This is a genomic window from Mesorhizobium sp. (assembly GCF_004962245.1).
Classification (GTDB): Bacteria; Pseudomonadota; Alphaproteobacteria; order Rhizobiales; family Rhizobiaceae; genus Mesorhizobium.
This window is the reverse complement of sequence record NZ_SUHQ01000018.1, coordinates 1-110,597: the sequence shown is the minus strand read 5'-3', so window position 1 is coordinate 110,597 and position 110,597 is coordinate 1. Positions and strand designations below refer to the sequence as shown.

Genomic DNA, 110,597 nt, shown 5'->3' with positions numbered 1-110,597 from the left:
ACCCCGTCATGCGGCCGTAGATCAGCGTCGGGTTGCGCGCCAATGCCGCGTCCGGCCCGAGGCCAAGCCGCTCCATGACGCCTGGGCGAAACCCTTCGATCAGCGTGTCGGCCTTTTCGGCAAGGCGCAGCACCAGTTCGACGCCTTCCTGACGCTTCAGGTCAATCCGCAGGATGGAGCGGCCGTGACGGTCGATGTCGTATTCGTCCGGTAGCGACAGCAACGGCTGGGTTGACCCAGGCCGCTCGATGCGCAGCACCTCGGCTCCCATCTCCGACAACATCAGGCCGGTCAGCGGCACAGGTCCAAGCCCGGCCATTTCGATCACCGTCAGACCGGCGAGCGGACCGGTCTTCGCTTCCGAAGAGACTTCGGCACGCATGGTCGGCTACTTCGGCGCCATGCGAATGGCGCCATCGAGACGGATGGTCTCGCCGTTGAGCATCTGGTTTTCGATGATATGCAGCGCTAGCGCTGCATATTCGGAAGGCTCGCCGAGACGGGACGGGAAGGGCATTGCGGCACCCAGCGAATCCTGCACCTCTTGCGGCATGCCGGCCATCATCGGCGTCTTGAAGATGCCAGGCGCGATGGTGCAGACGCGAATGCCCGACCGGGCAAGGTCGCGCGCCACTGGCAGCGTCATGCCGACGACGCCGCCCTTTGAGGCTGAGTAGGCCGCCTGGCCGATCTGGCCGTCATAGGCGGCGACCGATGCGGTGTTGACGATGACGCCGCGTTCGCCGCCCTCCAGTGGCTCAAGCTTCGCAGCCCGGTCGGCGACGAGGCGGATCATATTGAAGGTGCCGATCAGATTGACCTCGATCACCTTGCGGTACTGGTCGAGCGGGTGCGGACCGTCCTTGCCGATCGTCTTCATGCCGATGGCGATGCCGGCGCAATTGACCAGGATACGGGGTTCGCCGAACTTTTTTGCCACTTCCGCAACGCAAGCCGCACCGCCGTCGGCGCTGCTCACGTCGCATTGGACGGCAATGCCGCCAATATCGGCCGCAACCTTCGCCGCGCGCTCGATGCCGAGGTCGAGGATGGCAACGCTGGCGCCCTTAGCAGCCAGCGCACGCGCCGTCGCCTCGCCGAGGCCGGAGCCCCCACCGGTGACGATAGCAATCTGGCTGTTCGGGTTCATGTCGGCGTCCTCCAACTAAAGCGCGTCGCGTTGAAACGGAGTCAACCGACGCGCTTTAAAGTCTTTGTTGTTTTATGCATGTCGTTGTCCCAAAACCGCTGCTCACCTTTGGGCGGCATGCATTACAGCGCCGCGCGTCCTCTTGGACGCGCAAAGGACGCTGTAGCACTTTGATTTTGCGCATGATCCCCAGCGAAAATCGATTCCGATTTTCGGAAAGGATCATGCGCCCGGGCGCATGCTACGAAGCCCGACAGGGCGGCGCAACAGCATCCGGATGGTCACGCCATCACGGCGACGTGCGCGGCTACCCTTGCCTGATCGGCGTGGCAAACCTCCCCTATCAGCCTTGCCACCGCGCCCGGCACGATCTCATGCGACAAAAGCCGGTCGAGGTCGACCGGGCGCGGCATGGAAATTTGCCCACGCGGGATTCTCTTGAAGCCAAGCGGGCCGTAATAGGGCTCGTCGCCGACAAGCATCACGGCTGACATGCCGGCCTTGGCGGCGGCTTCCAGCGCGATCGCCACCAGCCGGCGGCCGATGCCGAGATTCTTGAAGGCCGGCCGCACGGCAAGCGGCCCGAGCATCAGCGCGCGGCCGGCGCCGGCCGCGATGCGCGTCATGCGCACCGAGGCGACAACGATATCGCCATCGACAGCCACGAAGGACAGAGCGCGCTCATGCGGGCCGCCCTCACGGATTTTGTAGGCGGCCAGCACGAAACGGCCCGGCCCGAAGGCTTCGTCGTTGATGGCTTCGATTTCGGGGTCATGCGCCGGGGTTTCCGGCAGGTATTTCACGTCGGCAAGGCTCATGGTCTTTGCGTTCCGGTATACGGGGAAAGGTTTGCTGCAAACGGCAGCGTTCGCCAGTCAGCGCTTCATCAAGCGCGGGCGCCCTCTCGTCGTCGGTCGGACCGGATCAAAGCAAAGTCGAACATGCGGATTTCCGCTAGCACCAATCTTCAGCCACCGCAATCGGCCGTTTTCGGTTGCCGCGCTTCGTTGCTGTCCCGGCGATTGACGAACTGTTCAACGCCTGGCGATTTGCGTGCGGTCGCCTTGCGCCTACATCGCTTCACAGACGAAAGGACATTGCATGGGATTGCTGGTCGACGGCAAATGGCAGGATCGGTGGTACGACACCAAGGACAGCGGCGGCCGGTTCGTGCGGGCGCAGTCGCGATGGCGCGACTGGGTCACGGTTGACGGCGCGCCGGCCGAAGGCCGCGAACGCGGCTTCAAAGCCGAGCCCGGTCGCTACCATCTCTATGTCTCGCTTGCCTGTCCCTGGGCGCACCGGACGCTGATCTTTCGAGCACTGAAGAAGCTCAAGGACGTGATTTCCGTCTCGGTCGTCCATCATTTCATGGGCGCCAACGGCTGGACATTCCTGGCCGAGGACGGCGCCACCGGCGACACGCTCTACGACCTCGATTTCCTGCATCAGATCTACACCAAGGCCGATTCCGCCTATTCCGGCCGCGTGACGGTGCCAGTTCTATGGGACAGGCGAGAGCAAACAATCGTCTCCAACGAGTCCTCCGAGATCATCCGGATGCTCAATTCGGCCTTTGACGAATGGGGCGATGCCAGCCTCGACTTCTATCCGCAAGCACTGCGCGGCGAGATCGACGCGGTCAATGCGCTGGTCTATCCCTCGGTCAACAACGGCGTCTACCGCGCTGGCTTCGCCACCACCCAAGCGGCCTATGAGGAAGCGTTTGGCGAACTGTTCTCGGCGCTCGACCAACTCGAGGAGCGCCTGTCTCGCCAGCGTTATCTCGTCGGTGACCGCATCACCGAGGCCGATTGGCGGCTGTTCACCACGCTGGTCCGCTTCGATCCGGTCTATGTCGGCCATTTCAAGTGCAACCTGCGCCGCATCGCCGACTATCCGAACCTGTCGAACTATCTGCGCGACCTCTATCAGGTGCCTGAAGTCGCAGGCACGGTGAGCCTGCACCACATCAAGGCGCACTATTACGGCAGCCACAAAACGATCAACCCGACGCGCATCGTGCCGGTCGGGCCGGAACTGGACTACGCGGCGCCGCATGATCGCGACCGGTTCAGGAAGGCGGCGTGATCTACCAGTAGGGTGACGCCGCCGCGCCGTCAAAAGTCTCGGCGAGCCGCCGCAATGTGGCCGGTGTCGTGTCCTCCGGCAGACGGTCGAGCGGGAAGAACCCGGCTGCGGCGATCTCGCGGTCCGGCAGCTTCGGCGCCGCCTGATTGAATTGCTCGACCAAATAGAAGCCGACATGGTCGCGGCCGCTGGCCCGATGGTTGAAATGTATCGATTTCAGCACCGGTGGCGCGGCCAATGCGATGTTGCCCTCCTCGGAGAGTTCGCGAGCCAGCGCCTCGATCAGCGTCTCGCCCACCTCGACGCCGCCGCCTGGAAGCTGCCAGCCTGGAACATAGGTGTGGCGAATGAGGAAGACGGAATTGGAGGCGCGGTCGTGGACCAGGCCGCGCACCCCGAGCGTCATCGGTCGCCTCAGCACGAAGTACAGGTGAAACAGCCTTGCCCTGAGGCCCGGCCAGCCGGTCTGGCGTAACGCTTGCTCCGGATCCGGAAGCGTCATCACCCACGAAACCGTGGGTGGAAAGCGGCACGCGCGTCGCTTATGAAGAGAGGATGTTCAGGCTCGCGCATATTTCCGATATCCATCTGGGACCGCTCCCGGGTGTAACGTATCGCGAGCTCGCCTCCAAGCGGGTGGTCGGTTACGTCAACTGGCAGCGCAACCGCCGCCGCCACATGCACGATGCCGTCATCGACACGATCATTGCCGATATGAAGGCGAGCGCACCGGACCACCTGGCCGTCACCGGCGATCTGGTCAATCTGGCGCTCGATGGCGAGATCGAGATGGGTAAGCACTGGCTGGAGACGCTGGGTTCTCCCGATGATGTGTCGGTCGTTCCGGGAAACCACGACGCCTATGTGCCTGGCGCCTTCGACAAGGCCTGCAGGTCATGGGCGGCATGGATGACCGGCGACGGCGTCAACACGCCAGTCGACCGCGACTCTTTCCCCTATCTGCGCGTGCGCGGCAATGTCGCGCTGATCGGTGTCACGACGGCGCGCGCCACGGCTCCGTTCATGGCCAACGGCTTCTTTCTGGAAGATCAGGCGGAAAGACTGCGCGAAGTACTCGACGCCACGGCCAAGCGCGGGCTGTTCCGGGTGGTAATGATCCACCATCCGCCAGTGCGCGGCGCCGTTTCGCAGCCCAAGCGGCTGTTCGGCATTGCGCGCTTCCACAAGGTCGTTCACCGGCATGGGGCCGAGCTTGTGCTGCACGGCCATTCGCACGAGCCGACACTGTTCTTCATCGGCGGTCGCGGTGCCAAGGTTCCAGTCGTCGGCGTCGCCGCTGCGGGGCAGTCGCCCGGCAGCAGGCACCCAGCAGCGCAATACAATTTGTTGGACATCGATGGCGAAAAGGACAACTGGCGGATCAGGCTGACGCGACGCGGCCTGACCGGGCCGGCCATCCCGCCTTCCGATCTGGAGGTTCTGGAACTTGGCGCGGACGCTATGGCCTAGAGCCTGTTCCATCCCGATCGAATCGGGATGGGGGCTTCATCTTCTTGTTTGGTCATGATCTCCAGCGAAAACCGGATTCCACTTTTCAGAATCATGGTCTAAAGCTCAGTCCCATCGCAACGAGGCGGTCCCAGAACAACACGACCGATACGGCCAGCCCGACCAGGGCTCCGGCGGCGATCAGCCCGAGGCCGGAAAGGAAGACCGACCAACCCTTGCCGCGCGAGACGGACCGCAGCGGCGGCTCGGCTTCCAGGACCAAGGCACGTTTCAGTCCTGCGACAGCCTGCTCGACCCCGCCTTCCATCATTCTCTGGCGTTCGACGACGCGCTCCGCGACGTAGCGCGTCACCTGATCGGCAACCGCTTTCATCTCGGTCGATTCTGCGAGCACCACGCGGCCGATGCGGGTGTCCTTGAGAAAACGATAGGTGCGGCGGTCGCGCCCCATGGCGACATGGCTGACGGCGTCGATCCACAGGCGCGGCTGCAGCCCGGACGACACGGCGAAGTCGAAATTGTCCATGTCGGCGGGTACGTCCGCGAAAATGGGCGCGAGTTCGGCGGCAAGTAAATCGAGCCGCATGCGATGCGCCTCGCGCATGTCGACCACGACGTCGTCGCGGTCGGCGAAGGCGTTCTTCACATCGCGGATGGCGTCGGACAGTTTTCGCGACTGATCGATCTGGGTGATATTCTCGCCTGCTTCCTTCATCGGCGTTTGCCTCACGGGTTTGGTTAACAACGAATTAACATAGCCCTCGGCAAAATGCACTTGCGAGATCGATAGGCCTTAAAGCGCGTCGAGCCTGAAAGGGTCGATGCAATGCACTTTAAAGGCTTGCTTTTTGTGCATGCCGTTATCCCAAAATCGCTGCGCCCCTCGGTTCAAGACCGAGGGCTGCTTTTGGGCGACATGCTTAACCGGCTTGCCGGATAACCTGCTCGAAGCCGCGCCATCATACGTTGGCAGGAGGATCAGTTCGCCGCGGTGGCGGATTTTGGACGAAGCGACCTGCTACGGCGTTTCATACTGCGGCGCACGATCTCGGCGATCAGACCGGGCGCTTCCTCGACCAGCATATGGCCCGCCTCCAGCACATGGTGCAGGTGGAAATGCGCCGGCAGAGCATCGGCCTGGGTGAAGGGCAGCACCGCGTCATCTACCCCCCAAACCACCATCACCGGCATGGTCAGCGTTTCGAGCCGTTCGCGCGGGATAACGCCCTGCCGATCGTCCCTGGTCATGGCGGCCGCGATCTCGACAAGTTTCTGCAGCTGGCCGGGACGCGCACGCATTTCGCCGAGAACATCGACGATGCGCTGCAAGGGCAGGCTTTGCGGTCCGGACATGGCGGCGAGACAGGCGCGAATCTCGCTCCTGTCGGCAGCGGCGGCGTAACGGCGCAACAGCGGCCCATTGATCTCAGTTCCAAAGCCGCCCGGCGCCAGAAGCGTCAGCGACGCTATCCTTTCGGGTTCGGCCAATGCCATCAGCATTGCTGCCGCTCCGCCCATCGAATGGCCGACGAGATGCACCCTCCTAATTCTGCGCGTGGCGAGGTCCGCAAGAACGGCCCGAGCGGCCGCCTTGGCCGGACCGCCACCCGGAAAATCGAGGGATAGCCCATGGCCCGGAAGATCATAGGCGAGCGTCCGTGAACCAGGCGCGAGCGTCGAAATCACCGCGTGCCAGTCGTCGTGGCAACCGCCGAAGCCATGCAGGAAGACAACCGTCTTCGGGCCGGCTCCCCGTTCGGCAGCGTAAAGGGATGAAATCATGAAAATTGATGGTTTATTGCAGGGTGAACAGGAGGCGAAATTCCAGATTGTGGCTGGATTGCGCCTTGTCCAAGCCGATAGCCAGTAAAATTTTCGCGATCAGGCGGCCGAATTCAGAAAAGCCTAACTGGCATTGCCGAGCCCGGCGGCACGCAAGGCCTCGACCAACCGGTCGGTCAAATCGGTGGGGTATCTCCTCTCGACAAAGGTGGCGCGCGGATCGGCAGCGAATTTCGGGAATTTGACAGTCATCTCGTCCACGAGCTCGTTCGCCAATTGATTGCGGCCGGCTGCCTTCGCGCCGATCAGCCGCGCAGCCAGATAGTGCGATTTCGTCGCCGTCGTTTGCAACGCATCGCTGGCAAGCGCGGCCTTGTTCATATTGCCCGTCATGAACTGGCCGACGAAAAGCCCGTAATCCCACCAGGTCGGATGGGCGCTGGAGGTTTCGGCGGCGTGAGCAAGGATCGGTGTTCCCTCGCCGTACCTGCCGGCAAAAATCAACCCATAGGCGTAAGCTGCCGCCATGCTGAGGTCGTAAGGATTGAGTTCGTAGGCCTTGCGCATCCAGCGGATCGATTCCTCTGAATTGCCGAGGCGGGAATTGAGATAGCCGTAGGCGCGGTGCGCATAGGGACTTGTCGGCCCCATCTGCACGGCGCGACGGGCAAGCGACATCGCCTGTTCGATCGTTGCGCCGGCTGGATAGGCGTAGTGATCCGTGGCCGCCTCGAGATGCAGGCCCGCGAGTTCCGAATAGACGAGCGACGACTTCGCATCCAGCTTGGCCAGGTTTTCGAGACAGCGATAGGCGGCCTCATGGCTCTTGGCGCTCTGGTCGAGATAATACTTGTCGTTGAGCAGCAGACATTCCGTCAGGCCGGTCTGAATGCCGCTCTGTTCGATATAGTTGTAGATCGTGCCCGAGGCGGGTATGGCCGAACTCAAAATGCCGGCGACGCTGTCCTCGACGGTGGAGGGGGTGCTGTCGGCGGCAGTCAAATTGCGCGACAGCAGGACCCGTCCGGTCGCCACGCTTTGAAGCTCCAGGGTAACATCGCCTGCCGTTGGTCCCGGCAAGACATCGAATACGAAGCTGATAGCTGCGGCGACCGGATCTGGCGGGCCGTCGGCATCCCGACCGATGAAGCTGACCGTATCGAAGCCGCTGAGGCCGGCGCGCAGCGATGCCGCGACGCGGGCAGCCTCGGGGCTGTCGGCTTTCACCGCAATGTAGACGAGCGGAAGGGTTTCAATCGGAGCCCACGGCGCGATGCTGCCGGTCGCTACTGCGTTTTCGATCGTCGACGCGGTATCGCCTCCCGCCAGCAATGCGCCGCTTCCCTGACGAAGGATCAGCACGCCCAGCATGGCGATAACCAGAACGATCGCCAACCAGAAGAACCGGAGATGGCGCTGCAGCGAGCGTGCCGGCTCACGAACGACTGGGGTCATCAACGATGCGGCATGTGCGGCCATGCCGGGGTCTTCGAACGATTCCGACAAGGCGGCCACCGCCTCGACGTGTTTCTCCGGCTCCGGCTCGACCGGCAGGCGGATCGCGTTGAGTTCATAGGATGGAACATAGCCGCCACGCGGGATGGCGATGCGGATCGGCTCGGCAACACCCTCATTGGCGAAGTAATGCTGCAGAAGATCGCGCAGCCTGCCCGCCTGCACCCGCACCACGGCGTCGGTCGACGGATCGAAATCGCCGTCCTTGCCGAAAACATCCATAGCGATGGAAAAGCCCTTGAGCTTGTCGGCTTCGCCTGCCTGCTCGCGCTCGACCAGATAGCGAAGCAGTTTACGCGCTCGCTCGGATCGTCCGAACGTTTCGCTGGCTAGCAATCGTTCCAACGTCTCGCGCACTGCGGGGGCGGCAGGCGTGGCATGCTGCAAGTGTCGATCCTTTCGAAGTCGGCACAGGTTGAGACGCGATCATATAGTGCTTGCATGGCCAGACAAGCGTGCATCCATTATGCGATCGCGTACCCCACCGGATAATTTTCCGGTGGTTAATGGTGCGAGGGACCAGGGCAAGATGATGCCATCCGAACTCATCTTGCCCCAACCGTCAGCTTTCGACGGCTTGTCTAGTCGACCTTTTGGCCGACGATGCGGTTGGCGGCGGAAACCACGGCTTCCAGCGAAGCGGCGACGATGTTGGTGTTGATGCCGGCGCCGAACAGCTTGCCGCCGGGGTGCTCCATCTCGACATAGGAGATGGCCGAGGCATTCGAGCCGCGCTGCATGGAGTGCTCGGAATAGTCGAGCACTGACATTGGGACGCCGACATGGCGCGACAGTGCGTCGACGAAGCCGTCGATCGGGCCGGTTCCGGAGCCTGATATCGTCACCTCCTTACCCCCGTCGAGAATGACCGCCTCCACCGCACGCCGGCCCTTGATCTCGATGTCCGGATAGGTGTGGTGGTCGAGGAATTTCAGCCGCGCGCCGGGCTGGTCGACATAGGTTTCGAGAAAGCGCTCGTAGATGCGCTTGGCCGGCACCTCCTTGCCCTCGGCGTCGGTGATCGCCTGGATGGCTTGACTGAACTCGATCTGCAGGTTGCGCGGCAGGTTGAGGCCGTAGTCCGCCTGCAGCACATAGGCGATGCCGCCCTTGCCGGACTGCGAGTTGATGCGGATGATCGCCTCGTAGTTGCGGCCGACATCGGCCGGGTCGATCGGCAGATAAGGGACTTCCCAGTAGGGCGTGTTGGCCTTGCGCAACGCCTTCATGCCCTTGTTGATGGCATCCTGATGCGAGCCGGAAAAGGCCGTGTAGACGAGTTCGCCGACATAGGGATGACGCTCGGGGATCTTCAACTGGTTCGAATATTCGTAGACGTCCTTCATCCGATTGATGTCGGAGCAATCGAGCTTGGGATCGACGCCTTGCGTGTACATGTTGAGCGCGAGGGTGACGATGTCGACATTGCCGGTGCGCTCGCCATTGCCGAACAGCGTGCCTTCGACGCGATCCGCGCCCGCCATCAGGCCGAGTTCGGTGGTGGCGATGCCGGTGCCTCGGTCGTTGTGCGGATGCAGCGAAATGAGCAGGTTCTCGCGGTTGTCGAGATTGCGGCACATCCATTCGATGCGGTCGGCGTAGATATTGGGCGTCGACATCTCGACCGTGGACGGCAGGTTGATGATCAGCTTGTTTTCCGCCGTCGGCTTCACGATCTCGGTGACGGCGTTGCAGATTTCCAATGCCACTTCGAGCTCGGTGCCGGTAAAACTCTCCGGCGAATATTCGAAACGATAGCCGCCGCCGGCTTTCGCCGCCATATCGGTGATCATCTTGGCCGCATCGGTGGCGATCCGCCTGATGCCGGCGACGTCCTTTTCGAAGACGACGCGGCGCTGCAATTCGCTGGTCGAATTGTAGAAATGCACGATCGGGTTGGTGGCGCCCTGCAGCGCCTCGAAGGTGCGGGTGATCAGTTCCGGCCGGCATTGCACCAGCACCTGCAGCGAGACATCGGTTGAGACATTGCCCTCTTCGATGCACCAGCGGGCGAAATCGAAATCGGTCTGCGAGGCCGACGGGAATCCGATCTCGATCTCCTTGAAACCCATGTCGAGGAGCAGGGCGAACATGCGTGCCTTGCGCTCGTGGCCCATCGGGTCGATCAGCGCCTGATTGCCGTCACGCAGGTCGACCGAGCACCAGATCGGCGCCTTGTCGATGACCTTCGAAGGCCAAATACGGTCGGCGAGACCGACGGTCGGGTACGGTTGGTATTTGCGGGCAGCGTCCGGCATGCCCCGGGCTGCCTCAGGCATGCCCCGGGTTGCCTTTGCGGCAGGCTTGCCGATTTCCCCGCCATTTGGACGGATGTCTTCTCGTGCGTTCATTGTCGTCTCTCCCGGCGGCTCGCGGGATCCGCCTTCAGCGGATTTGGTGCCGAGCGGCGCCTCTACCAGATATTCATTCGCTTGATGTGACTTGCCAAGGAGCATGCGCGTGAGCGGCGGTTCGACCGCCGGGCGCTCCTTCAGCGAACCCGGCGATCGCCGATAAGGCCGAGAAGCAGCAGGGCGGAAGCAAGCGCGCGCGAGGTCTCGCCGGCAAAGCCGGTCTGACGGGAAGCGACGGAGGTGGCGCGCGTGTTCATGGCGGTTCTCATACAGGAGCAGCCAAAGCGAGGCAAGTGGGCTGCGTTCTGGTGTCGTAAGCGGATGAGTTGTCCGGATTAGGTAGCACATGAGTTGTCCGGTTCTATCGCCAGCCAATGGAGGCTGGGATGAAACGGACAGCATGGCTACAGGACCGGAGAATGCAGAAGACGTTTTGAGCCGCTGGAACGGCGGCGATCTTTCGATGATGGAGGCAGGTGAGTTGCTGGGCATGTCGGAGCGGCAATTTCGCCGCTACCGCGACCGTTACGAAGAGGCTGGGGAAGCTGGGTTGCCCGACCGGCGTTTGGGCGCGAGGCCTGCACCGCCGGACTGCTGCCGGTGACGAGGGAGATCAGAAGCGGTAGCGCAAGCTGGCGAACAGCGAGCGGCCTTCGTCGCGGTAGCAATAGCCGGCCGAACAGATGGTCTTCTGATTGTCGAACAGGTTCTTGGCATTGACCTGCAGCTTCACGCCTTCGAGCTTGGGGTTGCGGTAGCCGAAATCGTAGGAGAGCGAAGCGTCGACGAAGGCGCGTGCATCGTTCTTGAAGGTGTTGGTGTCATCGCCGTAGCTGCTGCTGGCGACGCGAACGCCTGTGCCAAGCCCCAGCCCCTCCAGCGTGCCGTTTTCGAACTGGTAGTGTCCCCAGAGCGACAGGATGTGATTTGGCGTCGCCGACAGTTCCTTGCCCACGGTTCCTTCAGCGCCGCGTTCGATTTTCACCCGCAGATAGGTGTAGGAGGCAATGAAGCTGAAGCCGTTGTCGAGGGAGGCGCTGGCTTCCAGCTCGATGCCGCGCGAGTTCAGGTCGAGCTGGCGCTGCTTGTTGATACCGGTCGAGGCGTCGAACACGACACCGTCCTTTTGATCGATGTCGAACAGGGCGGCGCTGACGGTCGCGTTGTGGTCGGGAATCTCGTATTTGACGCCGATTTCCTTCTGCGTCGCGATGGTCGGACGGGCGACGCGGGTAATGTCGCTATCGATGTCGTCATAGACGAAACCGATGTTGGGCGAGAACGACGTCGAATAGTTGACGTAGGGCGTTAAGCCCGATTCGGTCTGATAGGACAGGCCGAGCCGGCCGGAGAAAGCGCTGTCGTCCTGCTCGGACTGAGTGAAGTCGGCCGCGGTGGAGGTGGTGTCAACCCAGTCGCAGCGACCGCTGGCGAACAGGGTGAAGTCGTTCCACTCCATCTGGTCGTGCAGATAGACGCCAACCTGGTTCATCTCCTGCCCGCCGGCATAGGGGACCGGAGCGGCCTTGATGTCGTCGACGGAGACGTAGGACAAGCCGCTGCCGGCGTCATAGTCGGACCAGGCGTAGTCGACGCCGGCTACCGCCGTGTGCCTGACCGGACCGGTGTCGAACTCGAACTGCGCCATGTTGTCGACGACGAAGTTCTTCATGTTCTCGGTATAGTGGCCCCAGTAGCGCAGCAGATCCGGGCCGCTCGGATAATGACCGCTATATTCGATGTCGCTGTCCACGGCGTTATAGCGAAGGTTCTGCCGCACCGTCAGCACGTCGTTGAAACGGTGCTCGAACTCGTAGCCGATGCGGCCCTGGGTCTGGTCGAAGTCGTTCCAGGCGGGATCGCCCTCGTAGAGGTTCGTCAGAGTGCCGCCTGAATTGTAGAATGCAGCCGTGCCGCCGGTGACGGATTTCGAATATTCACCGAGGATGGTCAGCTTGGTGTCCTCGTCCGGCTTGAAGGTGACCGCCGGCGCCAGATAGATCTTGTCGTCGGGATAGAAGGGCAGGTCGGTATCGCTGTTGCGGCCGAGGCTGGTGAAGCGATAGAGGATGCTGCCGTCCTCGTTCACCGGCCCGGATGCGTCAAGCCCGGCTTGGAAGCGATTGTGCTCGCCCATGAGCATTTCGACTTCGCGGTACTGCTCTTCCTTGGGGCGTTTGGTGACGACGTTGACGATGCCGCCCGGACCGCTGACGCCATAAAGGGATGAAGCCGGGCCTTTCAGGATGGTGACGCCCTCGATGCCGTAAGGCTCCGTCTTGAACCATGCCGAAGCCCCGTTGTACTGGCGCAGCCCATCGCGGAACATGCCATTATAGAAGGCCTGGAAGCCGCGCAGGAAGAACGCATCGTAGCGGGTATCGAAGCCGAAACTGTTGGGATTGGCACTGGCCGTGTAATTGAGCGACTCATTCAGCGTACGCGGCTTCTGGTCCTCGATCTGCTTTTGCGTCACCACCGAAACGGCCTGCGGAATCCTGGCAATCGGTGTGTCGATCTTGGTGCCGATGCGGTCCTTCTTGGCGACATAGCCATCTTGCACCAGAATCTCGTCGCTCTCGGCGTCTACCAATATTTTATCGAGGACGGTGATGTCTCCGCCGTCCTGGGCGTGAGCCGGCTCGGACTGGCCGAGCATCGCAGCGCTGAATGTTAGCCCCAAGCGCCATGCCGTCGGTCGTCTCCGCATCAACTCGTCTCCACTCTCATACAGGATTGCGGTCACGAGCTCTCAAATTTGAGTATTTTAGTCAAGTATTTTTTCAGCTTGCGTTCCGGCTGGCCGGTGTTGTCACCGGGCAGCAAAACGCGTCCGGTTTCCGTGAAGCCGGCTACGAATACAGGGGGAAATGCGGCAGGTCCTTACTCCCTCAGACTTCGCGCCACCAGCCGCGCCACGCTCGGCCCGACCAGCAGCACGATGAGGAAGCGTGCCGATTGCAGCGCCATGACGAAGGAGATGTCGACGTGCTGCGCGGCGGCGGCGATGATGGCGACGCTGTCCATGCCGCCGGGGCTGGTCGCCAGATAGGCGGTCAGCGGATCGATGCCGAGCAGATGGCTGATCATGAAGCCGAGCCCGCCGCAGAAGGCGATGAGGATGATGATCGAGCCGACGATCTGCGGCAGCGCCCTTGTCGCGTGGCGCAGAATTGCCCTGGTGAAATTCAGGCCGATGGTCCAGCCGATCATCGTATAGCCGAGCGCGAGCAGCCAGGGCGGCAACTGCATCGTCACGCCTAGTCCGAGATGGACCGCGGTGCCGAAGATGAAGGTGCCGAGGAAGAAGGGCGACGGAAGCCTGAGCAGCTTCCCGATAAGGCTGCCGACAAGCGCCACGCCGACCGTTGCCGCAAAGCCTTGCGGGTCGATCGGCGGGAACCAGATGATGGCCGGGATCTCGATGCCTGAAGTGTCGACCCACAATTTTGCGACGATGGCCGCTGTCATCGAGACGAAGATGACGCGCAGATATTGCATGAAGGCGACGAGGCGCTGGTCGGCTCCGAAAGCACCGGCCATCAGCACCATGGCGGTGGCCGCGCCCGGCGAAGAGCCCCAGACCGCAGTGGTGCCGGGCAGGATACGCCAGCGGCTGATCAGCCAGCCGAGCAGGCTGGATGCCGCGACAGTCGCCACAACTGTGCCGAGGAACAGCGGCCATTCCTTGTAAAAGACCGGAAAGATATCGGCGGAGATCGAAGCGGCGACAAGGCAGCCGACGATCGCCTGGGCGGCGCCGAACAAAGGGCGCGGCACGCGCACTGTGGCGCCGTTGGTGCCGGCCAGGATCGCCGCCAGCATCGGTCCGATCAGCAGCGCGGCCGGCAGAGCGGCGAATTCCAGCGCGCCGGCGAAGAGGATCGAGAAAACCAGCAGGGCCAGCCACTGCCAGCTCTTGTGTATTCGGGCCATACGTTCGACGGTCGGCTGGTCTGGCAAGGAGTCCATTCTTCGCTCTTAGACCCGAAGAGGGGAGATGCGAACCCCGCGGCGGCGAAAAATGCGTCCGCTCTCAGGCGTCAGCCGGTCTTGGCGGCGGGCAGGCCGAAGCCGCCTACGGGCTGGGTCTCGACCTGGAATTCGAAGCCGGCGATGATCGGCTGTGCCTTCGCGATCGCTGCCTGGACTTCCGGCAGTTGCAGCGAAGCCTTATGGCTTGCCTGGTCGGTCCACACCTCGGTCACCCAGATCGCGTCGGCGTCAGCCGGATCGGTGGCGATGATGTAACTCAGGCAACCAGGCATGGCGCCGGTGCTGGCAAGCAGGACATCCATGATCGCGTCGCGCTGGCCGCGCGTCGCTCGCATCTTGCCGATCAGACCGTACATTGCGGTTTTCTCCGTTGGCTTCCGCGACAAGTATGCAGGCCGCCGCTCACGGCATCAACTGGCCACCATTCACCTCGATCACCTGGCCGGTGATGTAACCGCTCAAGAGAGCGGAGGAGAGGAACAGATAGGCGCCGACGCAGTCTTCGGGCGTGCCGGCGCGGCCCTGCGGAATGGTGGCCACCATGGCCTTCATCTGCTCGTCGGTGGAATAGCGCTCATGGAAAGGTGTCGCGATGGTGCCCGGCGCCACCGCGTTGACGCGGATGTTGAAGCCGATCAGTTCCTTGGCCATGCCGCGGGTCACATTGGAGACGAAGGCCTTGGCCGAGCCGTAAAGGCCGGCGCCGCCGCCGGCGCCATTGCGCGCCGCGATCGACGAGGTGTTGACGATGAAGCCGCCCTGGCGCTTCAGCCATGGCATCGCCTTGCGCGAGGCAGTCAGCACGGAGCGGGCGTTGAGGTCCATCACCGCGTCGTAATGCGCCTCGGTCTGCTCGGCATAGGGCACGCGCCCAAGCATGCCGCCGGCATTGTTGACCAGGCCGTCGAGCCGGCCGAAGTGCTGCGCACTGTCCTCGACGACGCGCTCGACATCGGCGGAGATCGAGAAATCGCCCTGGACGAGGAATACCTCGCCGCCGCCGTTACGGATGGTCCCGGCCAGGTTTTCGGCAGCCGCCCGACTTGAGTTGTAATGCAGCGCGACGCGGCATTTCTGTGCGGCGTAGGCCAGTGCAAGTGCCGCCCCGATGCCGGTCGAAGCACCGGTGATCAGCACCGCCTTGCCGGCGAGGTCGGGGATGACCAGGGTGGGAGTGACAAGGCTGGTTGTAGTGGTTGGCACGTTTATACCTCCGGGACCCTATCTGCTCTTCGTAGGGGCTCGCCGCCCTCATGTTCAAGTCCAAAGGGCTCAGGGCCGCAAATACGCGTAGCCCTGGCGCTGCAATTCGGCGAGCTTGACGACGCCACCGGTCTCGGCGGCATGGAAGCCATCGAGCAGATCGGTGAGCGCAACATCCATGCCATGCATGGTATTGGCGCAAGCGTGCGGGGTCAGCCCGTCGCGAACCAGACTGGAGAAACGGCTGGAGATGGCAGCGGACGCGCTCTTCGACTTGAAAGCGGTGAGTGCCGGGCCATGCACGACCAGTACGATGTCGACCTTGCCGCCGGTGCCGTCATAGTGGTTCTTGATGTTGCCCAGCACGAAGCCGACCTTGTCGAGGTCGCTGAGGTGATAGGCGACCTTTTGCCTTTCCTCTTCCACGGCCGCTGCCCGGACCTGGCGCAGTCCGAAAAGGCCGGTGGCTCCGGCAAGAGCCACGCGAAAAATGTCGCGGCGCCGCATGATTTCCTCCTCCTGTTGCCGGTTTCGCAAATGGCGTGGCCTCGACCTCGATCCTAGCATAAATTGGAGCCACGTCCTGTCGGGCGAGGAGGGGCACATGATTTCGAAGACCATTATGGGCAGCGGACTTGGTGTCGCCTTGCTTGCCGCACTCGCCGGCACGGCGTTCGCCGACGATGCAGGCAAGCTCACCGAACTCAGTCCGGACGGCAAGGATGCCTGTTTCGGGCGTGTTTACGATGCCGCGCATCTGAAGGCGCATCCGCACCAGAAGGTGGCGCGGATCTTCTTCCACTATGGCGACGATCCGGTCAGCCACCCGAACGAGGAGCCGAGCAGCGGTCCGTCCGGCTACACCGGCTTCATGGCCACGACGGTGCGCGGCGCCAAGAAGCCCGAATGGGTCGGCGGTTGGTGCGGCAAGGGCGATCCGCAGTCGAGCGAGATCCACTGCGGCATGGAATGCGACCGCACCATGGCCTCACTGAACGTCGATGAAAAAGGCCGGTTGATCGTCTCCGGCGTGCAGCGAGACCTTTATCTCGATGCCGGCGCCGAGGAAGAGCTGGGCGAAAAGGAATATGCCAGGCAGGCACTCGGCACCGAGGATGACGGCTTTCGGCTCGACCGCATGCCGGCGGAGGCCTGCAAGGCCGAATTCGCGCGCATCGATCCGATCGACCCGGCACTGGGAGCGCCACTGCGCGAACGGCTGAAGCCGGACCAGCCCTTCTGCTACGGGCGCGACTATGATGCCGCGCATCTTGACTCGCATCCCGATCAGCTCACCCGGACCATCCGGGTTTTCCGGGGCCCGATCGAGCTGGCCTCCTTCGCCACGGACGGCGATCCGGAAAACTGGCCAAACGGCGCCGACATTGCCGTCTCCGTCACAACGCGCCAGAACGCTGCTGAGGTCGCTCAGAGCTACAGTTGTGAAGGCGAAGCGGACCAGTGGCGCTGTGTGGCGAGCGCGAAGACGAGCGACTTTGCCTGCGATATGGCGACCAGGGAGATCTATCTGCGTCGCGGCGTCAACGGCACGATGATGCTGGCCAACCCCAACAGCAGCGTGCCGATCGTCGACCTGTGCTCGAAGGCGGCAGAGGGCAAGACCATGTCCGACGACAAGGTCTATCGCCTGGAGCCGATGCCGCAATCCGCCTGCGCGCCTTGAGAGATGGTATATATCTTTGCCATATACCGTTGAGGGGATTGGTACGATGGAAAAAGCGAAGGCGTTCTGGTCAGGCCGCTCGCAGGCGGTGCGGCTGCCAAAGGAATTCCGTTTCGAAACCGATGAGGTTTCGATTCGCCGCCATGGCCAGAGTATAATTCTCGAACCGCTCGCGGAGGACTGGGCCTGGCTCGACCAGGTGATAGGCCCGCTCGACGATGATTTCGCCGAGGCAGCACTGGAACGTCCAGCTGAGCAGGACCGGCCCGCTTTGGATGACGTTTTCAAGTGATCTATCTGCTCGATACCAATGCCGTCATCGCGATCATGAAAGGCGACGCAGATCTGCAGGCGCGGCTCAAGCCACACAGGCCGCAGGATTTCGCACTTTCGGCCATTGTCGTGCACGAATTCTACTACGGTGCTCAAAAGAGCCGGCGAAAGGCCGACAATCTGGCGCGCATCGAAGCGCTCCGGTTCCCGGTACTCGAATTCGATCGGGAAGATGCAAGGCATGCCGGCGAGATTCGGGCAACGCTTGCAACGTCGGGACCCCGATTGGTCCCTATGATGCGCTGATTGGTGGGCAGGCGCGTGCCCGGCACCTCACGCTAATAACCCGCAATGTACGGGAATTCGAGCGGATCAAAAACCTCACAATCGAGACTTGGTGAATCGCCTCAACTTGGTGAATCGCCTCACGCGAACGGCACGGCCGTTGTGCCCTTGGGCAGCTTTGCCTCATCGTCGGGCTCGACATGGATGGTGACGCGAACCGAGGGGATTTCTGCCTTCAGCGCGTCCTCGATGCGGTCACAGATGACGTGGCTGGCGCCAACCGACATATCGGCGTCGACGACCAGGTGGAATTCGATGAAGGTGGCGCGGCCGGCGATGCGCGTCTTCAAATCATGGACCTCCAGCGCCCCCTTGCAATTGGCCGAGATGATGTCGCGGATGTGCATGTGTTCCCGCGTGTCGACGGCGCGGTCCATGAGGCCGCTTAGCGATTCTCCAGTAAGCTTCCAGCCCTGGTAGAGAATGTTCACCGCTACGAGGAGCGCAAGCAACGGGTCGAGGATTTGCCAGCCGGTCATCACTGCGGCGACAAGGCCCACGATGACACCGACCGAAGTCAGCACGTCGGTCATGATGTGCTGGCCGTCGGCGACCAGCGCCGGCGAACGTTTGGCGCGGCCGTTGCGGATCAGCAGGAAAGCCCATATTGCGTTGACGAGAGCCGCGACGGCGTTAATCGTCAAGCCTTCCCAAGGCTGTTCGAGCGGTGCCGGGTTCTGCAGCGACTGCCACACCTTGGCTATGATCAGCAGCGCTGCCACGACGATCAGCACACCCTCAAGTACCGCGGAGAAATACTCGGCCTTGTGATGACCGAACGGGTGGTCGCTGTCGGCCGGTTTATGGCTGATGCGGATCGCCCAGAGAGCGGCGGTCGCGGTGATGACGTTGACGATGGATTCCAGCGCGTCGGAATAGAGGGCGACAGAGCCGGTGATCCGCCAGGCAACAAACTTCAGTCCCATTACCAGGAAGGCGATGACGATCGACCAGAAGGCGAGGCGCGCGATCTTGCGCTTGGCGGCCGCGTTTGCTGCGGTCGCTGTCCTGTTTTCCGTTTCGGCCATGGTGGCTAAGCCGCCTTCTCGCTGGCCTTGCGCGGCAGATGCGCAACGATGTTCTCGATGATGCGCATGCCGGCATTGTGGCCGAGCGTCATGATCGATTCCGGATGGAACTGCACCGCGGCGATCGGCTCCTTGCGGTGCTCGAAGGCCATGATGACACCTTCTTCCGTCTCGGCCGTGACGATGAAGTCGTCGGGCAAGCGCACCGGATCGGCGAAGATCGAGTGATAGCGGCCGACCGTCACCTCCTTGGGCAGGCCGGAAAAGATGATGCCCGGCTTCGACACGCGGATGCGCGACGGCTTGCCATGCATCGGCACGTGCAGTTGGCGCAGTTCCCCGCCATAGGCTTCGGCCAGCGCCTGCAGGCCGAGGCAGACGCCGAAGATCGGCAGGTCGCGCGCGCGGGCCCGTTTGATGGTGGCAGCGCAGTCGAAGTCCTTCGGCGTGCCGGGGCCGGGCGACAGCACGACCAGGTTTGGCTTCAGCCGGTCGAAGACCTCGTCCGGCACAGGTGTGCGCACGGTCGAGACATTGGCGCCGGTCTGGCGGAAATAGTTGGCCAGCGTGTGGACGAAGGAGTCTTCATGGTCGACCAGCAGGATGTTGACGCCGTCGCCGACGCGCGCGGTGCTGCGTTCGGTTTCGGCGGTATTGCCTGATTTGGCGTCGCGGATGGCGGAGAGCATGGCGGATGCCTTCAGTTCGGTTTCAGCTTCTTCTTCCTCGGGAATACTGTCGAAGAGCAGCGTGGCGCCGGCGCGCACCTCGGCGATGCCGTCCTTGATGCGAATGGTGCGAAGCGTCAGGCCGGTGTTCATGTCGCCGTTGAAATTGACCATGCCGATCGCTCCGCCATACCAGGCGCGCGGGCTCTTCTCGTTCTGTTCGATGAAGCGCATGGCCCATAATTTCGGCGCGCCGGTGACGGTGACCGCCCAGGCATGCGACAGGAACGCGTCGAAGGCGTCCATGCCTTCGCGCAGCCGTCCCTCGATGTGGTCGACGGTGTGGATCAGCCGTGAATACATCTCGATCTGACGGCGGCCGATGACGCGCACAGAGCCCGGGTCGCAGACCCTCGACTTGTCGTTGCGGTCGACGTCCGAGCACATGGTCAGCTCGGATTCGTCCTTCTTCGAATTGAGCAGCTTCAGGATCTGCTCGCTATCGGAAATGGCGTCGTCGCCGCGCTTGATCGTGCCGGAGATCGGGCAGGTCTCGACTCGGCGGCCGTTGACGCGCACGAACATTTCGGGCGAGGCGCCGATCAGATATTCGCCTTCGCCGAGGTTGATGAAGAAGGAATAGGGTGAGGGGTTGATGGTCTTCAGCTTGCGGGAGATGTCGGAGGGCGGCGTCTCGCAGCGCTCGTAGAACATCTGGCCGGGCACGACTTCGAACAGGTCGCCGCGTTTGAAACTCTCCATCGCCTTGCGCACCAGATTGGCATATTCGCCGGGCTCATGGTCGCCGCGCGGCGGGATGCGGTCGGCTGTCTTGAACGGCTCGACGATTTCGTCGCGCGGCAGGCCTTCCGTCGAAAACCCGTCGCCCGAATAGTCGTAGCGGTCGGTCCAGGCCTTGGTCGAATAGTGGTCGACGACCAAAATCTCGTCGGGCAGGAACAGCACAAGATCGCGCTGGCTTCGTTCGCGCTCGAGCTTGTAGTCGACCGGGTCGAACTGGAAGGCGAGATCGTAGCCGAAGGCGCCGTAGAGCCCGAGATTGGCGTCTTCCTCCGTCCTGAACAAGGCGGTGATGGCGCGCAGGACGGTGAAGACGGAGGGAACGCGGCTGCGTTCCTCTTCGGTGAAGACGCGGCTGGGCTCGGCCACGTCGAGGCGGATCAGTCTCTTCGACGTCTCGGCGATCGTCACGTCGTCAAGCCCGCCGAGCGCCTTGCCGATCACCGGCAAAAGCACCTCGCCACGGCTGTTCAGCGCCTCGATGCGCATGGCGCGGCCGCGCGCCGAGATCACCAGCGGTGGGTCGATGATGGCGGTGTCCCAGCGCGTGTAGCGGCCGGGATATTCGTAATTCGAGGAAAACACGGCGCCACGGCGCGCATTCAGGCCGTCGATATAGGCGTCGATCGCGCCTTCGTAAGGCCGGTCGTGGCGCTCGCGGGTAATCGCCACGCCACCGGCCGTGACGAAGCGCTCCGCCCCGTTCTCCAGAATTTTCGTCGTCATTGCCGTCTCCATCAGCGTATTGGGCAACGGACCCGGGAATGCCTAGAAAAACAAATGGCCGCCCGGACATTCCGTTGCGGCCACCTTCTATTTTCACGCGCACGCGTTCGAACAGGCCGCTGTCAGCGAGCCCACCACCAAACGGTCTTGATCGAGCGCATGTTCATGGGCGATTCCAATAGCGGCGATTGAGCGGCCGCGCAACTGGATTCAATGAAGGGCCAGGGGAGGGGCGAAGGGCCTAGGGAAGGGCTTGAGTCTCAGTCCTCCAGGGTCCCCGACCGTGCATCGGCACTCTTCTTGTCTCCGACCAGCTTCAGCAGGTCCTCGCCGACGCGGATGATGCGCCGGGAACGCCGTGTCAGGATGACACCCGCCTGCGGTGCGAACACCTGCGTGCGGCCGCCGGCCTCGCCCGGCGCATGGACGATGGTGGCGAGCAGCGCGCCCTTTGCCACACGGTCGCCGGGTTTCACGTCGTAAAGGACCGCGCCCGCCCGGGGCGCCGGCATCATATCGATGTTCTCGAGCGGTGCGACGATACCGGTAAAAGAGCTGGGGCCGGTAAAGCCGCTGGGCGCGGGCGAGGCCTGATCCTGGATCACACCGCGCGCCACCAGCAGCCGATAGAGCCCTTTGGCGTCGGAGCCGGCGAGAGCGCCGTCGACATCGAGTATGCCGCGATACTCGACCGTGGTGGCGACGCGCCGGTCAAACCGCGCCACTTCGGCCGGGGCCTTCAGATACGGCATGATCGAGGCGCCTTCGAAAGTGCCGTCGGTGTCCTCTTCCCACAGCACCACCGCATCGACGGCCATGGCCGCCGCACAATCGGCCATCGCCGGCCACATGCTGGCGTGGACGTAGAGATAGGCGAGGCCCTCGTCGTCGCAATGCAGGTCAAGGACGATGTCGTGGCCGATCGACAATTGCAGCAGCCGGGTCTTTAGCCGCTGGTCGGCCGTGCCAAGCGTGGTGTCCGGCAAGAGTGCCGTGTCCGGCGCGGCCAATAGCGGAAAGCCGCGGTTGAAGTTGGTGCGCGTGCCCAAGTGGAAACGGCCCTGATGCTCGCCGAAATGATACTGGGCGCGGCCGATCGGATTGGCCTGGGGCACGATGGTGATATTGCCCTTGATGCGACCTTCGGCCTCCGCCTTTTCAAGCATCGGCACCAGCGCGTCGATGGCAACGACGCCCGGCAGTTCGCCGGCATGAAGCGCTGCCTGCAGATAGGCTGACGGTGCCGCCTTGTCCGCTCCTTCGAAGCGGAACCCTTCGAAGCGGAACACCGGGAATTCGTAGGAAACGCCCTCGGTGTCGCCGGCGATGCGCTCGATCGATTTCTGCATGGGAATGCCTCCAGGAAAAAGAGGCCGAACACATGCCCTTTCCCCAATACGCTGTCGATTGGTCCAGTCCGCGGGGCTATGGGCGCAACGAGTTGCCCGGCCTGCGCCCGGCCTATGCCAGCGGCTTCAGCTCCTGGGCGATGGTGGGCAGGAGTTCCGAGACGTTGGGATGGATATGCATCGCCCGCGCCAGCGTGCTAATCGGCGCCTTGGCGTACATCAGGTCGAGCACGCAGTGTATCGCCTCGTCGCCGCCGGGGCCGAGCACCGAACAGCCGAGGATTTCCTTGGTGTCGGCGTCGACCAGGATCTTCATGAAACCTTGCGTCTCGCCTTTCTCGACGGCGCGGCCGACGCGGGTCATCGGCCGCTGGCCGACAAGCGCGCGACGGCCGGATTTTCTTACCGCCGCTTCGGTCATGCCGCAGCGGCCGAGCGGCGGATCGATATAGAGGGCATAGGCCTCGATGCGGTCGCTCACCTTGCGCTGATCGTTGTCGAGCAGATTGGCGGCAACGATCTCGTAGTCGTTGTAGGAGGTGTGGGTGAAGGCGCCCTTGCCGTTGCAGTCGCCCATCGCCCAGATGCCGGGCACGCTGGCGCGCAATTGGTCGTCGACGACGATGAAGCCGCGTTTGTCGACCTCGACGCCGGCCCTGTTGAGGTCGAGATCGTCGGTGTTGGGCGTCCGGCCTACTGCCAGCAGCACATGCGAGCCGACCGCCGCCGCCTTGCCGGCGGAGAAAGTCACGGCGATGTCGTTGCCATGTTTGACAAAGCGTATGTCGTCGGCGCCGAGATGGACGGTGATGGCTTCGTTTTCGAGAATGGACAGGATGGCGGCTGAGACATCCTCGTCCTCGCGGCCGATCAGCCGTGGGCTCTTTTCGATCACCGTGACCTCTGAACCGAAACGGCGGAACATCTGCGCGAATTCGAGCGAGATGTAGCTGCCGCCGACGACTATGAGGTGGCGCGGCAACTCGTCGAGATCCATCATCGACGAATTGGTCAGGTACGAAATGTCGTTGACACCGGGCAGGTCGGGCACCGAGGCGCGGCCGCCGGTGTTGAGGAAGATCTTCTCGGCGCTCAGCAGATCGGCGCCGACACGCACGCTGTTGGCCGATTCGAAGCGCGCATGGCCGCGATAGAGCGCGCATTTGTCCATGCCGGCAATCCAGCTTTCGAGGTTGCCGCGGGCGTCGTTCGACACCTTGTCCTTGCGCGCCTTGATCGCCTTGTAGTCGACGCCGACCGGACCGGAGAGCGTCACGCCGTAGTCGGCGGCGCGACGGGCCAGATGTGCGGCATAGGCGCTTGCCACCATGGCCTTGGTCGGCATGCAGCCGGTGTTGACGCAGGTGCCGCCGACCAGTTTCCGTTCGATCAGCGCCACGCTCATGCCGGCTGCCGTCAGCCGGCCGGCGAGCGACGGGCCGGCCTGTCCGGCGCCGATGATGATGGCGTCGAATGTCTTTGCCGTCATGCCACGGCCGCCACGATGAGAAGGCCGCCGACGATTGCCACTGCGTCCTCGATGAAGGCGGCGGGCGGGTCCTTGCCGAAGGTAGCGGCCAGGCGTTTGCGTAGCTCGGCGCCGCCCAGCGTGCCGATCACCGCGCCGATGGCGCCGGCGATCAGGCCGCCGATGGTGGCGCCGCCGGTCGCGCCGATCACCGCGCCGGTGAAGGCGCCCATGACGATGCGCGCGCCGAGCTGCTGCGGCACCTTGCGGCTCGGCGTCGACGGCAACTGGTCGGTGACCAGTTCGACGATGGCCAGGATGGTGAAGATGCCGACGGCGATCCAGTGCCCCATGAAACCAGCCCAGGTACCAGCGACCGGCAGCCAGCCGAGATAGGCGCCCCAGGCGACGGCAGCGGGCGCGGTCATGGCACGAAGGCCGGCGACGACGCCAATCAGAAGCGCAAGAATGTACAGCATGCTTGATCCCCTCAACAGCAGGGCTCAGGACAACCCTGCAGGAGCAGGCTAGCATAGGCGCGGTATTTAACCAGAGCCTGTGATCTCTGGCGTTACCCGATTTTTATGGACTGTGCTTTGACACCACGTTGATACAGCATGGTAAGACAGGAGGCGCCGCCATGGCCGGAAGCGAACGCACAAAAATGGCGGCGGGCGAGTGGTACACTTGCCTCGACCCGGAACTGGAGGCGCTACGCCTCGTCGCGCGTGACGCGGTGTTCGAGCATAATTCGCTGCCGCCCCGGCAACGTGGCGATATCGGACCAGCGCTGAAGTCGCTGCTCGGCGCTGCGGGCGAGGGCGCCCGGATCGAGGCGCCGTTCCACTGCGCCTATGGCTTCAATCTCTTTCTCGGCGACGGTGTCTTCCTCAATGCAGGCTGCACCATTCTCGATACGGCGCCAGTCCGCATCGGCAAGGGAACGCTGCTCGGCCCCAACGTGCAGATATATTGCGCCGAGCACCACAAGGAGGCAGCGGGCCGACAGGCGGGGCTGGAGATCGCCAAGCCGGTCGAGATCGGCGACGGCGCGTGGATCGGCGGCAGCGCGGTCATCCTCGGCGGGATCAGCATTGGCGACGGCGCCATCGTCGGCGCGGGTGCCGTGGTAACGCGCGACGTGGAGGCAAACACCACGGTGGTCGGCAACCCGGCGCGACCGGTGAAGCGCGGCTGAGCATCCAGATCAGCGCGAGGCGGCGTGCGCGTCCTGATCGGCGCTCTTCGAGAATTCGCGCCGATACTGCACCGGCGAGGTTTTAAGCCGCGCCGCGAAATGCTGGCGCAGCGAGGTGGTGCTGCCGAAACCGGCCTCGAAGGCGACCATATCCATCGATTTCTCCGTCGCTTCCAGCAGCCGCTGCGCCAGCGCGACGCGCTGGTCGATCAGCCAGTCGCCGAAACTGGTGCCGATCGATTTTTGGAAGCGGCGCGTGAAAGTCCGGCGGGTGAGGCCGGCGGCGTCGGCGACGCTGTCCAGGCTGTGCGTCTCGCCCAGCGTCTTGCGCACCGTGTCGAGAGCCTGTGTGAAGCGGTCCGCATTCCCGGTCCTGGCGATGGGACGTTCTATGAACTGCGCCTGCCCGCCTTGCCGATGGGGAGACAGGACGATCTGCCGGGCGAGCCGGAGTGCTGCCTCCGCGCCATACCGGGCCCGTACGATGTGGAGACAGCAGTCAAGTCCGGCGGCGACGCCGGCCGAAGTCACGACATCGCCATTGTCGATGTAAAGCACGTCCGCGTCGACGGTGATGTCGGGATAAAGCGTCTGCAGCTGTTCGGTATAGGCCCAGTGCGTTGTCGCCCTTCGGCCTGAAAGCAAGCCAGTCGCGGCGATGGCGAAGGTTCCGAGGCAGAGCCCGACGATCAGCGCGCCGCGCCGATGCGCGCGATGCAGCGTCTCGGTCAGGGCGGCCGGGGGAGGATTCTCCAGCTCTTTCCAGCTTGGCACGATGACGATGTCGGCGTCATCGAGGATGGAGAGGTCATGAGGAACGCTTATGGTCAGCCCGGCATCGGTGCGGATCGGTCCGTTCTCGATCCCACAGACCCGGAAATCGAAGCGCGGCAGGCCAAGTGCGGCGCGATCCTCGCCGAACACAAGGCATGGCACGGAAAGGTGGAACGGACTGATGCCATCGAAGGCGATGGCGGCAACGATCGGATCGGCCATGGAAGCACCAAAGGGCTAGGCGCTGATTGTCCCAATTCTTTCGAATAATGTCAATTGGGCCACTTTTGCAATCTGGCGGCAGGGCTATCCTCGACCAATCGAAGCCAAACGGGAAAGGAAAAACGCCATGTCGGAGCCAGCCAAAGCACCACGCCGCGCCCTCATCGTCGTCGACATCCAGAACGACTATGACGGCGGCAACCTCGCCATCCAGTATCCGCCGTTTCGCGACAGCGTGGTCAACGCGGCACGAGCAATGGACGCGGCCGCCGAGGCAGGCGTCAAGGTCGTGGTCATCAAGCAATTGGCTCCCGAAACGTCACCGGTTTTCGCCAAGGGCAGCCACGGCGCCGAATTGCATCCCGAGATATCAAGGCGAAGCCGTGATCATTATGTCGAAAAGACCTTGCCGAGCGCCTTCACCGGTACGGACCTCGAGGACTGGTTGCGCGCCAACGCCATCGATACGATCACGATCGTCGGCTACATGACGCACAATTGCGATCTGTCGACCATCATCCACGCCGTCCATATGGGTTTTGCCGTGGAGTTCCTGTCCGACGCCACCGGCTCGGTGCCCTATGCCAACAGCGCCGGCTATGCTTCGGCCGAGGACATCCACCGCGTGGTGACTGTTATCCTGCAGTCGCGCTTCGCCGCCGTTCTCAAGACCGCCGAATGGATCGACTGCCTGAAGACCGGCGCGCTGCCCGAACGCGACACGATCTATGCTTCCAACCAGCGTGCGCTGGCACGGAGCGCCGCTTAGGCAAGGAAAGCAAAGGGCGCCGCAGCGCTGCGGCGCCCTTTGTCATTTCCGGATCCTCAAAATTCTCAGAACAGACCTTCGATCTGGCCCATCTCGTTGAGGAAGATCTTTTCCGAGGACGGCGCCTTGGGCAGGCCGGGCATGGTCATGACCTCGCCGCAGATGACGACGATGAAGCCGGCGCCGGCCGACAGCCTGACCTCGCGCACCGGCACGGTGTGGCCGGTCGGCGCGCCGCGCAGATTCGGGTCGGTCGAGAAGGAATATTGCGTCTTGGCCATGCAGACCGGCAGATTGCCGTAGCCGGCGCGCTCCCAGGCGTGGAGCTGGTCGCGCACCGACTTGTCGGCGATCGCTTCGGAACCGCGATAGATGCGCTGGACGATGGTGTTGATCTTCTCGAACAGCGGCATGGCGTCGGGATAGAGCGGGGCGAACTGCGACGCGCCGGATTCGGCCAGCGCCACCACCTTGTTGGCGAGGTCCTCGATGCCGGCCGAGCCGTTGGCCCAGTGCTTGCACAGGATCGCCTCTTCGCCCATCGAAGCGACATAGTCCTTCATCGCCTGGATTTCAGCGTCGGTGTCGGAATAGAAATGATTGATGGCAACCACGGCCGGCACGCCGAACTGGCGGATGTTCTCGATGTGACGGCCGAGATTGGCGCAGCCCTTCTTGACCGCCTCGACGTTCTCGTGGCCGAGGTCTTCCTTCTTGACGCCGCCGTTCATCTTCATGGCGCGCACGGTGGCGACGATGACGGCTGCCGCCGGCTTCAGGCCGGCCTTGCGGCACTTGATGTCGAAAAACTTTTCCGCGCCGAGATCGGCGCCGAAACCGGCTTCGGTGACGACATAGTCGGCGAGCTTCAGCGCCGTCGTGGTGGCGACGACCGAATTGCAGCCATGCGCGATGTTGGCGAAGGGGCCGCCATGGACGAAGGCCGGGTTGTTCTCCAGCGTCTGCACGAGGTTGGGCTGCATGGCGTCCTTCAACAGCACGGCCATGGCGCCGTCGGCCTTGAGGTCGCGGGCATAGACGGCCGACTTGTCGCGGCGATAGGCGACGATGATGTCGCCGAGGCGCTTTTCCAGGTCCTTCAGGTCGGTGGCGAGGCACAGGATCGCCATGACTTCCGAGGCGACGGTGATGTCGAAGCCTCCTTCGCGCGGAAAGCCGTTGGCGACGCCGCCGAGCGAGCAGATGATCTCGCGCAGCGCCCGGTCGTTCATGTCCATGACGCGGCGCCAGACGACGCGGCGGATGTCGATGCCGAGGTCGTTGCCCCAGTAGATGTGGTTGTCGATCAGCGCCGAAAGCAGATTATGCGCCGTGGTGATGGCATGGAAATCGCCCGTGAAGTGGAGGTTCATGTCCTCCATCGGCACGACCTGCGCATAGCCGCCGCCGGCGGCACCGCCCTTGATGCCGAAATTGGGGCCAAGCGAGGCCTCGCGGATGCAGACGATCGCCTTTTTGCCAATGCGGTTAAGACCGTCGCCGAGGCCCACCGTCGTTGTCGTCTTGCCTTCGCCGGCCGGCGTCGGGTTGATGGCGGTGACGAGGATCAGCTTGCCGTCCTTGTTTGCCTTCACCGAGTTGATGAACTCGGCCGAGATCTTCGCCTTGTCGTGGCCGTAGGGCAAAAGGTGCTCGCTCGGAATGCCGATCTTGCGGCCGATCTCCTGGATCTGCTTCTTGTCGGCGGCGCGCGCGATCTCGATGTCGGACTTCACTTCGGCCATGGCGGATTTCCTCTGGATTGGACGGTGGAGGGGACGGGTTTGATCAGTGTGGTCGCAAGCCTGTTCGAAACAGCCCGGCACTGCAGGCGAAGGCACGTTCTAACCCTGTCGCTGCCGTGGCGTCAACTTGCATGCAACTATGTTTCCTATGAAGAAAGACGGCTCTGTTTCCCGGTCGACCTGTCCCGGGTCTTTGCGCCCGGTTGTCGCGCCGTATAGAAGCCAGAGCACGCGCCGTTTTGCCGTCTCAAAACAGCCGCGGAATGCACGGAATGCGACAGGGTTCAAGCGCCGGTCGGCGCTTCGAGCGGTCGCGCTAATAGGCGCCGATCTGGCGCAGCAGCCCCAGGCCGTCAAGTTGGCCGAAATGTTCGACCACGACGCCGTTCTCAAGCCGATCGATGTGGATCACGCCAACCGAGACGCGGTTTCCGCTCGGTTCGACGCCGTGGAAGATGCCGGTGTGCGTGCCCTCAAAGCGGCAGCGCGTCACCACCTTGTCGGCGTCGCTGACATAGTCGTCGATGACGTGATGTCCGTCCGGGAATCCGACAAAGAATTCGGCCAGGGATTTCCGCCAGTCATCGAAGCCGATCGGGTTGGCGCTGCCGAGATGAACGGCGAGATCTGGAGAGACCAGACCGGCCAGCTTGTCCCATTCTTGCGTGTCGATCGTGGCATAGAAGTTTCGAGCAACTTCCCGGATATCCATCTCGTGTCCTCGCTGGCCACGCCCAGACGGTTGAACGACGACGAGGCGATCAGGTTCCGCCTTTCACTAATCGCTTCGTTCACCGATCCAGAACGGACCTGACCTCGACGAGGTTCGATCGTACCCTTAGCACATAGAATCCCATCGTGGTGAGGTGGGTGGGCATGATCCAGCCATCCTCGCGGCCGTTGGAGATTATGAAAGGCTGGATGGCGAGCGCTGCCTTGAGCTGGCTTTCCACGTTGTTCCACAGCGGTGTGAGGCCGCGATTGTCGATGACCTGCTGGAAGTCATGACGCGCCGCCGTCAGGATGCCGTAATAGCCGTAGAGCTGGCCGTAGGCGAACCAGAAGCGGTCGTCAGCGCGCGTGTCGAACCAGCCGCTGTTGAAGTTCTGCGAACGATCGCGGATCATGTCCGACGTCGAGCCTATGTCGCTCGCGATCCGGTCGACGAACTGCATCAGATTGTCGGCGCGCGCGTTGAAGGCGGTCTCGCATTTCATGAGCCGGTCGTTGAAGGCGCGGAGGCTGGTCGCCGCCGTGCGATAGAAGCTCGGCGTCGGGGTTTTCGGACCAAAGGGCCTGAGGCCGAAATACCAGGTTTCCTCGTCGAAGGTGATCGCGCCGCGCGCATCCTGCAGGTTCTGGTCGATCTGGCTGGTGCCGCGGACGCGGCCCAGCGTGTCGACAAGCTCGATCGTGGTGCGCCGGATGGCCTGATTGACCCCGCGCTGGAAGGAGGCCTTGTTGTCCATGAACGGCGTGTGGTCCCAGTCCATACCGAAGAGCCCGAGCTTGTAGAGTATCATCGACGAGATCCATGCGTTCTCGTTGACGTTGAAATCGATGAGATCGGCCGCGACCTGGACAATGGCCGAGTTGGTGCAGGTTTTGACCTCTCCCTCGACGCCGGCGGCTTCCCCGGTGGCAGGAGGCGCGGGCTGTGCCGGGGCGGTTCCGGCCGGCTGCGTGAAATTATATGCCTCCGCATACGCGGGATTGAAATTGCTCCAGACCTGCGTGTTCCAGATGAAATAGCCGTAGAGCCCGATCAGCACGAGCAGTGCGAGGCCGAGCACCGCCTTCAGGATCCAGCCGCGCTGCGTGTACCAGCGCCCGGCCCACATGAACGGCCACAGGATCACGCCGATGACGAAACCGATGCCGCGGCCGATCCACTGGAAAATCCAGGTGAAGAAATTCACGATCGGATCAAGCATGGCGATGTCACCCCCTCGTCAATCAGTCGGTCATTCAATCAGTCAGGCCGTAGAGGCGTGTGCGAAACGCCGCCTTGTCCTTCAGATATGTGGTTTTCAGAACGTCCACAACATGCGATCGCCAGGCGTCGCTGAAGCTGCCATAGTCCCTGTAGAAGCCCGGTTTGTTGAAGACGTAGCGCGAGACGAAATCCTGCGGCACGAAATCCGAGATCAGCTGGTTGGTCAGCCAGGCGTCGTGATGGTCGGGCTTGGCCCGGATCACCAGGAAACGCTGCTGCGGGAACACGTCCTCGATCTTGAGATGGCCGAGGTGAGCGATCTCGCGCTTGGCGGCGTTGAGAAAGGGAAAATTGCCGTCCCTAGTGATCAGGTCGGCATGGCCGTGGATCCAGGTCTGCAGCCAGACCTTGTCGACGTCGGTCAGATTGCGGTCGGGCTCGGCATCGCGGATCAGCGCGCGCACCACCATTTCGGCGCGATGTTCGAGATAGCCTGACGTTTCGATCCATGAGGCACGCGGCAGCTCGATGCGGCCGGTGGCAGCGAGGAACTTGAACACCCTGTCGGCATCATTGATCGAGAGGTAGCTTACCTGCCACGGTCGCGAGCGGCGGAAGCCGGGTGCTGCCGGGTCGCTGATCACGGTCGTCATGTCCGGGTCGACGAACACGTAGAGCCCACCGAAATGGCTGGTCCAGTAGGCGCTGTGGCGAAAGATCACCTGATCCGGCACCAGCGCGTTCTCGCGGATGTCGCCGCAGATCTTGGCCAGCTCCACCATGCGGCTGAGCATGGCGTTGTCGCGCCAGGCGTCCGGCTCCTGCTTCAGCCGGTCGACGAGCTTGCCGAGTTCGGCGGCCTTGCCGAGCACGTCCTCCGCCGACAGCACCTTGAACTCGACCTGGTTGATCGACAGCAGATCCTCGATGTCGTCGACCTTGGGGACCGAATCCTCGATCTCGCCGTAGATGACATCCTTGATGGTCAGCGCGTCGATGGCGCGCTGGTTCTTCGACATGAACTCGAACATCAGTTGCGAGGTGTTGGAAAAGGCGGTGTGCACCACCGGCAGGTCGATCTGCGACGGCGTCAGGATGATGAAGCGGCGGTTGATCTCGTTGGGGTCGAGATAGTTGTAGTCGCCGCATTCCTCGGCGACCTGCGGCGAGAAGCCGGTGCGGTCGATCTCGAAGCTTTTCAGCTTCGTCGGCTTCAGGCCAAAGGCGACCATAGCCTTGTTGTAGCGCTGGATGAGATGCGGCTCGTCGACGGTCAGCAGCCGGCCGTAGATCAGCTCATTCTCGCGCAGCAGCTCGGATTTCCTGGCGGGGCTCATGCACGCGGTCCCAGAGGATTTTGCATTGAAGGAGCGAGCTCCAACGCTGACGCCCCGCTCTCCCCGTCCTTCACGGGGAGAAGGTAAGAGTGACGGGTGTTCCAGCTTGACGAATACCCCTCATCCGCCGCCTTCGGCGACACCTTCTCCCCCAAGGGGAGAAGGGGGCGTCGGCGCATCTCACGCATTCCACAGACCCTTCTTCTTCATCTCCTCGATCTCGCGCACCGCGCGGTCGCGCAGGCGGGTGTCGCGGATCATCTTGGTCACCGCCGCGTCGTCGGACTTGTCGGAGTAGCGGAACTCCGAGTCGGCGTAGCGGTTGACCTCCTGCATGACCATGTCCATCGAGAACGGCCCGCGCAGTTCCTCGATCATCGCCTTCTTGTCATCGTAGCCCTTGTGCATGAAGACTTCCGGCTTCTCGAACCATTCGTCCGGCAGCTCGATGTCCATGGCGCGCATCTTGATCGCGTCGGTGACGTTCTTGATGGCGCGGCCGGTGAAGCGAGGTTCGGCATCCTTGATCATGTGCAAATAGGTGCCGATGTCGGCCATCGACTTCGGTGCGCCGTTCTCTTTCATGTAGCGCTCATAGACCCGCATGAGCCCGTCTTCCTGCGGCTTCTCGTGCTCTTCATAGGCCTCCATCACCGCGCGCTGGATTTCCTGGGCGGCGTAGAGCTTGTGGTCGCCGAGCGGGATCTTGTGGTTCTTGCCGGCGAGCAGCACGAAGATGTCGATATAGTCGTCGCGCGTTTGTGGCCCATCGACCAGCCAGCGGGCGCCGGCGCGCTGGCGCAGCGCGTCGTCGACGTTTTCGGGATAGTTGGAAAACATGCCGAAGGAGCAGTTGCCGCGCACCACGGTGCCGGCACCCGCGAACGCATCCATCAGGACGCCGGTGATTTCCTGCTGGCCGGCCGAGGCGCGATCGTCGGAGCGGCGCGCCGCCACCTGGTCGATGTCGTCGATGGTGCCGAAGCCGATGACGCGCGGGTTCAAGACATTGTTGATGAACTGGCGGCAGTTCTGGCCCGACTTGCCCTGGTAGGAGGAGATCTGGTCGACGCCGAAATTCTCGTAGGCGAAGGGATAGCCGGCGACCTGGCAATAACCGTTGACGAGGCCGGCGATCATCTGGATCAGCGTCGTCTTGCCGGTGCCGGGCGCGCCGTCGCCGATGAAGGTGAACAGGAAGCCGCCGAGCTCGACGAAGGGGTTCAGCTCACGCTCGAAGTCGTAAGCCATCAGCATCTTGGCGAGCTTGACCGACTGGTACTTGGCGATGTGGTTGCCGACGACCTCTTCCGGCTTCTTGAAGGTCATCACCAACGGTTTCGACCGCTTGCCCGGTGCGACGTCGAAGCCGTCGAGGGTGAAGTCGTCGACGTCGATGCGGATATGCGCGTTCTCGAACGGACCGATGCCGTCGAAGCGGCCCTTTCGCGCCAAAAGCCCGTCGATGGCGACACGGGCGAAGGCGCGCGCCCTGGTCATCAGGTCGGCGTCGTCCGCCGAGCCTGATATCGCCCTGTCGAGGCCGGCCACGATCGACTTCACCGCATCCTGCGGCGTATCGAACAAAAAGTCCGGCTCGGGCGTGTCGTTCGGCGCCTCGCCGTCGCTGTCGATCAGCTGGTACAGGTAGGAGGCGAGGCTGAAGGCCGAAATGTAGGCCGAAGCCGACAAAAGCTTCTTGAAGGTGGCGGCATCGTCGCCTTCGAGCGGGGCGCGGGCGTTCCTCGCCTGCAGGCTTTCGAGGTCCGAACCTTCGGCGAAGACATCCGATATGGCCAGCGCAATCGCCAGCCCGCGCCGGGTGCGAAACAGCAGCATGTGCTGCGCAATGCTCAGCAGCTGGTCGTCGGGATGGACGGCGGCCACTGTCTTCGCAAGCTCGACCTCGCGCGTGCGCCGCACCGAGCCGACCGAGACGGTCGAGACGAAGCGGCGGTTGGTGCCGGCCAGTGCGGTGCCGGATTCACGTGATGGGTCTTCCAGCACGACGATGCGGGTGATGAAGCTCTGCGCGGTGGCGCGATGCTTTTCGATTGCGGCTTCCGAAATGGTGGTCAGGCCGGTGTCCATGAAGGATGCTCCGCGGTTTGACGGTCAGACGTCACTGATGACCTGTCCTTTGGACAGGATATGGACCTTGTAGCCCGAAAAGATCTTCTGCGCCTCGCCGGCGGCGTAGAGCGCCTGATAGGCCTCATGCGGGATCAGCGCGTGGTTCTCGTAGCTCGACACGCCCTGGCGCGCGGCCTCCAGATCGTCGGTGTTGATGAAGAATTCCTGCGTCGTCTTCTCGCTCGAAAACAGACCCTTGCGGCCGGGTTTCTCGGCCTTCGAATAGACCTCCTGGACGGTCCAGGTCAGCAGCCAGGCATTTTCCGGCTTGCGCACCTTGGCCAGCACGTCGCTTACCGTCGAATTGTTGTCGGTGATCCCGGCCGAATAGAAGGGGCCGAGCACGACGCGGCGCAGTTGCTTGGGGTGGAGCGGCTCGAAATCCTTGTCGAGGTTGACGGCGATCGTCGCCGGCGACAGCGTGTAGGCGGAATTCTTCTCGGTGAAGTCGTCGAAGCGGTGGGCAAGCTCGGGATTGAGCAGCCCTTCAACGGGAAGTGGAATGTCGACCTTGTCGTTGAGCTTGCCATTGCGGTCGACAAGCTGCTCGATCATCTCTTCGGAGGAATCCTCGACCGTCACCATGTAGACCAGCGGCAGGTTGGCGCTGCCGTCGAAGGCGGCCCAATGGACGAGGTAGTAAGGCCGCCCCGTCTTCGGATTGACCGAGACTTTTGCCGTCTGCGCCAATGTGAAGGGCCCGAAGGTCGTCTCGCTCCTGACGCCCTCCAGATAGAGCCGCTCGGCCATCGATTTCTGCAGCGCCTCGGGGAATTCCTTGTGGCGCAGGATGAAGTCGGCCATTTCCTCGCGCAACTCGCCGGCCAGCGGTATGTTGGCAAGCCGCGTATCGGCCTGGCGGCGGTCGTTCTCCAGCTCGAGCACGTTCTGGAAGACCGGAAAGCCGCTTTCGGCGCGCGAAATGCGGAACGTCTCCATGAAGCCCAGCCGATTGCGCCAGCAGGAAAAGGACTTGTCGAGCCGCGCAATGTATTCAGCGACGATCTTGGCAACGATGCCGTGCCGGTAGAGCGGCGAGCGGTCGTCGCGCATGAACACTTCGAGGCCGCTGAGTGCCGCCGAGATCGCCGAGAAATAGCGCGCCGCCGCTTCGTTTTCAGGGGTCATGCAGCAAGCCTTAAGGAGCGATGCTAAAGCGCGCCGCGTTTGAAGGGGTCCGTGCGACGCGCTTTAAATTCTTGTTCTTGTACATGTCGTTATCCCAAACCGCTGCGCGCTTTTGGGCGCCATGCATTGGTGCGGCAATTACGACTGCACGTAGTTTGCCGCATTGTGCTTCTTCAGCACCTCATCGAAGCGGCGGGCAAAGGCATCGTCGGCCAGCTTCTTGCGGCGCTGGATGTCGGCTGTCGCCACCATGTTCTTCTCGTGCATTTCGAGGAGGTCGCCGATATGCTTCTGCGAGGCCGCGCCGATGCCGGCCATGGTCTCCTCGGCGGTGTTGTCGACCTGGCTGCCCAGCGTGTTGATCTTGTGGGCGACGTCCTGCTGGGCGGCGGTCTTCAGCGAGTCTTCCAGGGCCTTGTAGAGGACGATGCGCTGCTCGGTATCGATGGTCAGCTTGTTGATCAACGTCGACTGCGCCGCGATCTGGTTGTTGAGCGAATCGACAAAGGTCTGGAACATCGAGGTGTAGCGCTCCAGCGTCTGGCTTTCGGCCAAAAGTTCCTGCTCCTTGGCCTGCTTCTCGTTGTATTCGGTGGCCAGTTTCGAACGCTCGCCTTCAAGCTGCGTGCGATCCTTCTGGCTGGTCGAGGCCGCGATCTTGTTCTCGATGTCGAGCAGCATCGGGTTGAGCTCCTCGATGCGCCTCTGCACGGTCTCGAGATTGGACATGGTCGTCTTGCGGCGTTCGATCACCTGCGAGAGGCTGGCCTCGGACGTCTTGTAGCGCTGGTCGAGGACCTCTTTCTGCGCCTTGAGGATGCCGACGATGGTGTCGGACTTCGCCAGCAGCTCCTGCAGATTGCCGGCCAGCGACATGTTGCGGACGCGGTCGGTGCGCATGCGTTGCTTGCTCTGGTCGGAGAATATACCGACGAAGCTTTCCCAGCCGGTGTAGTTCTTCATGCTTTCGAATTCGGCGCCGAAGACGTTGGTGGCGTCCTCCAGCCCGATGATCAGGTCGGCGATATTGCCTTCCATCACCTTTTGCTGCTTCAGCACATCCTCGATGCGGGCGCTCTCGATGTCGAAATTGGCGTCGCCAATCTTCTTGTCGGCCTTGGCGAGCGTGTCGAGCACCGTGCCGGACTGCTCGATCTTCGTGCGCATGTCCTGCACCACCTGCTTGGTCTTGGCAATTTCGGCATCGAAATTCTGCAATGTCGCCATAGGGGCCTCCCGCTTCGGCATCAGTTTCGTGTCGCGAACCGCCGCGAATATATGTGTGGCATGGGGGGAAGGGAAGGCGGAAGATTAGGAGCCGTGTGAGGATGGCGCCGAAACCTGGCACAAAAAAACCCGCCTCGGCGGCGGGTCATTGGCGCAATCAGCACCATGAATAAATTCCTAGCATAACTGCCGTCACCTGTCAAGTTGAAGCTACCTGCGTTCTTCCCACCTCCCTTTGTCCCGGTCGGTTGCCGTCTCTGCTTCTGGTCAGGCTTTGGTGAAGCCGATGAAATCGTCGGGCGCGGCGCGGCCCATTTCTTCTTCCCAGTGGCGGCGGCAGAGCGAGACGTAGACATCCTTGCCGATCGCCACCTGTTCGCCCTGCCTTGCCACCTTGCCATCCGCGCCGAGGCGCACGACCATCGTCGCCTTGCGGCCACAGCGGCAGATGGTGCGCACCTCGCGCAATTCGTCGGCAATGGCGAGCAGCGCGCGCGAGCCGGAAAACAGCTTGCCCTGGAAATCCGTGCGCAGGCCGTAGCACATCACCGGGATGTTCAGCCGGTCGGCGATGCGGGCGAGTTGCCACACCTGCTCCTCCTCGAGGAACTGCGCCTCGTCGACGAAGACGCAATGCACCGTCGTATGGTCGTGATGCTCGGCGACCCGGGCGAACAGATCGTCGCCGTCGCGGAACATCTCGGCTTGCGTCTCCAGGCCAATGCGCGACGAGATCAGCCCGGTATCGCCCTTGCGGTAATGGCCGGCGACGAACAGCATCGTCGTCATGCCGCGCTCGCGGTAATTATACGACGCCTGCAGCAGCATCGTCGTCTTGCCGGCATTCATCGTCGCATAGTGGAAGTACAGCTTGGCCATGCCGCTCTTTTAAGCCGAGTTACCGCCAGGCGGGGAGGGGCCGTCCCCACATTCCACCGGAAAAGCGGCTGGTCATCAGAAAAGCGGCTGGAGCAGCAGATGGCGTGTCGCTGATCGGCCAGCCCGCGCCGTTGTTCGCGATTGCCTTATCGCTTGAAACCGCACCAGAATGGTGTTTGGCTGACGAAACAAAGCGGAGATGAAAACCGTAACTTCGCTTCGCCAGAAAATCGAAATGGGAGAATCCAGATGTCGCGTATGAATTCCTTCGTCGCCGGCCTTGGCCTGGCGGCTTTCCTGTCCACCAGTGCAGCTTTCGCCGCCGATCCGGAAAGCTGCAAGACGGTGCGTCTCTCCGATGTCGGCTGGACCGACATCCAGGCGACGACCGGCGTCGCCTCGGTGCTGCTCACCGCGCTCGGCTACGAGCCGGAGGTGATCCAGCTTTCGGTGCCGGTGACCTATGCGTCGCTGAAGAACAACGACCTCGACGTCTTCCTCGGCAACTGGATGCCGTCGATGACCAACGACATCAAGGAGTACACCGCCGACGGCTCGGTCGAGACCGTCAGCGAAAACCTCAGCGGCGCCGGATACGGCATCGTCGTGCCGACCTATGTCGCCGATGGCGGCGTCAAGACGCTGACCGATCTCGGCAAGTTCAAGGACAAGTTCGACGGCAAGATCTACGGCATCGAGGCCGGCAATGACGGCAACCGCATCATCCTCGACATGATCAAGGACCCGGCGGCCAATCTCGAAGGCTTCGAACTGGTCGAATCCTCCGAGGCCGGCATGCTCACCCAGGCCGAGCAGTCGATGCAGAACAACGAATGGATCGCCTTCCTCGGCTGGACGCCGCATCCGGTGATGGGCGCCATGAAGATCACCTATCTCGACGGCATGGGCGACAGCGGCTTCGGCGCCGCCACCGTGCATACCAATGTGCGCAAGGGCTACATGACCGAATGCCCGAATGCCGGCAAGTTCATCGCCAACCTGAAGTTCAACCTGGACATGGAAGGCGAGATGATGGATGCGATCCTCAAGGGCGGCGACGCCAACACGGTCGCAACCGACTGGCTGAAGGCGCACCCGGACGCGATCACCCCCTGGATTGCCGGCGTGACCACTTTCGACGGCGGCGACGCGGCGGCGGCGGTCAAGACCGCGCTCGGAAGCTGAGCCGACTTTGCATTCGGTAACCGGAACAAGGGGCAGCCACGGTAGAAAGGGCTGCCCTTTTTCATATCCTGTGACAAGATGACTGTCCGGCAAGGACGGCGCCGACAGAAGAGGGGATAGATGGATCCGATTTCGAAATTCCTGGTCAGCTACCAGATTCCCATAGGCGCCTGGGGAAAGGCCTTCTTCACCTTCCTCACCGACAATTTCAACACCGTCTTGAGGGCCTTTTCCAACGGTCTCAATTTCCTGCTCGACGGGATGGTCGACGGACTTCTTTTGTTGCCGCCCGTCCTGCTCATCGCGCTGATCGCCCTGCTCGCCTATGTGCTGCAGCGTTCGAAGGGCCTGGCGCTCGCCGTCTTCCTCGGACTGCTGTTCATCCTCAACCAGGACCTCTGGAAGCAGACGGTGGAGACGCTGGTGCTGGTGGTTGCCGCCGCCGCCGCCTCGATGGCGATCGGCGTGCCGCTCGGTATCTGGGCCGCGCACAAGCCGAAGATCTACCGCTTCATGCTGCCGGTGCTCGACCTGATGCAGACGCTGCCGACCTTCGTCTACCTGATCCCGGTGCTGACCTTGTTCGGGCTCGGCAACGCGCCCGGCCTCGTCGTCACCATCATCTTCGTCATCCCGACCCCGGTCCGCCTCACCCATCTCGGCGTCACCTCGGTGCCGAAATCGATCATCGAGGCCGGCGAGGCCTTCGGCGCCACCAAGCGCCAACTGCTCTGGAAGGTCGAACTGCCTTCGGCGCTGCCCACAATCATGGCCGGCCTGACCCAGTCGATCATGCTGTCGCTGTCGATGGTGGTGTTCGCGGCCCTTATCGGCGCCGGCGGCCTCGGCACCGAGATCAACCGGGCGCTCGGCTCGCGCAGGATCGATCTCGGGCTCGAGGCAGGGCTGGCCATCGTCGTGCTGGCCATCGTGCTCGACCGGATGACCCGCATTGGCGTTGGAGGCAAGAAATGACCGTCGCCGTCGATTTCAGGAATGTCGACATCGTCTTCGGCAGTGACCAGGCCGGCTCGCTGGCGCTCATCGACAGCGGCGCCACCCGCGCCGAGATCCTCGAAAAGACCGGCAATGTGCTGGGCTGCGCCGGGGCAAGCCTCACCGTGCATGAGGGCGAGATTTCCGTGCTGATGGGCCTGTCCGGCTCGGGCAAGTCGACGCTGCTGCGCGCCGTCAACCGGCTGAACGTCGTTTCGCGCGGCCAGGTTCTGGTCAAGGACGGCGACAAGACGGTCGATGTCGTCACCTGCGACGAGGCGACCCTTCGGCGGCTGCGGCAGAAGCAGGTGGCGATGGTGTTCCAGCAGTTCGGCCTGCTGCCGTGGCGCACGGTGGAGGAGAATGTCGGCCTCGGCCTCGAACTCGCCGGCGTGCCCGAAGCCGAGCGCAAGGAGCGCGTGCATCGCCAGCTCAAGCTGGTCAATCTTGACCAGTGGTCGAAGAAATACGCGCACGAGCTTTCCGGCGGCATGCAGCAGCGCGTCGGGCTGGCGCGCGCGTTCGCCACCGAAGCGCCGATCCTGTTGATGGACGAGCCGTTCTCGGCGCTCGACCCGCTGATCCGGACCAAGCTGCAGGACGAGCTGCTGCAGCTTCAGGCCGAACTGAAGAAGACCATCATCTTCGTCAGCCACGACCTCGAGGAGGCGCTGAAGATCGGCAGCCACATCACCATCATGGAGGGCGGGCGCATCGTGCAGACCGGCGCGCCGGAAGACATCGTGCTGCGCCCCGCCAACGACTATGTCCGCGACTTCATCGCCAATGTGAATCCGCTCTCAGTACTGACCGCCTGGAACGTGATGCGCGACCGCCGCGACCTCGACCAGGGCGAGGACGGCTGGGTGTGGCTCGACCGCCGCAAGACGACGCGTTTCAAGATCGACGAGCACGGGCTGGTGGTGGCGGCCGAACGCAACGGCCGGCCGGCGGTGTGGGTGTCCTGCGCCGATGTCGAGGCGCAGCCGGAGGAGACGGCGCAGGTGTTCTGGGCCAATCCCGGCACGTCGCTGAAGACGGTTATGCTTGCCATGTACCGCTCGCAGACCGCACCGGTTGCGCTGTTCGACGACCAGTCGCGCTTCGTCGGCGCCATCGGCGTCAGGGATGTGCTGTCAGCGGTGTTGCGGCGATAGTCTTCTTCTCGCCGCGCACGGGGAAACGAAATCAGCCATATGGCTCGTTCACGCTACGCCGCGGCATTTGCCAGATGGGTCAGCCAAGCCTGATCGAAGAATTCGACCAGCGCGGATAGGTGTGCAGGAGAGCATGATCGCGAACCGAAGGTCCGCGTCGGCGAAAAGTGGGGACCGATTTTCGGGATCATGGTAAAAGAGATGGAGCCATCCCGGCTCTGTCGGAGAGGCGGGGATTCAACGGAGCATGTGGCAGAATGATCTTCCGGCAGCTCTTCGACTCTGTCTCGGGCACCTACTCCTATCTGCTCGCCAGCCGCCGGGGCGGCGAATCGCTGATCATCGATCCCGTGCTGGAGAAGGTCGATCGCTATCTCCAGCTCGTGCATGAGCTCGACCTCAAGCTCGTCAAGGCGGTGGACACGCACCTGCACGCTGACCACATCACCGGCCTGGGGGCGCTGCGCGACAAGACCCAGTGCATCACCGTGATGGGCGAGCAGACCAAGGCGGACGTGGTTTCGATGCGACTTTCCGATGGCGACAAGCTCACCATCGAGGGGCTTGCGCTCGACGTGATCTACACACCCGGCCACACCGATGATTCCTACAGCTTCATTCTGCCGGACCGGGTCTTCACCGGTGATACGCTGCTCATCCGCGGCACTGGCCGCACCGATTTCCAGAATGGCGATCCGCGGCAGCAATATGAATCGATCTTTGGCCGCCTGCTCAAGCTTCCCGACGAGACGCTGATCTACCCGGCGCATGATTACAAGGGCGAGACCGTCTCGACCATCGGCGAGGAAAAGGCCTTCAATCCGCGCCTGCAAGTGAAGTCGGTGGAAGACTACGTCGAGATCATGAACAATTTGAAGCTTGCGAATCCGAAAATGATGGATGTCGCCGTGCCTGCCAACATGAAGGTCGGGCTTCATCAGGAAGAGATTGCGCGGCGTGGCTGGGCAGTCACGGCCGAGCAGGCGCTTGCGCTGGTGGGAGAGCCCGATATCGCGCTGATCGATCTGCGCGAGCGCTCCGAGCGAGAACGGCACGGCATCATTCCGGGGGCGTTGCATGTGCCTTATACGACGCTGCAGGAGAACATCGCCGCGGGCGGGATGCTGCATGAGCTCGCCAGGTCGACCAGCAGGCGACTGCTGTTTTATTGCGCCTTCGGCGAGCGCTCGGCCATGGCGGTTCAGGCGGCACAGGATGCGGGGATTGCTAGCGCCCGGCACATCCAAGGCGGCATCGATGCCTGGAGGAAGGCGAGCGGCCCGCTCACCCGCTAGAGCGGGATGCGTTCAAAACTGAACCGGAAATCCCGCTCTATCTATTTGTTTTATCAGCATTTCTGCGGCGCCGAGTGATGCCACTTGGCCCCGGCCTTTCGGCACCAAACGACCCGATGCCGCCGACAACCGCGACGAACGGCTTAAGCCCTGGCGGACCATCAACATTGTCGGCAGTTTCGTATTGCTCTCAGCGGAATTTATCCGGGTGGCATTCGCTCGAATTTCTGCAACGAGGAATCAATCGTGTCCCACGCATGGCCGTGGATGGTGTACGTGACCACCTGCGGGTTGAATTGGCCGGGGTCGTCAAGGGTGGTCGCGTGGACCGCAATCGGTTCCGGCATTTCGACGGATGTCAGATAGACCGGCGTTCCGCAGGTCGGGCAGAAGGCGTGGACCTTTTCGTTCCCGCTGTCGCCTGCTACCCGCCAGGTGTTCGCTTCGCCCGTAATTGTCACGTCGGCTCGCCGGGGAAAGGTCAGATAGGATCCATGCCCCGTGCCGCTTCGTTTCTGGCAATCCCGGCATTGGCAGTGGTTCTCGAAGATGGGTTCGCTGCTCGTTTCATAGCGGATCGCGCCGCACGCGCATCCGCCGGTATAGGTTTTGGCGCCGGCATAGGCTTTGGCGCCAGTATAGGTCGTGGTCATTGTCATTCTCCCGCTGGCAGACTTGTTGATTGGCACCACAAGGGATCAGGATTGGGGATCAGGCCGATTTGGGCTTGGCGAAAAGGTCAATGCCGCGGCCGGTTTCGAGGAAGGATTTCAGGCTGGACAGGACGGCCGGCCAACCTTGTTTGATGCCTTTCGCCATCCCGCTGCCGGCTTCGAGTTCGTCATGGGTGACGGTCAGCCGGACCATGTTGTCGTATTCCTCGATCGCGAACGTCACCCGGCTGTAGCTTGCCGGATCGGAGGCCTGCGAAGCATTCGCCCAGGTGATGACGAGACGGGTCGGCGGCGAGACCTCGATGACCTTGCCGACGAGTTCGACGGTTCGCTCATCGTTGGCACGGATATGTTCCCAGTTCGATCCGGGATTCCAGTCGGAGACGTTCTCGTGCCCCCAGTAGCGCCTTGTGACGTCCGGTTTCGTTATGGCCTCGAACACCTTTTCCGGGGTCGAGAGAATATAGGTCACGTAAACAAAGCTGGTCGTCTCTTCGGTCATTGTCACTCTCCTTCAAGTTCCTTCTTCAGATCGTGCAGCAGGCTGAGCCGCTGGTGTTCGAATTTCCGCACCCACCGTTCGTAGACCTCGTGCAGCGGCACGGGATTGATGAAATGCAGCTTTTCCCGTCCACGCCTGACCGTGCTCACCAGATTGGCCGCCTCCAATATCCCGAGGTGCTGCGTGGCCGATTGCCGGGCCATGTCCAGGTTTTCGCAAAGCTGGCCGAGCGTCTGCCCGTTCTTCTCACAAAGAAGGTCAAGCAGCCTTCTGCGTGTCGGATCGCCCAGCGCTTTGAAAACCTTGTCGGCTTGCATCGGTCTCACTCGAATGTGAGAACACAATATGCAGGTAAATACCTGCATGTCAATTGGCAGCTAAGCCCGCGACCCGGTCGCTCAGATCAATGACGGCAATGTGAGCTTCCCAACCCAAGTCGGTCTTTCGCAGTCAGGTCACGGCAGCAATTCTGCTCCCCGTCGGCCCGCTCACGTCGTAGCGCCGTGCCATTTCCGCGCTCGATTTGCGGCCCGGGATAACCGACCTCGCAATTTCGCTGCGCTTTGATCCCACGCTTTGGTGATGCAATCCCCGCCGCGAGCGGCAATCTCGGACTTGTGAAACGGCCGCGCCCGCCGGATCGCGGTTTGCGCACGGCTCAAAATGGACGACCGCTTTTGCCTATGTCAGAATGAAAGCGAAATTCTTGCGCGCGACTGCCGGTTCCGATGCCTGAGATCGTCACCAAACCCCGCACTAAAACCAAGCCGAAGATCGAACGGCCGAAGCTCTACAAGGTCATCCTCCTCAATGACGATTTCACGCCGCGCGAGTTCGTGGTGACGGTGCTCAAGGGCGAATTCAAGCTGAGCGAGGACCAGGCGCGGCGGGTGATGATCACCGCGCACCAGCGCGGCGTCTGCGTCGTCGCCGTCTTCACCAGGGACGTCGCCGAAACCAAGGCGACGCGGGCGACCGATGCCGGCAAGGCCAAGGGCTATCCGCTGATGTTCACGACGGAGCCGGAGGAGTAGTGCTCTTCCCTTGCCCCGTTTACGGGGAGAGGGAAGCGAAGCCCGGCTTGCCGGGCGGAGCAGGGTGAGGGGCAGCGCAAAGTTCGGACAAAATTCGCAGGGCTGGCGCCGCTCCTCATCCGCCTGCCGGCACCTTCTCCCCGTATAGTCACGGGGAGAAGGGAGCTACCGCCCCTCGCGGTACCACATCGAACCCAATGCCAGAAGCAGCAGGCCGAGGCCGAGAAACCCGCCGAACAGCGGTACGCGCGAGACGGCCTTCAGCACGCTGTCGTCGGTGGTGCGCAGACCGATCCAGTCGTTGCCGGTGGCCGCGCCCGAGGCGCGGACCGGGACGACCGAGGGCAGCGTCACGCCGCCGGCGAGGTTACCAAGAGCTGACCCAAGAGCTGACGATGGGGGCGCCAGCCGGCGCACGCTGCCGCCAGTGGCCTCGGTCGGCGCTTTCAGCCGGTTCTGGGTGGAGACGACGTCGGTGAATTCAGGCGCGTTGACCGGGCCGACATGGGCAAGCGCCTTCAAATCTCCATTGCCGACCTGATAGAGGCCGATTTCGTTGGTCTCGATGCTGCCCAGGAAAACGCCGGGTTCGGATCCCTCGAGTTTCACGGTCATCGCCTTGCCGGACGGGGTGATGACCTGCGCCGGGCCGGGGTCGTCGCTCATCGTCTGGCGACGGATTTCCAGCATCATGCCGCGGCCGTCGGCGGTCAGCCGCTCCTCTTCGAGTTCGGGCTCCTTCATCAGCCAGTGGGCGATGCGGCGATAGAGCTGGACATGCGGACCGCCGCCCTCGTAGCCGCGCGCCCACAACCAGCCCTGGTCGGACAGGAACATGCCGACGCGGCCTTCGCCCTTGCGGTCGAGCAGGAGCAGCGGACGGTTGTCGGCGCCCTTCATCACCGCCTCGCCTTCGGGGTTCTCGACGCCGATGGTGCGGAACCAGCGGCTCCAGTGCGGCGGCTCGGTGGCGGAGCCGTCGAGCGCGCGCGTCACCGGATGGCGCTGGCCAAGCTCGGTGAGGCGCGGATAGAAGGCCTTGTCGACGACTTCGCCGGTGGGCATCGCCGGCAGCGCCGACATCAGAGGCGTGCGGGCGATCGAGCTTTCGCCGGCATATTCGGGCCCTGCCGCGATCAGCAATGCGCCGCCCTTTTCGACATATTCGGCGATGTAGTCGTAATAGAGGATCGGCAGCACGTCGCGGTGCTGGTAGCGGTCGAAGATGATCAGGTCGAAATCCTTGATCTTCTCGACGAACAGCTCGCGCGTCGGGAAGGCGATCAGCGACAATTCGTTGATCGGCGTGCCGTCCTGCTTTTCCGGCGGCCGCAGGATGGTAAAGTGGACAAGATCGACCGAGGCGTCGGATTTCAGCAGGTTGCGCCAGGTGCGCTCGCCGGCGTGCGGCTCGCCGGAGACCAGCAGCACGCGCAAATTCTCGCGGATGCCGTCGATCAGCGCGATGGCGCGGTTGTTGGTGTCGGTGAGTTCGCCGGGCTGGGGATCGATGGCCAGTTCGACGATGTTGCGGCCGGCGCTGGGAATGGTCACCTGCAGCGGCATGGCCTGGCCGATGGTGGCGCGCTCGACCGAAACCTGCTCGCCATTGACCGACACCCGCACATCGACCGAGCCGGCCTCATTGTTGGTGGCGATGACGCGATAGGTCATTTCGAGCGGCTTGCCGACCAGACCGAAGCGCGGCGCATTCTCGAAGCGGATGCGGCGATCCTTTTCCTGGTCGTTGCCGGTGATCAGCGCATGCAGCGGGGCGTTGAAGTCGGGTGTGCCGGCGGGGGTGTCATGCACCTCGCCGTCGGTGACCATGATGGCGCCGCCGATGCGCGAAGGCGGTACGTCGCGGAAAGCACTCTCAAGCGCGCTGAAAAGCCGCGTTTCGGTGCGTTCCTCGGCGGCTTCCGACTTGCCGGCCTCGACGACGCGGACGTCGAACTGCTTGAAGCGACCGAGGCGTTGCTGAAGCCCGGCCAGCGCCTCGTCGGTCTGCTTGGTGCGCTCGCCGATGTCCTGGCTCTGGCTGCGGTCGACGACGACGGCGACGACGCTTTTCAGCGCCTCGCGCTCTTCGTCGAGGAACACCGGGTTGAGCAGGGCCGCGCCCAGCGCGAGCAGGGCGGCGAAACGGAAGACCGCGCCGCGCTGGCGAAACCACAGGCCGGCCAATGCCAGCAGCAACAGCGGCGCCAGCACCAGGCCAAGCAGCGGCAAGGAGATGAGCGGTTCGAAGGCGAGCGACCAGTTCATGGCTTACTGCCCCAGCCGTTCGAGCAGCACCGGCACGTGCACCTGATCGGATTTGTAGTTGCCGGTCAGCATGTACATCATGATGTTGACGCCGGCGCGCAGCGCATAAATGCGCTGCATCGGGTCCGACGGCACGGTCGGCAAGAGCGGGTCGCCATTCTCGTCGACCGCCCAGGCGCCGGCGAAATCGTTGGCGGTGATCATGATCGGCGAGACGCCGTCGCCGGTGCGCACGGGGCGGTTCTCGACGTTGCTGGCTTCGAGCGACGCCGCGACCCAGAGCGGGCCGCCGGCGAAGCGTCCGGGAAATTCAGGCAGGATGTAGAAGGACTTGGTCAGCACGTGGTCCGACGGCACCGGTTCCAGCGGCGGCACGTTGAGATTGCCGAGGATGTCGCGCAGCCGCTCTGTCGCCGGGCTGGCCGAATCCGCGCCGATGCCGGTGGCGAACTGGTCGCGCGTGTCGAACAGCACCGTGCCGCCCTGCTGCATATAGGCGTCGACGCGGGCGATCGCCGCCTGGCTCGGCATCGGTGCGGCAGGGTCGATCGGCCAATAGATCAGGGGATAGAAGGACAGCTGATCCTTCGAGATATCGACACTGGCCGGCGCCCCCGGCTCGAGCGCGGTCTTCTCGATCAGGAAGCGGGTCAGGCCCTCCAGCCCGGCCTGGCTGATCGAATCGACGCTCCGTTCGCCGGTCTGCACATAGGCGATCCGGGTCTTCGAAATGTCCTCGATCGCCCGCTCATCGCCGGGTTTGGCATCATCGGCGCGGGCGATGTCGGCGTGGCCGACCAGGGCGCCGAGCGCAATCAGCAGGGCGGCGGTGGTTGCGGCAGCGCGGGCGTGGCGGGGCCGGCGCGAGAAGAGGCCGCCCATCCAGAACACGGCCAGCGTGTCGAGCACCATCAGCACAAGGGCTGTCGCCACCAGCGGGCCCTTCAAATTGTGCGATTCGTCGAAAGCGTACTGGACGGTGGTGACCGGCACGGTGATCTGAGGACGGACCAGCGGTGCGAAGCTGCTTTCGGCATCGAGCAGATTGTGGGCAAAGACGCCGGTCTCGGTTCCGTACAGGCCGGGCGGGTTCTCGAACGTCACCGGCAGCGGGCCGGTACCCGGCACCAGCGGCCGTGCATCCGGCGTCGGCGGCACGAGCGTGCCGTCGGCTGATATCATGCGGTAGGGCGCCAGCGAAGTGGCGGCGGCTTCGGCATTGGCGACCGCCGCACCCTGGTTGCGCGACAGTTGCACGATGCGCCGCAGCATCTCGACGAAGCTGCCGGAGATCGGCAGGTTCGACCATGTCGCCTCCGGCGTGACATGGAACAGGACGAGCGTGCCCTTGCCCTTCTTCATCCCGGTCACCAGCGGCGTGCCGTCGGCAAGCGTGGCCCAGGTGCGCTCGACGATATCAGGCGTCGGCTCGGCCAGCACTTGCCTGGTGACGGTGACCTCGGCGGGCGGAGCCAGGTCGGCGAAGGGGCCGGTCTTGGGAAAGTCGGTGACTGCCTGCGGCGTCGTCCACGACAGCGCGCCGCCGAGCGAGCGCTCGCCGATGCGCAGCCTGACCGGCAGCAGATCGTCGTCATTGCCGGCGGCGACCAGCCGCGAGCCGGCGAACCGCACCAGCGTGCCGCCATTGTCGACCCAGTCGACCAGCCTTTGCCGCACTTGCTCCGGAATGGTGCCGATATCGGCCATGACGATCATCGCCGGCTTCTGGTCGAGGAGCTGCGGGATGGCGTCGGCAAGGTCGGCGCTGGACGGTTCGACCAGATCGGCGAAGGGCTGCAGCGCGCGGCGGATGTAGTAGAGCGGCGACAGAAGCGGCTGCGCCTGGTCGGCCTCGGCCTGCGACAGCAGCCCGACGCGGCGGCGCTTGGAACTCTCGTCGAGCACGCGGACGGCGCCGGCCTGCCGCTCGCCGTCAAGCGCGATCGAAGCGAAATCGTTGCGCAGTTCGAACGGCACCGCCATCGTGCCGGTGGCGGTGGATTCGCCGGGCGAGAAGGTCAGCGTGGCGTCGGCGATGCGGCGGCCCTTGTCGTCGAAGGCGCCGGCGGTCACCTGAGCCGGCGCCGGATCGCCCGGCGCGCGGATGGCGGTCAGCTCGAAGCCGTCCACCTGGTTGTCGGCGCCGGTCAGGCCGATCAAGGCAGGCCGGTCGGATACGGCCCAGACGACACGCGCGGCGTTCTTCGACAGAAGCGTGTTGAAGGCCGCCTCGTCGCCTTCCGCCGCCAGACCGTCGGCGAGCACGGCGACGCTGGCGCCCGGCAAGGTCTCCAGGGTTGCCGCGACGCGGGCGTAGACGGCAGGGCGGTCGGTCGGGATCGGCCGCGGCTTTGCCGCGCGCAGCCGGTCAAGCGCGGTGGCGGCGTCGAAGGGGCCGATCTCGGCGTTTGGCTTTTCGGCGGTGAAGGCGATGATGACGGGCACGTCGTTGGAGCTGGCGTCGGCGATCAGCCGTTCGGCGGTGGCGACGCGCTGGCCCCAGTCGGCGGCACTTGCCCAGTCATTGTCGATGACCAGCGCAAGGGCGGCGCCTTCGGCCGGCAGTCTTTCACGCGGGTTGAAGACAGGTTCGGCCAGCGCCGCAACGATAAGGGCCGCCATCAGCAGCCTGAGCAGCGTCAGCCACCACGGGCTCTGTTGCGGCGTCTCCTCGCGCTTCAGCACGCGGGCCAGGATCTTCAGCGGCGGGAAGATCTCGGTCTGCGGCTTGGGTGGGGTGAACCGCAAAAGCCACCAGATCACCGGCAGGGCCAGAAGGCCCCACAGCACCATCGGCGCGCCGAAGGAGAGCGGCAACCAGCTCATGCGCTGATCCTCCCGGCTAAGCTGCCATCGACGGTCATGGCCATGTGGACACGCACCAGCGCCTCGGAAGCGAGGCGGTCGGTGTGGTTGACGGTGAAGCTCCAGCCGAGCCGATTGCACCAGGCGGCCAGTTCCTGGCGGCGGGCGATGTAAAGCAGGCGGTATTCATCGCCAAGCGTTTCGGCGCGGCCGGCAGTCAGCTTGTCGCCGGTCTCGGGATCGGTGAATTCGGTGCGGCCGGCATAGGGAAATCTCTCCTCGGCCGGGTCGGCGACCTCGATCAGATGGGCACGCACGCCGTGGCGGGCGAGCACGTCGAGCCAGGCGATGGTGTCCTCGACCGGATCGAGGAAATCGCTGACGATGACGATGTCGCAGAAGCGCCGGATGGCGGACAGGTCGGGCTTTGCCGGCAGCTCACCGGCATGGGCGAGCTGCGCCGCGATGCGCTCGGCGCCGTTGCGGGCGGTGAACGGATCGGTCAGGCCGGGCCAGGCGATACGCTCGCCGCTGCGCGACAGAAGCTCGGCCATGGCCAGCGCCAGCACCAGCGCGCGGGATTCCTTCGAGACGGTGGCCCCGGTCGATTTGTAGAGCATGGAAGGCGAGGGGTCGGCCCACAGCCATACCGTATGGGCGGCCTCCCATTCGCGGTCGCGCACATAGGTGTGGTCGTCGCGGGCCGAGCGGCGCCAGTCGATGCGCGAGGAATCGCCTTCGACATAGGGCCGGAACTGCCAGAAATTCTCGCCGATGCCGCGCTTGCGGCGGCCGTGCCAGCCGGCGATCACCGTGTTGACGATGCGGCGCGCCTCGACCAGCAGATCCGGCACCAGCGAAGCACGCAACCGGCCGCGGGCGAGCGCGTCACGCGTCGCTGCCGGTGCCTGTGCCTCGCCTATGCGCGCCATCAGATCCCTTTTGCCAGTTTCGCCACGACGTCGCGCACTGTCGTGCTCTCGGCACGGGCGGCGAAGGTCAACGCCATGCGGTGCTGCAGCACCGGCTCGGCCAGCGCTCTGATATCGTCGACCGACGGCGCCAGCCGTCCATCATAGAGCGCGCGGGCGCGGGCGCATAGCGTCAGCGCCTGGCTGGCGCGCGGGCCCGGGCCCCAGGCGACGTGCTTGTCGGTTTCGGCATTGCCCTGGCCGGGGCGCGCCGAGCGCACCAGCTGGAGGATCGCGTCGACGACGCTTTCAGGCACCGGCATGCGGCGGATGAGGGTCTGGATCTCCTTCAGCCGCGCCGGCTGCAGCACGTTCTGCGCCTTGGCATCCTCGATGCCGGTGGTTTCCAGAAGGATGCGGCGCTCCGCCTCGATTTCCGGATAGAGGATGTCGACCTGCATCAGGAAACGGTCGAGCTGCGCCTCGGGCAGCGGATAGGTGCCTTCCTGCTCGAGCGGATTCTGCGTCGCCAGCACGTGGAAGGGCGCCGGCAGGTCGTGACGGATACCGGCAATGGTGACGTGGTATTCCTGCATCGACTGCAGCAGCGCCGACTGGGTGCGCGGCGAGGCGCGGTTGATCTCGTCGGCCATCAGCAACTGCGCGAAGATCGGCCCGGAGATGAAGCGGAAGGACCGTTTGCCGAACTCGTCCTGTTCCATCACCTCGGAGCCGAGAATATCGGACGGCATCAAGTCGGGCGTGAACTGGATGCGGCGGGAATCGAGGCCGAGCACAATGCCAAGCGTTTCGACCAGCTTGGTCTTGGCGAGGCCGGGCACGCCGACCAGCAGCGCATGGCCGCCGGCCAGCAGCGCCACCAGCGTGCGTTCGACGACGCTTTCCTGGCCGAAGATGACACGCCCGACGCCATCGCGAACCCTGGAAATGTCGGCCAGCGCCGTCTCGGCCTGGGTGATCATGTCTTTTTCGCTGATCGGGCTTTCCTTGATCATCACGCTCATGCAGCATCGATCCTTCTCGTTGGAAATACCAGCTTGCACCTTCGACGCCGCAGGATGCCGCGATTCGGTCTGGCATGGCGCCTGTCTTTGAACTTAAATCACAGACTTAGGCTGACAAGCGGAACAACAGTGACTATTTCGTGACCATGACAGAACGCGCCGACGATCCTGAAGCGAGTCTGATGGCCGCCACCGAGGTGCACGGGCTGCAAGCGCTGATCTCGCGTGCCGCCCGCGCGGGCAAGGGGCCGGCACCGGTGGAGCGCTGGAATCCGGCCTTTTGCGGCGACCTCGACATGGAGATCAGACAGGACGGCACCTGGTTCTACCAGGGCACGCCGATCGGCCGCATGCCGCTGGTGCAGCTTTTCTCGTCCGTGCTGCGCAAGGACGAGGACGGCCAGACCTATCTGGTGACACCGATGGAAAGGGTCGGCATCCGCGTCGTCGACGCGCCTTTCATCGCCGTCGAGATGGACGTTTCCGGCACCGGTGCTGGCCAGGTCATCACCTTCCGCACCAATGTCGGTGACGTGGTCGAGGCCGGGCCGGACCATCCGTTGCGCTTCGTCGACGAGGACGCGACCGGTGGCCTGAAACCCTATGTGCTGGTGCGCGGGCGGCTGGAAGCGCTGGTGGCGCGGCCGGTCATGTACGAACTGGTCGAGCATGGCGAGGAGATCGAGGTCGGCGGCAGAAGGATGTTTGCCGTCCGCTCGAAGGGCGCGGTCTATCCGATCATGCCGGCGGAAAAATTGCAGCGGCTGAGCGCGTGATGGACCAGATGACGCCGACGCCGTTTTCCGCAGAGGATTTTCGCGCACGCGTCGCGGCACAGCCGCTGGCGCACGCCGCCGACGATGGCGACCATCGTTTCAACCCCGGCCATCCGCGTTTGAAGCCCGCCAAGGCACTGCGCGATGCCGCCGTGCTGATCCCGGTGGTCGATCACGGGCGCGACGCCACGGTTCTGCTGACCAAGCGAGCGGAGAAGCTGCGCAACCATTCGGGGCAGGTGGCCTTTCCCGGCGGCACGATCGATCCGACCGACCCGAGCCCGGAGGCGGCGGCATTGCGCGAGACATTCGAGGAGATCGGACTTGGCCAGGACCGGATCGAGATCATCGGCCGCATGCCCGATTATGCCTCCGGCAGCGGCTACCGCATCGCCCCGGTGCTGGGAATAGTGCGGCCGGGTTTTTCACTGGCGCTGAATTCCGATGAGGTCGACGCCGCCTTCGAAGTGCCGCTGCGCTTCCTGATGGACCCGGCCAACCATGGCCGCGACAGCCGCATGTGGAACGATCTGGAATGGGTCTTCTACGAGATGCCCTATGGCGGCCAGCGTATCTGGGGCGTCACCGCCGGCATCATCCGCACGCTCTATGAAAGGCTCTATACGTGAGCGGCCGGGTGTCGCTCGCGGGCAAAGCCGACTGGCTCGGCGAACAGCACCTGCAGCGCCTGCTGGCGGCGCTGGCGGATGGCGGCGAGGAGGCACGTGTCGCCGGCGGCGCGGTGCGCAACGCGCTCATCGGCCAGCCGGTCGCCGATGTCGATATCGCCACCACTTGCCTGCCTGATGAAACCATCCGCCGCACCGAGGCGGCGGGCTTCAAGGCCGTGCCGACCGGCATCGAGCACGGCACCATCACGATTGTCGCCGGCGGGAAGCCGTTCGAGGTGACCACGTTGCGTGCCGACATCGAGACCGACGGGCGGCGAGCCAAGGTCTCGTTCGGGCGCGACTGGAGGGCCGACGCGGAACGGCGCGATTTCACCATCAACGCGCTCTATGCCGAGGCCGACGGCACGGTCGTCGACCTGGTTGGCGGCATAGCCGACATAGAGGCGCGCCGGCTGCGCTTCATTGGCGATCCGGAAGCGCGCATCCGCGAGGATTATCTGCGCATCCTGCGCTTTTTCCGCTTCTTCGCCTGGTATGGCGACGGCCGGCCCGATGCCGAAGGGCTGAAGGCTTGCGCCCGGCTCAAGGGTGGGCTTAGCCAACTCTCGGCCGAGCGCGTCTGGTCCGAGCTGAAGAAGCTGCTGTCGGCCCCCGACCCGTCGCGCGCCTTGCTGTGGATGCGCCAGGCCGGCGTGCTCACCAGCGTTCTGCCGGAGAGCGAAAAATGGGGCATCGATTCGATCCATGCGCTGACCAGGGCCGAGAAGGATCTGGGCTGGACGTCGGAACCGCTGCTCAGGCTGGAAGCGATCGTGCCGCCGGACGCCGCGCGGATGAAGACGCTCGCCGAGCGGCTGAAATTCTCCATCAGCGAAGCCGGCCGCCTCAGGCAGTGGGCGCTGACAGCGCCCGTCGAGCCGAAGACGACCGAAGCGGAACTCGCAAAACGGCTCTATCGTGGCGATTATCAGGGGCTTGTCGATCGCTTGCGGCTGTCGCTCGCTTCCGCCCGAGCCCGCGCGGTCGAGGACAATGACGCGCTGCTCGAAGCCGGTGGCTTCTCGCGCCTGCTGGCCTTCGCCGGAAGATGGAAAAAGCCTGACTTTCCGCTCAAGGGCGCGGATCTGACGACGCTTGGCGCGTCGCCCGGGCCGAAACTCGGCGCAATCCTGAAAAACCTTGAAAACGAGTGGGTCGAATCCGGCTTTGCGCTCGATCGCGGCGCGCTCCTCAAGCGCGCCGCAAAAGCACTCGAAAGCTAGGCAAGTCAGGCGGCATCGCGGGCCTTTTCAATGCGCGAACGGATGGCTTCGATCATCGTCTCGCGGATGATCGTCTCGCCATGCGTCTCGCGCATATGCTCGACCGCGCGACGCATGACTTCGGCTTCCTCGTCGGCGCGCGTATGCCAGTCACAACCCGGTACGAGCGAGCCGCAGTGGAATTCCTTCATCGGATTTCTCCCTTTTCCTCCTTGGAGCGCCGCACACTTGCTTGAGCGCGGAAGCTCCAGCACCTTGATCGACGCATGATCCCTGTCGGAAACCGGTTCGTTTTGGGGTCATGCACGCGGGAAGCAAGCATAACACGATTGAACGGGCTTTGGTTGCCGCAAAGACCGAAAAAGGCGGAGCATCGCTGCTCCGCCCTTTATATGCTACATAGAGCAAGACCAGTCTCGCTTTGCTCCAATGGGGAAGGCCATCACTTCACGATCCTGACTGCCTCGGCAATCTTGTGCTTGCCGCTCATGTCCCACGAAACGCGGACCTTTTCGCCGGCCTTCAGGCCAGGATTCTTGAAGGCCTTGGGCAGCGTAAAGGTCGATCCGTCGTCCAGAACAAGGCTCATGGCCGTTCCATCATAGGTCTTGATCGTGCCCGTGGTGTGTTTGACCGCTGCGAAGGCAGCGCCACCAGAGGCAAGAACGGCAACAGCCGCAACCGTCATAACAAGCTTGCGCATGGCATGCTCTCCTGGAAAATGAGGGCACCTGCTTGGGAAGGTGCCCCACTCAATCATGGGCCGTCCGGTCGCGTCGGGTCGCGGTTCTAGAGGAGGCGAGAACCGCCGGCGTTTCCCGGCCCGGAAACGGAAATTAGTCCTGTTTTTTCAAACGGATATTAGACGAAAAAGATATTCTGTGCGCCACATTCGCCGCCAAGATCCGGCGATTTGGACGTGATTGCGGCTCACGTCCAACTCACCGAGATTTTACGGCCATTTCACCTCTGGCGGCAGGCTGGACAGGATCGAGGCGACGTTGCCGCCGGTCTTCAGCCCAAAGATGGTGCCGCGATCGTGAAGTAAGTTGAATTCGACGTAGCGGCCACGGCGAACGAGTTGCTCTTCGCGGTCGCCATCGGTCCAGTTGTCGTTGAAATTGGCCCGCACGAGATGCCCGTAGACGACGAGAAAAGCGCGCCCGACATCCTGGACGAAGTTGAAATCGGCGTCCCAGCCGCCTCTGTCCTCGTCCGAATGCAGCCAGTCGAAGAAGATGCCGCCGGTGCCGCGCGGTTCGTTGCGGTGCGGCAGATAGAAATACTCGTCGCACCAGGCCTTGAATTTCGCGTGGTCGGCCACCGCGGGGTGCTTCTCGCAGGCGAATTGCATGGCGCGGTGGAAGGCAACCGTGTCCGGGTCGTCCTGGGTGCGGCGACGGTCGAGCACCGGCGTCAGGTCGGCGCCGCCGCCGAACCACTGTCGCGAGGTGACGACCATGCGCGTGTTCATATGCACGGCCGGCACGTTGGGATTCCACGGGTGGGCGATCAGCGAAATGCCGCTCGCCCAGAAGCGCGGGTCTTCCTCGGCGCCCGGCATCTGCTTCCTGAACTCCGGCGAGAACTCGCCATAGACGGTGGAGGTGTGGACGCCGACCTTCTCGAAGACGCGGCCACGCATCATCGACATAGTGCCGCCGCCGCCTTTGCCCGCATCGCGCTCCCACGGCGTCTTTTCGAAGCGGCCGGGCGACCATGAGGCCTGCGGCCCCTGCAGGTCCTGCTCGATCTGTTCGAACGCGGCGCAGATGCGCTCGCGCAACGTCTCGAACCACAGCCGCGCCTTCATCTTCTTCTGTTCGATGTCGGCCGGCAGCCCCGCCGCTATTTCGGGTCGTTGCAAATGCTGTCTCCGGTTGTGGGGCGTAGCCCGACAAATGACTCGTCTTTTCCGGCCGCGATCCCTAATCTCTTGGGTGCAAGGGTCAAGTGTGAATGGAGTTCTTTCGTGCGCACTCCGGCAAGACCGCCGCTGGATGGCCTGAAGAAGAGGCTCGACCGTTCGCGCGCCGAGCGCGAGCGCCTGCCGCGCGACGGGTTCCTGCGCGAGACTTTCGTCCTGCCGCGTTCCGATGCGCGCCTCAAGGCGCAGGAGTGGTTCGAGCGCTTTCCCAAGCAGGCCTACTGGACCGAGATCGAAAGCTGGTTCGAGCGGCCGGGCGACGTCATCGAATTCACCATCAGGCGGCTGCCGGGGGCGGACTAAAGCGCGACCAACAGCCGCCTTGCTCCCGGGCCTTGGGCGCTCAGCCGGTCTTCCTTGTTCCGCAGCGGGCACTTGTCGATCGACATGCAGCCGCAGCCGATGCAGTCGGTCAGCCCGTCGCGCAGCTTCTTCAGCTGGGCAATCTTCTGATCGAGCTGGTCGCGCCAGTTCGTTGAAAGCAGGTTCCAATCCTCGCGCGTCGGCGTGCGGCCTTCAGGCAGCGATTCGAGTGCCGCGCCGATTTCGGCCAGCGAGATGCCGACCTCCTGCGCTACCCTGATGATCGCCACACGCCTCAGCACGTCGCGGCCGTAGCGCCGCTGGTTGCCTGATGTGCGGTGGCTGCGGATCAGTCCGCGCGCCTCGTAGAAATGCAGTGCCGATACCGCCACCCCGCTTCGCGTGGCGACCTGGCCGACCGTCAATTCCGTCACCGCAACCATTCGAATTTTCCGCTTGACCTCAAGTTAGGTTGAGCTTGTAACGAAGAAACCCAGGACATGCAAACCAGACATGCGAACCGCAGGAGAAGGCGATGTGCGCCTGGGTGAGAATGACAGGAGAGGGTGCGGTCGTCGGCCAGAAAACGGCCGTGATGGCTGCGCCCGCCGACGGGCTGCAAATCCTATCCGAGTTGCCGGATCGCCTCGCCGGCCACCATGGCGACGGAAAGCGCGACGTTGATGCTGCGCGCGCCGGGCTGCATCGGGATGATCAGTCGCGTATCCGCCGCCTCGTGGACAGGATCCGGCACGCCTGCGGATTCGCGGCCGAAAAGAAGAATGTCGGCATCGGCGAAGGTGAAATCTGTGTAGGCGGTCGCGGCTCTGGTCGACAGCAGCACCAGTCGCCGCGCTTCGCCTCTGCGCCAGTTCTCGAAGGCATGCCAGTCGACATGCCGGGAAAGCCGCGCCATTTTGAGATAATCCATGCCGGCCCGTTTCAGCGCCCGGTCGGAGAGCGGAAAGCCGGCCGGTTCGATGATGTCGACGCCGAGACCGAGGCAAGCGGCGAAGCGCAGGATTGTCCCGGTGTTGCCGGCGATATCCGGCTGGTAGAGCGCGATGCGGAGACGGTCGTTCATTTCCGCGCTCTTTTGATCCGTGGCAGATCGGCCACAGGGGCCTCGCGGTTTTGGAAATTGCTGGACTGGCGGGTGGTCATTTTCTGCGAAGTCGGTTATACGCCGGGCATTGTCAACCCGAACCGATGGAGGGGTAACTCATGATGATCATGTACATCCAGCGCCCCTCTTGTGGGCTTACCAGCCTGCCGGCGGTTTCGGTACGACGATTCTCCTGATCTTTTAGACTTCAATCGCACCGATTCTTAGCCGGAAACTTTTTCGGCCTTCGAAGGAATCCTGCGATGTTTTTCAAGTTGTCGAAGGGGCTGAACGCCCCACCTGAACACGCCTCTGTTCAATCCCTGCCTTTCGCTGGCCATTCGCCCGCGAACAGGCCGGACTCACCCTTTTTTCTGTATTTTCACATGGAGGACGGACCGATGTTCGATCCCTGCAAGATTCCCGGCTCAAGAAGCCTGCACGAGCGCAGGATGGCGACCTGGGCGCTTTTGATCGGCGAAACCTATTCGTCTGCGGTTCACGCCGAGACCCGCCGGCGCCCGCATCGCGGCATGCTGCCGGACGTCGATTTCTCGCGCGCGGTTCCCGACCGCAGCCGGCCGTCGCTGGTGCGCCGGCTCATCAGGCTGATCCGCCCTGGCGCAAAAACAGGCGCGAAACTTAGGGTTGTCGACACAGCGCCGTCAGAATCGTCCAACGAGCCTGTCGGCGAAAAGCCCGCGACATCCTATATGGCGCGAAGCAGGATCGGCGGCCCGGGTGATTCCGGGACGCCGATCCTTGACGCACGCGTTCCCGGGACGCCACGCGTTCCCAGGACGCCACGCGTTGCCAGGCCGTTATACGCTCCCGCGCCGCGTGAGCGAAAACAAGCATAAGAGTGCCAAGACAATGTTCCGCTGGTTTGAAAAAAAGCTCGATCCGTTCCCCGCCGAGGAGCCGGTCGAGCCGCCGAGGACGCTGATCGCCTTCTGCGTGCACTATACGCGCGGCGCCTGGCCCTACATCGGTCTCGATGCGGTGCTGGTGACGGCTATCGCCCTTGCCGAGGTGTGGATGTTCGGCTTTCTCGGCCGGATCGTCGACTGGCTGTCGGCGCAGAACCGCGAGACGTTCCTTGAGACCGAGGGATGGAAGCTCGCCGGCATGGCCTTTGTCGTGGTGTTCGCGCTGCCGGCGACGGTCTGGTTCCATTCGCTCCTCAGCCAGCAGACGCTGATGGGCAATTATCCGATGCGGATCCGCTGGCAGGTGCATCGCTACCTGCTCAAGCAGTCGATGACCTTCTATCAGGATGAGTTCGCCGGGCGCATCGCCACCAAGCTGATGCAAACGGCGCTCGCCGTGCGCGAATGCGTCATCAAGCTCATCGACGTGCTCAACTACGTCGTCGTCTATTTCCTCGGCATGCTGTTCATCGTCGGCTCGGCCGACTGGCGGCTGGCGGCACCGCTTGCCGGCTGGCTCGCCGGCTATATCTTGCTTTTGCGCTACTTCATCCCGCGGCTGGGCAAGGTCGGCGAGGAGCAGGCCAACGCGCGCTCGACCATGACCGGCCGCGTCGTCGACAGCTATTCCAACATCCAGACGGTCAAGCTGTTCTCGCATGCGCGCCGCGAAGCGTCCTTCGCTAGGGAAGGCATGGCCGGCTTTCTCGAGACGGTCTACCGGTCGATGCGGCTGGTGACGCAGCTCTACGGCCTGCTCTACGTCCTGAACTCGCTGCTGTTGTTTTCGGTCACCGCGATCTCGCTGTGGCTATGGCTCGGGCAGGCGGTGACGATCGGCGCCGTCGCCGTGGTCATCGGCCTCGTGCTGCGGCTGTGGGGCATGTCGCAATGGATCATGTGGGAGATGTCGGCCCTGTTCGAGAACATCGGCACGGTGCAGGACGGCATCGGCTCGATCTCACTGCCGCGTCTGGTGGAAGATAGGCCTGGAGCCAAGGACATTGCCGTGACCAAGGGCGAAATCCGCTTCGAGGACATCCGCTTCCACTACGGCAAAAAGAAGGGCGTGATCGAGAGCCTGTCGCTGACGGTGAAGCCGGGCGAGAAGGTCGGTATCGTCGGCCGCTCGGGCGCCGGCAAGTCGACGCTGGTCAACCTTCTGTTGCGCTTCTACGACCTTGAAAGCGGCAAGATCCTGATCGACGGCCAGGAAATCGCCTCGGTGACGCAGGATTCGCTGCGTGCCCAGATCGCCATGGTCACGCAGGACACCTCGCTGCTGCACCGTTCGGTGCGCGAGAACATCCTCTATGGCCGGCCGGACGCCAGCAACGAGATGCTGATCGAGGCAGCACGCCGCGCCGAGGCGCTCGATTTCATATCAGGGCTTTCGGACGCCAGTGGCCGCAAGGGTTTCGATGCGCATGTCGGCGATCGCGGCGTCAAATTGTCTGGCGGCCAGCGGCAACGCATCGCCATTGCCCGCGTTATGCTGAAGGACGCGCCGATCCTCATTCTCGACGAGGCGACGTCTGCGCTCGATTCCGAGGCCGAGGCGGCCATCCAGGAGAACCTCTACAAGCTCATGCAAGGCAAGACCGTCATCGCCATCGCGCACCGGCTCTCGACCATCGCGGCGATGGACAGGCTCGTCGTCATGGACAAGGGCCGCATCATCGAAGAAGGTTCGCATGAGGAACTCGTCGCCAGCGGCGGGCTCTATGCGCAGCTTTGGCAGCGCCAGTCTGGCGGCTTCCTGCTCGACGATGGTGCGACCGCCAACGATGCCACGGTTAGGGGGCAAGCAGCAGAATGATGGCCGCCGAATGATGACAGCCGTCTATCGCTGGTTCGAGAACTGGGTCTATCCGTTCAGGGAGCCCGCGACTCTTCGGCCACCGGTCAGCGTCAGCGGTTTCCTCTGGCACTATGTCGGCCAGGCGAAGGTCGCCTTCTTCGCCATGCTGGTCATCGGCGGCATCGCGCCGCTGGTCGAAGCCGGACTGTTCTACTTCGTCGGCAGGCTGGTCGACATACTCGACCAGCTCCCCGGCGAGCGCAGTTGGGACGCACTGTGGGCTGCCGCCGGTCCCGAACTTGTCTTCATGGCCGCCGTGGTGCTGGTCATCCGCACCGTCGTCGTCGGCCTGGCGGCGCTGGTCGACGAGCAGACGATCACGCCCGGCTTCTACAATCTGGTGCGCTGGCAGGCGCACCGCCATGTCTCGCGCCAGTCCTATGCCTTTTTCCAGAACGATTTCGCCGGCCGCATCGCGACCAAGGTCTGGCAGGCGGGGCAGGCGACCGGCGATTTGATGCAGAGCTTCATCGAGGTCGTCTGGTTCATGGTCGTCTATACGGTGACGACGCTGGTGCTGGTCGCCGGCCTCGACTTGCGGCTGGCGGTGCTGGTGGTGATCTGGATCACCGCCTTCGGCTGGCTGGCAAAACGCTATCTGCCGGCTATCCGCAAGCATGCCGAGGAGACCGCCGAGGCCGGTTCGATGATCACCGGCCGCATCGTCGATTCCTATTCGAACGTGCAGACGCTGAAGCTGTTCTCCGCCGACGGCGACGACCGCTACATCAGGAGCGGCTTCGATATCTATCTCGACGCGCTGCGCCCGTTCACCCGCCGGCTGACCGGCGTGCGCATGGCGCTGACGACGCTGTCGGGGATCATGATCACCGCGATTGCCGGTTTTGCCGTCTATCTCTGGGTCGAAGGCTCGATCACCGTAGGTGCCGTCGCCTTCACGCTGTCGCTGGTGTTGCGGCTCAACATGCTGCTCGGCCGCCTGATGATGCAGCTCAACGGGATCCTGCGCAATCTCGGCGTGCTGGAAAACTCCAAGGCGCTGATCTCGCAATCGCTCGGCCTGACCGATGCGCCTGACGCCAGGGAGCTTGTCGTGACCGGTGGCCGCATCGATGTGAAGAAGGTCGAGTTCCACTACGGCAAGGGGTTTGGCGTGCTCAACGGCATCGACCTCGTCGTGCGGCCGGGCGAGAAGGTCGGGCTGGTCGGGCCGTCCGGCGCCGGCAAGACGACGCTGGCCAATCTGATCCTGCGCCTCTACGACCTCGAGGGCGGCAAGATCACCATCGACGGCCAGGATGTCTCGGAGGTGACGCAGGATTCGCTGCGCGCCAATATCGGCGTCGTCAGCCAGGATACGGCACTTTTCCATCGTTCCCTGCGCGACAACATCAAGCTCGGCATGCCCGACGCAACCGACGCCGAGGTGATCGCGGCGGCGAAGAAGGCCGAGGCGCACGACTTCATCCTCGGCCTGCGCGACAATCGCGGTCGCACCGGCTACGAGGCCTTTGTCGGCGAGCGCGGCGTGAAGCTGTCGGGCGGCCAGCGCCAGCGCGTGGCGATCGCCCGCGTCTTCCTCAAGGATGCGCCGATCCTGATACTCGACGAGGCGACGTCGGCGCTCGATTCCGACATCGAGGCAGCCATCCAGGAGAATCTGACGAGGCTGATGGAGAACAAGACGGTCATCGCCATCGCGCACCGGCTGTCGACCATCGCAGCACTCGATCGTCTGGTGGTGCTCGACGGCGGCCGCATCGTCGAACAAGGTACGCATGACGAGCTGGTTGCGCTCGACGGGCTCTACGCGCGGTTGTGGAAACGGCAGTCCGGCGGGTTCCTGTTCCACGAGGAAAGCGTGCTGGAAGAGACGCGGCCGGCGGAGTAGGGCGAGGATTTTCGGCAAGAAACCGGGAGTGGATCATGTCGGTGCGGATGCCATCGAATTTCGGACGGTCCGGCGCGCAGGAGTCGGCGCTTGACCTGCTCGGCCATGAAATCCTCGGCGAAAAGGCGGCGGCGCTCGGCCGCGCCGGCCGGCGCGTGGAGGAAACGCTGACGAGGTTGCGTGAAAATAGCGACGATGGCGAACAGCGTGCCCGGCTGCTCAAGGACGCGGCGGAGGCGGTCCACGGCTATTTCATCCAGCGGGAATTATGCGGCTTGCGCAGGCACGACGCGGTGATCCGGGAATACAACATCCCCAAGGCCGTGCTGGCCAGGCTCGGTGCCAAATAGATATGAGCTTTCAATAGGTTGTCCATCCGGTCCCGGGCGAGGAAGCTGAGCTGCGAGATTTCAGTGATTCCTCGCCCGGGACCGGATGGACATGCACAAGAGTGGCCGTCTGGCGCCTCGGTCTCAATCGGATCGCTTCGTTGGAGCCGGCCGAACCGGTGCTCGTGATGCTCTGCCGTCATTCACCAAACCCGGACTTATGCACCAAGCCACGCTGTGAGCCTTGATCTTTCGCGCACCAGGCCATCCTGATTGAAGTGGTGAATACAAAAGTGCGCCCAAGTACCTTCGAACGCCATCTCCATATCACCAATGACCGATGTGCTGCCTAGTCCGAGTTCCGCGTAGGTAAACTCGAAACTGCCGCTCGGACGGGCAATCGCAATATGAAACGGTTCACCATTGAACTCGTTGATCTTCGGACTCGCCCTGCTCTTCAGTACGCCTGGTATTTCGACCCTGGCGGTGCGACCTTCCAGGTCGGCCACCAGCTCGATCGGCAAGAACAAAGTCTCGCAAAACTCGGAACAGGTCGACGCGAAAACAGAGAAGAAATTGCTCAATGGCTTGCAGGCCCTGCCTGAGATTATTGTTTCTAAGGCGCTCCGCTGTGCTTCGTCCGCTCGTTCATCTATGACGATCTGACGTTTGCCGTTTCCGTCTTTGATTTCTCCAGGCCATTTGTAGAGCCCCGCCCAGTTCAATCCTGTAATCGGCGTCTCGTTGAAATAGCCTTCGGCAATGTGGCCGATGAAGGCCGACTGACAATAGCCGTGGGTGCTCGGCAGATTGAACTGGCAACCGCAATTGATCTCGCAATTGCAGTTATCATAGGTTTCGCTGTTCAATACCCATTGGTCCGCCATTCTTTTGTGAGCCATGTTGTCCTCCCTAGCTCAGCTTTTTAGAGCGCCGATGTTGGCGCAACCATCACGAAGATGGCACAAGGGAGGAGGCGAGCTCTAGTTCAGGAATTGAAGTGCCCCGGTATAGAATCTGAACTAGCCAGGAACTGCAATCTGCCGTAGCGTCAGGTGAACCTAGGGAGGTTCGCCATGACACAAGCCAGCTATGGACAGTTCTGTCCGGTGGCCATGGCTGCCGAAGTGCTGTGCACGCGCTGGACGGTTGTGCTCCTGCGCGAACTGGTGGCCGGCTCGACCCGCTTCAACGATCTGCGCCGCGGCGTGCCGCTCATGTCGCCAGCGCTTCTAGTCAAGCGGCTGCGTGATCTCGAGGAGGCGGGCATCGTCCATCGTGTTGCCTCGCGGACCGAGCCGGGAATTCTGGAATATCAACTAACGCCTGCCGGACGGGACTTGAAGCCGGTGATCGAAGCGATCGGCATATGGGGCCAGCGCTGGTTCGAGGCCGATGTCTCGCTGCAACATCTCGATCCGTCGCTGTTGATGTGGGATATGCACCGCAATCTCGATCCCTCACTGTTGCCGCCGCGGCGCTGCGTGATTCGTTTCCTGTACCCCGAACTGCCGGCCGCTCGCCGGCAGTGGTGGCTTCTTATCGAGCCCGGCGCTGAGGTGGATCTCTGCTCGGTCGATCCCGGCTTCGATGTCGACCTTTACGTCACCACCGACCTGCGCACCATGACCGCGATCTGGATGGGGCTGACGACCGTCCGTAAGGCGATGAGCGAGGGAAAGCTCCTGCTCACCGGCGATCGTCAGGTCGCCAGTCACATGCAGACCTGGCTTGGCCTGAGCCCCTTCGCGACGGAAAAGAAGCTGGTCTCTGCGTAGCGTATGGTGCAGCTTACGGCTGTGTCAGGAGTGGGCCTTCAGCCTGCTTAAGAAGCCGAGACCGTTTGCGTCAGTCGCATTGACGGGGAATGACTGTTTCGGGCGGCCCATGATCTCCAGCGAAAACCGGTTTCCACTTTTCGCTAAGGCGGACCTTCGGTTCGGGATCATGGTCTATTCCAGCCATTCGGTGATGAAGCTGCCGTTTTCGTGGATGTCGGTGGTCTCCAGCGGGCCTGGGCCGAGATTGGTGAATTTGTGCGGCGTGTTCGGCGGCACGATCAATATCTGGCCGACCGACGCCTCGATCTGCCGGTCACCGACGGTGAACAGCCCGGTGCCAGTGCGGATGATGAAAATCTCGCTATAGGGATGCATGTGCAGCCGCGGGCCGCCGCCGATCTCCGGCAGATAATTGAAGATCAGGCAGCTTTTGGAGCCGTAGGCGCCGCACTGCAGCTCGCCCTGCCAGCGATGGGGCCAGCGGTCGGGCGCGCTGGCCCATTTGTCGCGGTCGATGACATGCGCCATGGGTCGAGGATAGACCGAGGCTGGGTCTCCTGTCGAGGCAAACGCAGGCGCTGCTTTGCGGTTGATTTCCGGTCGTTTTCGCCGTGTTCGAGATGCGTCTGTTGCGCCCCCGCGACAATCTGCCCTTGTGCCTTCACCCGTCTGGACAAAAACGGGCTTCACGCATAAACCGAAGTCCAATGCCGGAGGAATTCGCTAGCCTGTTCGCCATGCGCTGTCGGGTTGGCGTGAATGAGCGGGGAACAAGGCTCGGCCACCGGCACGGAAGAGGCGAAAGGATCAGGCACCCGTGAGCGCAACCGACATCCAGGATCCCAACCGTCGTGATTTTCTCTACGTCGCCACCGGCATGGCCGCGGTGGTCGGCGCGGGTGCCGTCGCCTGGCCTTTCATCGACCAGATGCGCCCCGACGCCTCGACGCTGGCGCTGGCCTCGGTCGAGGTCGACGTCTCCTCGCTGGAGCCGGGAATGTCGCTTGTCGTGAAGTGGCGCGGCAAGCCGGTGGTCGTGCGCAACCGCACCGAAAAAGAGATGAAGGACGGCGAGGCGGTCAATCTGGCCCAGCTCAAGGATCCGCTCGCCCGCAACGCCAATTTGCCGGCCGACGCGCCGGCGACCGACGCCAACCGCACCACGCCGGGCAAGGAGGCCTGGATGGTGATGGTCCAGGTCTGCACCCATCTCGGCTGCATTCCGCTCGGCCAGGAAGGCGAGTTCGGCGGCTGGTTCTGCCCGTGCCACGGTTCGGTATACGACACCGCCGGCCGCGTCCGGGCGGGTCCGGCGCCGGAGAACATGTCGGTGCCGGTGTTCCAGTTCATTTCCGACACCAAGATCCGTATCGGCTGAGGCGAGGGGACATTTCGATGAGCGAGGGACACTCGACCTATACGCCCAAGACCGGTATCGGACGCTGGTTCGACGCCCGCATGCCGCTGCCGCGGTTGGTCTATGACAGCTTCGTCGCCTATCCGGTGCCGCGCAACCTCAACTATGCGTGGACCTTCGGCGGCATCCTGTCGATCATGCTGGCGGCTCAGATCCTGACCGGCATCGTACTGGCCATGCACTATGCGGCGGACAGCACTCTCGCCTTCGATTCGGTCGAGAAGATCATGCGCGACGTCAATTCGGGCTGGCTGCTGCGCTATCTGCATTCGAACGGCGCATCGTTCTTCTTCGTCGCCGTCTACATCCACATCTTCCGCGGCCTCTACTACGGCTCCTACAAGGCGCCGCGCGAGCTTCTGTGGATCCTCGGCTGCATCATCTACCTCTTGATGATGGCGACAGGCTTCATGGGCTATGTGCTGCCCTGGGGGCAGATGAGCTTCTGGGGCGCGACCGTCATCACCGGCTTCTTCAGCGCCATCCCTCTGGTCGGCGACTGGATCCAGCAGCTTTTGCTCGGTGGTTTCGCTGTCGACACCCCGACGCTTAACCGCTTCTTTTCACTGCACTATCTTCTGCCGTTCATGATCGCCGGCGTCGTCGTGCTGCACATCTGGGCGCTGCATGTGGTCGGGCAGTCGAACCCGACCGGCATCGAAGTCAAGTCGAAGACCGACATCGTCGCCTTCACCCCTTACGCGACCATCAAGGACGCGTTCGGCATGATCGTGTTCCTGTTCGTCTTCGCCTATTTCGTCTTCTACCTGCCGAACTTTCTCGGCCACCCGGACAACTACACAGTCGCCGACCCGCTGAAGACGCCTGCCCATATCGTGCCGGAATGGTACTTCCTGCCGTTCTACGCGATCCTGCGCGCCATCACCTTCAATATCGGGCCGATCAACTCCAAGCTCGGTGGCGTGCTCGCGATGTTCGGCTCCATCGCCATGCTGTTCCTCGTGCCGTGGCTCGACACCTCGAAGGTACGCTCGGCGGTCTACCGGCCGTGGTACAAGCTGTTCTTCTGGCTGTTCGTGATCGATGCCGTGCTGCTTGGCTGGCTGGGTTCGCAGCCGGCCGAAGGCAGCTATGTCTTCATGGCGCAGATGGCGACATTGTTCTACTTCGCCTTCTTCCTGGTCGCGCTGCCTGTGCTCGGCCTGATCGAGACCCCGCGGCGGTTGCCGAATTCGATCACCGAGGCGGTACTTGAGAAGAACAAAGGTGGCGGTGGCGGACATCCGGCCAGCGCGACAGCCGCACCGGAAACCAAGGGCTGAGCATGATCCCGAAAAGTGGAGACCGGTTTTCGGACAAGATCATGCTCGAGACGACGACTGCGCGGCAGAGAATCTCAAGGGGATTTGGCATGAAGAAGATTCTCACCTCACTGGCGCTGCTCGGCCTTGTGTTGGCAGGCAATGGGGCCGCGACCACCGGAGCCATCGCCCAGGAGGAGGCGCACAACGAAGCCGCGCCGACGCATTTCCCGATACACAAGCCGAAGGAGATGGACTGGAGCTTCGCCGGGCCGTTCGGCACCTACGACAAGGCGCAATTGCAGCGCGGGCTGAAGGTCTACAAGGAAGTCTGCGCAGCCTGCCATTCGATGAAATTGGTGGCGTTCCGCACACTGGAAGATCTTGGCTATTCGGAAGCGCAGGTCAAGGCGCTGGCGGCCGAGTACACGATCAATGACGGTCCCAACGATGCCGGCGACATGTTCGATCGTCCCGGCATACCGTCCGACCATTTCCCGGCGCCGTTCCCCAATGAGCAGGCAGCCGCGGCCGCCAATGGCGGGGCTGCCCCACCCGACATGTCGCTGCTGGCCAAGGCGCGCGGCGTCGAGCGTGGTTTTCCGCGTTTCGTCTTCGACATCTTCACGCAATACGCCCAGGGCGGTCCCGACTATATCCACTCGCTGCTGACCGGCTATGACGAGCAGCCGCCGGAGGGCATGGAGATACCGGAAGGCACGCACTACAACCCGTACTTCATGGCCGGCGTGTCGCTGAAGATGCCCAACCCGCTCTCCGACGATCAGGTGACCTATGACGACGGCTCGCCGCAGACGGTCGACCAATATTCCCGCGACGTGTCGGCCTTCCTGATGTGGGCGGCCGAGCCGCATCTGGAAGACCGCAAGAAGACCGGCTTTCGCGTGCTGGTCTTCCTGCTGCTGTTCGGCGCGCTGGTCTATCTGACCAAGCGCAAGGTGTGGGCCGGCGTGGCGCACTGAGCCCGCAAAGCCACGAGATCAAAAGGGCGCCGAAAGGCGCCCTTTTGCATTTTCCGAAGACCGCCGGCTCCAGTTCTTTGCCGGACAATTTTCTTTCCAGGCCGCCACATCGCGGTAGCCGTCGCCGGCCGCGCCGGGTTACGATCGGCCGGAGTTCCTTCACGTCTTCAAGTCGAATCGGACGAATGCCTCAGAGAGCCCGCCCCATGAAATCTTCGCTCGAAGACACGCTGCTTGCCTCTATCCGTACCATTCCGGATTATCCCAAGCCGGGCATCCTGTTTCGCGACATCACCACGTTGCTGAGCAATGCGCGCGCCTTCCGCCGCGCCATCGACGAGCTGGTGCATCCTTATGCCGGCCAGAAGGTCGACAAGATCGCCGGCATCGAGGCGCGCGGCTTCATCCTTGGCGGCGCCGTCGCCCACCAGCTCTCGGCCGGCTTCGTGCCGATCCGCAAGAAGGGCAAGCTGCCTTACGAGACGGTGCGCGTCGCCTACAGCCTCGAATACGGGCTGGACGAGATGGAGATGCACAAGGACGGCGTGTCCCTGGGTGAAAAGGTGATCCTGGTCGACGACCTGATCGCCACCGGCGGCACCGCGGAGGCGGCGGTCAAGCTGTTGCGGCAGATCGGCGCCGACATCATCGCCGCCTGCTTCGTCATCGACCTGCCGGACCTCGGCGGCCGGGAGAAACTCGAAGCGCTCGGCGTGCCGGTCAGGACGCTGATCGGCTTCGAAGGGCATTGAGAGGGCGCGCCTCTTACCCTTCTCCCACAAGCGGAGAAGGGTAAGTGGCGCCTTACCCCACCTTCACCAGCACGGCGCTTTCGAACTCGATGACCTTGTCGCCGCTCGAATCGAAGGCCTCCGAGCGTAGCGTGAGCAGCCGCCAGCCCGGGCGCGAGCTTATGGGGCGGTGGGCAAGCGCGGTGCGGGTGAAGGTCACGGTTTCTCCGGCATAGACGGGCTTCGGCCATTTGAGGTTCCTGAAGCCAGGCGAGGGGCCGAATTCGGGCGAGGGACCAGGGCCGGTCCAGCGGGCGCCCTCTGTCTCCATGCGGGTCTCGAGGTTCAATTTCATCCAGGTGGCGGCAGTGTGCCAGCCCGAGGCGCACAGACCGCCGAACACGCTTTTCTTCGCCGCCTCTTCGTCGAGATGGAAAATCTGCGGATCGTATTTCCTGGCGAAGGCCTTGATCGCCTCGGATTCGAATGTATGCGAACCGAGCGTGACGGTGACGTCGATGCAGAAGAACTCGTCAAGGCTCACGTGCTGGCCTCACGGGTCAGGAACATGACGGTGTTCTCAAGATCGAAGACGCTTTCGCCGCGCTGGTTGAAAAGCTCGCTGCGCATAGTGACAAGGCCAAGCTGGGGCTTGGATCTGGACAGGCGCCTGGCAAGGACGGTGGTGTTGCCGCTCAGGATGTCGCCGGCCAGCACCGGCTTTTTCCACCGGACCTGGTCGACGCCAGGGGCGCCCTGGCAGGTCGAATCGAGCAGGAAGGCGTCGCACAGCATACGCATGAACATCGCGCAGGTGTGCCAGCCGGATGCCGCCAGCCCACCAAGGATGCTGGCCTTGCCCGCGGCCTCGTCGAGATGCATAGGCTGCGCATCGAATTCCTCGGCGAATTCGATGATCTCGGCCGCACTCACCAGCTTCGTGCCGAGGTCGAGCGAGACGCCCTCGACGAAGTCCTCATAGGCCCAGGTCTTTCCCGTCATGGTCAGGAATTCTTTCCGGTCATGGTCTGGAGTCCGGTTCGAGGTTGTACGATCGCGAAGATCGGGGTTCCCGGATGCAGGCGGGGCGGGATTTGGTCAAGTAATTTCTAGTGCGCCAGGCCTTCGCGCCAGACGGACAACGGAAGGTTCGACGGCTCTACAACCAGCCGCGGCGGCGGAAATACCAGTAGGGCAGGATCGCCGATACGATCATCAGGCCGATGGCGAAGGGGTAGCCGAGCTGCCATTTGAGCTCGGGCATGATGTCGAAATTCATGCCGTAGACCGAAGCGACCAGCGTCGGCGGCAGGAAGATGACCGCGGCGACGGAAAAAATCTTGATGATGGCGTTCTGCTCGATCGAGATCATGCCGAGCGTCGCGTCGAGCAGGAAGTTGATCTTCTGCGACAGGAAGGTGGCGTGGTCGGCGAGCGACAGCACATCGCGCGACAAGGTCTTGATGCGCGCGCGGATGTCCTTGCTCATCTTGGTCTGGGTCGAGGCGTGGGTGAGGAAGCCGGCGAGCCGCTGCAGCGAGATCAGGCTGTCGCGGATCGAGGAGGCGATGTCCTCCTTGCGGCCGATGGCCTTCAGCAATTCCTGGAAGTCGCGGTTGCGCTTGGAAGCCTTGATCGAGCTTGCCTCGAAGATGTCGCGCGAGATCGTTTCGATGTCGCGGCCGGCGCGCTCCAGAATGTCGGCGAGGCGGTCGACGATCGCCTCCAGCAGGCCGATCAGGATGGTGTCGCCGCTGGTGCAGCCGGTCGCCACCTTCTCGGCGCGCAGCGGAAAGGTCTTGAAAGCTTTCGGTTCATGGTAGCGCACGGTGATCAGCCTGTTGTCGGCCAGCACGAAGGTGACCGGCGACATCAGGGGATCGTCGGCCTCGGTCTGGGCCGGCAGAATGGCGGTCATGAAATAGGCGCCGTCCTCGATATAGAGGCGGCTCGAAATCTCGATCTCCTCCATCTCCTCGCGCGTCGGAATGGCGACGCCGAGCCAGGTCTCGATCGAAGCTTCCTCTTCCTTCGTCGGGTTGAGAAGATCGGCCCAGACCACCCTGTCGCTGTTTGCCAGGAGATCGTCGACGACGCGCAGGCGATCATTCTCCACGACGAATGCCTTGATCATCGCCGGGTCTCCCTTGCTGTGGCCAAAGAGCGGTGCGTTCGGTAGCGATGCGTCGTTTCGGATTGCTCGGGACGGGCGCTTTCGACGAAAGCACCGGCCCGGTGCAGACGCCCCTTAGACCGGGCATTGCGGGCAGTCAAGCCGCGCGGGAGGGCCTGTGCGGCCGTGCACGAGGCCGTGATCGCACCGGCGGCCGTGATGGCTGCCGGCGCGCTGTCGGTCGGGTCAGGTGTTGAACTTGAACAGCATGATGTCGCCGTCCTGGACGACATACTCCTTGCCTTCGTCGCGCGCCTTGCCGGCTTCCTTGGCCGCCACTTCGCCGCCCAGCGTGATGAAGTCGTTGTAGGCGATGGTCTGGGCGCGGATGAAGCCGCGCTCGAAATCGGTGTGGATGACGCCCGCCGCCTGCGGCGCCTTGGCGCCCTTGTGCACGGTCCAGGCGCGCGTCTCCTTCGGCCCGACGGTGAAATAGGTGATGAGCTGCAGCAACTCGTAGCCGGCGCGGATCACCTTGTTCAGGCCAGGTTCTTCGAGGCCCAGCGTTGCGAGGAATTCCATTTCCTCGTCATCGCTGAGCTGCGCGACCTCGGCTTCGATCGCCGCGGAAATCACCACGGTGCGGGCGCCTTGCGCGGCGGCCATCTGTTCGACCGCTTTGGTGTGCGCGTTGCCGGTTGCGGCGTCGGCCTCGGCGACATTGCAGACATAGAGCACGGGGTGCGACGTCAGCAGGTTCAGCCCCTGCAGAATGCGCAGATCCTCAGGCGCGATGCCGTTGAGCAGGATGCGGGCGGGCTTGCCGGCCTGCAGGAGTTCGAGAGCGGCTTCCATCATGGGAAGCACGGTCATCGCCTCCTTATCCTTGCCGGAAGCGCGCTTGCGGAACTGCACGATGCGGCGCTCGAGGCTGTCGAGGTCGGCAAGCATCAGCTCGGTCTCGACAGTCTCGGCGTCGGCAACGGGGTCGATGCGGCCTTCGACATGGGCGATGTCGTCATCCTCGAAGCAGCGCAGCACATGGACGATGGCGTCGACCTCGCGGATGTTGGCCAGGAACTGGTTGCCCAGTCCTTCGCCCTTCGAGGCGCCGCGCACAAGGCCGGCGATGTCGACGAAGGAGATGCGGGTCGGGATGATCTCCTTCGACTTGCCGATCGCCGCGATCTTCTGCAGGCGCGGGTCGGGCACCGCCACCTCGCCGGTGTTCGGTTCGATGGTGCAGAACGGATAGTTGGCGGCCTGCGCCGCCGCCGTCCTGGTCAGCGCGTTGAAAAGCGTCGACTTGCCGACGTTGGGCAAGCCAACGATGCCGCATTTGAAACCCATTTTTGTCCGGTCCTATCGGGAAATCGAAATTTGATGAGGGCTATGGGCGAAAGCGCCGACGATCGTCAAGCCCTCCAGCCCCGATCGGTGGCGAGGCTCAATCCTTGCCGCCGAACAGCTTCTTCAGCATGGCGGCCATCGGGCCGGTTTCAGGCGGCTTGATCGCCGGCTGCTGTGGCCGCGCCTGACGGATATGGCTCTGTTGTTTTGGGCCCTGTTGTTTCGGGGTGGGCTTTTCCGTCTCGGGCGCGGCACCGGTCTTGCCCTGAACGGCGAGGTTGAGCTTGTTCATGAAGCCGGATTCGTCGCCCTTGACGATCATTTCGGCATGAGCACCGATGGCGTCGAGCAGCGGCTCCAGCCATTCGCGATCGGCCTTGGCGAAATCACCAAGCACATGATGCTGGACGAATTCCTTGACGCCGGGGTGGCCGACGCCGATGCGCACGCGGCGATAGGCGTTGCCGACATGGCCGTCGATCGAGCGGATGCCGTTGTGGCCGCCGGCGCCGCCGCCGGTCTTCAGGCGGACCTTACCGTCGGCGAGGTCGATCTCGTCATAGAAAACGGTGAGCGCCGAGGGGGCGAGCTTGTAGAAGCGCAGCGCTTCGCCGACCGACTGGCCGGAATTGTTCATGAAGGTCTGCGGCTTGATCAGGACGATCTTTTCGCCGCCAAGCGTGCCTTCGGCGATCAGGCCCTGGAACTTCTTCGACCAGGGCGAAAAGGAATGGCGGCGGGCGATCGCGTCCGCCGCCATGAAGCCGACATTGTGCCGGTTGTTGGCGTATTTCGCGCCCGGATTGCCGAGGCCTGCAAACAGCAGCATCGTCACCTCCGGGCGGAAAGGGATTACTTCTCTTCGTCGGCAGGAGCCGCTTCGGGTTCAGCCGCTTCGACCACCTCTTCCGTCTCCGGCTTCATCGCCGAGGAGCCGGCAATGGTCGCGATGGTGAAGTCGCGATCGGAGATCACCGGCTTGACGCCGGCCGGCAGCTTGACCGCCGAGATGTGGATCGAATCGCCGATGTCGGTGCCGGCGAGATCGACGGTGATGAATTCCGGGATCGCGTTGGCCGGGCAGTGGAACTCGACCTCGTGACGCACGATGTTGAGCACGCCGCCGCGCTTGATGCCGGGCGACTTGTCCTCGTTGATGAAGTGGACCGGCACGTCAACATTGACTTCGGTGTCCTTGCCGATGCGCAGGAAGTCGACATGGACCGGGAAATCCTTGACCGGGTCGAGCTGGAAGTCCTTGGGCAGGACCTGGATCTTCTTGCCGTCGACATCGATCGTGGCGATCGTGGTCAGAAACCCGCCGCCATGGATCTTGTAGTAGATGTCCTTGTAGGTGAGGGCAATCGCCAGGGGAGGCTGCTTGTCACCGTAGATTACTGCAGGCACTTTACCGTTACGGCGAACTGCACGGGCGGACCCCTTACCGACCTGTTCGCGCGCTTCGGCCTTGAGCTCGTAAGAAGCTTGGCTCATGGCATTTCCTTTCGCGTTGTTCTGGAGCGTTCGCGGCCGGCGAGGTGCCTGGGCCGTAAACGTCGAAAGCCGCCGGGTGAGGCGGCCTTCCGCCGCGTTGCCTCCAAGGGTGTCTACGCGGGTGGCGGCTCTATAGCGGAAGGCGGGGCGGGGTGCAAGCCGTGCGGGTATCGCAGTGAATGTCTGAGCCATGAATGTCTGGCTTGAGCCCGACATTCTCACTCCGAAAGCCCAGGCGCAACCGACTGCCGCACAGCCGGTGCATTCAATTCCGAACATCGCCGGGATCCTTCGGGGGAGTCGGCAGATCATCTGTCTTGGAAAAGCATGTGCGGCTGGCTAGGTTCTGACGTCGTGACAGCGGGGAACCAAGATTCCAAAACCCACCTTCCTTGAGATCGCCCGCCGCGCCGGGGTCGGCACGGCGACGGTCGAACGCGTGCTGAACGGCAGGGGCGGTGTCAGGCCCGCCACCGTCGAGAAAGTCGTCGCCGCCGCGCGCTCGCTCGACTATCCGCGCCGCCTGCCGGAAGCCCATCGCGGGGTGATCAGGATCGAGGTCATCCTGGTCCGCCCGGACGCCACCTTCTTTGCCCGCCTGTCGCATGCCTTCGAACGCATCGCCGCCACGCTCGATCGGACGATCGCCGTCCACCGGACATTTCTCGATGAGGCAAATCCCGCGGCCATCGCGCAGCGGATCCTCGATCCCGACATGCGCCGCGCCGCCCTGATCCTGGCGGTTCCCGACCATCCGCTGGTCGGTGCGGCACTGAGGCGGCTGGAGGCGCAGATGATCCCGACGGTGCAGATCGTCACACAGATTTCGGGCACCAGCGGCGCCTATGTCGGCATCGACAATTACGCGGCCGGGCGCATGGCCGGGCTGCTGATGGCGCGCATGCAAAGGCGGCCGGGCAAGGTGGTGGCGATCTGCCATAGCCAGATCTACCGCGTGCACCGCGACCGCGTGCGCGGCTTCTTCGACTATCTGATGGAGGCCGGCGGCGATTTCGAGCCGGTCGCGGCCTTGTTCGGCCATGACGAGGGCGACCGAAACGCGGGGCAACTGGTCGAGGCGCTGACGCGCTGGCCGGACCTAGCCGGTCTCTACAATAGCGGCGGCGCCAACGCCGCGCTGAACGATGTGCTGCGGCGCCACCCGCTGGGCCGCGACGTGTTCTTCGTCGGCCACGAACTCACCGAGCGCAGCGCCCGTGCGCTCCGCGAGGGCACGATGGATGTTGTGCTCGATCAGGCGCCGGAGGCGCAGGCCAGGCGCGCCATGGACCTCGTGCTGGCGAAATTGAACCTGCACGACCTGCCGGTCGACAATCCGCCGATCCGCTTCGTCACTTTCACCGCCGAGAACGTTTGATCTGATTTGATCAAGGAACAAGCGGCCTTCCGCCGGCCGCGATGTTATCCCCTCAGCAAACGGGAGGATGACAGGTGACCAGACGGCTGACGGCCTACGATCTGCAGAGCGCCAAGGGCACTCGCAAATGGCTGCAACTGCATGTCGATACACCGGCCGAGGCGGCTGCTGCCGTCGCCTGCGACATCACCATCCTGTCCTGCGAGCCTGACCACAATCTCGAAGCCATCCGCCAGGCGGCACCCTTCGCGTTCCTCTCCGTCGGCATGCCGCACGGCGCGGTCGCCTCGCCTGATGAGGCGGTGCGGCTCGGCTTCGCCATGATGAAGCGCGGCGCCGATGCGGTCTATTGCTCGCATTCGCCTCGCTTCATCGAAGCCATGGCGGCGGAGGGCATTCCCGTCACCGGCCATGTCGGCCTGGTGCCGAACCGCGCCACCTGGACGAACTTCCGCGCCATTGGCCGCACCGCCGAGGAGGCCGTGAGGGTGTTGCGCGCGGCAAAAGATCTGGAGAATGCCGGTGCCGCCTGCATCGAGGTCGAGGTGGTGCCGGTGCGGCTGGCCGAGCACATCACCCGCTCGACGCCAATGATCACCATGGGCATGGGCTGCGGCACAGCCTGCGACACGCAGTACCTGTTTTCCTGCGACGTGCTCGGCACCCACACCGGCCACTACCCGCGCCATGCCAAGCGCTATGCTGACTTCGTCACGCTGGAAGCCGAATTGCAGGCAAAGCGGATCGCTGCTTTCCGTGCCTTCGGGACTGACGTTGCCGGTGGCACTTACCCCGAAGCTGGACATCAGGTGGAGATGGACGATGCCGCCTATGACCGCTTCCTGACGCTTTCCCAATCCCTGTGAGACCGAAATGGATGACCTGAAATACGGCACGCGCAACAAGCGAGGCGATTGGGCTCCAAGCGAGCCGGCCGGCACCGCGCCGCTCTTCGTCTTCCCACCGCGCCCGCTCACGCTCTTGAAGTGGCTGCCGCATTATTTCCTGCCTTACAATCTGCTGTTCGCCCTTTCGGCGGTGGCCTGGTGGCATTTCGTGCTGCCTGATGCCGAGGTGATGAAGACGCTCAGCTTCGGCTGGATCCTAAAACTCTTCCTCGTCAACTGTGCGGCACTGCTTCTGTTCTTCGGCGTCTTCGAGCTCCGGCTCTATATCCTGAGGGCGCAGGGCAACCGGTTCAAATACAACGGCAAATGGCCGTCCGAGCAGAAGAGCAAGGCCTTCTTCTTCGAAAGCCAGAACATCGACAACATGCTGCGTACCTTCGGCACCGGCCTGCCGATCTGGACGGCGATCGAGGTTGGCATTCTCTACGCCTATGCCAACGGGTATGTGCCATGGCTGACCTTCGCCGAGCATCCGATCTATCTCTTCTGCCTGGCGCTGGCTGCACCAATCATTCACGAGACCCACTTCTTCCTGCTGCACCGGGCGATCCATTGGCCGCCGCTCTACAAATGGGTGCATTCGGTGCACCACAATTCGGTGAACCCGTCGCCCTGGTCGTCGCTGTCGATGCATCCGGTCGAGCAGTTCGGCTATCTCGGCGTCGCGCTTTGGCATCTGGTCATCCCGTCCAACCCGGTGCTCGCGCTCTACCAACTGCACTTCGCCGGCTTCGGCGCCATTCCCGGCCATGTCGGCTTCGACAAGGTTGAGCTCAGCGAGGACACGGCAGTCGATAGCCACGCCTATATCCACTACCTCCACCACAAATATTTCGAGGTGAACTACGGCGACGGTCTCATCCCGTTCGACAAGTGGCTCGGCACTTTCCACGACGGCAGCAAGGAAGGCGAGGCGCGCATGCAGGCGCGCTACGAGAAGAAGAAGGCACGCGCCAACGCCGCGGCCAAGTAGCGCCGTCAGGGCCGGTATTCCCAAAAAGGGGTGAGCCGGCACCCCACGTCCAAAGGGAGGAAACCATGAAGAAGCTTCTGCTCTCGGCAGCGTTGGCGACAATGATGTCGACCGGCGCGATGGCCGAAAAGATCGGCGTCAGCATCGTCAACTTCGACAACAACTTCCAGACGCTCTTGATGCACGGCATGCAGGACCGCGCCAAGGAGAAGGGTGTCGGTATCCAGGTCGAGGACGCCCAGAACGACGTCGCCAAGCAACTTGACCAGGTGAAGAATTTCATCGCCAACGGCGTCGACGTCGTCATCGTCACGCTGGTCGACACCAACGCTTCCAAGACCCTCAGCGACGAGGCCGCCAAAGCCGGTATTCCGCTGGTCTTCGTCAACCTCGAGCCCACCGACATGGCCAATCTTCCCGACAAGCAGGTCTATGTCGGTTCGAACGAGGTGGAATCCGGCACGCTGGAGGCCTTCGAGGTGTGCAAGCTGCTGCGCGCCAAGGGCAAATCGGCGGGCGCCAGAGCCTACATCGTCATGGGCAGCCTCGTTCACCAGGCTGCGCTGCAGCGGACGAAGGATGTCGAGCAGATCTTCAGCACCGACATGTGCAATTTCATCGAGATCGTCGACAAGCAGTCATCCGAATGGTCGCGCGACAATGCGCAGAACCTGATGACCAACTGGCTGACCGCGGGCCAGGCGCCGGACGCCGTCATCGCCAACAACGACGAATCCGCCATCGGTGCCATCCTGGCGCTGAAGGCCAACGGTGTCGACATGAATAACGTCGTCGTCGGTGGCATCGATGCCACCCAGGACGGCCTGCAGTCGATGAAGGCGGGCGACCTCGCGGTGACCGTGTTCCAGAATGCCAAGGGGCAGGGCGGCGGCGGCGTCGACGCGGCACTCGCGCTCGCCAAGGGCGAGAAGGTCGACCGCGTCGTCTATGTCCCCTTCGAACTCGTCACGCCCGCCAACATGGGCGAATACCTCAACAAGAACTAGGCCGCAGCAGAAACGTCCAGGACAGCCGCACAGGCCGTCCTGGACGGTGCCCTGCGATTCATTATCGAAGGAAAGAATATGTCCAGCTGGATCAGAGCTTGCAGCCTCGACGACATCGAACAGGAAGGCGCTCGCCGCTTCGACCATGGTGGCCGGACCTACGCCGTCTTCCGCTCGCCGGATGACGAGGTGTTTTGTACAGACGGCCTGTGCACGCATGAGGCCGTCCATCTCGCCGATGGGCTTGTCATGGACTATGAGGTCGAATGCCCCAAGCACGCCGGCGCCTTCGACTATCGCACCGGCGCGGCAATGCGGCTGCCACCGTGTGTGAATCTCAGGACCTATCCGGCAAAGGTGGAATCCGGCTCCGTGCTGGTGGCGGTCAGCCAGTGACAAGGCCAAGCGGCCGCCTCCCTAACCGGCCGTTCTCTCCGGACGCGGCCTCACGCGCGCGGGACCGACGGGACGGCCTGTCAGGGCCGGCAGTGGGCCCTTCGTTGCGGTGCCGTCGGCGATGGCAAGCATGCTATCGAAGAATTCGCCGCCGGTCGCGGATTTCGGTGGCACGGCGTCGTGCATGATGCTGATCACGGTCGCGTCGGGGCAAACGTCCTTGATGGCCTGATGAAACGCAACCGTCGCCTCGCTGTCCAGTGCGCTGGTCGGTTCGTCGAGGAACAGCAGCCTCGGCCGCAGCAGTAGGATCCGCGCAAGGATGACCCTTTGCTTCTGACCGCCGGAAAGGAGTTGGTCCCAGCTATGTCCGTCGCGGCCCTCCTCGGCAAGGTCACCGACGAAATCGGCAAGGCCGGCTTTGCTCATCGCTGCTGCGGCCTCGGCGTCCGGGTGAGCTTCGACGGAGTCGGGCAAGCATATCAACTCCTTCAATGTTACCGGCGGCAGCTTGACGTCCTGCGCGGCATACAAGGTCCGCACGTTCTTGGGCAGGACGATGGTCCCGCGGCCGTGGGGCCAGAGACCGTTGATCGCCTTGAACAGCGAAGACTTGCCGCTGCCCGATTCTCCGACCAGCAGGGTCCATTCGCCGCGCCTAAAGTGCAGGTTGCCTGTCGTGACGAAGGGCTCGTCGTCGCCCGCATGCATCAGCTGCAGATTCTGGATCGTCAGGCCGAACTGCGGATCCTGCCTGGCGTAGCGGAACTCCGCGTGGCCAGTGCGGGCATAGAATTCGCGCGGCCGCTGCACGTCCTCGATCGCCTGTGCAAGGTCGGTTACGCGACGGGCGTTCGCCTTCAGCGTCGCAATCTCGGGCATGACGTGGATGAACCACGAACAGTCACCGATGAGCGCATTGGTCAGTTCGGCGCCGGTGACATAGGCTTGCAGGCTGATCTTGTTCTCGACGTAGGGAAGCAGGCCAGGCGCGTAGGCGACGATGCGCGAGCCGAAGAAATTGTAGACGAGCTCGAAGCCCATGTAGCTCGCGGTCAGCCAGTTCAGGCTCGCCCAGGTGCGGTCGATATTGAAATAGCGCCGCCTGTGAATTCCCCCCTGCGCTTTCTCCCCTCTCGCGGCGGCGACGTGGAAGCTGCGGTGAAGAAGCGTGTTCAACTCGCTGCGGTAGCTGCCTTCGGCCCATTGCATCCTGTTCGACAGCCTCTGGAGCGTCGCTCCCAGCTTCACCGCGACGAAGGTGTTGATGGGGACGTAGGCAGCGATCGCCACGACCGTCAGGCAGGCGCTGCCATAGCTGCCGAGGAACTCCAGCCCGCTGACTTCGGTTGAGGTCGCGATGACCTTCTGGCCGACGAAGACAAACGACAGGACTACGCCTGCGATGCCCATCGCGAGGCCGATGGCGCCGCCGGTCATGCCCTTGATGGATTCCTGGACGCGCTGGTCGATATTATCTGGCACCGAGGCTTCGTTCGGTTCGTCCTTCGCCGCGCCGTGTTGCAGATGATAGTGCGTATGGTTGTCGTCGAGTAGCGCGTCGTTGAAGCGCCGGTCGAGCCAGGCGCGCCATTTGCGGTGCAGGGTGGTTGAGAAGTAATGGCGGACCGAGGTGAAACCGACGTCCTTGAGGACCACGATAGCGACCAGGGTCGCCGCGCTTGCCAGAAGGGACGCAGGCGTCGTCGGGTTTTGCGGATGGTGGAGGAAGGCAATCGCATTGACCAGTTCGCCCGATGCTTCGGCGAACCAGACGCTGGCCATTGCCGACAAAGCGGTGAGCGCCACGATGATAGCCGTCAGACCCCAGGCCACCTGCCATTTGTCGGAGAGCCAGTAGGCGCGCATCAGGCCCCAGAAGCTGCACATCGAGGAAACGGGCCTCGACCGCGGCTGTTTTTCCCGACTACGGCTCCGCCAGCGCAAGGCATCCTCCCGAGGTCGCTGCCTGTGGTCAGGATATTCCTATCCGCACCACTTCCGCCCAGACATGGTCGGGCGTTGCGAACTTGTCAAATGTCACGAGGCGAAGCATCCGGCAGATGGGCCGCGGACAGCGGCACACCGCGGCAGATCGCATTTGCGCTGGATCAATCGTTACGGCCGCCTTGCTGGCAAGGCATGCCAATGTCATCCAGCGCGGCCTTGCCGGATCTCTGCTGATCACCTGAAAGCCGACACACAACAAGTCGTTCGGTTCGGATCAAAAGCCGAAGTCCAAACTCACGCTTCAGCCGATCATTGTCGCGGCCTCGAGCTTTCTCGCCTGCTTCATGTTCGGCAAGAACACCGTCAGCAGGCCGAGCAGCGGCAGGTAGGAGCAGACCTGAAAGACGAAGTCGATGCCTTTGATGTCGGCGATGACGCCGAGCACGGCGGCGGCGATGCCGCCCATGCCGAAGGCGAAGCCGAAGAAGATGCCGGCGATCATGCCGACGCGGCCGGGCACCAGTTCCTGGGCGAAGACGACGATGTTGGAGAAGGCCGAGGACAGGATCAGGCCGATCAGCACCGTCAGGATCATCGTCCATTCGAGATTGGCGTAGGGCAGGGCCAGCGTAAAGGGCAGCACGCCGACGATCGAGAACCAGATCATCGCCTTCTGCCCGTAGCGGTCGCCGAACGGGCCGCCGAGCAGGATGCCCAGCGCCGAGGCACCGAGGAACAGGAACAGCATGACCTGCGACATCTGCACCGACACGCCGAATTTATCGATGGCGTAGAAGGTGTAGTAGCTGGCGAGGCTGGCGATGTAGGCGTTCTTGCTCAGCACCAGCAAGGTCAGCACCGCCAGCGCGCCCATCACCCTGCGGCGCGGGAAGGGCGAGACGAAGCCTGCCGCCTTGCGGTTGGCGAGCGAGGCGCGCAGGCGGCTGTACCAGCCGCCGACCCGCCACAGCACGATGATGCCGATCAGCGATCCGACGGCGAACCACGCAATGCTGGCCTGGCCGAACGGCACGACGATAAAGGCAGCCAGCAGCGGCCCGATGGCCTGGCCGAGATTGCCGCCGACCTGGAACAGCGATTGCGCCAGGCCGAACCTGCCGCCCGAGGCGAAACGGGCAATGCGCGAGGATTCCGGATGGAAGATCGCCGAGCCGATGCCGATCAGCGAGGCGCCGATCAGCAGCAGCGTGTAGTGTCCGGCATAGGCCAGCACGATCAGCCCGATCAGCGAGGAGGCCATGCCATAGGGTAGCGAATAGGGCATCGGCCGCTTGTCGGTGACCATGCCGATCAGCGGCTGCAGCAATGACGCCGTCACCTGGAAGGTGAAGGTCAAAAGGCCGATCTGCCAGAAATCGAGACCGTAATTGTCCTTCAGCAGCGGATAGATGGCCGACAGCAGCGACTGCATGATGTCGTTGACACAATGGCAGAAGCTCACCGCCAGAATGACGGTGAAGGCCGTCGCCTGCGCCGAAGCGTGGCTGGCTGGCGCGGCGGGAGTTGTCGCTGTGGTATCGGTCAAGGCAGGCTCCGTGGTCTTTTTGGCAGGCGATGCCGCGGGAGCGCTTATAATCCCGTTGCGAAGCGACTTCTTTCGTGGTTTGGTCCAATAGTTTCGCGAGTGGGCCACGACCATGGCAGAACTGATATCGTATCTGGAGGCGCCGCCCGGCGATCTCGGCCGGTTGCATCGCGAGCGGCTGGCCTGGCTGGAGGGAACCAGCGGTTCGATCGTGGCGCTGCCGTCGGAATATCCGGACGGCTACAACGTGCCTCGTCATCATCACAGCCGCAGCCAGTTGCTGCACGCGCTGCGCGGCGTGGTGCTGGTGACGGCGCAGCAGGGCCGCTGGATGGTGCCACCCGACCATGCCATGTGGATACCGGCGGGCATCGAACATTCGGTCGAAATGCTGGGCAATGTCAGCATGCGCTCGGTCTATGTCACGCCCGATGCGATAGAGGGCCTGCCCACAGGGCTGCGCGTGGTCGGCATGACGGACCTGATGCGCAGCCTGATCATCGAGGCGGTGACGCTGCCGGCCGAACCGCAGCCGACCGGGCGGACGGGCCTGGTGCTCGGCCTTTTGCTGCACGAGATACCGAGCCTGCCCGAGCAGCCGCTCGGCCTGCCTTTCCCATCCGACCCCAAGCTGGCAGCACTTTGCCGGCGCTTCGTCGCAGCGCCCTCGCCGCATGCGACGATCGACGAATGGGCCGGTATCGTCGGCATGAGCCGCCGTTCCTTCACCCGTGCTTTTCATCGCCAGACCGGATTGTCGCTGTCGACATGGCGCCAGCAGGCCTGCCTGTTCGCGGCCTTGCCGAGGCTGGCGGATGGCGAGCCGATCACAAGGGTGGCGCTCGACCTCGGCTATGACAGCGTGCCGGCCTTCACTACCATGTTCAGGCGCATGCTGGGAACCTCGCCGCGCGGCTATATGCGCGGGTCAAGGGACAACATCAGGGTGTCGAACGGGTAGCGCAGGCAGATTTCAGTCGAACAGGCTCGATACCGATTCCTCGGTCGCGGTGCGCGAGATCGCCTCGCCCATCAGGTCGGCGATGGAGATGACGCGGATGTTGGGGGCGTCGAGCACGCCTTGCGTCGGCTGGATGGAATCGGTGATGACCAGTTCCTGCAGCTTCGAGCCGCTGATGCGGGCAACGGCGCCGCCCGACAACACACCATGGGTGATATAGGCGGTGACGCTGGTGGCACCGTTGGCAAGCAGGGCATCGGCGGCGTTGCACAACGTGCCGCCCGAATCGACGATGTCGTCGATCAACAGGCAATCCTTGCCGGCGACCGCGCCGATGATGTTCATGACTTCCGATTCGCCGGGGCGCTCGCGGCGCTTGTCGACGATGGCGAGTTGTGCATCGAAGCGCTTGGCGAGCGCGCGTGCCCGCACCACGCCGCCAATGTCGGGCGATACGACGACGACATTGGCAAGCTGCTTGTATTTTGCCTTCACGTCGCGAGCCATGACCGGAACGGAGAACAGATTGTCCGTCGGAATGTCGAAAAAACCCTGGATCTGGCCGGCATGGAGATCCAGCGTCAACACGCGATCGACGCCCGCCCGCGTGATCATGTTGGCGACCAGCTTGGCCGAGATCGGCGTGCGGCCCGAAGCGCGGCGGTCTTGCCTGGCATAGCCGAAATAGGGAATGACCGCCGTGATGCGCTTGGCCGACGAGCGCATGAAGGCATCGATCATGATGAGCAGTTCCATCAAGTGATCGTTGGTCGGGAACGAGGTGGACTGCAGGATGAAGACATCCTCGCCGCGCACATTCTCCTGGATCTCAACGAAGATTTCCTGATCGGCGAAGCGCCTGACGCTGGCTTTGCCCAGCGGGATGTTGAGATAGCGGGCGACCGCTTCGGCCAGCACCCTGTTGGAATTGCCCGCGAAGAGCTTCATGCACCGTTCCTGGTGAAGGATGGAGACTCTGACAGACTCTCTTGAGCCTCTCAGTCGGGCTTTTAGCGGCCCGTGCCGGTATTGCAAGCGTCGTGATCGGGAATCCGCCGGCTAATCTCAATAAACGCTTTCGGCGAGGGAAGCCGGCAACATGTCAGCCCGCTTGACCGCCAAGCCATGTGGCGAACTGGTCGATCGTCTGGTCGGCGATCGTCTGCATGGTCTCCGGCGCGACCGCGGACCAGCCTTCGCCACCATTGGCCGAGGGCGCCTTCTGCTGGCCGTTGATGCGATGCAGCCGGTTGCCTGCCGGATCATAGACGTCCCAGACATAGATGACGGTGGTGTCCTTGCCTTCCGACATCGTCGAGAAATAGCCTTTCAGCACGTGCGTGGGGGTCTGGCCGGCGCTGCCGGCCAAGGTGATGCCGCGCTGCTTGGCTCTGGTCTGAAGCTCCGCGGTCAGCGGTGTCGCGGCTTCCACAGAGGCGCCGACGATCGGCGCCACCTGCAGGCGGGTGCGTGCGATGACGGCTGCGCTCGTTGCGGGCGTGGTTGCGGGTTGCGCTGGGGCGGAAGGCTGTGTCGTCGCGGAAGGCTGGGCGGTTGCGGAAGGCTGGGCGGTTGCGGAAGGCTGGGCGGTCGTTGCGGGTGGGGTGGTCGTTGCCGTCGTGCCGGGCACGGCCTGTGTCGACTGCGAGGCGATGGCTGAGGGTTCGAGAACGTCCTTCGCACTGGTGCAGGCGGCCAGCGTCAGCGCCGTGAGCAGTGACACGGTCGTCACATGCGATCGCCTCATTGCCTCAAAACTCCCTGGCGACGAACGCCCCTTGCATTCTTGCCATTATGGATTCACCGCACGATCAAGTCGAGATCATGGCGGGACAGCGGCTTCGGCTGCGACTCGGTCGTCAGATAGGTGCGGCCAAGCGTCATCGCGGTCTCGGTTTCGGAGTCCATGATGATCATGTGGGCGAACAGCGTCATGTTTGGCGCGATGGGTTCGGGATTGCCCTGATAGAACATCGGCATGTCCATCCATGACGGGGTGAAGCGGGCGCCAAGCGAATAGCCGCAGGCATTGAGCCGGTGCTTGGTCAAATTGTGCGCCTCGAGCGTGCGGGCATGCGCGTCGAACACGTCACCGAAGGTATTTCCGGGCGTCATCGCCTTTTCGACGGCCAGAAGTGCTGCGCGCGCCGCATCGAACAGTTCCTGGTGACGCTTCGACACCTTGCCCGTCAGCACCGTGCGCATCATCGCCGCATGGTAGTGATGGAAGACGCCGGCCCATTCGAGCGTCAGCTGATCGTTTTTGGTCAGCTTGCGGCGCCCGGCCTTGTAACGGCAAAGCAGTGCGTCCGTCCCTGAGCCGATGATGAACTCGTTGGCCGGATAGTCGCCGCCGCCGGCAAAGATCGCGCCCTGCATGGCGGCAAGGATCAAGGCTTCGTCGCCACCCTGCTTGATCAGCGGCAGGGCCGCATCCAGCGCGTCGTCGGCGAGATTCGCCGCCTTTTCCGCCTTGGCGATTTCGGCCGGGCTCTTGAACAGACGCAGCCGGTTGATGATGCCGGACGCGTCGGCGATCTGGCCAAAGGTCTGCAATTGCTCGTCCAGGCGCCGGCCATTGTAGGCGGTCAGGCCGTGGGTGTCGTATTCGACGCCGATGCGGGCGCCGAGCAGGTCGAGGTCGTTGAGCAAATTGCGCAGGTCGATCGCCGGATTGGCACCGTCGCGATCGGTCCACAGCACGATGTTGTCGATGATCGAGGTGTGGCGCGCCTGGCGCAGATCGGCCGAGCGCGTGAGCAGGATCATCGATCCATCTGCCTTCACCACCAGGCACTGGAAGAAGCAGAAGCCGAACGTATCGTAGCCGGTCAGCCAGTACATGCTCTCCTGCGCAAACAGCAGGACGGCATCGAGCTTCTTCTCGGCGATCTCGATCATCAGCCGATCGCGCCGCGCGTCAAATTCCGACCGTTCGAAATGCAGCGCCATTATTCTGTCTCCAAAACGATTGCCGAAATCTGCCGTCCGTAATCCGGCTCTTTGCGATGCGTGGTGCGCCGGTAGGAATAGAACAGATCCTCCTCGGCGTAGGTGCAGCGGCCGAGCCCGTCGGCGGTCACGCCCGCCCGGGTCAGTCGATCGACCGTATAGAGGTTGAGGTCGAACATTGCATGTCCCGACTTCGCGGCCGGCGCGAAATAGCGGATGTTGTCGGCATCGGCCTCGACGAAGCGGGCGACAAATTCCGGCCCGACTTCGTAGTTTTCAGGGCCGATGGAAGGGCCGAGAACCGCAACGATGCGCTCGCGCTGGGCGCCGAGGCCTTCCATCGCTGCAATGGTGTTTTCCAGCACGCCTGACAAGGCGCCCTTCCAGCCGGCATGTGCCGCGCCGATGACACGCGCCTCGGCATCGGCGAACAGGACCGGTCCGCAATCGGCGGTCGAGGCGCCGACGGAGATGCCCGGCCGGTCGGTGACGATGGCGTCGGCCTTCGGCCGCTCGCCGGAAAAAGGCTCCCTGGCGATGACGACGTCGGGCGAATGGATTTGGTGGGCGGTCAAGAGATGGCTTGAAGGTACGCCCATCCAGTCGGCGACGCGGCGGCGGTTCTCGGCTACCTGAGCCTGGTCGTCGCTCGAGCCGGTGCCGATGTTTAGTCCCCGGTAGATGCCGCCGGAGACGCCGCCGATGCGGGTGAAGTAGCCATGGCGAATGCCTTGCGCCCGCGCCTTTTCCAACAAGGGCGACCGAACGGGATCCGGTTTGGTCTGATTCAGCATGGCGGCGTTGTTGTCCGTGTGGGTGATTTCGTCAAGCTACAGTCCAAAGATCGGCTACAGTCGGAGACGGTCGAAAGTCGGGAGAGTGGGAGAGGCGGCAGCGAAAAGTCAATCCGCCGTTGAAAAGGGCTGAACGGCGATGCCGGCAGGCAGGATGGCAAGCACCTTGAAGAGGTCCCCCATGGCTTGCGGGCCGGCGAGGCGTTCGACCTCGCCCGCAATCTTTTCGCGGGTCGCCTCATTGGCATTGGCGCCGAGCTGGCCCGCGCGTTCAAGAAGCCCCATTGCCACCAGGAATTCACCTTGTGTGGAGAGATGGGCAGTGACGCCATGCGCCCGCACAATCGCGGCAAGGGCGGCGAAATCGACATGGGCGGTGAGATCGGCTTCGCCCGGATTGGCCAGCACGTCTTCGTGATCGTGCTTGCGCAGGGCCTGCAACGTATCGCCGACCCCTGGTCGGAGGTAGCCATAGTCGAGGAACAGGCCGGCGCCACCGAGCCGCGCCAACCGCTCGGTGATGGTCGCCATCAGCGCTGCTCGGGCCGGCGCGACCTCGACGATCGCGCCCTGTGGCGCGTTTTCGGCGTCGCCCGGCAGCAGCGTCGGATCGACCGAGCCGGCGCCGGCGAAGAAACGCAATTCGTCCGCGCCGCCGAGGCCGATCATCCGTTCACGCCAGCCTGTTCCGGCGCGGACGAACTGGCGGATGGGCACAGCGTCGAACAATTCGTTGCCGACGATGAAAAGCGGGGTCTGCGGCAGCGTGTCGATGCTTTCGTGCCAGCCGACCTTGCCCGGCGTGGCGGCCAGCGTCTGCTTCTGGACATCGGCCAGCCGCGGGCTGGTCTCGATCATGGCGAAGGATGCGCCGGTGGTCAGCGCCGGATCGAGCCGCGAAAGCGTGCGCAGCATGTCCTTCATCAGCGTGCCGCGGCCAGGGCCGATCTCGGCGATGGTGACCGGCATCGGCCGACCGGTCGCCAGCCAGGCTTCGTAAAGCCAGACAGCGACCAACTCGCCGAACATCTGGCTGATCTCCGGGGCGGTGACGAAGTCGCCGGCAGCCCCAAACGGCTCGCGCGTCGTATAGTAGCCGTCCCGCGGATCGAACAGGCAAAGCGCCATGTATTGGCTGACGGGGATCGGCCCCGTCGCATCGATCAGCTCGACGATGCGGGTTTTAAGCCGGGTCATACCGGCAGCGATTGCGTCACCGGGCCAGGGCGACGTGCGTCCATTTGGAAAGCACGCCCTGGCACTTTGATTTTACGCATCGCGCTTTCCCAAAACCGATTCCGGCTTTTGGGCCGATGCGGTAGCCGTCGCCATCGCCCAGATGCCGGCCAGCAGCATCGGCAGCGACAGCACCATGCCCATGGTCAGCCAGCCGGTGCCGAGGAGGTAGCCGAGTTGCTGATCAGGCTCGCGGAAGAATTCGACGAAGATGCGCGAGAGGCCGTAGCCGGCGATGAAGGCGCCGCCGACGAAGCGCGGCGTCTTCAGCTTGAGTCGCGAATGGGTGAGGAAGCGCAGCACCAGGAACAGCACCAGGCCTTCGAGCAGCGCCTCGTAGACCTGGCTCGGATGGCGCGCAAATGGGCCGCCATTGGGGAACTCGACTGCCCACGGCACGTCGGTCGGCCTGCCCCAGAGTTCGGAGTTGATGAAATTCGCCATGCGGACGAGGCCGAGGCCGACCGGCACGCCCGCAGCCACCACGTCGAACAGCGACCATGTGCGGATGCCGCGAGACCAGGAAAACAGCGTCATGGCGAGAATGACGCCGAGCAGCCCGCCATGGAACGACATGCCGCCCTGCCAGACGGCAAGGATATCGAGTGGATGGGCGATGTAGCGCGGCAGGTCGTAGAACAGCACGTAGCCGGTGCGCCCGCCTAGCACCACGCCGATGGCCGCCCAGACGATGAAGTCGTCGAGATCCTCGGGCTTCATCGGCAAGGTGCCGTCGGGCCAGAGTTTTGTGTTGGTGACGAGCCGCTTGGCATACCACCAGGCGAAGAGAATGCCGACGATGTAGCCGACGCCATACCAATGCACCGCCAGCGGTCCGATCTGGACGATGACCGGGTCGATGTTGGGGAAGGGCAGGGCGGCCAGCGGCAGCATAAGGTATTCGCTCAACAGGATCTCCCAGTTGCGATCACGTTCGGGCGCGGACCATGCGGCAGGGTTTTGGCGGGGTCAAGGCGACGTGGGTGCTTGCATTCCGTGCCGTGCGCCACTACGTCAAATCGACCAAGCGAGGATTTGCCATGTCGACCGGACCGAACCGCATTCTCGATGAATTCGCCAAGCTGATGACCGACGCCGCGGGTGCCGCGCAAGGGGTGCGCCGCGAAGTGGAAACCGCCTTCAAGGGGCAGGCCGAGCGCGTTCTCAACTCGATGGACCTGGTGCAGCGCGAAGAATTCGAGGCCGCCCGCGACATGGCTGTGAAGGCCAGGGAAGAAAATACCCGTCTCGCTGCGCGTATCGAGGCACTCGAGGCGAAGCTCGCCGAATTGGCCGGGCAGGCCGCACCTGCGGCCGCGGCCAAGCCCAGAACAAAAAAATAATCTTTAAACTTTTCCACAAAGCACAATCGCAAAAAGCGCTTTGTCGTGAATCGCTTACCGGCATTGCGTGAATCATTGTTACAGCGGCTTTCCACATGCGAATGACGCAGCGCGAAAAATTGGGCTGGTCACGCGACTCCCGATCAATAGACTGAATTTGTTGCATGATTCGGAGCAGGGTCATGCGCCGGGCGGTGGGGTCCGGTCAGGGGTCTTTGCGTTGAGAAGTCCTGGCCGTCCGAGTTTCTAGATAGGATGTTCGTCGTGTGTGCCCACGGAGCGTGTGGCGCTCCCCTGAACGACAGGAAGCATTTCATGGAACTTCTCGAACTCGAATTCTCGCGCGAAATCCATCCGGTGGATGTTATCGAGCAAGTGGCCCACAACAACGACTGGTCCTTCGAACGGGCCGGCGACGATGAGATTTCGATTTCGGTTGCCGGAAGCTGGACCGACTACCACGTCTCATTTTCCTGGATGGAGGATTTCGAGGCGCTGCATCTGGCCTGCGCCTTCGACATCAAGGTGCCGGAGGGACGCGCTCTCGAAGTGATGCGGCTGCTTTCCCTGATCAACGAGCAGATGCTGTTCGGCCATTTCGACCTCTGGGAGCAGGAAGGTGCGATCATGTTCCGCCAGTCACTGCTGCTCGCCGGTGGAGTCGAGCCGTCGAGCCAGCAGGTCGAGGTGCTGCTGTCGTCGGCGCTGGAGGCCTGCGAATGCTATTTCCAGGCGTTCCAGTTCGTCGTCTGGTCGGGAACCTCGGCCAAGGACGCGCTGGCCGGCGTCCTGTTCGAGACTTACGGCAACGCCTGAGCCAGGTCCTGACCCTCAATGAGTTCGAGCAGCCAGCGCAAGCCCGAGATCAGCTTCGCCGATTTCGACCGCGTCGATATCCGCGCCGGCACGATCGTCGAGGCCGAGCCTTTTCCCGAGGCGCGAAAGCCGGCGATCAAGCTGAAGATCGATTTCGGTCCGGCTATCGGGGTGAAGAAATCGTCGGCGCAGATCACCAAATACTATGCGCCCGAGACGCTGATCGGCCGGCAGGTGTTCGCGGTGGTCAATTTCCCCCCGCGGCAGATCGGACCGTTCATGTCGGAAGTGCTGACGCTTGGCTTTCCCGACGAGGAGGGTGCCGTCGTTCTAGGCGCAATCGAACGCAGGGTCCCTGACGGCGGCCGATTGTTCTAAAGGCCTTCTCAGGCGGCCAGCTTTCGTGTCGTTCCCAGCGCTTCTTCAACCGTCTCCAGGAACATTTCCGCGCAGGCTTTCCAGCTATAGCGCATCGCCCGTTCGCGCGCCTCGGCGCGGTCGACATTGAGCGCGGCAAGCGCGGCCTCACGCAAATCGCTGGACACCGCCCCGCCAACGCCGTCGCCGACAATGTCGATCGGTCCGGTCACCGGATAGGCCGCGACCGGCGTGCCACTGGCCAGCGCCTCGATGATGACATTGCCGAACGTGTCGGTGCGGCTGGGGAAGACGAAGACATCGGCCGAGGCGTAGATTTCGGCCAGTTCGTCATTGGGGCGGTGGCCAAGGAAATGCGCATCGGGGTATCTGGCCTTGAGCTTGGCCAACTCCGGCCCCTCGCCGACGATCACCTTGCTGCCGGGCAAGTCGAGGTCGAGGAAGGCGGTCAGGTTCTTTTCGATCGCGACGCGGCCGACGCAGAGGAAGATCGGTTCCTTGAGCCCCAGATCCTTCCTCTTGTCTGGCCGGAAATGGTCGGTGTCGACGCCGCGCGTCCATGGCCTGAGCTTGGTGAAGCCGCGCGCCGACAGATCGTCCGCCAGCGACTGGGTGGCGACCAGCGTACCTTGTCCGGAATTGTGGAAATCGCGAAGCCAGCGATAGGCCCAGGCTTCCGGTATAGGCAGCCGCGCGCTCAGATATTCCGGAAAGCGCGTGTGATAGCTCGTCGTGAACGGCCGGCCCGCCTTGCGGCAATAGCGCCGCGCCATGATGCCGAGCGGGCCTTCGGTGACGATATGGATATGATCGGCGTCGCGCGCCGCGATCAGGCGCGCGACGTGGTGCGGTGTCGTCAGCGCCAGCCGGATGTCCGGATAGGTCGGCAGAGGCAAGGTGCGAAAGATGTTCGGGGTCAGAAAGTCCGTCTCGACGTCGAAGGATTTCAGGGTTTCCGAAAGCCGTTCCAGCGTATGGACGACGCCATTGACTTGCGGGCGCCAGGCGTCGGTGACCATCAGGATGCGCATGGCGGCCCTTTCAAGGAAAGGTCGACGGTTTCCTTGATGCGGGACCGCAAGGCCGAATCGATCAGGATCGCGCGCTTCATGCGCGCTCTTCAGCATGGTTTCATGACGGGCCGATGAAGGCGCGGGCCGGTGGCCGTCCACAACCGCCAGAAAAACTAGCGCATCGGCCCGAAAATCGAATTCGATTTTCGGAAAGCACGATGCGTAGGTTCAAAGTGTTAGAGCGTACTTTGTGCGTCCAACTGGACGCACGTCGCTCTAATCAGGCCGGAACCTTGATGACGGCGCGCAAGCCGCCGAGCGGGCTCTTGTCCAGCATGATGTCACCGCCATGGCTGCGGGCGATGTCGCGTGCGATGGAAAGGCCAAGGCCGGTGCCGCTGGCGTCGAGGTTGCGGGCCTCGTCAAGCCGCACGAAAGGCTTGAACACGTCCTCACGCTTTTCGGGCGGAATGCCCGGACCGTCGTCGTCGATGGTGACGAGCAGCGAGCCGCGGCCATGGGTGGCGTTGATCTCAACAGTCTTGGCGTAGCGGAAGGCGTTGCCGACGACATTGGAAAGCAACCGGGCGAAAGCATGGGGCCGCACATGCAGGTGCGGATCGCCGGTGAGCGTGGTCGACAGTTTGCGCTTGCGCAGCGTGGCCTCCTCGCCCAGCTTTTCGAAATAGGCTTCAAGATTGAAACGGCCGGCGTCTTCCGCCGCTTCGCCGCGGGCAAAGGCGAGATAGCCTTCCAGCATCGACTGCATGTCGTCGATGTCCTGGCCGAGCGCCTCGGTGTCGGCCTTGGTCCCGGTCAGCGCGAGCTGCAGCTTGAAGCGGGTGAGGATGGTTCTCAAATCGTGACTGACGCCCGTCAGCATGGCGGTGCGCTGCTCGAGCTGGCGTTCGATGCGTTCGCGCATCTGGATGAAGGCAAAGCCGGCGCGGCGAACCTCGTCGGCGCCGCGCGGGCGGAAATCGCGCGGCATCGGCCGGCCCTTGCCGAAACTCTCGGCGGCCTCGGCCAGCGTCAGGATCGGCCGGATCTGGTTGCGCAGGAATGGGATGGCGATCATCAGCAGCACCAGCGACGTGCCGACCATCCAGATCAGGAAAATATGCGTGTTCGATGCATAGGCCTGGCTGCGGCGCACGAAGGCGCGCAGCACCTTGCCATCGAGCTGGACGCGGACCTCGATGATGTTGGAATTGCCGACCGTATCGATCCAGAACGGACGGTTGATCTGATGGGTGATCTCGGACGAGAGGATCTCGTCGAGGATCGAGAAGAACGGCTTTGGCCCGGGCGGCGGCAGCGGCTCGGGCGGCAGCAAGTCGATCTTCAGCTGCATGCGATCCTGCGCGATGCGGATGACGTTGGCGTAGTCGGCGTCGTTCGGGTAGGTTTCCACCAGGTCGACGATCGCGGCGATGTCGCGCACCGTGGCCTGCGACAGGCGCTGCGTCACCGTCTGCCAGTGGCGTTCCATGAAGACAAAGGCGAGGACCGATTGCAGCAGGATCATCGGTGCGATGACGATGATCAGCGAGCGGGCATAGAGCCGCTTCGGCATGTAAAGCGAAACGAGGCGCCAGAACCGTTTCCAGGCACGCGGCAGGGTCTTCAGCGCCCGCGTCACGCGAGCGATCAAGCCGTTATCCCCCGGCTGTTCCAGTTGCGTGGTCGCCATTCGCCCTTTTTGCTCATCTGCAGCCACTCAACAAGGGGCTGCGGGCGGCAGTCTATTCCACGCTGAGCCGATACCCAATACCGCGCACGGTCTGCAGCCAGACCGGATTGGACGGATCGCGTTCGATCTTGCGGCGCAGCCTGTTGATCTGGACGTCGATGGTGCGCTCGCCGACCTCGGACTCGTCGCCGACAAGTTCATGGCGCGGTATCGTTTCGCCGGCCCGCGCCGCGAAGATCGCCAGGATCTCCTGCTCGCGGTCGGTCAGCTTCAGAGCCTCGCCGCCGCGCTTGAGCTCTCGCTTGGCGATCTGGAACGTGTAGGGGCCGAAGACCAGTTGCTCGACCTTGGGCGTCGTTGCCGGACCGCCGCGGCGCAGGATGTTGTTGATGCGCAGGATCAATTCGCGGGGATCGAAAGGTTTCGGCAGATAGTCATCGGCGCCGGCCTCGAGCCCGGTGATCCGGCTGTCGGTTTCGGACAGCGCGGTGAGCATCAGGATCGGCACGTTCTTGGTTGCCCGCAGCGCCTTGGCGAGATCGACGCCGGTTTCGCCCGGCATCATGATATCGAGCACGAGCAGATCGAAATCCAGGCCAGCGAGCTTGCGTCGCGCTTCGCCGGAATTTCCGGCAACGGTGACACGAAAGCCGTTTTCGGTCAGATATTGTTTGAGAAGATTGCGGATACGGGTATCGTCATCGATCACCAGCAGATGCGGCGCATCGTCGTCCGGTGCTGCCGGTCGATCAACCCTTTCAATGGTCTCCATGGCTTTTCCCTGACATTTTTGTGGGCACAGTGTCGATCTGCGCCCTTAGTTCCGGATTGACCATCGCTTCCAGGAAACGTTCGATCAAGGCGCGTTCGGTTGCTCCGGAATCTTCCAATGCAGCATGGATGCGGCGCGACTGTGGCCGTGCCAGCGCCAGGGCCAGGGCGCGACCCTTGGCCGTCGGATAAAGTTCGCGCTGGCGGCGGTCGCGCGGACCCTGCAACTGGACGACATGGTCGGTGTCGATCAGTTGCTTGAGCACGCGCGCCAGGCTCTGCTTGGTGATCTTCAGCACGTCGAGGAGTTCGGCGACCGTCAGGCCCGGCCTGCGATTGACGAAGTGCAGAACCCGGTGATGGGCGCGGCCGAAGCCATAATCGGACAGGATCTGGTCCGGATCGGAGGTAAAATCGCGATAGGCGAAGAAGAACAATTCGATGATGGCAAAGTCGATGCCATCCTCGTCGGAGATCGCCGTCCTGATCGGTTTTCCGGCTGGGTGGCTGCGATCCGTCATCTTTTCTCCGTGCGAAAGGGAAATTATGTCAGCACTATTGACGTAATTTCCCACCGATGGTAATTTTTGGCAAGCTTTTCGGCGGATTGCGAACGAAAAGGCAAGGGAAAGCCGTTTTTCCGGAACTTCCTGTGTTTGCCATACCTTTAATATCCGCCTACGCTTTGAGAAACGGGCCGCCCGGTGCGGCTGACACGAAACGACACAATAATATGCGGGCCGCCGCCCGCGGGAGGTTACCATGGCATCCGTTCCCTTTGACCAAATGGATGGCTTTATCTGGATGAACGGCGAGTTCGTTGAATGGGCCAACGCCAAGATCCACGTGCTGACCCATGGTCTGCACTACGCCAGCGCGGTGTTCGAAGGCGAGCGCGCCTATGGCGGCGAAATTTTCAAACTGACCGATCACAGCGAACGCCTGCATGAATCGGCTCGCCTGCTCGGCTTCAAGATTCCCTATTCGGTCGCCGAGATCGACGACGCCTGCCGCACGCTGTTGAAAAAACAGGGGTTCCAGGATGCCTATGTCCGGCCGATCGCCTGGCGCGGCAGCGAACAGATGGGCGTTTCGGCGCAAAACAACCGGATCAACTGCGCCATCGCCATCTGGCAATGGCCGAGCTATTTCGATCCGGCACAGAAGCTGAAGGGCATCCGTCTCGATCTGGCCGAATGGCGCCGCCCCGATCCGCGCACCGCGCCGTCGAAATCGAAGGCTGCCGGCCTCTACATGATCTGCACCATGTCCAAGCATGCCGCCGAAGCCAAGGGCTATGCCGACGCCATGATGCTCGACTGGCGCGGCCAGGTTGCGGAAGCGACGGGCGCCAACATCTTCTTCGTCAAGGACGGCAAGATCCACACACCGACGCCCGATTGCTTCCTCGACGGCATCACCCGCCGTACGGTCATCGGTCTCGCCAAGGATCGCGGCTTCGAGGTGATCGAGCGCGCCATCATGCCGGAAGAGCTCGAAGGTTTCCAGCAGTGCTTCCTCACCGGGACGGCGGCCGAGGTGACGCCGGTTTCCGAGATCGGCCCATACCGATTCGAGGTGGGTGAAATCGCCAAGACACTGATGAACGACTATTCTGCGGCCGTTCAACCCAACCATGCGATCGCCGCAGAATAACGAAAGTCACAGCTTTTTTAACAAGTAGGGGCGGTTTTCGGGCCGCCCTTTTTATTTAAGCACTTCTGCATTTGACTTTCGTCTAATTCCGCGTCTCATCTTGGTGTCGGCCCGGGAGGCTGGCAGCTATGGAGGGACTGGTAATATGGACATGAACACGCTTCTTCCGATCATTATTCAGGTGATTACGGGTGTCATCGGTGGTCAGGCAGTGGGCGCGGCGCTCAAGACAGCGGCAATGGGTCAGCTCACCAAAATCCTGGGCGGTGCTGTTGGCGGTGTTGGCGGTGCGGCCATCCTCGGCAGCTTGCTCGGCGGTGGCGCGGTCGATCCGGCTGCGGCTGCTGCGGCAACGAGCGGATTGGGCAGCGCGCTGAATCTGCAAAACATCGTCGGCGGTGCCGGTGGTGGCGCCATTCTGACGGCCATCATCGGCGCGGTCATGAATGCGATGAAGAAGTAAGCTTGGCGGTTTTGGGTTTTTCGCATGGGCGGCTTCGGCCGCCCATTTCGTTTTGCCGTTGCCTCGACCGGTTTTGTTCGAGCATTGGATCTTCCAAAACCGGCTTCCGCCCACGGGTCAGGCCTGAGGGCAGGCTTCGGGTGATCGGCGACGGTGGACGCTGCTGGCATGAGCCTCTACATCAGGGGCGACACAGCGAAAGGACGATCATGGGTCAGCTCAATGCCGGTATCGTGCCGGTCACGCCCTTCCAGCAAAACTGCACCATCCTCTTCGACATGGACGACAGACATGGCGTCGTCGTCGATCCGGGCGGCGACATCGACAAGGTGCTGGCGGTGCTGAAGGACAATGCGATCGACGCCGGCGCGATCTGGATCACGCATGGTCATATCGACCATGCCGGCGGCGCAATGGAACTGAAGGAGGCGCTCGGGATCGAGATCATCGGCCCGCATGAAGCCGACCGCCCGTTGCTCGCCAATCTCGAGAACCAGGCAAAACGCTACGGCATCACCGATCCCGTGCGCAATTGCGTGCCCGACCGTTTTCTCAGCGAAGGCGAGACCGTCTCGTTCGGCCAGCATACGTTCGAGGTCTTTCATTGCCCCGGCCACGCGCCCGGCCATGTCGTCTACTACAATCGTGCCGCGAAGTTCGCCCATGTCGGCGACGTTTTGTTCCGCGGCTCGGTTGGGCGCACCGACCTGCCGGGTGGCGACCACGCCGCGCTGATCGCCTCGATCAAGGACAAGCTTTTGCCGCTCGGCGACGACATCGGCTTCATCTGCGGCCATGGTCCCGGCGGTCGCTTCGGCGAGGAGCGCCGGACCAATCCATTTCTCATCTGACGCCGGCCCGGCTGCGGCGGCAAAATTGATCGCGAAGCAAAAAAGCGCTGGCCTTTCGGACAGCGCTTTTGGTTGGGGCAGGGGAGCTTTAAAGCGCTTCGCGCTTTAAAGTCTTCTCTTGGTGCATGTCGTTATCCCAAAACCGCTATGCACCCTCGGGTCAGGCCCATGGGCATGCTTTTGAGCGACATGCATTAGTTGGCGGTGCAGAAATGCTGCTCGCCGTCATAGCCGGTGAACGTGCCGGTGCGGGCATTGAACGTGCGATAGCGGTCCGAACAGTATTCATACCAGCCACGGGTCCAAGGCTCTGCGTAGCCGTCATTGTAGACGACCCGCGGTTCCGCGTAATAGCGGCGCACCGGGGCCCGCCGCGGGTAGCGATTGTAATCGTCATAGCCGGGATCGTAGTAGCTGGGTTGCGGATTGTTGAGCGCACCAACGATCAAGGCGCCGGCCGCGAGTCCGAGGACGCCTGCAGCGATCGCGTCGCCATTGCCACGATGGTGGTGCCGGTGGTGGCGCCACTCACTGGCGCTGGCCGTCGGCAAGGTCGCAAGCGTGGTCGCGACAATCGCGGCTGACAGGATGGCGGTCTTGAAAATTCGGTTCATGTCGGTCTCCTTCGTTCCGGGCCCGCGTAATTTGGGGATGCGATCCGGCTTTACCGAAGACTAATAGGCGACCGTGGCTGAACGGGGGCTGAACGAAATTGGCGGGTTGAGACCAGTCGACATTCACCGATCAGGCATGGCGTAAGCAACAAATACCGCACGCTCACCAAGGAGCGGACCTACCCAGCGGGGCCGTCCAACGCTGTCTTGGGCTCGGCTCAGCCGATCGACAGGTTGACGGCTTTCGGACCCTTGCCGCGCTTGTCCGGCTCGGTGTCGAATGTTACCTTCTGCCCATCCTCAAGACCGGGAAGACCCGACGCCTGCACGGCCGAAATGTGAACGAAGACATCCTTCGCGCCATCATCCGGCGTGATGAAGCCGAAGCCTTTGGCATGATTGAAGAATTTGACGGTGCCGGTCTGCGGCATGGGAAGCTCCTTTGATCCCATCAAGTCCAGTCTCGGGCCGGCAAATGCCCGAGTGGAAATTTGTCCTTTATTTTAGCGTCATCGGCAAGAGAAAGTTTTGCGAGCATCGGCTCGCCCTCTAGGGCACGAAAAAGGCGCGACGAAAACCGCCGCGCCTTCGAAAACTCGGATCCGGCGCTGAAAGCCGGTTCAAGGCATTTGGAGCGCCCTCGGGCACGCTCCCGAGCACGTCCGAGTGGACGTGCGCGAGCGACGGCTCAGTCCGCGCGGAGATTGACCGCCTTCGGTCCCTTGCCCATGCGGTCGGGCTCGACGTCGAAGGTGACCTTCTGGCCATCGACGAGCGTGCGCAGGCCCGAAGCCTCGATCGCGGAGATGTGGACGAACACGTCCTTGGCGCCGTCATCTGGCGTGATGAAGCCGAAGCCTTTGGTAGCGTTGAAGAATTTAACGGTGCCGGTCTGGGCCATTGGGGAAACTCCTTCACCCGTGTCAGTCTTGTGGTTTGCCCGCCGCCTGACGTCGTGGGCAAGTCCCGGTGGTTGCTTCGGCGGTCATGCATTGGCGCATGGTTAAAACCCCTCGCCGAAAAACGGGGCCGTCAGAGATTCACAATGTATCGGGGAAAGGTCGTCCAAAACGTTCCGCTCTCCGGGTCGCAAATGCCCGAACACAAAATTTATCGCACGGAAACGTGGTGGTTGCAAGGTAGCGCCCGCGGGACGCCCGATAGGCGTACTCCGACGCACGATATCGATAGATCTGGGTCTTCTCCCGGTCATCTGCCAGCGCCCGGCCACGCATGGTCCAGCGGGGCTGGGGCGGCTTGCAAACAGGGGTTGCATTTGGTGGTGGAATGGCGAGGATCGGCTTGAGGGACTTTTTTGCATTTTCTTGTGCACGTCGTTATCCCAAAACCGCTGCGCACTTTTGGGCGACATGCATTGGAGCGGGGGCTCGAGGGAGGTATAGTCATGAAATTTCTTGCGGCAATCTTCTCGCGGCAGGGTTTTGCCATCCTGTTGCTGTCGGCAATTCTTGCAGCCTGTACCGCGGTGGTGGTGGAGGAAGGACCGGGATACCGCCCGCCGCCAAGGCCTGGGCCGCAATTCTGCACCAGGCAGTATGATCCGGTCTGCGCCCGGCGCGGGGGCGACCGCCAGACCTTTGCCAATGCCTGTCTTGCCGAGCGGGCCGGGTATCGCATCATCCGAGGCGGCCAGTGCCGCGACGACGGCGGTTATGGCGAGGAGCAGACGTTCTGCACGCGCGAGTATGCCCCGGTCTGTGCAAGCCGTCGGGGCCGGCTGCGCACCTTCCCCAACGCATGCGAGGCCCGCGCCGCCGACTATCGCATCGTCGACAACGGTCCCTGCTGAGGGGCTGGTTCCTCCCCGTTTCCGGACGGGGAGGAACCGCGGGCAGACGAGGGCAACTGGTCTCTATGCCGGCAGCCTCGCCTTGCGGCAATAGGCGATGAACTCGGCCGCGGGCATGGGTTTGGCAAACAGCCAACCCTGACCGTATTCGACGTCGCGCTCCACCAGATAGTCGGCCTGTGCCTGCGTCTCCACGCCCTCGGCAATGATCTTCAGCTTCAGCGTCTTGGCCATGTCGATGATATGCGGCGTGACGGAACTGGTGGCGGAATTCGTAGCGATCGTGTCGATGAACGATTTGTCGATCTTCAGCGCATCGAGCGGCAGGCCTTCGAGATGAGACAGGCTGGAATAACCTGTGCCGAAGTCGTCGATTGCGACCGCATGGCCAAGCTCGCGGGCGCGAAGGAGGGTCGAGCGTGCTGAATCGACGTCCACGAAACCGCGCTCCGTCGCCTCCAGCCAGATCTGCCGGGGCTGGATTCCGGTGTGCTGCAGGGCCTTTTCGATGGCCGGAAGGACCCTTGCGGTTCTGACGTCGGACGGGCTGAGGTTGATCGCGATGTGGAGGGAACGATTGGCGACGAGAAGCTTGTTCAGGTCGAACACGACAAGGGCGATGACCTGATCGGTGATTGCCGCGATCAGGCCGCTCTCTTCGGCCAGCGGGATGAAAAGATCGGGCCTGACCAGGGAGCCGTCCGGCCGTCTCCAGCGCACCAGCGCTTCGGCTCCCACGCAATTGCCGGTCCCGAGTTCGACGATCGGCTGGTAGTGGACGATGAACTCGTGCTTGCGCACGGCAATCTGCAATTCTCCCAGCGGCGACAGCCGCCGCCGCGACAACCAGATCACCATCCCGATGATGAAGGCGGCGATGAAGGCGCCGAGGGGAAGCAACAGCAATTGCCGGCTGCGCACCGTGTCCGCGATCTGGCTTTCCGGCTCGGTGGCGACGGCGATCCAGTCCGTCCCGCGCGCCGTGGCAAACAGATGGCCGTCATCCAAGCCTTTGCCCGGGTCGGCAACGATCTTGCCGATGCGGGCGGGATCAGGTCCGTTCAACGCGCTGAGCAGGACGCCCGTGTTCGTCGCCAGGGCAAGCTGAATGTCGGGATCGACGACAATGTCGACAAAGCGCAGGGGATCGACAAGGACATTATGGTGGTTGTACTGCAGGGCCATCAGCGGATGGTCCTGGTTGGCCAGGGGTTGTATCCGGGCAGTGACGGCAACGCCGTCTGCGGTGGTGAAGTCCGGCGCGGCTTGCGCAACACGTCCTTCGTTCGGCCCCCAGGATGTGCATTTGAGCAGGCCGTTTTCGAAATAGCCTATCTCTTCGATGGAGCGGGTGTTGATGGTGAGCTGCCGCATGCGGGCGATGTGATCCACTGAACAGCGGTCGCCAGTGAACCGGTCGATCTCACGCAGCGCGTCGGTTGCATCCTTGAGCGATATGCCGGCCCTGGCGATCGCGCGGTCGGCGAACAGATCCAGCCGTCGATGTTCTTCCTGAACCGCCAGCACCCATGAAAAGTGGAACATCGCCGCGATGGGCACGATCACGCCGAGCAAGGCCAGCACCACCGCAGTCACGATGATGCGCGACCTGTCCATGTGCGCCTCCTGCCTTCGGTCGCGAGCGACGATTTCGCGCGCGGCCTGCCGGGCAGCCAACCGTGATCGGCCCCGGTTCCAGCGGACGTTATATGGCTTCGACGTTACGTGATCTTTAATCCGATCCGCGCGGTGGCCGGATGAATAATGCGGTGCTCATCCGTCCGCCGGATACGCCCCGTCGGCCGGCCCGGCATAAAGCTCGCTGCCGTCCTCGTCTGAAATGCGCAGGCGGTCCGGGATCTGCGGCATCGCCCGCGAGCGGAACAGCGCGGCGGCGCCCTGCAGGGCAGCGCGCAGGTTCGGCGCTTCGAGCGACACCCTGTCGAGCATCGCTTCGTCGGCGTCGCGCGAACGATAGAACTCGACGACGAAGTTCAAGTACGCCTCCGTGTTGCGGTGCCGCAGTCCCGCGGCGCACCCTCCGGTGCGCAGACATGGTGGGGCTCGGGGCGCTAGCCCTTGGACTTCGGCTTCAAACCGGCTTCCGCCTGCTTGACGGCCGAGCCGAAAGGCGAAGCCGGCTTTGCCACCGCCTTGTCCTTCTTGGGCTTGCGTGTCTCGCGGTTGCTGCGTTGTTGACCCTTGGCCATTTCCTGGTCCTCGTGATTGGTGAACGTTGATAGCGGTTGATGTGGACCTAGGCGCTCGGATTGTCGGCCACTTCGAGATTGTCTTCCGTGGTGACCCGCTCATAGGTCTCTTCGTCGCTGCGGATGCGGTATTGCGGCGAGCCGTCCTTGACCGGCAGCTTGCTCTTGATCTGGAACAGCTCCGCGGTCTTCTGGACGAGGCCGGTGCGGCTCTTCATGCGAACGGTCTGGCCGATCGCGAAAAGATGGGCGGGTGTGTCGGTGCGCGGGCGCGCGTTCTGCTGGAAGCGGATCATGCGGCATTCTCCTGGTCGCGCCTCAGCGCGGTTTCGAGTTCGGCGAGGTCGATGGCGACCAATTGGCTGGTCTGGCTTTTCACCGTCCTTGCCGGCAGATGGATGAAAGTGGCGACACGGCGCCAGGCAAGCCACGACATGCCATCGATAAGCTCCTCATCGTGGTCGATGTCGTAGTCGCCGGCCGGCAACTTTCCCTCCAGCCCGCCGAGCATGAAGGGTGCCTCGAAATGCGCGATGGAATGGGTAGTTCGGCCAGACATTCTCGTGCCTCGAAGTCTCGTTCCGGCGTGAATCCGATAAAGTAGTGCCCGCTTTGCGGCACCGGGACTTAAGCGTCGTGCGTCCCTGTATCGGCAATTTGGGTATCGGCGATCTGGAATGAGTTTGGCGGGTCGAGAACCTCTGACGCCGCGAGATGCCAAGCTTGGCCCAAAAAACGATCTCAATTCATTAATCCGAAATTGCGGTTTATTCAAGAAGATTCCTGCCAAGTGCCGATCCTGCGGGAAAATTACTTTTCTAGGGATATTTGAAAAATGATGATATGATTTAGACACCTCACAATAATTGTTTGAGATTCTGCCGGAAAAATTCATCCCGGCATTGATTTTTATTTATATCTGAAAGGAGAAACCCATGGTTTCCGTGAGAACACCGGGCGGCTCGACCGTGACAATCAAGCCGATCATCAAGCAAGCCGTAGGGACTACGAAAGTCATGTCGGCGCGCCTGACCATACGAAGTGACGAGGCGGCAAGGCGAAGGATCGCCGACACCGACGGCACGGTGCGGCGGGCCAGACAGGTTGCGGAGACCAACCGCCTGATCTGACATGGCCGGGGTTGCAGCGCCGCGTCTTTTTGGACGCGCAGAGCACGCTGTAGCACTTTGATTTTGCGTATGATCCTTTCCGAACTTCCGGTTCAGGGTCACGCGCTGAGGAGCTCGATCATGACGCTCAACTTTCCCAACGGCAGCCGCTCCTATGACGCCGCGGCCAGGCGCATTCGTTTCGTCGGTCATGACGGCATGTTCGAAGTGCCCTTCTTCGTGGAGATCGCAGCGCTTTCGGCGGCAGGTCCGGCCACGAGCGAAGCCGAGTATCTCAGCGCGTTCGATGCGGAGCGTTCGTCGATCCAGGATGTTGCGCGCGAAGCCTATTCGCACGGTCGCAAGAACATGTATGTGCTGACCCAGGCCGATTTCCGGTAAGCTGGCCTGCGAACCCTTGAACCTGACGCGCCGATGGCCTAGATCGCGGCAGGCGGACAAAACACGGCAGGTTTCCCATCAACAGAGATCAGAAAAGACCGGCAGGCGCGGGCGCCAAATTCGGCTCAGGCGGACAGCCGCCGCTAGGGCTCGACCAGCGCGTGCAGCAGGCGCTGCAGCTGCATCAGGCCGGGCGCCGGCAAGAGGCCGAGATGCTCTACCGGCAGGTGCTGGCGCAAAAGGCCAATCACGCGGCGGCGGCTCATTTCCTCGGGCTTCTGCTGCACCAGACCGGACGCAGTGCCGAAGGGCTCGATCTCCTCGAACAGTCGGTGCGCCTGCAACCCAAGAATCCGGATTTCCTCAACAACCTCGGCACGGTGATGCGCGACCTCGGCCGTGTCAGCGTAGCCGTCGATTTCTTCCGTGGCGCGGTGGCAATCCGGCCGGACCAGCTCGCGGCGCGCGACAATCTCGGCTCCTCGCTGAAGCAACTGGGACAGTTCGAGGGCGCGGAGGAGATCTATCGCGGCACCATCGGTCGCAACCCGTTCCATGTCCGCGCCCGCATCGGGCTTGCCGAAACGCTGCAGGAGGCGGGGCGGCTGGACGAGGCGCTCGCCGTCTTCCGCGAGGCATTGGCGATCCGGCCGAAGGACGCCGATTTGCTGCACGGCCTGGGCGTCGGGCTGATGGAAAAGGGCAGGCTCGGTGAGGCTGCGGAGCATTTCCGCCAGGCGCTGGCGGTCGATCCCGGCATGGCCAGGGCCTGGCTGATGCTCACTCAGGTCAAGCGCCAGCAGGATCGCGATGCCGAGCTTGCCGGGATGGAGGCGCAGCACGCCAAGGCACCCGAAGGCAGCCTGGCGCGGATGCAGCTTTCCTTCGGCCTCGGCAAGGCCAATGACGATTTGAAGGATTATGGCCGTGCCTTCGATTACTTCGCCGAAGGCAATGCGATCCGCCGCACGGGCATCGACTATGACGCGGACAGGACGCGCGCCGAATTCGAGGCGATGAAGGCGGTGTTCGATGCCGGCTTTTTTGAAAGACACAAGCCAAGTTCAATCGCCGATGACGCGCCGATCTTCGTCGTCGGCATGCCGCGTTCGGGCACAACGCTGATCGAACAGATCATCGCCAGCCATCCGCAGGTCTATGGCGCGGGCGAGCTCAATATCTTGAAGACGGTGGTCGGCAAGCAGTTTCCGCCGGGCATGAAGGGCGGCTTTCCCTGGGGGATCGCCGACATGCCCGACAAGGCCTATGCCGAGGCCGGCCAGGCCTATCTGGACCTGCTGCACGCCCGCTATCCGGGCTTCCGGCATGTCACCGACAAGATGCCCGGCAATTTCCTTTTGGTCGGCTTCATCCACCTGATGCTGCCCAAGGCCAGGATCATCCATTGCGCGCGCGATGCGGCGGCGACGTGCCTGTCGATCTACAAGGTGCATTTCCGCGGCGACAGCCACCGCTATGGCTACGATCTCGGTGAGCTCGCCGATTTCCACAATCTCTATGCCGATATCATGGCGCATTGGCGTACCGTTTTGCCTGGTGTCGTGCACGATGTGCGCTACGAGGATTTCGTCGCCGATCAGGAAGGGCAAACGCGGGCGCTGATCGCCCATCTCGGCCTGCCATGGGACGATGCGGTGCTGTCGTTCCATGAGACCGACCGGCCGGTGCGCACGGCCTCGGCGGCGCAGGTGCGCCAGCCGATGTATCAGGGCTCGGTCGATCTGTGGAAACGCTATGGCGACCGGTTGAAGCCGCTGCTCGACAAACTTGATCGAGATGCCGGGACGCCTTGAAGCGCGCCAGCGCTTCAAGGTCTCGTTTTTATGTATGTCGTTATCCCAAAACCGCTGCGCACCCTCGGGTCAAGACCGAGGACATGCTTTTGGGCGACAGGCATTAGCTAAATCTCCATGAACGGCTGGAAGCCGCCGTAGATCATGCGCTTGGCGTCGAACGGCATCGTTGCCCAGTCCGGGTGCATGCGCGGGTCGGCCATCACTTTGGCCATCACCGCGTCGCGGCTCTGCCGCGATTCGTAGACGACCCAGGAGAAGATGACGACCTCGTCGTCCTTGGCCTGCACGGCGCGCGGGAACGAGGTGACCTCGCCATAGGGCACGTCGTCGCCGATGCATTCGACATAGGCGAGGGCGCCATGTTCCTTCCAGACAGCGCCGCCCGTCTGCGCCATTTTCTTGTAAGCATCGAGATTTGCCTTGGGCACGGCGAGTACGAAACCGTCGACATAGGACATTTTGGGTCTCCTCCTTGGGGATCATTCGAAGGGATGCCCCACCGGCATCGGCCGATGAGGGCGCCTCGCCATTCGCGAAAAGTCAGGCTTTCTTCACCGGCGCGTTCATCGCCCACTCGACACCGAACGGGTCGCGCATGTTGCCCCACTGGTCGCCCCAGAACATCACCTGCAGCGGCATGACGACCTCGCAGCCGGCGTCGACAGCGCGCTGCCACCAGGCATCGATGTCGTCGCTGCCGAGATGGAGCTGCATGGTATAGCCCTGCGGCTTCACCGGAGACATGCCGTGCTCGGGGTAGAAGTCGGAGATCATCAGCGTCGAACCGTTGATATGCAGGTGGATGTGCATGGTGCGGCCCTGCTCATCCGGCGGGTAGAAGAAGACCTGCTCGGCGCCGAAGGCCTTTTGATAGAATTCAGCGGCCTTGAAGGCGCCATCCAACTGAAGATAGGGCGTCAATCCGCCGAGGACTTTCGCTGCGGGCTGGGTTTGGGGCTGATCGTTCATGTCTTGCTCCTCTTTGCGTTTGGTTGGCGTTGCCAACCAAAGGACGAACGAGGCGGCGGCAGTCCTACATGGCCGCCGAATTTTTTTTCGAACGCCAAGATCAAATGCTCCGGCCACGGGCCAGAGGTCGCCTTCATATTACCTTGGTCAACGAGGTTGCCATGGCAAGGCGACGTTCGTTTTGCGCGTCGAGGATTTCGGGCCAGCCGATGTCCTTGCGCAATTCGATCGGCAGTGAAAGCAGCGCGCGCTCGCTGCGGTAACGGGCGCGGCTCGCCGAGTAACGGGTCGCGATGCGGCCTATGGATGACAGAATGGACATGATGCACTCTCCCTGGTTGAAGCCGGCATCATCGTGTCGGCGTCCCAAGGACGTGGCGTGCAGTCATGATCCGACAGACCGCGCGAATTTTTTTGCCGCCAGGGAAACGCCGGGCCGACATTGCCGCCGCCCAGCTTTTCGTCACCGCAGCCGCGTCCCCTTCAACCTTCTGTTTCGGCCACCGAGCGGAAGAAATCCTCCGGGCTGTCGATCTCGGTCAGCCGCCGCTTTTCGATCAGCCAGAAGCGGTTGCCGATCGCCCTGATGAAGGAGCGGTCGTGCGAGGCGAGCACGCAGCTTGCCTCATGGGCGAGCAGTTCCGTTTCCAGTGCTTCCTGGCCGTCAATGTCGAGATGGTTGGTCGGCTCGTCGAGCAGGTAGAAATTGGGATTGGCGAGCCTGAGCGCCAGCATCATCAGCCGCGCCTTCTGCCCGCCCGACAGCACGCCGATCCTGCGCTCCTGCATGTCGATGCTGACGCCGGCACCGGCCAGCAGGGAACGGGCGCGCTGCTCGCCGACATCGAATCTGCGCGAGAGCATCGCCAGCGGCGTGTCGTCGCCGCTGATGCCCGACAGCGCCTGATCGCTGTAGCCGAGCACCGTCGACGGCGTCACCTTCACGCCTTGCGCCGCCATATCCGGTTCGACGATGGCATTCCTGATCAAGTTGATGAGCCGCGACTTGCCGACGCCGTTGCGGCCAAGCAGGACGATGCGGTCGCCTTGGCAGATGTGGCGCTTGCCGGTCCTGGACAGCAGCGTTCCGTCAGGCGTTTCGACCGCCACGTCGTCGAGTGTGATCAGCACCTTGGCATGGGTGCCGCGATTGGCGAGCTTGATCGCGCCCGCCGATTTTTCGCGGTGCGCCGGCGCTGCGACCGCCTCGAGGCGCTGGGCGCGCTGGTTGAGTTGCTTGGTCTTGACCGTCAGCAGGTCGCTGCCCGAATTGATGCCGATGTTGTTGAGCTTGGCCGCCTGTCGGCGCAATTGCTGCGCCACCTTCATGTCCCGTTGGAATTTGCACTCGGTCGATGCGTCGACTTCGCTCAACGCATCGCGCGCCCGCGAATAGGGCAGCGAAAACACCGGCGATTGTTCGGGGCGCAGGAACAGCGTCCGGTTGGTCGTCGCATCGAGGAACGCACGGTCGTGGCTGGCAATCACCACCGGCACCTCGCGCGGCAGCGCGTTCAGCCAGGTTTCGAGCTGGCTGATTTTGGCGAGGTCGAGATGGTTGGTCGGCTCATCGAGCAGCAACACGTCCGGATCGGTGATCCAGACGCGGGCGATCAGCGCCAGCCTTTGCCAGCCGCCGCTCAGTGCCCGCATCGACCGCTCGCGCATCGGCTGTGGCACATCGAGAGAGTCGAGCACCACGTCGACGCGCCATTGCTCGTTTTCGGCTTGCTCGGCCGGCAAGGCGTCGGCCACCACGCGCTGAAAGCTGTGCTCGGCCAATGCCGCGGAAACAGCCTGCTCGACATGGCCGACGCGCAGGCCGCGCGATCTTGTGATGTCGCCGGATGTCGGTTCCATCTCGCCGGTGAGGCACTTCAGCAAGGTGGACTTGCCGCGGCCGTTGGCGGCGACGATGCCGAGCCGGTCGCCGGCACCGATGGTGAGATCGAGGTTGGAAAAGAGCGGCGCACTCATGGTGACGCCGAGGGATTTGAGGCTGATCAGTGCCATTTGAGTTTCTCTGGTCTGCCCGGAGGAAAACTCCGGTGCGACGCACTTTGACGGTGCGCAGGCTGGCCATCAGGCTCGGCGTTGCAGCACCACGAAGGGCAGACCAAGAAAATCGAAGCGGGAAAACCCGGACCGTCTCTGGTCAGCCCTGCAAGCTAGCTCGCAGGGCAGGGACAGGGCCGCGCTGACGGTGGTGGTCGAAAGACACGCAGCCCTCTTCGAGACGTTGAGTGTGGAAACTGGCTACACCAAGGGTGGGGCCGATGGCAAGGGGGTGGTGCGGGAGTGAGCGGAGCGCGGAGCTGCCAATCTCCCCCCTTGTGGGGGAGATGTCCGGCAGGACAGAGGGGGCGCGAAGGATCGCTACCGCCCCGGACGGCCGGTCTTGCCTGGCCTGCGCTTCTCACGGCGGGTGTTGGCGGGGTCTTCGTAAGAGCCGATGCCGGCACGCTGGCGGACGATGGGTTTGGCGGAATCGTCGCGTCCCTTCGCGCCCCCCTCTGTCCTGCCGGACATCTCCCCCACTTGGGGGGAGATTGGCTGTGGCTTGACCGGCACTTTTCCCTCAACAGGCTTTTCGGTCCGGCGCACCGTCATCTCGTCGAGCGAGTTCTTCTTGAACAGCGGTTTGGTCGGCTCGCCGGGAATGCCGAAGTCGGAGCCGTGCGCCTCCTCGGCCGACTGTTTCTTGAACAGCGAGCGCGACACCGCACCAGCGGGCGTCGGCATATCGGTGCCCGGACCCATGGCGTCGAGCGAAGGTTTGGCGAATAGCGGCTTCTTGATCGGCACGGCGCCGTCAGCACCCATCTCGTCGAGATGGGGCTTGCGGAACAGGTTCTTGCCGTCATCGTCGACCGTGCGGTGGATGGCGCGGCCCTTGTTGTGCTTGCCCTTTTCGCGGCCCGAAACCGGGCTTTCCATGTCGGCGTACTTGGCCAGCGGGTCGTCGGAGATGGACAGTTCCATCTCGCGAAGCCGCTTGATTTCGTCGCGGATGCGGGCGGCCTTCTCGAAGTCGAGATTGGCGGCGGCGTCGCGCATCTGCTTGTCCATCGCGTCGAGATGAGCTTTCAGATTGTTGCCCATCATCGCGCCGGCGCTATCGGTGAACTGCGAGATGTCGGCGCGGACGTGGTCCTTCTCGTAGACCGAGTCCAGGATGTCGGAGATGCGCGACTTGACCGATTCCGGGGTGATGCCGTTGGCCGCGTTCCACTCCATCTGCTTTTCGCGGCGGCGGTTGGTCTCGGCCATCGCCCGTTCCATCGAGCCGGTGACCTGGTCGGCGTAGAGGATGACCTTGCCGTCGACGTTTCTGGCAGCGCGGCCGATGGTCTGGATCAGCGAGGTTTCGGAGCGCAGGAAGCCCTCCTTGTCGGCATCGAGGATGGCAACGAAGCCGCATTCGGGAATGTCGAGGCCCTCGCGCAGCAGATTGATGCCGACCAGCACGTCGAAGGCGCCGAGGCGCAGGTCGCGCAGGATCTCGATGCGCTCCAGCGTGTCGATGTCGGAGTGCATATAGCGGACGCGGATGCCCTGCTCGTGCAGATACTCGGTCAAATCCTCGGCCATGCGCTTGGTCAGCACGGTGACCAGCGTGCGGTAGCCCGCCTTGGTGGTTTCGCGGATTTCGCCGACGACATCGTCGACCTGCGTCTTGGCCGGACGCACCTCGACCGGCGGATCGATCAGGCCGGTCGGGCGGATGACCTGCTCGGCGAAGACGCCGCCCGACTGCTCCATCTCCCAACCGCCGGGCGTCGCCGAAACCGCGACGGAAAGCGGACGCATGGCGTCCCATTCCTCGAAGCGCAGCGGCCGGTTGTCCATGCAGGACGGCAGACGGAAGCCGTATTCCGCCAGCGTCGCCTTGCGGCGAAAGTCACCGCGATACATGCCGCCGATCTGTGGCACGGTGACATGGCTTTCGTCGATGAAGACCAGTGCGTTGTCGGGGATGTATTCGAACAGCGTCGGCGGCGGATCGCCCGGCTGGCGGCCGGTGAGATAGCGCGAATAGTTCTCGATGCCGGCGCAGGAGCCGGTCGCTTCCAGCATCTCCAGATCGAAGCGGGTGCGCTGCTCCAGCCGCTGCGCCTCCAGCAACCGGCCGGCCCGCTCAAGCTCCTGCAGACGATGCTTGAGCTCTTCCTTGATCGACTTGATGGCCTGGTTCAAGGTCGGGCGTGGCGTCACATAGTGCGAATTGGCGTAGATCTTGACGCTTTTCAGCTCGCCGGTCTTCTGCCCGGTCAGCGGGTCGAACTCGGTGATCGCCTCGATCTCGTCGCCGAACAGCGAAATGCGCCAGGCGCGGTCCTCAAGGTGGGCCGGAAAAATCTCGATCGTGTCGCCGCGCACGCGGAACGAGCCGCGTACGAAGTTGATGTCCTGCCGCTTGTACTGCTGGGCGACGAGGTCGGCGAGCAGCGCGCGCTGGTCGAGCTGGTCGCCGATCTGCATCTGGAAGGTCATCGCCGTGTAGGTCTCGACCGAGCCGATACCGTAGATGCAGGACACCGAGGCGACGATGATGACGTCGTCGCGTTCCAGCAGCGAGCGCGTCGCCGAGTGGCGCATGCGGTCGATCTGCTCGTTGATCGAGGATTCCTTCTCGATGAAGGTATCCGTCCGGGGCACATAGGCTTCCGGCTGGTAGTAGTCGTAGTAGGAGACGAAATACTCGACGGCGTTTTCCGGGAAGAATTTCTTGAACTCGGAATAGAGCTGCGCGGCCAGCGTCTTGTTAGGAGCGAGGATCAAAGCGGGGCGCTGCGTCTCCTCGATCACCTTGGCCATGGTGAAGGTCTTTCCCGAGCCGGTGACGCCAAGCAGCACCTGGGTGCGGTCGTTGTCGCTGACGCCCTCAACAAGGTCCTTGATCGCCGTCGGCTGGTCGCCGGCCGGCTCGAAATCCGACACCATCTTGATGGCGATGCCGCCTTCGGACTTTTCCGGCCGGGCCGGGCGGTGCGGCGTCCACAGCACGCCGTCCTTATGCAAGGGATTGCCGGACTCGATCAGCGCAGACAGCGCCGCCACGGTGGCGGTGACGCCGCCGGAGGCCATGGTCTCGGCCTCTTCCAGCGAAATATCGAGGCCGGCGACCGGGTTGAGGCCGGCCGCGGTGCGCTCCCTGGCCGACGCCGCGCCGCCCATCGAGGTGCCGCGTGCCGTGCGGCCGGGGGAGGAAGAGCGTTCGGGGATCTTTTTCGACTTGGCGCCTTCCCTCCCCCTCGAGGGGAGGGTGGCGGCGGAGCCGCCGGGTGGGGTCGGCGCGGCCGGGCTCGGCGCTCTGGCGGTGCCTTCTGAGACGACCCCCTCTGTCGCCTTCGGCGACATCTCCCCTTCG

General features: G+C 63.1%; 113 protein-coding genes and 1 pseudogene (1 of these 114 running past the window's edge). 42 read left to right on the top strand and 72 right to left on the bottom strand.

The genetic code is table 11. The features are described from left to right. From E5X88_RS20030 to E5X88_RS20020, 3 genes are all read right to left on the bottom strand, one after another. On the bottom strand, positions 1–382 hold the 5' end (the start) of the coding sequence (locus E5X88_RS20030) for a CaiB/BaiF CoA-transferase family protein (protein ID WP_292164312.1). It extends 815 nt beyond the left edge of the window; the window shows 382 of its 1,197 coding nt (coding positions 1–382); it begins with the start codon at positions 380–382; its stop codon lies beyond the left edge, outside the window. 6 nt (positions 383–388) lie between these two features. Continuing rightward, positions 389–1,150, bottom strand: coding sequence for a 3-hydroxyacyl-CoA dehydrogenase (locus E5X88_RS20025; RefSeq protein WP_292164311.1), 762 nt, complete (start codon positions 1,148–1,150; stop codon positions 389–391). Between the two features lie 281 nt (positions 1,151–1,431). After that, complete coding sequence (locus E5X88_RS20020; protein ID WP_292164310.1) at positions 1,432–1,968, bottom strand: GNAT family N-acetyltransferase; 537 nt, start codon at positions 1,966–1,968, stop codon at positions 1,432–1,434. A 283-nt stretch (positions 1,969–2,251) separates the two neighbouring features. On the opposite strand from E5X88_RS20020, the gene E5X88_RS20015 reads away from it, so the two are divergent. Continuing rightward, positions 2,252–3,241, top strand: a complete 990-nt coding sequence (locus tag E5X88_RS20015) for a glutathione S-transferase family protein (protein ID WP_292164309.1) — start codon at positions 2,252–2,254, stop codon at positions 3,239–3,241. A 1-nt stretch (position 3,242) separates the two neighbouring features. On the opposite strand, the gene E5X88_RS20010 is transcribed toward E5X88_RS20015, so the two are convergent. Beyond that, positions 3,243–3,743, bottom strand: coding sequence for an NUDIX domain-containing protein (locus tag E5X88_RS20010; RefSeq protein ID WP_292164308.1), 501 nt, complete (start codon positions 3,741–3,743; stop codon positions 3,243–3,245). A gap of 53 nt (positions 3,744–3,796) precedes the next feature. Between E5X88_RS20010 and E5X88_RS20005 the strand changes: the two genes are divergently transcribed. Further along, positions 3,797–4,711: a metallophosphoesterase gene (locus tag E5X88_RS20005; RefSeq protein ID WP_292164370.1), complete on the top strand. Its 915-nt coding sequence runs from the start codon at positions 3,797–3,799 to the stop codon at positions 4,709–4,711. A gap of 91 nt (positions 4,712–4,802) precedes the next feature. Here the strand turns inward: E5X88_RS20005 and E5X88_RS20000 are convergent, their stop codons facing one another. The 4 genes from E5X88_RS20000 to leuA form a co-directional block, all read right to left on the bottom strand. After that, entirely contained in the window at positions 4,803–5,426 is a 624-nt protein-coding gene (locus tag E5X88_RS20000) for a hypothetical protein (RefSeq protein ID WP_292164306.1), read from the bottom strand. A 263-nt stretch (positions 5,427–5,689) separates the two neighbouring features. Continuing rightward, entirely contained in the window at positions 5,690–6,493 is an 804-nt protein-coding gene (locus tag E5X88_RS19995) for an alpha/beta fold hydrolase (RefSeq protein WP_292164304.1), read from the bottom strand. Between the two features lie 123 nt (positions 6,494–6,616). Continuing rightward, positions 6,617–8,395 (bottom strand): hypothetical protein, encoded by a 1,779-nt coding sequence (locus tag E5X88_RS19990; RefSeq protein ID WP_292164301.1) that lies wholly within the window; start codon positions 8,393–8,395, stop codon positions 6,617–6,619. Positions 8,396–8,589: 194 nt separating this feature from the next. Then, a complete protein-coding gene (leuA, locus tag E5X88_RS19985; protein WP_292164368.1) occupies positions 8,590–10,266 on the bottom strand; it encodes a 2-isopropylmalate synthase in 1,677 nt (558 codons plus the stop codon). Between the two features lie 496 nt (positions 10,267–10,762). Between leuA and E5X88_RS19980 the strand changes: the two genes are divergently transcribed. Beyond that, positions 10,763–10,966 carry a helix-turn-helix domain-containing protein gene (locus tag E5X88_RS19980; protein ID WP_292164300.1) on the top strand — a complete coding sequence of 68 codons (204 nt, stop codon included), beginning with the start codon at positions 10,763–10,765 and terminating at the stop codon, positions 10,964–10,966. Positions 10,967–10,975: 9 nt separating this feature from the next. Here the strand turns inward: E5X88_RS19980 and E5X88_RS19975 are convergent, their stop codons facing one another. The 5 genes from E5X88_RS19975 to E5X88_RS19955 form a co-directional block, all read right to left on the bottom strand. Then, on the bottom strand, positions 10,976–13,072 hold the full coding sequence (locus E5X88_RS19975) for a TonB-dependent siderophore receptor (protein WP_292164299.1): 2,097 nt from the start codon (positions 13,070–13,072) through the stop codon (positions 10,976–10,978). Between the two features lie 173 nt (positions 13,073–13,245). Next, a complete protein-coding gene (locus E5X88_RS19970) occupies positions 13,246–14,334 on the bottom strand; it encodes an AbrB family transcriptional regulator (RefSeq protein ID WP_292164298.1) in 1,089 nt (362 codons plus the stop codon). Between the two features lie 71 nt (positions 14,335–14,405). After that, the gene (locus E5X88_RS19965; RefSeq protein ID WP_292164296.1) at positions 14,406–14,714 is read right to left on the bottom strand and encodes a putative quinol monooxygenase; all 309 of its coding nucleotides are present in this window, start codon (positions 14,712–14,714) and stop codon (positions 14,406–14,408) included. Positions 14,715–14,760: 46 nt separating this feature from the next. Beyond that, positions 14,761–15,561, bottom strand: coding sequence for an SDR family oxidoreductase (locus tag E5X88_RS19960; protein WP_292164294.1), 801 nt, complete (start codon positions 15,559–15,561; stop codon positions 14,761–14,763). A 69-nt stretch (positions 15,562–15,630) separates the two neighbouring features. After that, entirely contained in the window at positions 15,631–16,068 is a 438-nt protein-coding gene (locus E5X88_RS19955; protein ID WP_292164293.1) for a DsrE family protein, read from the bottom strand. 97 nt (positions 16,069–16,165) lie between these two features. Between E5X88_RS19955 and E5X88_RS19950 the strand changes: the two genes are divergently transcribed. The 3 genes and pseudogenes from E5X88_RS19950 (at position 16,166) to E5X88_RS19940 (ending at position 17,919) form a co-directional block, all read left to right on the top strand. Further along, entirely contained in the window at positions 16,166–17,245 is a 1,080-nt protein-coding gene (locus E5X88_RS19950; protein WP_292164291.1) for a hypothetical protein, read from the top strand. Between the two features lie 46 nt (positions 17,246–17,291). Continuing rightward, complete coding sequence (gene vapB / locus E5X88_RS19945; RefSeq protein ID WP_292164289.1) at positions 17,292–17,537, top strand: antitoxin; 246 nt, start codon at positions 17,292–17,294, stop codon at positions 17,535–17,537. Beyond that, a pseudogene (locus E5X88_RS19940) lies at positions 17,534–17,919 on the top strand (type II toxin-antitoxin system VapC family toxin). Before vapB ends, E5X88_RS19940 begins: the two are co-directional and overlap by 4 nt. A 24-nt stretch (positions 17,920–17,943) precedes the next feature. Here E5X88_RS19940 and E5X88_RS19935 read toward each other — a convergent pair. From E5X88_RS19935 to E5X88_RS19915, 5 genes are all read right to left on the bottom strand, one after another. Next, positions 17,944–18,891, bottom strand: a complete 948-nt coding sequence (locus tag E5X88_RS19935) for a cation diffusion facilitator family transporter (protein WP_292164287.1) — start codon at positions 18,889–18,891, stop codon at positions 17,944–17,946. 5 nt (positions 18,892–18,896) lie between these two features. Continuing rightward, positions 18,897–21,086: an anthranilate synthase gene (locus E5X88_RS19930; protein ID WP_292164285.1), complete on the bottom strand. Its 2,190-nt coding sequence runs from the start codon at positions 21,084–21,086 to the stop codon at positions 18,897–18,899. A gap of 260 nt (positions 21,087–21,346) precedes the next feature. Beyond that, positions 21,347–22,435 (bottom strand): succinylglutamate desuccinylase/aspartoacylase family protein, encoded by a 1,089-nt coding sequence (locus E5X88_RS19925; RefSeq protein WP_292164284.1) that lies wholly within the window; start codon positions 22,433–22,435, stop codon positions 21,347–21,349. Positions 22,436–22,547: 112 nt separating this feature from the next. Next, positions 22,548–23,924 carry an FAD-containing oxidoreductase gene (locus tag E5X88_RS19920; RefSeq protein ID WP_292164282.1) on the bottom strand — a complete coding sequence of 459 codons (1,377 nt, stop codon included), beginning with the start codon at positions 23,922–23,924 and terminating at the stop codon, positions 22,548–22,550. After that, positions 23,921–24,382 carry a DUF4126 domain-containing protein gene (locus E5X88_RS19915; protein ID WP_292164280.1) on the bottom strand — a complete coding sequence of 154 codons (462 nt, stop codon included), beginning with the start codon at positions 24,380–24,382 and terminating at the stop codon, positions 23,921–23,923. The genes E5X88_RS19920 and E5X88_RS19915 overlap by 4 nt, the downstream gene beginning before the upstream one ends. A gap of 161 nt (positions 24,383–24,543) precedes the next feature. Between E5X88_RS19915 and E5X88_RS19910 the strand changes: the two genes are divergently transcribed. After that, complete coding sequence (locus E5X88_RS19910; RefSeq protein WP_292164279.1) at positions 24,544–25,101, top strand: sugar O-acetyltransferase; 558 nt, start codon at positions 24,544–24,546, stop codon at positions 25,099–25,101. Between the two features lie 9 nt (positions 25,102–25,110). Here E5X88_RS19910 and E5X88_RS19905 read toward each other — a convergent pair whose 3' ends face one another. Then, complete coding sequence (locus tag E5X88_RS19905) at positions 25,111–26,097, bottom strand: helix-turn-helix domain-containing protein (protein WP_292164277.1); 987 nt, start codon at positions 26,095–26,097, stop codon at positions 25,111–25,113. 127 nt (positions 26,098–26,224) lie between these two features. Between E5X88_RS19905 and E5X88_RS19900 the strand changes: the two genes are divergently transcribed. Further along, positions 26,225–26,866, top strand: a complete 642-nt coding sequence (locus tag E5X88_RS19900; protein WP_292164275.1) for a cysteine hydrolase family protein — start codon at positions 26,225–26,227, stop codon at positions 26,864–26,866. 65 nt (positions 26,867–26,931) lie between these two features. Here E5X88_RS19900 and E5X88_RS19895 read toward each other — a convergent pair whose 3' ends face one another. From E5X88_RS19895 to E5X88_RS19860, 8 genes are all read right to left on the bottom strand, one after another. Further along, on the bottom strand, positions 26,932–28,611 hold the full coding sequence (locus E5X88_RS19895) for a formate--tetrahydrofolate ligase (protein WP_292164274.1): 1,680 nt from the start codon (positions 28,609–28,611) through the stop codon (positions 26,932–26,934). 316 nt (positions 28,612–28,927) lie between these two features. Then, complete coding sequence (locus E5X88_RS19890) at positions 28,928–29,323, bottom strand: ester cyclase (protein ID WP_292164272.1); 396 nt, start codon at positions 29,321–29,323, stop codon at positions 28,928–28,930. A gap of 79 nt (positions 29,324–29,402) precedes the next feature. Next, positions 29,403–30,545 carry a DUF2333 family protein gene (locus E5X88_RS19885; RefSeq protein ID WP_292164271.1) on the bottom strand — a complete coding sequence of 381 codons (1,143 nt, stop codon included), beginning with the start codon at positions 30,543–30,545 and terminating at the stop codon, positions 29,403–29,405. Between the two features lie 34 nt (positions 30,546–30,579). Beyond that, the gene (locus tag E5X88_RS19880) at positions 30,580–31,884 is read right to left on the bottom strand and encodes a DUF6638 family protein (RefSeq protein WP_292164270.1); all 1,305 of its coding nucleotides are present in this window, start codon (positions 31,882–31,884) and stop codon (positions 30,580–30,582) included. Between the two features lie 180 nt (positions 31,885–32,064). Next, the gene (locus E5X88_RS19875; protein ID WP_292164269.1) at positions 32,065–33,975 is read right to left on the bottom strand and encodes an ATP-binding protein; all 1,911 of its coding nucleotides are present in this window, start codon (positions 33,973–33,975) and stop codon (positions 32,065–32,067) included. A 24-nt stretch (positions 33,976–33,999) separates the two neighbouring features. Next, a complete protein-coding gene (locus tag E5X88_RS19870; RefSeq protein ID WP_292164268.1) occupies positions 34,000–35,145 on the bottom strand; it encodes a hypothetical protein in 1,146 nt (381 codons plus the stop codon). 138 nt (positions 35,146–35,283) lie between these two features. Then, positions 35,284–36,372, bottom strand: coding sequence for a hypothetical protein (locus tag E5X88_RS19865; protein ID WP_292164266.1), 1,089 nt, complete (start codon positions 36,370–36,372; stop codon positions 35,284–35,286). A gap of 267 nt (positions 36,373–36,639) precedes the next feature. Then, on the bottom strand, positions 36,640–37,251 hold the full coding sequence (locus tag E5X88_RS19860) for a thymidine kinase (protein WP_292164264.1): 612 nt from the start codon (positions 37,249–37,251) through the stop codon (positions 36,640–36,642). Positions 37,252–37,500: 249 nt separating this feature from the next. Between E5X88_RS19860 and E5X88_RS19855 the strand changes: the two genes are divergently transcribed. The 4 genes from E5X88_RS19855 (at position 37,501) to E5X88_RS19840 (ending at position 41,884) form a co-directional block, all read left to right on the top strand. After that, positions 37,501–38,436, top strand: a complete 936-nt coding sequence (locus E5X88_RS19855) for a choline ABC transporter substrate-binding protein (protein WP_292164263.1) — start codon at positions 37,501–37,503, stop codon at positions 38,434–38,436. 120 nt (positions 38,437–38,556) lie between these two features. Beyond that, the gene (gene choW, locus E5X88_RS19850; RefSeq protein ID WP_292164261.1) at positions 38,557–39,411 is read left to right on the top strand and encodes a choline ABC transporter permease subunit; all 855 of its coding nucleotides are present in this window, start codon (positions 38,557–38,559) and stop codon (positions 39,409–39,411) included. After that, complete coding sequence (choV, locus tag E5X88_RS19845) at positions 39,408–40,589, top strand: choline ABC transporter ATP-binding protein (protein WP_292164259.1); 1,182 nt, start codon at positions 39,408–39,410, stop codon at positions 40,587–40,589. Before choW ends, choV begins: the two co-directional genes overlap by 4 nt. 257 nt (positions 40,590–40,846) lie before the next feature. Further along, a complete protein-coding gene (locus E5X88_RS19840; protein ID WP_292164257.1) occupies positions 40,847–41,884 on the top strand; it encodes an MBL fold metallo-hydrolase in 1,038 nt (345 codons plus the stop codon). Between the two features lie 200 nt (positions 41,885–42,084). Here E5X88_RS19840 and E5X88_RS19835 read toward each other — a convergent pair whose 3' ends face one another. The 3 genes from E5X88_RS19835 to E5X88_RS19825 are packed head-to-tail and all read right to left on the bottom strand — an operon-like array spanning position 42,085 to position 43,377. Continuing rightward, the gene (locus E5X88_RS19835; protein WP_292164254.1) at positions 42,085–42,537 is read right to left on the bottom strand and encodes a GFA family protein; all 453 of its coding nucleotides are present in this window, start codon (positions 42,535–42,537) and stop codon (positions 42,085–42,087) included. 58 nt (positions 42,538–42,595) lie between these two features. Further along, a complete protein-coding gene (locus E5X88_RS19830) occupies positions 42,596–43,060 on the bottom strand; it encodes an SRPBCC family protein (protein WP_292164253.1) in 465 nt (154 codons plus the stop codon). A 2-nt stretch (positions 43,061–43,062) separates the two neighbouring features. Then, positions 43,063–43,377: a helix-turn-helix domain-containing protein gene (locus E5X88_RS19825; RefSeq protein ID WP_292164252.1), complete on the bottom strand. Its 315-nt coding sequence runs from the start codon at positions 43,375–43,377 to the stop codon at positions 43,063–43,065. Between the two features lie 411 nt (positions 43,378–43,788). Here E5X88_RS19825 and clpS point away from each other — a divergent pair, with 411 nt between their 5' ends. Then, the gene (gene clpS, locus E5X88_RS19820) at positions 43,789–44,094 is read left to right on the top strand and encodes an ATP-dependent Clp protease adapter ClpS (RefSeq protein ID WP_023799954.1); all 306 of its coding nucleotides are present in this window, start codon (positions 43,789–43,791) and stop codon (positions 44,092–44,094) included. A 165-nt stretch (positions 44,095–44,259) separates the two neighbouring features. Here the strand turns inward: clpS and E5X88_RS19815 are convergent, their stop codons facing one another. Genes E5X88_RS19815 through E5X88_RS19800 form a run of 4 tightly spaced genes read right to left on the bottom strand, consistent with a single transcriptional unit; the run spans position 44,260 to position 51,103 of the window. Then, positions 44,260–46,362 carry a hypothetical protein gene (locus tag E5X88_RS19815; RefSeq protein WP_292164248.1) on the bottom strand — a complete coding sequence of 701 codons (2,103 nt, stop codon included), beginning with the start codon at positions 46,360–46,362 and terminating at the stop codon, positions 44,260–44,262. 3 nt (positions 46,363–46,365) lie between these two features. Then, entirely contained in the window at positions 46,366–49,188 is a 2,823-nt protein-coding gene (locus E5X88_RS19810; RefSeq protein ID WP_292164246.1) for a DUF4159 domain-containing protein, read from the bottom strand. Further along, positions 49,185–50,099: a DUF58 domain-containing protein gene (locus E5X88_RS19805; RefSeq protein ID WP_292164244.1), complete on the bottom strand. Its 915-nt coding sequence runs from the start codon at positions 50,097–50,099 to the stop codon at positions 49,185–49,187. The genes E5X88_RS19810 and E5X88_RS19805 overlap by 4 nt, the downstream gene beginning before the upstream one ends. Continuing rightward, positions 50,099–51,103: a MoxR family ATPase gene (locus tag E5X88_RS19800; RefSeq protein ID WP_292164242.1), complete on the bottom strand. Its 1,005-nt coding sequence runs from the start codon at positions 51,101–51,103 to the stop codon at positions 50,099–50,101. Before E5X88_RS19800 ends, E5X88_RS19805 begins: the two co-directional genes overlap by 1 nt. Before the next feature lie 146 nt (positions 51,104–51,249). Here E5X88_RS19800 and E5X88_RS19795 point away from each other — a divergent pair, with 146 nt between their 5' ends. Genes E5X88_RS19795 through E5X88_RS19785 form a run of 3 tightly spaced genes read left to right on the top strand, consistent with a single transcriptional unit; the run spans position 51,250 to position 53,773 of the window. Further along, entirely contained in the window at positions 51,250–51,879 is a 630-nt protein-coding gene (locus E5X88_RS19795; protein WP_292164367.1) for a DUF1285 domain-containing protein, read from the top strand. Then, positions 51,879–52,508: a CoA pyrophosphatase gene (locus E5X88_RS19790; protein ID WP_292164241.1), complete on the top strand. Its 630-nt coding sequence runs from the start codon at positions 51,879–51,881 to the stop codon at positions 52,506–52,508. Before E5X88_RS19795 ends, E5X88_RS19790 begins: the two co-directional genes overlap by 1 nt. Beyond that, positions 52,505–53,773, top strand: coding sequence for a CCA tRNA nucleotidyltransferase (locus E5X88_RS19785; protein WP_292164239.1), 1,269 nt, complete (start codon positions 52,505–52,507; stop codon positions 53,771–53,773). Before E5X88_RS19790 ends, E5X88_RS19785 begins: the two co-directional genes overlap by 4 nt. 5 nt (positions 53,774–53,778) lie before the next feature. Here the strand turns inward: E5X88_RS19785 and E5X88_RS19780 are convergent, their stop codons facing one another. The 3 genes from E5X88_RS19780 to hemF all read right to left on the bottom strand — a co-directional run bounded on the left by E5X88_RS19780 (position 53,779) and on the right by hemF (position 55,640). Next, complete coding sequence (locus tag E5X88_RS19780) at positions 53,779–53,964, bottom strand: DUF1059 domain-containing protein (protein WP_126034401.1); 186 nt, start codon at positions 53,962–53,964, stop codon at positions 53,779–53,781. A 251-nt stretch (positions 53,965–54,215) separates the two neighbouring features. Beyond that, positions 54,216–54,476 (bottom strand): DUF1344 domain-containing protein, encoded by a 261-nt coding sequence (locus tag E5X88_RS19775; RefSeq protein ID WP_292164237.1) that lies wholly within the window; start codon positions 54,474–54,476, stop codon positions 54,216–54,218. Positions 54,477–54,725: 249 nt separating this feature from the next. After that, a complete protein-coding gene (gene hemF / locus E5X88_RS19770) occupies positions 54,726–55,640 on the bottom strand; it encodes an oxygen-dependent coproporphyrinogen oxidase (protein ID WP_292164235.1) in 915 nt (304 codons plus the stop codon). 105 nt (positions 55,641–55,745) lie between these two features. Here hemF and E5X88_RS19765 point away from each other — a divergent pair, with 105 nt between their 5' ends. After that, the gene (locus tag E5X88_RS19765; protein WP_292164232.1) at positions 55,746–56,003 is read left to right on the top strand and encodes a hypothetical protein; all 258 of its coding nucleotides are present in this window, start codon (positions 55,746–55,748) and stop codon (positions 56,001–56,003) included. Here E5X88_RS19765 and soxR read toward each other — a convergent pair. Together soxR and E5X88_RS19755 are read right to left on the bottom strand one after the other, a co-directional pair. Then, positions 56,000–56,446 carry a redox-sensitive transcriptional activator SoxR gene (gene soxR / locus E5X88_RS19760; protein WP_292164230.1) on the bottom strand — a complete coding sequence of 149 codons (447 nt, stop codon included), beginning with the start codon at positions 56,444–56,446 and terminating at the stop codon, positions 56,000–56,002. The two genes, E5X88_RS19765 and soxR, sit on opposite strands and share 4 nt — an antisense overlap. 182 nt (positions 56,447–56,628) lie before the next feature. Then, positions 56,629–57,087: a tRNA (cytidine(34)-2'-O)-methyltransferase gene (locus E5X88_RS19755; protein WP_292164228.1), complete on the bottom strand. Its 459-nt coding sequence runs from the start codon at positions 57,085–57,087 to the stop codon at positions 56,629–56,631. 422 nt (positions 57,088–57,509) lie between these two features. Here E5X88_RS19755 and E5X88_RS19750 point away from each other — a divergent pair, with 422 nt between their 5' ends. From E5X88_RS19750 to E5X88_RS19735, 4 genes are read left to right on the top strand one after another with little or no spacing between them, the layout of a single operon-like run. Continuing rightward, entirely contained in the window at positions 57,510–57,968 is a 459-nt protein-coding gene (locus E5X88_RS19750) for a hypothetical protein (RefSeq protein ID WP_292164227.1), read from the top strand. A gap of 13 nt (positions 57,969–57,981) precedes the next feature. Next, positions 57,982–59,856 carry an ABC transporter ATP-binding protein gene (locus E5X88_RS19745; protein ID WP_292164225.1) on the top strand — a complete coding sequence of 625 codons (1,875 nt, stop codon included), beginning with the start codon at positions 57,982–57,984 and terminating at the stop codon, positions 59,854–59,856. Positions 59,857–59,866: 10 nt separating this feature from the next. Then, positions 59,867–61,750, top strand: a complete 1,884-nt coding sequence (locus tag E5X88_RS19740; RefSeq protein ID WP_292164223.1) for an ABC transporter ATP-binding protein — start codon at positions 59,867–59,869, stop codon at positions 61,748–61,750. A 35-nt stretch (positions 61,751–61,785) separates the two neighbouring features. After that, entirely contained in the window at positions 61,786–62,100 is a 315-nt protein-coding gene (locus E5X88_RS19735; RefSeq protein ID WP_292164221.1) for a DUF6665 family protein, read from the top strand. 197 nt (positions 62,101–62,297) lie between these two features. Here the strand turns inward: E5X88_RS19735 and E5X88_RS19730 are convergent, their stop codons facing one another. Further along, entirely contained in the window at positions 62,298–62,981 is a 684-nt protein-coding gene (locus E5X88_RS19730; RefSeq protein ID WP_292164220.1) for a DUF1326 domain-containing protein, read from the bottom strand. 174 nt (positions 62,982–63,155) lie between these two features. On the opposite strand from E5X88_RS19730, the gene E5X88_RS19725 reads away from it, so the two are divergent. Next, on the top strand, positions 63,156–63,857 hold the full coding sequence (locus tag E5X88_RS19725) for a helix-turn-helix domain-containing protein (RefSeq protein WP_292164218.1): 702 nt from the start codon (positions 63,156–63,158) through the stop codon (positions 63,855–63,857). Between the two features lie 174 nt (positions 63,858–64,031). On the opposite strand, the gene E5X88_RS19720 is transcribed toward E5X88_RS19725, so the two are convergent. Next, complete coding sequence (locus E5X88_RS19720) at positions 64,032–64,388, bottom strand: cupin domain-containing protein (RefSeq protein WP_292164217.1); 357 nt, start codon at positions 64,386–64,388, stop codon at positions 64,032–64,034. Positions 64,389–64,677: 289 nt separating this feature from the next. Between E5X88_RS19720 and petA the strand changes: the two genes are divergently transcribed. From petA to E5X88_RS19700, 4 genes are all read left to right on the top strand, one after another. Further along, the gene (petA, locus tag E5X88_RS19715; RefSeq protein WP_292164215.1) at positions 64,678–65,238 is read left to right on the top strand and encodes a ubiquinol-cytochrome c reductase iron-sulfur subunit; all 561 of its coding nucleotides are present in this window, start codon (positions 64,678–64,680) and stop codon (positions 65,236–65,238) included. Between the two features lie 17 nt (positions 65,239–65,255). Then, positions 65,256–66,560 carry a cytochrome b N-terminal domain-containing protein gene (locus E5X88_RS19710; protein ID WP_292164213.1) on the top strand — a complete coding sequence of 435 codons (1,305 nt, stop codon included), beginning with the start codon at positions 65,256–65,258 and terminating at the stop codon, positions 66,558–66,560. Between the two features lie 89 nt (positions 66,561–66,649). Then, the gene (locus tag E5X88_RS19705) at positions 66,650–67,522 is read left to right on the top strand and encodes a cytochrome c1 (protein WP_292164211.1); all 873 of its coding nucleotides are present in this window, start codon (positions 66,650–66,652) and stop codon (positions 67,520–67,522) included. Between the two features lie 206 nt (positions 67,523–67,728). Then, the gene (locus tag E5X88_RS19700; RefSeq protein ID WP_292164209.1) at positions 67,729–68,274 is read left to right on the top strand and encodes an adenine phosphoribosyltransferase; all 546 of its coding nucleotides are present in this window, start codon (positions 67,729–67,731) and stop codon (positions 68,272–68,274) included. Positions 68,275–68,326: 52 nt separating this feature from the next. Here the strand turns inward: E5X88_RS19700 and E5X88_RS19695 are convergent, their stop codons facing one another. The 6 genes from E5X88_RS19695 to E5X88_RS19670 form a co-directional block, all read right to left on the bottom strand. Beyond that, entirely contained in the window at positions 68,327–68,797 is a 471-nt protein-coding gene (locus tag E5X88_RS19695) for a MaoC family dehydratase (protein ID WP_292164207.1), read from the bottom strand. Continuing rightward, positions 68,794–69,255, bottom strand: coding sequence for a MaoC family dehydratase (locus E5X88_RS19690; RefSeq protein ID WP_292164206.1), 462 nt, complete (start codon positions 69,253–69,255; stop codon positions 68,794–68,796). Before E5X88_RS19690 ends, E5X88_RS19695 begins: the two co-directional genes overlap by 4 nt. Positions 69,256–69,412: 157 nt before the next feature. Next, complete coding sequence (corA, locus tag E5X88_RS19685; RefSeq protein WP_292164204.1) at positions 69,413–70,387, bottom strand: magnesium/cobalt transporter CorA; 975 nt, start codon at positions 70,385–70,387, stop codon at positions 69,413–69,415. Positions 70,388–70,612: 225 nt separating this feature from the next. Continuing rightward, positions 70,613–71,716: a redox-regulated ATPase YchF gene (gene ychF, locus E5X88_RS19680; protein ID WP_292164202.1), complete on the bottom strand. Its 1,104-nt coding sequence runs from the start codon at positions 71,714–71,716 to the stop codon at positions 70,613–70,615. Between the two features lie 97 nt (positions 71,717–71,813). Next, positions 71,814–72,545 carry an aminoacyl-tRNA hydrolase gene (gene pth, locus E5X88_RS19675; protein WP_292164200.1) on the bottom strand — a complete coding sequence of 244 codons (732 nt, stop codon included), beginning with the start codon at positions 72,543–72,545 and terminating at the stop codon, positions 71,814–71,816. A gap of 23 nt (positions 72,546–72,568) precedes the next feature. After that, positions 72,569–73,210: a 50S ribosomal protein L25/general stress protein Ctc gene (locus E5X88_RS19670; protein WP_292164198.1), complete on the bottom strand. Its 642-nt coding sequence runs from the start codon at positions 73,208–73,210 to the stop codon at positions 72,569–72,571. A gap of 373 nt (positions 73,211–73,583) precedes the next feature. Between E5X88_RS19670 and E5X88_RS19665 the strand changes: the two genes are divergently transcribed. The 5 genes from E5X88_RS19665 to E5X88_RS19645 all read left to right on the top strand — a co-directional run bounded on the left by E5X88_RS19665 (position 73,584) and on the right by E5X88_RS19645 (position 77,872). After that, positions 73,584–74,588 (top strand): LacI family DNA-binding transcriptional regulator, encoded by a 1,005-nt coding sequence (locus E5X88_RS19665; protein ID WP_292164365.1) that lies wholly within the window; start codon positions 73,584–73,586, stop codon positions 74,586–74,588. Between the two features lie 74 nt (positions 74,589–74,662). Further along, entirely contained in the window at positions 74,663–75,454 is a 792-nt protein-coding gene (locus tag E5X88_RS19660; RefSeq protein ID WP_292164197.1) for a 3-methyl-2-oxobutanoate hydroxymethyltransferase, read from the top strand. Between the two features lie 7 nt (positions 75,455–75,461). Further along, on the top strand, positions 75,462–76,469 hold the full coding sequence (locus E5X88_RS19655) for a sterol desaturase family protein (RefSeq protein WP_292164196.1): 1,008 nt from the start codon (positions 75,462–75,464) through the stop codon (positions 76,467–76,469). A 65-nt stretch (positions 76,470–76,534) separates the two neighbouring features. After that, positions 76,535–77,476, top strand: coding sequence for a substrate-binding domain-containing protein (locus E5X88_RS19650; protein ID WP_292164195.1), 942 nt, complete (start codon positions 76,535–76,537; stop codon positions 77,474–77,476). A 78-nt stretch (positions 77,477–77,554) separates the two neighbouring features. Then, positions 77,555–77,872: a MocE family 2Fe-2S type ferredoxin gene (locus E5X88_RS19645; RefSeq protein ID WP_292164194.1), complete on the top strand. Its 318-nt coding sequence runs from the start codon at positions 77,555–77,557 to the stop codon at positions 77,870–77,872. Positions 77,873–77,893: 21 nt separating this feature from the next. On the opposite strand, the gene E5X88_RS19640 is transcribed toward E5X88_RS19645, so the two are convergent. Both E5X88_RS19640 and E5X88_RS19635 read right to left on the bottom strand, forming a co-directional pair. Continuing rightward, on the bottom strand, positions 77,894–79,762 hold the full coding sequence (locus E5X88_RS19640) for an ABC transporter ATP-binding protein/permease (RefSeq protein WP_292164192.1): 1,869 nt from the start codon (positions 79,760–79,762) through the stop codon (positions 77,894–77,896). A 361-nt stretch (positions 79,763–80,123) separates the two neighbouring features. Further along, positions 80,124–81,368: an MFS transporter gene (locus E5X88_RS19635; RefSeq protein WP_292164190.1), complete on the bottom strand. Its 1,245-nt coding sequence runs from the start codon at positions 81,366–81,368 to the stop codon at positions 80,124–80,126. 112 nt (positions 81,369–81,480) lie between these two features. Between E5X88_RS19635 and E5X88_RS19630 the strand changes: the two genes are divergently transcribed. Then, entirely contained in the window at positions 81,481–82,329 is an 849-nt protein-coding gene (locus E5X88_RS19630) for a helix-turn-helix transcriptional regulator (protein ID WP_292164188.1), read from the top strand. A 12-nt stretch (positions 82,330–82,341) separates the two neighbouring features. On the opposite strand, the gene E5X88_RS19625 is transcribed toward E5X88_RS19630, so the two are convergent. From E5X88_RS19625 to lgt, 6 genes are all read right to left on the bottom strand, one after another. Further along, a complete protein-coding gene (locus E5X88_RS19625; protein ID WP_006202540.1) occupies positions 82,342–83,277 on the bottom strand; it encodes a ribose-phosphate pyrophosphokinase in 936 nt (311 codons plus the stop codon). 154 nt (positions 83,278–83,431) lie between these two features. Continuing rightward, positions 83,432–84,076, bottom strand: coding sequence for a hypothetical protein (locus tag E5X88_RS19620; RefSeq protein WP_292164186.1), 645 nt, complete (start codon positions 84,074–84,076; stop codon positions 83,432–83,434). A 53-nt stretch (positions 84,077–84,129) separates the two neighbouring features. Then, positions 84,130–85,281 (bottom strand): Xaa-Pro peptidase family protein, encoded by a 1,152-nt coding sequence (locus tag E5X88_RS19615; RefSeq protein WP_292164184.1) that lies wholly within the window; start codon positions 85,279–85,281, stop codon positions 84,130–84,132. Beyond that, positions 85,281–86,075, bottom strand: a complete 795-nt coding sequence (pgeF, locus tag E5X88_RS19610) for a peptidoglycan editing factor PgeF (RefSeq protein ID WP_292164182.1) — start codon at positions 86,073–86,075, stop codon at positions 85,281–85,283. Before pgeF ends, E5X88_RS19615 begins: the two co-directional genes overlap by 1 nt. Before the next feature lie 108 nt (positions 86,076–86,183). Continuing rightward, positions 86,184–87,272: a class I SAM-dependent methyltransferase gene (locus E5X88_RS19605; RefSeq protein ID WP_292164181.1), complete on the bottom strand. Its 1,089-nt coding sequence runs from the start codon at positions 87,270–87,272 to the stop codon at positions 86,184–86,186. Between the two features lie 72 nt (positions 87,273–87,344). Beyond that, a complete protein-coding gene (lgt, locus tag E5X88_RS19600; protein WP_292164179.1) occupies positions 87,345–88,220 on the bottom strand; it encodes a prolipoprotein diacylglyceryl transferase in 876 nt (291 codons plus the stop codon). Between the two features lie 131 nt (positions 88,221–88,351). On the opposite strand from lgt, the gene E5X88_RS19595 reads away from it, so the two are divergent. From E5X88_RS19595 to E5X88_RS19585, 3 genes are all read left to right on the top strand, one after another. Continuing rightward, entirely contained in the window at positions 88,352–88,654 is a 303-nt protein-coding gene (locus E5X88_RS19595; protein ID WP_292164363.1) for an accessory factor UbiK family protein, read from the top strand. A 315-nt stretch (positions 88,655–88,969) separates the two neighbouring features. Then, positions 88,970–89,470 (top strand): YbjN domain-containing protein, encoded by a 501-nt coding sequence (locus E5X88_RS19590; protein ID WP_126034371.1) that lies wholly within the window; start codon positions 88,970–88,972, stop codon positions 89,468–89,470. 18 nt (positions 89,471–89,488) lie between these two features. Further along, positions 89,489–89,848, top strand: coding sequence for a tRNA-binding protein (locus E5X88_RS19585; protein WP_292164176.1), 360 nt, complete (start codon positions 89,489–89,491; stop codon positions 89,846–89,848). Between the two features lie 8 nt (positions 89,849–89,856). Here E5X88_RS19585 and E5X88_RS19580 read toward each other — a convergent pair whose 3' ends face one another. The 4 genes from E5X88_RS19580 to E5X88_RS19565 form a co-directional block, all read right to left on the bottom strand. Continuing rightward, on the bottom strand, positions 89,857–90,879 hold the full coding sequence (locus tag E5X88_RS19580) for a glycosyltransferase family 1 protein (protein ID WP_292164173.1): 1,023 nt from the start codon (positions 90,877–90,879) through the stop codon (positions 89,857–89,859). Between the two features lie 262 nt (positions 90,880–91,141). Continuing rightward, positions 91,142–92,554 (bottom strand): ATP-binding protein, encoded by a 1,413-nt coding sequence (locus E5X88_RS19575; RefSeq protein ID WP_292164171.1) that lies wholly within the window; start codon positions 92,552–92,554, stop codon positions 91,142–91,144. Between the two features lie 52 nt (positions 92,555–92,606). Then, on the bottom strand, positions 92,607–93,326 hold the full coding sequence (locus E5X88_RS19570) for a response regulator transcription factor (RefSeq protein ID WP_292164168.1): 720 nt from the start codon (positions 93,324–93,326) through the stop codon (positions 92,607–92,609). Next, the gene (locus E5X88_RS19565) at positions 93,313–93,846 is read right to left on the bottom strand and encodes a MarR family transcriptional regulator (protein ID WP_145714754.1); all 534 of its coding nucleotides are present in this window, start codon (positions 93,844–93,846) and stop codon (positions 93,313–93,315) included. The genes E5X88_RS19570 and E5X88_RS19565 overlap by 14 nt, the downstream gene beginning before the upstream one ends. A 241-nt stretch (positions 93,847–94,087) precedes the next feature. Here E5X88_RS19565 and E5X88_RS19560 point away from each other — a divergent pair, with 241 nt between their 5' ends. The 3 genes from E5X88_RS19560 to E5X88_RS19550 all read left to right on the top strand — a co-directional run bounded on the left by E5X88_RS19560 (position 94,088) and on the right by E5X88_RS19550 (position 96,295). After that, positions 94,088–94,981: a branched-chain amino acid aminotransferase gene (locus tag E5X88_RS19560; RefSeq protein WP_292164165.1), complete on the top strand. Its 894-nt coding sequence runs from the start codon at positions 94,088–94,090 to the stop codon at positions 94,979–94,981. A gap of 145 nt (positions 94,982–95,126) precedes the next feature. Next, on the top strand, positions 95,127–95,444 hold the full coding sequence (locus tag E5X88_RS19555; protein ID WP_292164162.1) for a hypothetical protein: 318 nt from the start codon (positions 95,127–95,129) through the stop codon (positions 95,442–95,444). A gap of 209 nt (positions 95,445–95,653) precedes the next feature. Further along, positions 95,654–96,295, top strand: a complete 642-nt coding sequence (locus E5X88_RS19550; protein ID WP_292164159.1) for an MBL fold metallo-hydrolase — start codon at positions 95,654–95,656, stop codon at positions 96,293–96,295. Positions 96,296–96,489: 194 nt separating this feature from the next. Here E5X88_RS19550 and E5X88_RS19545 read toward each other — a convergent pair whose 3' ends face one another. From E5X88_RS19545 to E5X88_RS19535, 3 genes are all read right to left on the bottom strand, one after another. Continuing rightward, positions 96,490–96,909, bottom strand: coding sequence for a BA14K family protein (locus tag E5X88_RS19545; RefSeq protein ID WP_292164156.1), 420 nt, complete (start codon positions 96,907–96,909; stop codon positions 96,490–96,492). Between the two features lie 218 nt (positions 96,910–97,127). Next, positions 97,128–97,340, bottom strand: coding sequence for a cold-shock protein (locus tag E5X88_RS19540; protein WP_006202521.1), 213 nt, complete (start codon positions 97,338–97,340; stop codon positions 97,128–97,130). 257 nt (positions 97,341–97,597) lie between these two features. Beyond that, positions 97,598–97,810: a cold-shock protein gene (locus tag E5X88_RS19535; RefSeq protein WP_023799871.1), complete on the bottom strand. Its 213-nt coding sequence runs from the start codon at positions 97,808–97,810 to the stop codon at positions 97,598–97,600. Positions 97,811–98,314: 504 nt separating this feature from the next. On the opposite strand from E5X88_RS19535, the gene E5X88_RS19530 reads away from it, so the two are divergent. After that, entirely contained in the window at positions 98,315–98,719 is a 405-nt protein-coding gene (locus tag E5X88_RS19530; protein WP_292164153.1) for a Kazal-type serine protease inhibitor, read from the top strand. Positions 98,720–98,782: 63 nt separating this feature from the next. On the opposite strand, the gene E5X88_RS19525 is transcribed toward E5X88_RS19530, so the two are convergent. The 5 genes from E5X88_RS19525 to E5X88_RS19505 all read right to left on the bottom strand — a co-directional run bounded on the left by E5X88_RS19525 (position 98,783) and on the right by E5X88_RS19505 (position 101,488). Beyond that, positions 98,783–100,336, bottom strand: coding sequence for an EAL domain-containing protein (locus E5X88_RS19525; protein WP_292164151.1), 1,554 nt, complete (start codon positions 100,334–100,336; stop codon positions 98,783–98,785). Between the two features lie 156 nt (positions 100,337–100,492). After that, positions 100,493–100,717: a hypothetical protein gene (locus E5X88_RS19520; protein ID WP_292164150.1), complete on the bottom strand. Its 225-nt coding sequence runs from the start codon at positions 100,715–100,717 to the stop codon at positions 100,493–100,495. Positions 100,718–100,791: 74 nt separating this feature from the next. After that, positions 100,792–100,929, bottom strand: a complete 138-nt coding sequence (locus tag E5X88_RS19515; protein ID WP_167522664.1) for a hypothetical protein — start codon at positions 100,927–100,929, stop codon at positions 100,792–100,794. 47 nt (positions 100,930–100,976) lie between these two features. Next, the gene (locus tag E5X88_RS19510; protein ID WP_292164145.1) at positions 100,977–101,225 is read right to left on the bottom strand and encodes a hypothetical protein; all 249 of its coding nucleotides are present in this window, start codon (positions 101,223–101,225) and stop codon (positions 100,977–100,979) included. Further along, positions 101,222–101,488: a hypothetical protein gene (locus E5X88_RS19505; protein ID WP_095488859.1), complete on the bottom strand. Its 267-nt coding sequence runs from the start codon at positions 101,486–101,488 to the stop codon at positions 101,222–101,224. The genes E5X88_RS19510 and E5X88_RS19505 overlap by 4 nt, the downstream gene beginning before the upstream one ends. Before the next feature lie 376 nt (positions 101,489–101,864). Between E5X88_RS19505 and E5X88_RS19500 the strand changes: the two genes are divergently transcribed. From E5X88_RS19500 to E5X88_RS19490, 3 genes are all read left to right on the top strand, one after another. Then, on the top strand, positions 101,865–102,059 hold the full coding sequence (locus E5X88_RS19500) for a hypothetical protein (protein WP_292164140.1): 195 nt from the start codon (positions 101,865–101,867) through the stop codon (positions 102,057–102,059). 120 nt (positions 102,060–102,179) lie between these two features. Continuing rightward, a complete protein-coding gene (locus tag E5X88_RS19495) occupies positions 102,180–102,440 on the top strand; it encodes a DUF1488 domain-containing protein (protein ID WP_292164138.1) in 261 nt (86 codons plus the stop codon). A gap of 161 nt (positions 102,441–102,601) precedes the next feature. Further along, a complete protein-coding gene (locus tag E5X88_RS19490; protein ID WP_292164136.1) occupies positions 102,602–104,254 on the top strand; it encodes a sulfotransferase in 1,653 nt (550 codons plus the stop codon). 107 nt (positions 104,255–104,361) lie between these two features. Here E5X88_RS19490 and E5X88_RS19485 read toward each other — a convergent pair whose 3' ends face one another. The 5 genes from E5X88_RS19485 to uvrB form a co-directional block, all read right to left on the bottom strand. Further along, positions 104,362–104,715, bottom strand: coding sequence for a DUF1428 family protein (locus E5X88_RS19485; RefSeq protein WP_292164133.1), 354 nt, complete (start codon positions 104,713–104,715; stop codon positions 104,362–104,364). Between the two features lie 82 nt (positions 104,716–104,797). Beyond that, a complete protein-coding gene (locus E5X88_RS19480) occupies positions 104,798–105,226 on the bottom strand; it encodes a glyoxalase/bleomycin resistance/extradiol dioxygenase family protein (RefSeq protein ID WP_263782478.1) in 429 nt (142 codons plus the stop codon). Positions 105,227–105,359: 133 nt separating this feature from the next. Beyond that, positions 105,360–105,548 (bottom strand): hypothetical protein, encoded by a 189-nt coding sequence (locus tag E5X88_RS19475; protein WP_292164128.1) that lies wholly within the window; start codon positions 105,546–105,548, stop codon positions 105,360–105,362. A gap of 161 nt (positions 105,549–105,709) precedes the next feature. Continuing rightward, entirely contained in the window at positions 105,710–107,239 is a 1,530-nt protein-coding gene (locus tag E5X88_RS19470) for an ABC-F family ATP-binding cassette domain-containing protein (protein WP_292164125.1), read from the bottom strand. A 363-nt stretch (positions 107,240–107,602) separates the two neighbouring features. Continuing rightward, on the bottom strand, positions 107,603–110,404 hold the full coding sequence (uvrB, locus tag E5X88_RS19465; protein WP_292164361.1) for an excinuclease ABC subunit UvrB: 2,802 nt from the start codon (positions 110,402–110,404) through the stop codon (positions 107,603–107,605). Positions 110,405–110,597: the final 193 nt, after the last annotated feature.

What these genes read in the sequence shown, in the direction of transcription:
- E5X88_RS19630 (WP_292164188.1), top strand. Translation starts at nt 81,481, where the DNA reads ATGGCAGAACTGATATCGTATCTGGAGGCGCCGCCCGGCGATCTCGGC.
- E5X88_RS19585 (WP_292164176.1), top strand. Translation starts at nt 89,489, where the DNA reads ATGAGTTCGAGCAGCCAGCGCAAGCCCGAGATCAGCTTCGCCGATTTC.
- E5X88_RS19575 (WP_292164171.1), bottom strand. Translation starts at nt 92,554, where the DNA reads ATGGCGACCACGCAACTGGAACAGCCGGGGGATAACGGCTTGATCGCT.
- E5X88_RS20010 (WP_292164308.1), bottom strand. Translation starts at nt 3,743, where the DNA reads ATGACGCTTCCGGATCCGGAGCAAGCGTTACGCCAGACCGGCTGGCCG.
- E5X88_RS19495 (WP_292164138.1), top strand. Translation starts at nt 102,180, where the DNA reads ATGACGCTCAACTTTCCCAACGGCAGCCGCTCCTATGACGCCGCGGCC.
- E5X88_RS19555 (WP_292164162.1), top strand. Translation starts at nt 95,127, where the DNA reads ATGGACATGAACACGCTTCTTCCGATCATTATTCAGGTGATTACGGGT.
- choV (WP_292164259.1), top strand. Translation starts at nt 39,408, where the DNA reads ATGACCGTCGCCGTCGATTTCAGGAATGTCGACATCGTCTTCGGCAGT.
- E5X88_RS20025 (WP_292164311.1), bottom strand. Translation starts at nt 1,150, where the DNA reads ATGAACCCGAACAGCCAGATTGCTATCGTCACCGGTGGGGGCTCCGGC.
- E5X88_RS19975 (WP_292164299.1), bottom strand. Translation starts at nt 13,072, where the DNA reads ATGCGGAGACGACCGACGGCATGGCGCTTGGGGCTAACATTCAGCGCT.
- E5X88_RS19870 (WP_292164268.1), bottom strand. Translation starts at nt 35,145, where the DNA reads ATGACCCCTGAAAACGAAGCGGCGGCGCGCTATTTCTCGGCGATCTCG.
- E5X88_RS19875 (WP_292164269.1), bottom strand. Translation starts at nt 33,975, where the DNA reads ATGGACACCGGCCTGACCACCATTTCGGAAGCCGCAATCGAAAAGCAT.
- E5X88_RS19480 (WP_263782478.1), bottom strand. Translation starts at nt 105,226, where the DNA reads ATGAACGATCAGCCCCAAACCCAGCCCGCAGCGAAAGTCCTCGGCGGA.
- E5X88_RS19615 (WP_292164184.1), bottom strand. Translation starts at nt 85,281, where the DNA reads ATGGCGCTGCATTTCGAACGGTCGGAATTTGACGCGCGGCGCGATCGG.
- corA (WP_292164204.1), bottom strand. Translation starts at nt 70,387, where the DNA reads ATGATCAAGGCATTCGTCGTGGAGAATGATCGCCTGCGCGTCGTCGAC.
- E5X88_RS19830 (WP_292164253.1), bottom strand. Translation starts at nt 43,060, where the DNA reads ATGACCGAAGAGACGACCAGCTTTGTTTACGTGACCTATATTCTCTCG.
- E5X88_RS19725 (WP_292164218.1), top strand. Translation starts at nt 63,156, where the DNA reads ATGACACAAGCCAGCTATGGACAGTTCTGTCCGGTGGCCATGGCTGCC.
- E5X88_RS19815 (WP_292164248.1), bottom strand. Translation starts at nt 46,362, where the DNA reads ATGAACTGGTCGCTCGCCTTCGAACCGCTCATCTCCTTGCCGCTGCTT.
- clpS (WP_023799954.1), top strand. Translation starts at nt 43,789, where the DNA reads ATGCCTGAGATCGTCACCAAACCCCGCACTAAAACCAAGCCGAAGATC.
- E5X88_RS19970 (WP_292164298.1), bottom strand. Translation starts at nt 14,334, where the DNA reads ATGGACTCCTTGCCAGACCAGCCGACCGTCGAACGTATGGCCCGAATA.
- E5X88_RS19570 (WP_292164168.1), bottom strand. Translation starts at nt 93,326, where the DNA reads ATGGAGACCATTGAAAGGGTTGATCGACCGGCAGCACCGGACGACGAT.
- E5X88_RS19595 (WP_292164363.1), top strand. Translation starts at nt 88,352, where the DNA reads ATGTCGACCGGACCGAACCGCATTCTCGATGAATTCGCCAAGCTGATG.
- E5X88_RS19565 (WP_145714754.1), bottom strand. Translation starts at nt 93,846, where the DNA reads ATGACGGATCGCAGCCACCCAGCCGGAAAACCGATCAGGACGGCGATC.
- pth (WP_292164200.1), bottom strand. Translation starts at nt 72,545, where the DNA reads ATGCTGCTGTTTGCAGGCCTCGGCAATCCGGGCGCGAAATACGCCAAC.
- E5X88_RS19825 (WP_292164252.1), bottom strand. Translation starts at nt 43,377, where the DNA reads ATGCAAGCCGACAAGGTTTTCAAAGCGCTGGGCGATCCGACACGCAGA.
- uvrB (WP_292164361.1), bottom strand. Translation starts at nt 110,404, where the DNA reads ATGGGCGGCGCGGCGTCGGCCAGGGAGCGCACCGCGGCCGGCCTCAAC.
- E5X88_RS20000 (WP_292164306.1), bottom strand. Translation starts at nt 5,426, where the DNA reads ATGAAGGAAGCAGGCGAGAATATCACCCAGATCGATCAGTCGCGAAAA.
- E5X88_RS20015 (WP_292164309.1), top strand. Translation starts at nt 2,252, where the DNA reads ATGGGATTGCTGGTCGACGGCAAATGGCAGGATCGGTGGTACGACACC.
- E5X88_RS19500 (WP_292164140.1), top strand. Translation starts at nt 101,865, where the DNA reads ATGGTTTCCGTGAGAACACCGGGCGGCTCGACCGTGACAATCAAGCCG.
- E5X88_RS19860 (WP_292164264.1), bottom strand. Translation starts at nt 37,251, where the DNA reads ATGGCCAAGCTGTACTTCCACTATGCGACGATGAATGCCGGCAAGACG.
- E5X88_RS19880 (WP_292164270.1), bottom strand. Translation starts at nt 31,884, where the DNA reads ATGAGCCCCGCCAGGAAATCCGAGCTGCTGCGCGAGAATGAGCTGATC.
- E5X88_RS19515 (WP_167522664.1), bottom strand. Translation starts at nt 100,929, where the DNA reads ATGGCCAAGGGTCAACAACGCAGCAACCGCGAGACACGCAAGCCCAAG.
- E5X88_RS19915 (WP_292164280.1), bottom strand. Translation starts at nt 24,382, where the DNA reads ATGCTGTACATTCTTGCGCTTCTGATTGGCGTCGTCGCCGGCCTTCGT.
- E5X88_RS20020 (WP_292164310.1), bottom strand. Translation starts at nt 1,968, where the DNA reads ATGAGCCTTGCCGACGTGAAATACCTGCCGGAAACCCCGGCGCATGAC.
- choW (WP_292164261.1), top strand. Translation starts at nt 38,557, where the DNA reads ATGGATCCGATTTCGAAATTCCTGGTCAGCTACCAGATTCCCATAGGC.
- E5X88_RS19655 (WP_292164196.1), top strand. Translation starts at nt 75,462, where the DNA reads ATGGATGACCTGAAATACGGCACGCGCAACAAGCGAGGCGATTGGGCT.
- E5X88_RS19755 (WP_292164228.1), bottom strand. Translation starts at nt 57,087, where the DNA reads ATGAACGACCGTCTCCGCATCGCGCTCTACCAGCCGGATATCGCCGGC.
- E5X88_RS19865 (WP_292164266.1), bottom strand. Translation starts at nt 36,372, where the DNA reads ATGGCGACATTGCAGAATTTCGATGCCGAAATTGCCAAGACCAAGCAG.
- E5X88_RS19625 (WP_006202540.1), bottom strand. Translation starts at nt 83,277, where the DNA reads ATGAAGCTCTTCGCGGGCAATTCCAACAGGGTGCTGGCCGAAGCGGTC.
- E5X88_RS19620 (WP_292164186.1), bottom strand. Translation starts at nt 84,076, where the DNA reads ATGAGGCGATCGCATGTGACGACCGTGTCACTGCTCACGGCGCTGACG.
- E5X88_RS19885 (WP_292164271.1), bottom strand. Translation starts at nt 30,545, where the DNA reads ATGCTTGATCCGATCGTGAATTTCTTCACCTGGATTTTCCAGTGGATC.
- E5X88_RS19670 (WP_292164198.1), bottom strand. Translation starts at nt 73,210, where the DNA reads ATGAGCCAAGCTTCTTACGAGCTCAAGGCCGAAGCGCGCGAACAGGTC.
- pgeF (WP_292164182.1), bottom strand. Translation starts at nt 86,075, where the DNA reads ATGCTGAATCAGACCAAACCGGATCCCGTTCGGTCGCCCTTGTTGGAA.
- E5X88_RS19855 (WP_292164263.1), top strand. Translation starts at nt 37,501, where the DNA reads ATGTCGCGTATGAATTCCTTCGTCGCCGGCCTTGGCCTGGCGGCTTTC.
- E5X88_RS19525 (WP_292164151.1), bottom strand. Translation starts at nt 100,336, where the DNA reads ATGGACAGGTCGCGCATCATCGTGACTGCGGTGGTGCTGGCCTTGCTC.
- E5X88_RS19775 (WP_292164237.1), bottom strand. Translation starts at nt 54,476, where the DNA reads ATGCGCAAGCTTGTTATGACGGTTGCGGCTGTTGCCGTTCTTGCCTCT.
- leuA (WP_292164368.1), bottom strand. Translation starts at nt 10,266, where the DNA reads ATGCCGGACGCTGCCCGCAAATACCAACCGTACCCGACCGTCGGTCTC.
- E5X88_RS19895 (WP_292164274.1), bottom strand. Translation starts at nt 28,611, where the DNA reads ATGGCCGAAGTGAAGTCCGACATCGAGATCGCGCGCGCCGCCGACAAG.
- E5X88_RS19645 (WP_292164194.1), top strand. Translation starts at nt 77,555, where the DNA reads ATGTCCAGCTGGATCAGAGCTTGCAGCCTCGACGACATCGAACAGGAA.
- E5X88_RS19780 (WP_126034401.1), bottom strand. Translation starts at nt 53,964, where the DNA reads ATGAAGGAATTCCACTGCGGCTCGCTCGTACCGGGTTGTGACTGGCAT.
- E5X88_RS19835 (WP_292164254.1), bottom strand. Translation starts at nt 42,537, where the DNA reads ATGACCACGACCTATACTGGCGCCAAAGCCTATGCCGGCGCCAAAACC.
- E5X88_RS19535 (WP_023799871.1), bottom strand. Translation starts at nt 97,810, where the DNA reads ATGGCCCAGACCGGCACCGTTAAATTCTTCAACGCTACCAAAGGCTTC.
- E5X88_RS19530 (WP_292164153.1), top strand. Translation starts at nt 98,315, where the DNA reads ATGAAATTTCTTGCGGCAATCTTCTCGCGGCAGGGTTTTGCCATCCTG.
- E5X88_RS19700 (WP_292164209.1), top strand. Translation starts at nt 67,729, where the DNA reads ATGAAATCTTCGCTCGAAGACACGCTGCTTGCCTCTATCCGTACCATT.
- E5X88_RS19710 (WP_292164213.1), top strand. Translation starts at nt 65,256, where the DNA reads ATGAGCGAGGGACACTCGACCTATACGCCCAAGACCGGTATCGGACGC.
- E5X88_RS19735 (WP_292164221.1), top strand. Translation starts at nt 61,786, where the DNA reads ATGTCGGTGCGGATGCCATCGAATTTCGGACGGTCCGGCGCGCAGGAG.
- E5X88_RS19790 (WP_292164241.1), top strand. Translation starts at nt 51,879, where the DNA reads ATGGACCAGATGACGCCGACGCCGTTTTCCGCAGAGGATTTTCGCGCA.
- E5X88_RS19800 (WP_292164242.1), bottom strand. Translation starts at nt 51,103, where the DNA reads ATGAGCGTGATGATCAAGGAAAGCCCGATCAGCGAAAAAGACATGATC.
- vapB (WP_292164289.1), top strand. Translation starts at nt 17,292, where the DNA reads ATGGAAAAAGCGAAGGCGTTCTGGTCAGGCCGCTCGCAGGCGGTGCGG.
- E5X88_RS19550 (WP_292164159.1), top strand. Translation starts at nt 95,654, where the DNA reads ATGGGTCAGCTCAATGCCGGTATCGTGCCGGTCACGCCCTTCCAGCAA.
- E5X88_RS19925 (WP_292164284.1), bottom strand. Translation starts at nt 22,435, where the DNA reads ATGCAGAAATCGATCGAGCGCATCGCCGGCGACACCGAGGGCGTTTCC.
- E5X88_RS19995 (WP_292164304.1), bottom strand. Translation starts at nt 6,493, where the DNA reads ATGATTTCATCCCTTTACGCTGCCGAACGGGGAGCCGGCCCGAAGACG.
- E5X88_RS19810 (WP_292164246.1), bottom strand. Translation starts at nt 49,188, where the DNA reads ATGAGCTGGTTGCCGCTCTCCTTCGGCGCGCCGATGGTGCTGTGGGGC.
- E5X88_RS19580 (WP_292164173.1), bottom strand. Translation starts at nt 90,879, where the DNA reads ATGCGCATCCTGATGGTCACCGACGCCTGGCGCCCGCAAGTCAATGGC.
- E5X88_RS19900 (WP_292164275.1), top strand. Translation starts at nt 26,225, where the DNA reads ATGTCGGAGCCAGCCAAAGCACCACGCCGCGCCCTCATCGTCGTCGAC.
- soxR (WP_292164230.1), bottom strand. Translation starts at nt 56,446, where the DNA reads ATGGTTGCGGTGACGGAATTGACGGTCGGCCAGGTCGCCACGCGAAGC.
- E5X88_RS19795 (WP_292164367.1), top strand. Translation starts at nt 51,250, where the DNA reads ATGACAGAACGCGCCGACGATCCTGAAGCGAGTCTGATGGCCGCCACC.
- E5X88_RS19545 (WP_292164156.1), bottom strand. Translation starts at nt 96,909, where the DNA reads ATGAACCGAATTTTCAAGACCGCCATCCTGTCAGCCGCGATTGTCGCG.
- E5X88_RS19540 (WP_006202521.1), bottom strand. Translation starts at nt 97,340, where the DNA reads ATGCCGCAGACCGGCACCGTCAAATTCTTCAATCATGCCAAAGGCTTC.
- E5X88_RS19650 (WP_292164195.1), top strand. Translation starts at nt 76,535, where the DNA reads ATGAAGAAGCTTCTGCTCTCGGCAGCGTTGGCGACAATGATGTCGACC.
- E5X88_RS19730 (WP_292164220.1), bottom strand. Translation starts at nt 62,981, where the DNA reads ATGGCTCACAAAAGAATGGCGGACCAATGGGTATTGAACAGCGAAACC.
- E5X88_RS19980 (WP_292164300.1), top strand. Translation starts at nt 10,763, where the DNA reads ATGGCTACAGGACCGGAGAATGCAGAAGACGTTTTGAGCCGCTGGAAC.
- ychF (WP_292164202.1), bottom strand. Translation starts at nt 71,716, where the DNA reads ATGGGTTTCAAATGCGGCATCGTTGGCTTGCCCAACGTCGGCAAGTCG.
- E5X88_RS19640 (WP_292164192.1), bottom strand. Translation starts at nt 79,762, where the DNA reads ATGTGCAGCTTCTGGGGCCTGATGCGCGCCTACTGGCTCTCCGACAAA.
- E5X88_RS19470 (WP_292164125.1), bottom strand. Translation starts at nt 107,239, where the DNA reads ATGGCACTGATCAGCCTCAAATCCCTCGGCGTCACCATGAGTGCGCCG.
- E5X88_RS19590 (WP_126034371.1), top strand. Translation starts at nt 88,970, where the DNA reads ATGGAACTTCTCGAACTCGAATTCTCGCGCGAAATCCATCCGGTGGAT.
- E5X88_RS19720 (WP_292164217.1), bottom strand. Translation starts at nt 64,388, where the DNA reads ATGGCGCATGTCATCGACCGCGACAAATGGGCCAGCGCGCCCGACCGC.
- E5X88_RS19930 (WP_292164285.1), bottom strand. Translation starts at nt 21,086, where the DNA reads ATGACGACGAAAATTCTGGAGAACGGGGCGGAGCGCTTCGTCACGGCC.
- E5X88_RS19560 (WP_292164165.1), top strand. Translation starts at nt 94,088, where the DNA reads ATGGCATCCGTTCCCTTTGACCAAATGGATGGCTTTATCTGGATGAAC.
- E5X88_RS19475 (WP_292164128.1), bottom strand. Translation starts at nt 105,548, where the DNA reads ATGTCCATTCTGTCATCCATAGGCCGCATCGCGACCCGTTACTCGGCG.
- E5X88_RS19605 (WP_292164181.1), bottom strand. Translation starts at nt 87,272, where the DNA reads ATGACCCGGCTTAAAACCCGCATCGTCGAGCTGATCGATGCGACGGGG.
- E5X88_RS19905 (WP_292164277.1), bottom strand. Translation starts at nt 26,097, where the DNA reads ATGGCCGATCCGATCGTTGCCGCCATCGCCTTCGATGGCATCAGTCCG.
- E5X88_RS19965 (WP_292164296.1), bottom strand. Translation starts at nt 14,714, where the DNA reads ATGTACGGTCTGATCGGCAAGATGCGAGCGACGCGCGGCCAGCGCGAC.
- E5X88_RS19955 (WP_292164293.1), bottom strand. Translation starts at nt 16,068, where the DNA reads ATGCGGCGCCGCGACATTTTTCGCGTGGCTCTTGCCGGAGCCACCGGC.
- E5X88_RS19705 (WP_292164211.1), top strand. Translation starts at nt 66,650, where the DNA reads ATGAAGAAGATTCTCACCTCACTGGCGCTGCTCGGCCTTGTGTTGGCA.
- E5X88_RS19505 (WP_095488859.1), bottom strand. Translation starts at nt 101,488, where the DNA reads ATGTCTGGCCGAACTACCCATTCCATCGCGCATTTCGAGGCACCCTTC.
- E5X88_RS19920 (WP_292164282.1), bottom strand. Translation starts at nt 23,924, where the DNA reads ATGACGGCAAAGACATTCGACGCCATCATCATCGGCGCCGGACAGGCC.
- E5X88_RS19805 (WP_292164244.1), bottom strand. Translation starts at nt 50,099, where the DNA reads ATGGCGCGCATAGGCGAGGCACAGGCACCGGCAGCGACGCGTGACGCG.
- E5X88_RS19750 (WP_292164227.1), top strand. Translation starts at nt 57,510, where the DNA reads ATGTTCGATCCCTGCAAGATTCCCGGCTCAAGAAGCCTGCACGAGCGC.
- E5X88_RS19910 (WP_292164279.1), top strand. Translation starts at nt 24,544, where the DNA reads ATGGCCGGAAGCGAACGCACAAAAATGGCGGCGGGCGAGTGGTACACT.
- E5X88_RS19890 (WP_292164272.1), bottom strand. Translation starts at nt 29,323, where the DNA reads ATGGATATCCGGGAAGTTGCTCGAAACTTCTATGCCACGATCGACACG.
- E5X88_RS19510 (WP_292164145.1), bottom strand. Translation starts at nt 101,225, where the DNA reads ATGATCCGCTTCCAGCAGAACGCGCGCCCGCGCACCGACACACCCGCC.
- E5X88_RS20005 (WP_292164370.1), top strand. Translation starts at nt 3,797, where the DNA reads ATGTTCAGGCTCGCGCATATTTCCGATATCCATCTGGGACCGCTCCCG.
- E5X88_RS19840 (WP_292164257.1), top strand. Translation starts at nt 40,847, where the DNA reads ATGATCTTCCGGCAGCTCTTCGACTCTGTCTCGGGCACCTACTCCTAT.
- E5X88_RS19690 (WP_292164206.1), bottom strand. Translation starts at nt 69,255, where the DNA reads ATGACGGGAAAGACCTGGGCCTATGAGGACTTCGTCGAGGGCGTCTCG.
- E5X88_RS19740 (WP_292164223.1), top strand. Translation starts at nt 59,867, where the DNA reads ATGATGACAGCCGTCTATCGCTGGTTCGAGAACTGGGTCTATCCGTTC.
- E5X88_RS19485 (WP_292164133.1), bottom strand. Translation starts at nt 104,715, where the DNA reads ATGTCCTATGTCGACGGTTTCGTACTCGCCGTGCCCAAGGCAAATCTC.
- E5X88_RS19935 (WP_292164287.1), bottom strand. Translation starts at nt 18,891, where the DNA reads ATGGCCGAAACGGAAAACAGGACAGCGACCGCAGCAAACGCGGCCGCC.
- E5X88_RS19950 (WP_292164291.1), top strand. Translation starts at nt 16,166, where the DNA reads ATGATTTCGAAGACCATTATGGGCAGCGGACTTGGTGTCGCCTTGCTT.
- E5X88_RS19745 (WP_292164225.1), top strand. Translation starts at nt 57,982, where the DNA reads ATGTTCCGCTGGTTTGAAAAAAAGCTCGATCCGTTCCCCGCCGAGGAG.